Origin of the sequence: Paraburkholderia sp. J8-2 (assembly GCF_905220195.1) — a bacterium.
In the GTDB taxonomy this organism is placed as follows: Bacteria; Pseudomonadota; Gammaproteobacteria; order Burkholderiales; family Burkholderiaceae; genus Paraburkholderia.
The window spans coordinates 57,672-143,405 of record NZ_CAJMZA010000017.1; the positions used below are offsets into that span (position 1 = coordinate 57,672).

83 protein-coding genes and 1 riboswitch (1 of these 84 cut by a window edge) are annotated in these 85,734 nt (G+C 65.9%); of the genes, 42 read left to right on the forward strand and 41 right to left on the reverse strand.

Translation table 11 applies throughout. The features are described from left to right. On the forward strand, positions 1-410 hold the final stretch of the coding sequence (gene flgL / locus U5A52_RS28565; RefSeq protein WP_321915335.1) for a flagellar hook-associated protein FlgL. Its footprint begins 835 nt before the window's first position; 410 of the gene's 1,245 nt are visible here — the last part of the coding sequence; the start codon falls outside the window, past its left edge; it ends in the stop codon at positions 408-410. A gap of 80 nt (positions 411-490) precedes the next feature. Here flgL and fliR read toward each other — a convergent pair whose 3' ends face one another. The 13 genes from fliR to fliF all read right to left on the reverse strand — a co-directional run bounded on the left by fliR (position 491) and on the right by fliF (position 12,605). Then, positions 491-1,282, reverse strand: a complete 792-nt coding sequence (fliR, locus tag U5A52_RS28570) for a flagellar biosynthetic protein FliR (protein WP_321915334.1) — start codon at positions 1,280-1,282, stop codon at positions 491-493. 32 nt (positions 1,283-1,314) lie between these two features. After that, the gene (fliQ, locus tag U5A52_RS28575; protein ID WP_321915333.1) at positions 1,315-1,587 is read right to left on the reverse strand and encodes a flagellar biosynthesis protein FliQ; all 273 of its coding nucleotides are present in this window, start codon (positions 1,585-1,587) and stop codon (positions 1,315-1,317) included. Positions 1,588-1,597: 10 nt separating this feature from the next. Further along, complete coding sequence (gene fliP / locus U5A52_RS28580) at positions 1,598-2,341, reverse strand: flagellar type III secretion system pore protein FliP (protein WP_321915381.1); 744 nt, start codon at positions 2,339-2,341, stop codon at positions 1,598-1,600. Between the two features lie 102 nt (positions 2,342-2,443). Next, positions 2,444-3,106, reverse strand: a complete 663-nt coding sequence (gene fliO, locus U5A52_RS28585; protein WP_321937070.1) for a flagellar biosynthetic protein FliO — start codon at positions 3,104-3,106, stop codon at positions 2,444-2,446. Next, positions 3,103-3,567 carry a flagellar motor switch protein FliN gene (fliN, locus tag U5A52_RS28590; protein WP_321915331.1) on the reverse strand — a complete coding sequence of 155 codons (465 nt, stop codon included), beginning with the start codon at positions 3,565-3,567 and terminating at the stop codon, positions 3,103-3,105. The genes fliO and fliN overlap by 4 nt, the downstream gene beginning before the upstream one ends. Beyond that, positions 3,560-4,558, reverse strand: coding sequence for a flagellar motor switch protein FliM (gene fliM / locus U5A52_RS28595; protein WP_321915380.1), 999 nt, complete (start codon positions 4,556-4,558; stop codon positions 3,560-3,562). The genes fliN and fliM overlap by 8 nt, the downstream gene beginning before the upstream one ends. A 46-nt stretch (positions 4,559-4,604) precedes the next feature. Beyond that, a complete protein-coding gene (gene fliL / locus U5A52_RS28600) occupies positions 4,605-5,108 on the reverse strand; it encodes a flagellar basal body-associated protein FliL (RefSeq protein WP_321915330.1) in 504 nt (167 codons plus the stop codon). 294 nt (positions 5,109-5,402) lie between these two features. Beyond that, positions 5,403-6,977: a flagellar hook-length control protein FliK gene (locus U5A52_RS28605; RefSeq protein WP_321937072.1), complete on the reverse strand. Its 1,575-nt coding sequence runs from the start codon at positions 6,975-6,977 to the stop codon at positions 5,403-5,405. A gap of 21 nt (positions 6,978-6,998) precedes the next feature. After that, positions 6,999-7,451 carry a flagellar export protein FliJ gene (gene fliJ, locus U5A52_RS28610; protein WP_321915328.1) on the reverse strand — a complete coding sequence of 151 codons (453 nt, stop codon included), beginning with the start codon at positions 7,449-7,451 and terminating at the stop codon, positions 6,999-7,001. Continuing rightward, positions 7,448-9,148: a flagellar protein export ATPase FliI gene (fliI, locus tag U5A52_RS28615; RefSeq protein ID WP_321937074.1), complete on the reverse strand. Its 1,701-nt coding sequence runs from the start codon at positions 9,146-9,148 to the stop codon at positions 7,448-7,450. Before fliI ends, fliJ begins: the two co-directional genes overlap by 4 nt. Further along, the gene (gene fliH / locus U5A52_RS28620) at positions 9,142-9,819 is read right to left on the reverse strand and encodes a flagellar assembly protein FliH (protein WP_321915326.1); all 678 of its coding nucleotides are present in this window, start codon (positions 9,817-9,819) and stop codon (positions 9,142-9,144) included. The genes fliI and fliH overlap by 7 nt, the downstream gene beginning before the upstream one ends. Continuing rightward, entirely contained in the window at positions 9,812-10,807 is a 996-nt protein-coding gene (gene fliG / locus U5A52_RS28625) for a flagellar motor switch protein FliG (RefSeq protein WP_321915325.1), read from the reverse strand. Before fliG ends, fliH begins: the two co-directional genes overlap by 8 nt. Continuing rightward, positions 10,797-12,605 (reverse strand): flagellar basal-body MS-ring/collar protein FliF, encoded by a 1,809-nt coding sequence (fliF, locus tag U5A52_RS28630; RefSeq protein WP_321915324.1) that lies wholly within the window; start codon positions 12,603-12,605, stop codon positions 10,797-10,799. The genes fliG and fliF overlap by 11 nt, the downstream gene beginning before the upstream one ends. Before the next feature lie 298 nt (positions 12,606-12,903). Between fliF and fliE the strand changes: the two genes are divergently transcribed. The 5 genes from fliE to U5A52_RS28655 all read left to right on the forward strand — a co-directional run bounded on the left by fliE (position 12,904) and on the right by U5A52_RS28655 (position 16,172). Then, positions 12,904-13,239 carry a flagellar hook-basal body complex protein FliE gene (fliE, locus tag U5A52_RS28635; protein ID WP_321915323.1) on the forward strand — a complete coding sequence of 112 codons (336 nt, stop codon included), beginning with the start codon at positions 12,904-12,906 and terminating at the stop codon, positions 13,237-13,239. A 136-nt stretch (positions 13,240-13,375) separates the two neighbouring features. Continuing rightward, positions 13,376-13,822, forward strand: a complete 447-nt coding sequence (gene fliS, locus U5A52_RS28640; protein ID WP_321915322.1) for a flagellar export chaperone FliS — start codon at positions 13,376-13,378, stop codon at positions 13,820-13,822. Beyond that, positions 13,819-14,151, forward strand: coding sequence for a flagellar protein FliT (locus U5A52_RS28645; RefSeq protein WP_321915321.1), 333 nt, complete (start codon positions 13,819-13,821; stop codon positions 14,149-14,151). The genes fliS and U5A52_RS28645 overlap by 4 nt, the downstream gene beginning before the upstream one ends. Before the next feature lie 84 nt (positions 14,152-14,235). Then, complete coding sequence (locus U5A52_RS28650; protein WP_321937076.1) at positions 14,236-15,753, forward strand: flagellar hook-length control protein FliK; 1,518 nt, start codon at positions 14,236-14,238, stop codon at positions 15,751-15,753. Next, entirely contained in the window at positions 15,753-16,172 is a 420-nt protein-coding gene (locus U5A52_RS28655; protein WP_321937079.1) for an EscU/YscU/HrcU family type III secretion system export apparatus switch protein, read from the forward strand. The genes U5A52_RS28650 and U5A52_RS28655 overlap by 1 nt, the downstream gene beginning before the upstream one ends. Here U5A52_RS28655 and U5A52_RS28660 read toward each other — a convergent pair. Continuing rightward, positions 16,150-17,601: a coniferyl aldehyde dehydrogenase gene (locus U5A52_RS28660; RefSeq protein ID WP_321915318.1), complete on the reverse strand. Its 1,452-nt coding sequence runs from the start codon at positions 17,599-17,601 to the stop codon at positions 16,150-16,152. The two genes, U5A52_RS28655 and U5A52_RS28660, sit on opposite strands and share 23 nt — an antisense overlap. A gap of 83 nt (positions 17,602-17,684) precedes the next feature. Then, positions 17,685-19,421: an isovaleryl-CoA dehydrogenase gene (locus U5A52_RS28665; RefSeq protein ID WP_321937081.1), complete on the reverse strand. Its 1,737-nt coding sequence runs from the start codon at positions 19,419-19,421 to the stop codon at positions 17,685-17,687. 429 nt (positions 19,422-19,850) lie between these two features. Here U5A52_RS28665 and U5A52_RS28670 point away from each other — a divergent pair, with 429 nt between their 5' ends. Further along, entirely contained in the window at positions 19,851-21,479 is a 1,629-nt protein-coding gene (locus U5A52_RS28670) for a GMC family oxidoreductase (protein WP_321937083.1), read from the forward strand. Between the two features lie 247 nt (positions 21,480-21,726). Then, a complete protein-coding gene (locus U5A52_RS28675; RefSeq protein ID WP_321937086.1) occupies positions 21,727-23,475 on the forward strand; it encodes an OmpA family protein in 1,749 nt (582 codons plus the stop codon). 75 nt (positions 23,476-23,550) lie between these two features. Here U5A52_RS28675 and U5A52_RS28680 read toward each other — a convergent pair whose 3' ends face one another. After that, positions 23,551-24,498 carry a LysR family transcriptional regulator gene (locus U5A52_RS28680; RefSeq protein ID WP_321915314.1) on the reverse strand — a complete coding sequence of 316 codons (948 nt, stop codon included), beginning with the start codon at positions 24,496-24,498 and terminating at the stop codon, positions 23,551-23,553. A 154-nt stretch (positions 24,499-24,652) separates the two neighbouring features. Here U5A52_RS28680 and U5A52_RS28685 point away from each other — a divergent pair, with 154 nt between their 5' ends. The 13 genes from U5A52_RS28685 (at position 24,653) to U5A52_RS28745 (ending at position 38,212) form a co-directional block, all read left to right on the forward strand. Beyond that, complete coding sequence (locus U5A52_RS28685) at positions 24,653-25,132, forward strand: CidA/LrgA family protein (protein WP_321915313.1); 480 nt, start codon at positions 24,653-24,655, stop codon at positions 25,130-25,132. Between the two features lie 38 nt (positions 25,133-25,170). Beyond that, entirely contained in the window at positions 25,171-25,893 is a 723-nt protein-coding gene (locus U5A52_RS28690) for an LrgB family protein (protein WP_321937088.1), read from the forward strand. A gap of 156 nt (positions 25,894-26,049) precedes the next feature. Further along, on the forward strand, positions 26,050-26,820 hold the full coding sequence (locus U5A52_RS28695) for a glycosyltransferase family A protein (RefSeq protein ID WP_321937090.1): 771 nt from the start codon (positions 26,050-26,052) through the stop codon (positions 26,818-26,820). Positions 26,821-26,893: 73 nt separating this feature from the next. Further along, positions 26,894-27,013: riboswitch (S-adenosyl-L-homocysteine riboswitch) on the forward strand. A gap of 33 nt (positions 27,014-27,046) precedes the next feature. After that, the gene (ahcY, locus tag U5A52_RS28700) at positions 27,047-28,465 is read left to right on the forward strand and encodes an adenosylhomocysteinase (protein ID WP_321915310.1); all 1,419 of its coding nucleotides are present in this window, start codon (positions 27,047-27,049) and stop codon (positions 28,463-28,465) included. A 162-nt stretch (positions 28,466-28,627) separates the two neighbouring features. Next, positions 28,628-28,981: a phage holin family protein gene (locus U5A52_RS28705; protein ID WP_028203399.1), complete on the forward strand. Its 354-nt coding sequence runs from the start codon at positions 28,628-28,630 to the stop codon at positions 28,979-28,981. A gap of 52 nt (positions 28,982-29,033) precedes the next feature. After that, a complete protein-coding gene (gene metF / locus U5A52_RS28710; protein WP_321915309.1) occupies positions 29,034-29,864 on the forward strand; it encodes a methylenetetrahydrofolate reductase [NAD(P)H] in 831 nt (276 codons plus the stop codon). 336 nt (positions 29,865-30,200) lie between these two features. Further along, the gene (locus U5A52_RS28715; protein WP_321915308.1) at positions 30,201-31,835 is read left to right on the forward strand and encodes an ABC transporter substrate-binding protein; all 1,635 of its coding nucleotides are present in this window, start codon (positions 30,201-30,203) and stop codon (positions 31,833-31,835) included. Between the two features lie 127 nt (positions 31,836-31,962). Beyond that, positions 31,963-32,976 carry an ABC transporter permease subunit gene (locus tag U5A52_RS28720; protein WP_321915307.1) on the forward strand — a complete coding sequence of 338 codons (1,014 nt, stop codon included), beginning with the start codon at positions 31,963-31,965 and terminating at the stop codon, positions 32,974-32,976. 54 nt (positions 32,977-33,030) lie between these two features. Beyond that, on the forward strand, positions 33,031-33,948 hold the full coding sequence (locus U5A52_RS28725; protein ID WP_321915306.1) for an ABC transporter permease subunit: 918 nt from the start codon (positions 33,031-33,033) through the stop codon (positions 33,946-33,948). A 1-nt stretch (position 33,949) separates the two neighbouring features. Next, entirely contained in the window at positions 33,950-34,948 is a 999-nt protein-coding gene (locus U5A52_RS28730) for an ABC transporter ATP-binding protein (RefSeq protein WP_321915305.1), read from the forward strand. Beyond that, positions 34,945-35,970, forward strand: a complete 1,026-nt coding sequence (locus U5A52_RS28735; protein ID WP_321915304.1) for a peptide ABC transporter ATP-binding protein — start codon at positions 34,945-34,947, stop codon at positions 35,968-35,970. Before U5A52_RS28730 ends, U5A52_RS28735 begins: the two co-directional genes overlap by 4 nt. Positions 35,971-36,166: 196 nt before the next feature. Continuing rightward, a complete protein-coding gene (locus tag U5A52_RS28740; RefSeq protein WP_321937092.1) occupies positions 36,167-37,285 on the forward strand; it encodes a TraB/GumN family protein in 1,119 nt (372 codons plus the stop codon). A 129-nt stretch (positions 37,286-37,414) separates the two neighbouring features. Further along, positions 37,415-38,212, forward strand: a complete 798-nt coding sequence (locus U5A52_RS28745) for a glycosyltransferase family 2 protein (RefSeq protein WP_321937093.1) — start codon at positions 37,415-37,417, stop codon at positions 38,210-38,212. 66 nt (positions 38,213-38,278) lie between these two features. Here U5A52_RS28745 and U5A52_RS28750 read toward each other — a convergent pair whose 3' ends face one another. From U5A52_RS28750 to pxpB, 5 genes are all read right to left on the reverse strand, one after another. Beyond that, complete coding sequence (locus tag U5A52_RS28750; RefSeq protein ID WP_321915301.1) at positions 38,279-39,232, reverse strand: DUF979 domain-containing protein; 954 nt, start codon at positions 39,230-39,232, stop codon at positions 38,279-38,281. Beyond that, positions 39,229-39,975 (reverse strand): DUF969 domain-containing protein, encoded by a 747-nt coding sequence (locus U5A52_RS28755; RefSeq protein WP_321915300.1) that lies wholly within the window; start codon positions 39,973-39,975, stop codon positions 39,229-39,231. The genes U5A52_RS28750 and U5A52_RS28755 overlap by 4 nt, the downstream gene beginning before the upstream one ends. Positions 39,976-40,189: 214 nt before the next feature. Then, positions 40,190-40,945, reverse strand: a complete 756-nt coding sequence (pxpA, locus tag U5A52_RS28760) for a 5-oxoprolinase subunit PxpA (RefSeq protein ID WP_321937095.1) — start codon at positions 40,943-40,945, stop codon at positions 40,190-40,192. A gap of 44 nt (positions 40,946-40,989) precedes the next feature. Further along, positions 40,990-42,069, reverse strand: a complete 1,080-nt coding sequence (locus U5A52_RS28765) for a biotin-dependent carboxyltransferase family protein (RefSeq protein ID WP_321937096.1) — start codon at positions 42,067-42,069, stop codon at positions 40,990-40,992. After that, the gene (pxpB, locus tag U5A52_RS28770) at positions 42,066-42,725 is read right to left on the reverse strand and encodes a 5-oxoprolinase subunit PxpB (RefSeq protein WP_321915297.1); all 660 of its coding nucleotides are present in this window, start codon (positions 42,723-42,725) and stop codon (positions 42,066-42,068) included. The genes U5A52_RS28765 and pxpB overlap by 4 nt, the downstream gene beginning before the upstream one ends. Positions 42,726-42,929: 204 nt before the next feature. On the opposite strand from pxpB, the gene U5A52_RS28775 reads away from it, so the two are divergent. Then, complete coding sequence (locus U5A52_RS28775) at positions 42,930-43,442, forward strand: winged helix DNA-binding protein (protein WP_028212076.1); 513 nt, start codon at positions 42,930-42,932, stop codon at positions 43,440-43,442. A 27-nt stretch (positions 43,443-43,469) separates the two neighbouring features. Here the strand turns inward: U5A52_RS28775 and U5A52_RS28780 are convergent, their stop codons facing one another. Continuing rightward, positions 43,470-44,096 carry a 5-formyltetrahydrofolate cyclo-ligase gene (locus U5A52_RS28780; RefSeq protein ID WP_321915379.1) on the reverse strand — a complete coding sequence of 209 codons (627 nt, stop codon included), beginning with the start codon at positions 44,094-44,096 and terminating at the stop codon, positions 43,470-43,472. Positions 44,097-44,104: 8 nt separating this feature from the next. Here U5A52_RS28780 and U5A52_RS28785 point away from each other — a divergent pair, with 8 nt between their 5' ends. From U5A52_RS28785 to U5A52_RS28800, 4 genes are all read left to right on the forward strand, one after another. Then, positions 44,105-46,078 (forward strand): lytic transglycosylase domain-containing protein, encoded by a 1,974-nt coding sequence (locus U5A52_RS28785; RefSeq protein ID WP_321937098.1) that lies wholly within the window; start codon positions 44,105-44,107, stop codon positions 46,076-46,078. 147 nt (positions 46,079-46,225) lie between these two features. Next, positions 46,226-47,182, forward strand: a complete 957-nt coding sequence (locus U5A52_RS28790; RefSeq protein WP_321937099.1) for a complex I NDUFA9 subunit family protein — start codon at positions 46,226-46,228, stop codon at positions 47,180-47,182. Between the two features lie 55 nt (positions 47,183-47,237). Beyond that, positions 47,238-47,888, forward strand: coding sequence for a glutathione S-transferase family protein (locus U5A52_RS28795; RefSeq protein ID WP_321937101.1), 651 nt, complete (start codon positions 47,238-47,240; stop codon positions 47,886-47,888). Next, positions 47,885-49,126 carry a multifunctional CCA addition/repair protein gene (locus U5A52_RS28800; protein WP_321937103.1) on the forward strand — a complete coding sequence of 414 codons (1,242 nt, stop codon included), beginning with the start codon at positions 47,885-47,887 and terminating at the stop codon, positions 49,124-49,126. The genes U5A52_RS28795 and U5A52_RS28800 overlap by 4 nt, the downstream gene beginning before the upstream one ends. A gap of 19 nt (positions 49,127-49,145) precedes the next feature. Here U5A52_RS28800 and U5A52_RS28805 read toward each other — a convergent pair whose 3' ends face one another. Further along, entirely contained in the window at positions 49,146-49,340 is a 195-nt protein-coding gene (locus U5A52_RS28805; RefSeq protein WP_321915292.1) for a DUF2905 domain-containing protein, read from the reverse strand. Positions 49,341-49,358: 18 nt separating this feature from the next. Further along, a complete protein-coding gene (locus tag U5A52_RS28810) occupies positions 49,359-50,561 on the reverse strand; it encodes a class I SAM-dependent methyltransferase (RefSeq protein WP_321937104.1) in 1,203 nt (400 codons plus the stop codon). A 13-nt stretch (positions 50,562-50,574) separates the two neighbouring features. Here U5A52_RS28810 and U5A52_RS28815 point away from each other — a divergent pair, with 13 nt between their 5' ends. The 7 genes from U5A52_RS28815 (at position 50,575) to U5A52_RS28845 (ending at position 58,120) form a co-directional block, all read left to right on the forward strand. Then, positions 50,575-51,432, forward strand: a complete 858-nt coding sequence (locus tag U5A52_RS28815; protein WP_321915290.1) for an SDR family oxidoreductase — start codon at positions 50,575-50,577, stop codon at positions 51,430-51,432. Between the two features lie 203 nt (positions 51,433-51,635). After that, positions 51,636-52,031 (forward strand): dihydroneopterin aldolase, encoded by a 396-nt coding sequence (locus tag U5A52_RS28820; RefSeq protein ID WP_321915289.1) that lies wholly within the window; start codon positions 51,636-51,638, stop codon positions 52,029-52,031. 3 nt (positions 52,032-52,034) lie between these two features. Next, complete coding sequence (gene ttcA / locus U5A52_RS28825; protein ID WP_321915288.1) at positions 52,035-53,006, forward strand: tRNA 2-thiocytidine(32) synthetase TtcA; 972 nt, start codon at positions 52,035-52,037, stop codon at positions 53,004-53,006. 188 nt (positions 53,007-53,194) lie between these two features. Beyond that, positions 53,195-54,556: a bifunctional UDP-N-acetylglucosamine diphosphorylase/glucosamine-1-phosphate N-acetyltransferase GlmU gene (gene glmU, locus U5A52_RS28830; RefSeq protein ID WP_321937105.1), complete on the forward strand. Its 1,362-nt coding sequence runs from the start codon at positions 53,195-53,197 to the stop codon at positions 54,554-54,556. A 72-nt stretch (positions 54,557-54,628) separates the two neighbouring features. After that, entirely contained in the window at positions 54,629-56,455 is a 1,827-nt protein-coding gene (glmS, locus tag U5A52_RS28835; protein WP_321937106.1) for a glutamine--fructose-6-phosphate transaminase (isomerizing), read from the forward strand. A gap of 278 nt (positions 56,456-56,733) precedes the next feature. Beyond that, complete coding sequence (locus U5A52_RS28840; protein ID WP_321937107.1) at positions 56,734-57,501, forward strand: SIR2 family NAD-dependent protein deacylase; 768 nt, start codon at positions 56,734-56,736, stop codon at positions 57,499-57,501. Positions 57,502-57,619: 118 nt separating this feature from the next. Further along, positions 57,620-58,120, forward strand: a complete 501-nt coding sequence (locus U5A52_RS28845) for a CinA family protein (RefSeq protein WP_321937109.1) — start codon at positions 57,620-57,622, stop codon at positions 58,118-58,120. A 443-nt stretch (positions 58,121-58,563) separates the two neighbouring features. On the opposite strand, the gene U5A52_RS28850 is transcribed toward U5A52_RS28845, so the two are convergent. Then, positions 58,564-59,487 carry a DMT family transporter gene (locus U5A52_RS28850; protein ID WP_415774068.1) on the reverse strand — a complete coding sequence of 308 codons (924 nt, stop codon included), beginning with the start codon at positions 59,485-59,487 and terminating at the stop codon, positions 58,564-58,566. Positions 59,488-59,942: 455 nt separating this feature from the next. Between U5A52_RS28850 and U5A52_RS28855 the strand changes: the two genes are divergently transcribed. After that, the gene (locus U5A52_RS28855; RefSeq protein WP_321915282.1) at positions 59,943-60,164 is read left to right on the forward strand and encodes a hypothetical protein; all 222 of its coding nucleotides are present in this window, start codon (positions 59,943-59,945) and stop codon (positions 60,162-60,164) included. 74 nt (positions 60,165-60,238) lie between these two features. Here U5A52_RS28855 and U5A52_RS28860 read toward each other — a convergent pair whose 3' ends face one another. Both U5A52_RS28860 and U5A52_RS28865 read right to left on the reverse strand, forming a co-directional pair. Then, the gene (locus U5A52_RS28860) at positions 60,239-60,523 is read right to left on the reverse strand and encodes a hypothetical protein (protein WP_321915281.1); all 285 of its coding nucleotides are present in this window, start codon (positions 60,521-60,523) and stop codon (positions 60,239-60,241) included. A gap of 117 nt (positions 60,524-60,640) precedes the next feature. Then, entirely contained in the window at positions 60,641-61,477 is an 837-nt protein-coding gene (locus tag U5A52_RS28865) for a Mut7-C RNAse domain-containing protein (RefSeq protein ID WP_321937113.1), read from the reverse strand. A 139-nt stretch (positions 61,478-61,616) separates the two neighbouring features. On the opposite strand from U5A52_RS28865, the gene U5A52_RS28870 reads away from it, so the two are divergent. Continuing rightward, a complete protein-coding gene (locus U5A52_RS28870) occupies positions 61,617-62,489 on the forward strand; it encodes an NAD(P)-dependent oxidoreductase (RefSeq protein ID WP_321937115.1) in 873 nt (290 codons plus the stop codon). Positions 62,490-62,753: 264 nt separating this feature from the next. Then, complete coding sequence (locus U5A52_RS28875; protein ID WP_321915278.1) at positions 62,754-63,119, forward strand: response regulator; 366 nt, start codon at positions 62,754-62,756, stop codon at positions 63,117-63,119. A gap of 238 nt (positions 63,120-63,357) precedes the next feature. Here the strand turns inward: U5A52_RS28875 and argC are convergent, their stop codons facing one another. From argC to U5A52_RS28890, 3 genes are all read right to left on the reverse strand, one after another. Further along, positions 63,358-64,305, reverse strand: coding sequence for an N-acetyl-gamma-glutamyl-phosphate reductase (gene argC, locus U5A52_RS28880; RefSeq protein WP_321915277.1), 948 nt, complete (start codon positions 64,303-64,305; stop codon positions 63,358-63,360). A gap of 158 nt (positions 64,306-64,463) precedes the next feature. Next, positions 64,464-65,045, reverse strand: coding sequence for a flavodoxin family protein (locus U5A52_RS28885; protein ID WP_321915276.1), 582 nt, complete (start codon positions 65,043-65,045; stop codon positions 64,464-64,466). Between the two features lie 145 nt (positions 65,046-65,190). Continuing rightward, a complete protein-coding gene (locus U5A52_RS28890; RefSeq protein ID WP_321937129.1) occupies positions 65,191-65,715 on the reverse strand; it encodes a YbhB/YbcL family Raf kinase inhibitor-like protein in 525 nt (174 codons plus the stop codon). 336 nt (positions 65,716-66,051) lie between these two features. Here U5A52_RS28890 and U5A52_RS28895 point away from each other — a divergent pair, with 336 nt between their 5' ends. Beyond that, positions 66,052-66,759, forward strand: coding sequence for a response regulator transcription factor (locus U5A52_RS28895; RefSeq protein WP_321915275.1), 708 nt, complete (start codon positions 66,052-66,054; stop codon positions 66,757-66,759). A gap of 95 nt (positions 66,760-66,854) precedes the next feature. On the opposite strand, the gene U5A52_RS28900 is transcribed toward U5A52_RS28895, so the two are convergent. After that, positions 66,855-67,541 carry an orotate phosphoribosyltransferase gene (locus U5A52_RS28900; protein WP_254318767.1) on the reverse strand — a complete coding sequence of 229 codons (687 nt, stop codon included), beginning with the start codon at positions 67,539-67,541 and terminating at the stop codon, positions 66,855-66,857. 368 nt (positions 67,542-67,909) lie between these two features. Here U5A52_RS28900 and U5A52_RS28905 point away from each other — a divergent pair, with 368 nt between their 5' ends. Together U5A52_RS28905 and U5A52_RS28910 are read left to right on the forward strand one after the other, a co-directional pair. Further along, positions 67,910-69,166 carry an MFS transporter gene (locus U5A52_RS28905; RefSeq protein ID WP_321937116.1) on the forward strand — a complete coding sequence of 419 codons (1,257 nt, stop codon included), beginning with the start codon at positions 67,910-67,912 and terminating at the stop codon, positions 69,164-69,166. Between the two features lie 211 nt (positions 69,167-69,377). Beyond that, the gene (locus tag U5A52_RS28910) at positions 69,378-71,663 is read left to right on the forward strand and encodes an NADP-dependent malic enzyme (RefSeq protein WP_321937117.1); all 2,286 of its coding nucleotides are present in this window, start codon (positions 69,378-69,380) and stop codon (positions 71,661-71,663) included. Between the two features lie 94 nt (positions 71,664-71,757). Here U5A52_RS28910 and U5A52_RS28915 read toward each other — a convergent pair whose 3' ends face one another. Then, positions 71,758-75,360 carry an indolepyruvate ferredoxin oxidoreductase family protein gene (locus U5A52_RS28915; protein WP_321937118.1) on the reverse strand — a complete coding sequence of 1,201 codons (3,603 nt, stop codon included), beginning with the start codon at positions 75,358-75,360 and terminating at the stop codon, positions 71,758-71,760. Between the two features lie 406 nt (positions 75,361-75,766). On the opposite strand from U5A52_RS28915, the gene U5A52_RS28920 reads away from it, so the two are divergent. Then, the gene (locus U5A52_RS28920) at positions 75,767-75,955 is read left to right on the forward strand and encodes a hypothetical protein (RefSeq protein WP_321915268.1); all 189 of its coding nucleotides are present in this window, start codon (positions 75,767-75,769) and stop codon (positions 75,953-75,955) included. 131 nt (positions 75,956-76,086) lie between these two features. On the opposite strand, the gene hppD is transcribed toward U5A52_RS28920, so the two are convergent. Next, positions 76,087-77,184: a 4-hydroxyphenylpyruvate dioxygenase gene (gene hppD / locus U5A52_RS28925; RefSeq protein WP_321915266.1), complete on the reverse strand. Its 1,098-nt coding sequence runs from the start codon at positions 77,182-77,184 to the stop codon at positions 76,087-76,089. A gap of 140 nt (positions 77,185-77,324) precedes the next feature. Between hppD and U5A52_RS28930 the strand changes: the two genes are divergently transcribed. Then, on the forward strand, positions 77,325-77,819 hold the full coding sequence (locus U5A52_RS28930) for an Lrp/AsnC family transcriptional regulator (RefSeq protein ID WP_028203439.1): 495 nt from the start codon (positions 77,325-77,327) through the stop codon (positions 77,817-77,819). Between the two features lie 83 nt (positions 77,820-77,902). On the opposite strand, the gene U5A52_RS28935 is transcribed toward U5A52_RS28930, so the two are convergent. The 8 genes from U5A52_RS28935 to paaA all read right to left on the reverse strand — a co-directional run bounded on the left by U5A52_RS28935 (position 77,903) and on the right by paaA (position 84,204). Continuing rightward, on the reverse strand, positions 77,903-78,568 hold the full coding sequence (locus U5A52_RS28935; protein WP_321915265.1) for a GNAT family N-acetyltransferase: 666 nt from the start codon (positions 78,566-78,568) through the stop codon (positions 77,903-77,905). A gap of 262 nt (positions 78,569-78,830) precedes the next feature. Further along, positions 78,831-79,433 carry a TetR/AcrR family transcriptional regulator gene (locus U5A52_RS28940; protein ID WP_321937119.1) on the reverse strand — a complete coding sequence of 201 codons (603 nt, stop codon included), beginning with the start codon at positions 79,431-79,433 and terminating at the stop codon, positions 78,831-78,833. Between the two features lie 6 nt (positions 79,434-79,439). Continuing rightward, positions 79,440-80,264 (reverse strand): DUF1835 domain-containing protein, encoded by an 825-nt coding sequence (locus tag U5A52_RS28945; protein WP_321915263.1) that lies wholly within the window; start codon positions 80,262-80,264, stop codon positions 79,440-79,442. Positions 80,265-80,429: 165 nt separating this feature from the next. Next, complete coding sequence (paaE, locus tag U5A52_RS28950) at positions 80,430-81,518, reverse strand: 1,2-phenylacetyl-CoA epoxidase subunit PaaE (protein ID WP_321915262.1); 1,089 nt, start codon at positions 81,516-81,518, stop codon at positions 80,430-80,432. A gap of 1 nt (position 81,519) precedes the next feature. Next, positions 81,520-82,047, reverse strand: coding sequence for a 1,2-phenylacetyl-CoA epoxidase subunit PaaD (gene paaD, locus U5A52_RS28955; RefSeq protein WP_321937120.1), 528 nt, complete (start codon positions 82,045-82,047; stop codon positions 81,520-81,522). Positions 82,048-82,077: 30 nt separating this feature from the next. Then, positions 82,078-82,884, reverse strand: coding sequence for a 1,2-phenylacetyl-CoA epoxidase subunit PaaC (gene paaC, locus U5A52_RS28960; protein ID WP_321915260.1), 807 nt, complete (start codon positions 82,882-82,884; stop codon positions 82,078-82,080). A 9-nt stretch (positions 82,885-82,893) separates the two neighbouring features. Further along, positions 82,894-83,178 (reverse strand): 1,2-phenylacetyl-CoA epoxidase subunit PaaB, encoded by a 285-nt coding sequence (paaB, locus tag U5A52_RS28965; protein WP_028203445.1) that lies wholly within the window; start codon positions 83,176-83,178, stop codon positions 82,894-82,896. A 27-nt stretch (positions 83,179-83,205) separates the two neighbouring features. Then, entirely contained in the window at positions 83,206-84,204 is a 999-nt protein-coding gene (paaA, locus tag U5A52_RS28970; RefSeq protein ID WP_321915259.1) for a 1,2-phenylacetyl-CoA epoxidase subunit PaaA, read from the reverse strand. 254 nt (positions 84,205-84,458) lie between these two features. Between paaA and U5A52_RS28975 the strand changes: the two genes are divergently transcribed. Continuing rightward, the gene (locus U5A52_RS28975; protein ID WP_321937122.1) at positions 84,459-85,718 is read left to right on the forward strand and encodes an SGNH/GDSL hydrolase family protein; all 1,260 of its coding nucleotides are present in this window, start codon (positions 84,459-84,461) and stop codon (positions 85,716-85,718) included. Positions 85,719-85,734: the final 16 nt, after the last annotated feature.

The following is an 85,734-nucleotide window of genomic DNA, read 5'->3' on the forward strand; positions in this document are numbered from 1 at the left end:
CGGGCGACTCGTTCTCGGTCACGCCCGCCACGTCGTCGCAGAACACGGACGTGTTCGCGAGCATCGACAGCATCATCGCCGCGCTGAACACGCCCACGAGCGGCTCCCAGGCTGCGGTCGCGAACCTCAACAACGCGCTGAACACCGGCCTCTCGCAGATCGGCAACTCGCTCTCGAACGTGATCACGGTGCAAGCTTCGGTGGGCGGCCGCGAGCAGGAAGTGAAGGCGCTGCAAACGGTCACGTCGACCAACTCGCTGCAGATCACCTCGAACCTCTCCGACCTCACGAGCACCGACACGGTGGCCGCGATCAGCCAGTTCGAGCAGCTCTCGAACGCGCTCACGGCTTCGCAGAAGAGCTTTGCCGCCACGCAGAATCTCTCACTGTTCCAGTACATCAATCCTTGAACGCGCGGCATTGAGCGGTCGAAAAAAAAGCGGACTTCGGTCCGCTTTTTTATTGCCTTGCCCGCGTTAGCGAATCGGCTTCAACCAGGCGGCTTCAACCCGGCAGCCACGCGGCCCATCTGGTCGATGCCGCTGTCGAACAGGCGCGCGAAGTAGGGAATCAGGTTGGGCATCATGAGCTGAACGAGCAGCATGCCCACGAGCATCGTGAGCGCGAAGCCGATCTGGAAGATCCCGATCTGCGGCGCCGCGCGGTTGAGAATGCCGAGCGAAAGATTGGTGATGAGCAGCGCGACCACCACCGGCAGCGACAGCAGCAGGCCCGAAGTCAGTATCGTCGCGCCATAGTTGGCCATGAGGTTCCAGCCCGAGGCGCCCAGCACGCTCGCCGTGACCGGCAGCGTCTGGAACGTGGCGACGAGCGCCGCGAGCATCTGCAGATGGCCGTCGAACACGAGGAAAGTGAGCATCGCCATCATGTTCAGCCACGAGGAGAGCGCCGGCGTGCTGGTGTTGGCCTGCGGGTCGAAGAAGCTCGCGAAGCCCAGGCCCATGCCGAGGCTCATCATGTCGCCCGCCGCGGTCACGACCGCGAACACGAGCTGCATCGTGAAACCAAGCGCGATGCCGATCAGGAACTGGTTGACGAGGATCCACACGCCCTCGGCGGAAAACACCGTGACCTGCGGCATGGCGCCGAGCGTGGGCGCGACGATCAGCGTGACGAACCCCGCGAGGCCGATCTTCACGCGCGTGGGTACCGAGCGGTTGCCCAACACGGGCGCGACCGCCACGAGCGCCAGAATGCGCGTGAACGGCCAGAGAAATGCCGTGAGCCAGGCGTTGAGCTGCGCGTAGGTGACGGTGAACATGGAGCGTGCCGGAAAGCCGCGTGGCGGCGGCGCTAGCCCGCCGCGACCGAGACGATGCTCGTGAACATGCGATGCATGTAATCGATCATCGTCGAGAGCATCCACGGGCCTGCGATCACGAGCGTGACGCCAATGGCAATCAGCTTGGGGATGAACGAGAGCGTGGTTTCGTTGATCTGCGTGGCGGCCTGGAAGAGGCTCACCACGAGACCCACGGCGAGCGAGACGAGCAGCAGGGGGGCGGCTAGCAGGAGCGTGACGTACATTGCCTCGTGGGCAATCGTCATGACCATTTCGGGTGTCATCGTGGGCTCCTTAGCTGAAGCTCTGCGCGAGCGAGCCGATCAGCAGTTGCCAGCCATCCACCAGCACGAACAGCATGAGCTTGAAGGGCAGTGAAATCGTCGCGGGCGAGACCATCATCATACCCATCGACATCAGCACGCTCGCCACCACCAGGTCGATGATGAGAAACGGAATATAGATGGTGAAGCCGATCTGGAAGCCGGTTTTCAGCTCGCTCGTGATGAACGAGGGCACGAGCAGGGTGAGCGGTACATCTTCGGGGCCCTGCATGGGCGCCGCGTGCGAGATGCGCGCAAAGAGCGCGAGGTCGGACTCGCGGGTCTGCCGCAGCATGAACGTCTTGAACGGCGCCACACCGCGCGCCACGGCGTCGTCCATCGAGATCGTGCCGGCCGAGAACGGCTTGTAGCCGTCGTTGTAGGCCTTGTCGAGCACGGGCGACATCACGAACAGCGTGAGAAAGAGTGCGAGGCCCACGAGCACCTGGTTGGGCGGCGTGGTCGTCGTGCCGAGCGCCTGGCGCAGCAGCGAAAACACGATGATGATGCGCGTGAAGCTCGTCATCATCAGCACCATCGCCGGCAGGAACGACAGCATCGTGAGCAGCAGCATCGTCTGCACGCTCAGCGAGTAGGTCGTGCCGCCGTTCGGGCCCGGGCTCGTGTTGAAGGCGGGCAGACCTTGCGGACCGGCCACGCTTTGGGCGTGCGCGAGATGCGGCAGCGCGAGGGCGACGGCGCCCGCACCGAGCATCAGCGCAAACGGGAGCGCCGTTCTGGCGATCTTGGCGAGGGTAACCGCGCGTGCGTGGGCTTCGCCGCCCGCGTTCGGCGCATGAAGGGAACTGCCGTGCATTTACTGCGCTCCGCCGTCGTGACGCATGAAACGCGCGCTGATGCGTTTATTCGCTTCGCTCTTCAGCGCGTCACGAAAGCGCTGTGCGAAAGTGCCCGAGAGGGCGGGGGCGTTGGGAGCCGCCGCCGCGACGCCTGCGGGAAGCTCGCCCGCGGGCAGCGTGTGAAGCAGGCGCACGTTGCCGGGCGCAGCGCCCAGCACGAGCCAGGTGTCGCCGATCTCGACCACGGCCACGCGCTCCTTGCCGCCGAGCGATGCGCCGCCCACGGTCTTCACGAGCGCGTTCTTCGGGCCGCCTTGCAGGCCGAGACGCCGTGCGAGCCAGGCGCAGCCGAACACCACGCCGATCACGAGCGCGAGACCCAGCACCGTCTGCACGACCGCGCCGAAACCGAGCGCGGGAACCGCGCTGCCGGCGATCACGGCGGAGGCGCCCGACGTACCCGCGGCACCGGCGGCCGCGCGCGTGGCTTCGTTGACCGCCTGAAGGTCGGCGGCCCGCGCGCTCATGACCGCGAAAACGGCGGCGCCGGCGAGCGAGAGGTGCACGGCGAGGCGCCACGAAAAGCGCAGCGCCTGCGCGCCGCGGGACTTGTCCGCGCGTCGTGCGTTGGCGCGAGAAGCCACGCTCGTCGCGACGCCGGGAACAGCCTCGCGTTTCATCGGTTCAGCTTCCGGATCCGCTCGGACGGCGTGATGATGTCGGTGAGACGAATACCGAACTTGTCGTTCACGACCACCACTTCGCCCTGGGCGATGAGGCAGCCGTTCACGAGCACGTCCATCGGCTCGCCGGCCATGCCGTCCAGTTCCACGACCGAGCCCTGCGCGAGTTGCAGCAGGTTGCGGATGGCGATCTTGGTGCGGCCAAGCTCCACGGTCATCTGGACGGGAATGTCCAGAATCATGTCGATGTCGTTGGCCGTCTTGGTCGAATCGACCTTCGAGAGCGGCTGGAACACGGCCGCCGGCTGCGCGGCCGGTGCGTCGTTGCTGTTCTGCTCGGCAAGCGCGCTCGCCCAGTCGTCCAGCGACGACTCGCCGCCTGCATCCTGCGCCGCGGCCTCCGCAAAGCCCGGGTCGAGCACCGGCTCGTCTGCGCTCGTGGCGTTTACGTCACTCATATCCACCTTCCTTCATCGTGTCGGCTGCGCTGATCATCTTCTGGACCCGCAACGCGTATTGACCATTGAAAATTCCGTAGCCGCACTCCATCACGGGCACACCGTCCACCTTGGCGGTGATGTGTTCCGCGACGTTCATGGGCAGCACGTCGCCCTTCTTCATGTTCAGGATCTGCTCGAACGTCACGGGCACCTGCGCGAGGTCGGCCGTGAGCTCGACTTCGGCGGCCTGCACCTGCTGCGAGAGCACGCGCACCCAGCGGCGGTCCACGTCGAGTACTTCGCCTTGCAGCGGCGAGGCGAGCACGTCGCGGATCGGCTCGATCATCGAGTAGGGCATGCAGATGTGCAGCGTGCCGCCCGTCGGACCGAACTCGATCGAGAACTGCGTGACGATCACGATCTCGTTGGGCGTGGCAACGTTTGCGAACTGCGTATGCATTTCGGAGCGCACGTATTCGAACTGCAGCGGCCGCACGCTCTTCCACGCGGTCGTGTAATGCTCGAACACGAGATTGAGCAGCTTGCCGATGATGCGTTGTTCGGTTTGCGTGAAGTCGCGGCCTTCCACGCGCGTGTGAAAGCGCCCGTCGCCGCCGAACAGGTTGTCCACGACGAAAAACACGAGGTTCGGGTCGAACACGAACAGCGACGTGCCGCGCAGCGGCTTTACGTGCACGAGGTTCAGGTTCGTCGGGATCGGCAGGTTGCGGGTGAATTCGCTGTACTTCTGCACGCGCACCGGACCCACCGAGATTTCGGCGGTGCGGCGCATGAAATTGAAGATGCCGACGCGCAACAGGCGCGCAAAGCGCTCGTTGATGATTTCGAGGCCGGGCATCCGGCCGCGGACGATACGTTCCTGCGTCGCGATGTTGTAGGGACGTACGCCCTGCTTCTCGGAGCCGTTCGAATCGGAATCGACTTCGCCGGTGACGCCTTTGAGGAGGGCATCGACCTCCTCCTGGGACATGAACTCGTCGTGACCCATCGTCATGATGACTGGCCCTCCATCACGGGAATCATTTCAGTCACGCTCACTGGACGACGAATTCGGTGAACAGCACGTCGTCGACGTGCATCGGCTTTTCGTTCGCGCCTGACGGCTGCGAGATCAGCACGGCGAGCTCGGTGGCGAGCGCGCGCTTGCCGTCGAGCGGCGCGAGGTCGGACGGATGCTTGTTCGAGAGCGCGAGCAACAGGCGGCTGCGGATCTCGGGCATGCGCGCGACGAGCGCGTCCTGGGTGGCCTGGCTGTCGAGCTTGAGCGTGAGGCCGATGCGCAGGTAGTGCGATTCGCCGTCGTCGGTCTGCAGGTTCACGGTCATCGGCTCGAGCGCGTAGTAGACGGGCACGGCCGGGGGCGCTGCCGCCGGTGCGGCCGGCGCGCTCGCCGCGTGGCGCGACATGAAGAACCACGTCGCGCCGCCCGCCACTGCGGCGGCGAGGATCGCAATGAGCGCGATGAGGAGAATGCGCTTCATCGGTCCGGGTTTCGCGCCTTGGGGCGCGGCTTGCTGGGATGCGGTGGTGGTCGCCATGTCGAAGAGTCAGCCTGGGATGCTTGCAAGGGTCCGGGGCGCCGACCTGATGGTCAGTCCGGGCATGCTGCATTGTTCCGGCTTTTGCCTTTCAGCGATGGGAGGAATAGACGGGGGAATTCCGGCTATCTCGTGGTTTTGTTGCGCGCCGCGGCAAGCCGGGCGCGTCATGCGAGCGTGGGGCAGACGTAAAGCAGCCGCGTACGCGGCTGCATTGTCCGAAGGTGCCGGGCAGGTCCGGCCGGGCAGGTCCGGCAGGGGAGATCGGGAGGTGGGGAAGGCGCTTGAGGCGCGTCAGGCGAACGTGTCGATCAGGCCGACGGAGCGCTGCGTGACGCTCGCGGCGGTGCTGAGCGCGTCGTCCACGGTGTCCGCCGCGCTCAGCGTGCTGCCGGAACCCGAGCCCGAGCCCGAACCGGAACCGCTGGAGCGGCCCGAACCGCTGCCGTCCTGCTGCGCCTGCTGGTTCATCTGCCGCGAGAAGCCGTCGCTCACGCTCGCGCTGCCAAGGCCGATGCCGTTCTGCTCCATGGCCTCGCGCAGCTTCGGCAGAGCCGCCTCGACGGCCTCGCGCACCTGCTGGTGCTGCGAGACGAAAAGCGCGTGCGCGTGGCTTTCCGTGACCTGCAGAACAACCTGGAGCGGTCCGAGATCCTTTGGATTGAGCGTGAGTTCCGCCGACTGCTGGTGCGCGTTCGAGAGGAACACCACCTTCTGGCTGAGCGCGTCTTCCCAGTCGTTCGTGCCGACCTGCGGCGCGATCGAAGCGGAGGCGGCGGCCGCGGCCGCCGGATTCGCGCTGGCGCTGGCGGCCTGAGCCGCCTGGGCCTGGGCGGCCGACGCGGCGGCGACCGCTGCGGCCTGGGTGGCGGCGAGCGCATCGGTCGTGGCCGTGCTCGCCGTGACGTCGGTCTGCGTGGCGGCGCCTGCCTGCTGCTGCGCCGCTGCCGTGAGCGCGTCGGTTGCGGCCTTCGCGGCGTCGGTGGCGGTCGTCGTGACGCCCTTGGCCGCGTCGGCACTTGCGCCGCTGCTCGTTGCCGTGCCGAATGCCTTGCTTTGGGCGTTCGCGCTCAAATGCGAGGCGAAGCTGCTGGCGATGCCCGAGCCGGAGCCCGTGCTGGCCGTGGCTGCGCTGTTTGCCGCCGTGCCTGCCGTGTTCACCGCCCGCGTGGCGAGCGCGCCCGCGCCGCCGCGCAACTGCGCGAGCGCGGCTTGCAGCGCGTCGTGCACCGACGTAACGCCGGCACTAGTCGTGTTGCCGGTGTCCGTGCCGTCGCCCGCCGCGCCGGCGGCGGCTGTGGCGGCTGTGGCGGCTGCCGCAGCGGCCGCGGACGCGACGCCTGCGAGCGTGCTGTCGCTGCTCGCCTGGCTGCCTGACTGGCTGCTGTCGTCGTTCGCGTCGGTGCTCGTGCCGTTCTGGGCCTGCTGCGCCTGCAAGGCTTGCTGAGCCTGCGCCGCGGCGGCTTGGGCGCCTGCGTCCGCGGCCTGCTTTTGCTGGGAGCGCGCGGCGGCGCGGCGATCAGCGCTCGAGGTGGACTGCGAGCCCTGGCTCGAGTTCGAGCTCGACGTCTGCGAGGTGCTGCTGCTGCTACTGCTGCTTTGCGACGAGGCATTGCTGCTCGACGCATTCGAGTTCGACTGCGCGGCGGCATTCGACTGCGCGCTTTGCGCCGCCTGGGCGTTCTGGCTGGCCTGCGCGCTTTGCGCGTTCATCTGCTGTTGCAGCGTCTGCGCGAAACCCTGGCTGGCGGCGTCGGCCTGGCTGATGGCGTTCGACGCCGTATTCGACGCGGCGTTCGATGCGGAATTGCCCGTCACGGCGTCGGCGGCGGCGCCGAACATCGAGGAGAGGGAAGAGAGGAGCGACATGCTGGCGGCCTCGAAAACGTATTACGGGTGTTGCGACGTTCGCGTGCGCAGCACGCGTGCGGCGTGCTCGTCGGCGTCGCGCTGTTCGCGGCGGGCGTCCTTGCGGGCCTGCACATCGTCGTGGCGGGTTTGCAGGACCTCGTACGAGCCGAGCTTCTGCTTGCTGCGCTGCCATTCGGGCTTGGCGGCTTCCACGCGCGCGGTGGCCTGCTCAAGCATGCGACGCTGCTGTTCGATCGCCGCGTCGAGCGTGTCGATGAATGCCTGGAAGTTGCGCACGTTGCCCGCGGCCATGCCGCTGCGCGCCGATTCGGTGAAGCGCGCGTGATACTCGTCGCGGTAGGTGATGAGCGCCTCGAGCTGCTTTTCGACCTCGCCGCGCTCGCGCTGGACGCGGCCGAGCTTTTGCGTGGCGGCGTCGACGTCGTCCTGGGCGAGGCCGATCAAGGTTTGCAGCGCGGTCTGTTTCGTCATGTCCTGGCTCCGATCAGCTGGCCGAGCATCTCGACGCTCTGATCATAGTTCGCGGTTTCGCGAAAACCCTGCTGAAGAAAGGCCTCGATGCGCGGATACAGTGCGATTGCGCGGTCGAGCACGGCGTCGCGCCCGCTCACGTACGCACCCACGTTGATGAGGTCACGGTTGCGCTGGTAGCGCGAAAGCATCTGCTTGAGCGCGCGCGTCTGGTTCAGATGCTGGTCGTCGATCAGCGCGGTCATTGCGCGGCTGATCGAGGCCTCGATGTCGATGGCCGGATAGTGCCCCGCTTCGGCGAGCGCACGCGAGAGCACGATATGGCCGTCGAGAATCGCGCGCGCCGAGTCGGCGATCGGGTCCTGCTGATCGTCGCCTTCGGTGAGCACGGTGTAGAACGCCGTGATCGAGCCGCCGCCCTCGGGGCCGTTGCCGGTGCGCTCGACGAGCGCCGGCAGCTTCGCGAACACCGAAGGCGGATAGCCCTTGGTCGCGGGCGGCTCGCCAATGGCGAGCGCAATCTCGCGCTGCGCCATCGCATAGCGCGTGAGCGAGTCCATGAGCAGCAGCACGTGCTTGCCCTGGTCGCGGAAATATTCGGCGAGCGACGTGGTGTAGGCGGCAGCCTGCATGCGCAGCAGCGGCGACACATCGGCGGGCGCGGCCACGACGACCGAGCGCGCGAGGCCGTCCTCGCCGAGGATCTGCTCGATGAATTCCTTCACTTCGCGGCCCCGCTCGCCGATCAGGCCGATCACGATGACTTCCGCGCTGGTCGCGCGCGCCATCGTGCCGAGCAGCACCGATTTACCCACGCCCGAGCCCGCGAACAGGCCCATGCGCTGGCCGCGCCCGACCGTGAGCAGCGAGTTGATCGCGCGCACGCCCACGTCGAGCACCTTGTGGATCGGCTCGCGGTTCAGCGGATTGATGACGGGCGCGGTGAGCGGCGCGTCGGCTTCGGTGTTCAGGGGACCCAGGCCGTCGAGCGGGCGGCCCGAGGCGTCGACCACGCGGCCGAGCATGCCCCAGCCCACCGGCAAGCGTTTCGCGCCCGCCTTCGGGTCGGCGATCGGCGCGGTTTCGAGCGGCCAGACGCGCGCGCCGGGCAACAGGCCCGCGACTTCGGTCGTCGGCATCAGAAAAAGTTTGTCGCCGCCGAAGCCGACCACTTCCGCCTCGGCCATCGGCAGCGAGCTGCCCGGCGGCAGTTCGATCATCACCTCGGCGCCCACGGCGAGGCGCAGCCCCACCGCTTCGAGCACGAGGCCCGCCGCGCGCGTGAGACGCCCGCAGCCGCGCAGCGGCAGGGCAAGCGCGTTGCGCTCGCGAAAGCTGCGCAGTTGCGCGTTCCACGTCGTGAGGAACGGGTTGGCCGGGTCGTAGTTCGCCGGCGGCACGTAGGGCGCGGGCGGCGCCTTCGCCTCAACCGGCGTGCCGGTCGCGCCGTCATCCATCAGGCCTGGCGGCGCTTCGAGGCTGTCCGCGGCCAGCGCGGCGTCGATCGCGTCGATGGCGCCCAGCTCCCGCGCCTTGCGCGTGCCCGGAATGTCGAGGTCGCCGACCAGCAACGCGCCAAGCTGCGCGGGGTCGCTCGCGAGCGGGCCGAACGACGCGAGCGCGAGTTCCTGCTCGAGCGGCGTGAGGCCGCCCGTGTGGATGGCCTGATGGCTCGGCGGTTGCGGGTGGTTCACCATGGCCGCGCCTTGCCGAGCGCGGCCGTCACGCGCTCCCAGCGCGTGCGGATGCTGGCGTCGGTTTCGCCCGTCGCGGCCTGTGCGCGGCAGCCGCCGCGCTCGATCGTGGGGTCGGTGCGCACGCTCCAGCCGCGCGTTTGAAGGTCGTCCAGCAGGTAGGCCTCGACGATCGGCAGATCGGCGGGGCTCACCACGAGTTGCGGGGAGCCGGAAAGCTGTGGCTCGGCCACGAGCACTTCGCGCGCGACCGCGACAAGCGCCGTCGGGTCGTGCTGAACGTGCTGGCGCACGACTTGCTGCGCAATGTCGAGCGCGAGTTCGACGAGCGTCTCGGCCACACCGGCCTGTGCCGTTTCGAGCGCGTCGCTAAAGCGCCGCGCCAGCAGCGCGAGCTGCATGGCCTGCGCACGCGCTTCGGCCTGGCCTTGCTCGAAACCCTGCTGGCGACCTTGCTCGTGCCCGGCCTGATAGCCGAGCGCCTGACCCGCCACATGGCCCGATTTGAGCCCTTCCTGGTGCGCCGCGTCGCGCAGCGCGTGCAGCTGCGCTTCGAACGCGGCCGTTTCGTCGGGCGTGGGCGGCGGCGGCGGGGGAGGCGGCGGGTCGAACGAGGCCATCTCCCAGCGCTGGTACGCTGAGCGATGCCTGTTCGCGGAGCTGCTGTCAGACATAAGCGTCTTCTGCCTTGCCGCCTAGAACGATCTGGCCGCTCTCGGCGAGGTTGCGCACGATCTGCAGGATGCGGCGCTGCTGCGCCTCGACTTCCGACACGCGCACCGGACCGCGCGCGTCGAGGTCTTCGGCGAGCAGTTCGGCCGCGCGCTGCGACATGTTCGCGAGGAACTTCTGGCGCAGCGCGGGCGGCGCGCCCTTGAGCGAAATGATGAGCGACTCCGACTCGACTTCCTTGAGCAGCAGCTGGATCGCGCGGTCTTCGAGGTCGAGCAGGTTCTCGAACACGAACATCTGATCGATGATCTTCTGAGCGAGTTCCGCGTCGTACTGGCGGACGTTCTCGATCACCCCTTCTTCGTGCTGGCTCGTCATGAAGTTGAGGATTTCGGCCGCCGTGCGGATGCCGCCCATCGGGCTGCGCTTGAGGTTGTCGCTGCCCGAGAGCAGGTTCGTGAGCACGTCGTCGAGTTCGCGCAGCGCCTGCGGCTGGATGCCGTCGAGCGTCGCGATACGCAGCAGCACGTCGTTGCGCAGACGCTCAGTGAAGCACGAAGCGATTTCCGAGGCCTGGTCGCGGTCGAGGTGCACGAGAATCGTCGCGATGATCTGCGGGTGCTCGTTCTTGATGAGTTCGGCCACCGACCCCGAATCCATCCACTTGAGGCCTTCAATGCCGCTCGTGTCGCCGCCTTGCAGAATGCGGTCGATGATCGCGCCGGCCTTGTCCTCGCCCAGTGCCTTGTTGAGCACGTTGCGGATGTAGTCGTTCGAGTCGAGCGAGAAGCCGGTGTGCTGCTCGGCTTCCTTGACGAAGTCCTGCAGCACGACCTCGATCTCTTCGCGCTTGACGTTCTTGAGCGCCGCCATGGCGGCGCCGATTTTCTGCACTTCGCGCGGACCGAGGAACTTGAAGACCTCGGAGGCCTCCTGTTCGCCGATCGACATGAGCAGCAGCGCGCTCTTGGTTGCGCCTTCAGCGTTCATCGTTCACCCAGCTCTTCACGACGGTTGCGACGATCTTCGGATCCTGGCGCGCGATGTTGCGCGCGTATTCCAGGTTGCGTTCAAACTTGTTCTTCTCGTTTTCGAAGGCGAGCAGGGCGGCTTCGTTTTCCGCGTTGTCTTCGCCTTCCGCGCCGGCGCCGCCGATGCGCACGGCTTCGGGGAGCCCGTCGAGCAGCAGCGGCTCGCCGTCGGCCATGCCGGGCAGCGCGGGCGCAACCGGCTCGGGCGGCGGGAACGCGCGGCGCAGCGCCGGCTTCACCATCACGAAATAAAGGAACAGAGCCACCGCGCCAATGCCGAGCCACGTCGCGATCTGCTTGGCGAGTGCGAGGATGTCCGGCTGACGCCACCACGGCAGGTTCGCGTTCGGGTCGACGTCGGTCTGGAACGCGGCGTTCACCACGTTCACCGAGTCGCCGCGCTTGGCGTCGTAGCCCATGGCGTCCTTCACGAGCTGCTCGACCTGCGCGAGCTTCTGCGCGTCGAGCGGCTGCATGGTGGCGTGGCCCTTGGCGTCCACCTTCTGCTGATAGTTCACGATCACGGCGACCGACAGGCGCTTCACGTCGCCAGCCGCCTGCTGATAGTGGCGCACGGTCTTGTCGAGCTCGTAGTTCGTCGTGGTGTCGCGATGATCGGAAACCGGCACCGCGGCCGACGCGCCGTTCGCACCCGCCGGCGCGTTGACCGGCGCGGAGGCCGGCTGCGGCGGCTGGTTCGTGAGCGCGCCGGGCACGCCGCCCGCGCCGCTTTGCTGCATTTCCGTCGAGATGTTCTGCTGCTGGCTGCGGATGGCGGCGGCTTGCGGGTTGGCGTTCGGACCGTAGGCTTCGGAGGTCTGCTCGAGCTTCGAGAAGTCGAGGTCGGCGCTCACCTGCGAGCGCGCGTTGCCGGCGCCGAAGAGGGGCGCGAGGATCGCGTCGATGCGCGACTGGGTGTCGTGTTCGACCTGGCGCACGTACTTGAGCTGCGAGGCGTCGAGGCCCACGCCCGTGGCGCTCTGGGTGAGGAGGTTGCCGTCCTGGTCGACCACCGTCACGTTGCGCACCGGCAGGTCCGGCACGGCCGAAGCGACCATGTGCGTGATCGCGGCGACCTGGCCGTCGTCGAGAATGCGGCCCGGATACAGGTTCACGAGCACCGAGGCCGAGGGCGCTTCGCGCTCGCGCACGAACACCGAAGGCTTCGGAATGGCCAGATGCACGCGGGCCGTCTTCACGCTCGCGATCGACTGAATCGTTTGCTCGAGCTCGCCTTCGAGCGCGCGCTGGTAGTTGATCTGCTCGGCGAACTGGCTGATGCCGAACTTCTGGTTGTCCATCAGCTCGAAGCCGACCGAGCCGTTCTTGGGCAGGCCCTGGGAGGCGAGGCGCAGGCGCATTTCGTTGACCTGCTCGGAAGGCACGAGAATCGCGCCGCCGACGTCCGAGAGCTTGTAGGGAACGTTTGCGGCCTGGAGCGCAGTAATAATCGCGCCGCCGTCACGGTCCGACAGGTTGCTGTACAGCACCTTGTAGTCGGGCGCGCGCGACCACAGCACGAGGCCGGCGACCACGGCAACGAGCACCGCCACGGCGAAAATGAGCGGCGCGCGCGGGTTGCCGCGCACGTTGCGCAGCGACGAGAGCGAACCGAGGCGTTGCGCGAAACCGCCGCCGAGGTCTTCCGCGCCGCCCAGGCCTGCGCCCGCGCCAGCACCGGCCGCGGCGCCCGCGCCAGAGGTGGCGAGGCCCATGCGGGCGTCGGGGTTGATCAAAGAATTGGCAGTCGAATCCATGCGACGGGTATCTCCGGAGGCTTCCAGGTCTCGCCTTGCATGGCGGAGACTTTCACGAGACGCATTATCCGGGGCCGCTGGCAAGCCGATTGCGCGAATAGAGCCGGGTTTTCCCCCTAGTTTCGGGGCTGCCGAATCGCACCCGCTGCTATGCTCTCCTCCAGATTCGGCGTCCTGTCAGGGCGCCGTGCTGGCCGGGCCCGCTGAATTGCCGCGGGAATGCCGAAATTCCGGCCTTGGGGCTCGTCCCCGGAACACCCCGCATGTCCCCCGCATGTCCCCTTTTCGTGGAGCAAACATGACCGTGCCAGTATCCCCGCTCACGTCCGCCCTGGCCCAGATGCAGTCGATGGCGACCCAGGCGGCCGGCGGCCCCACCGCAGCCGACGAAAAGTCCGCCGCGGCCACGGCCGGCGGGTTCGCGGCGGCGCTCAAGTCGTCGCTCGACCAGATCAGCGACGCCCAGCAGAAGGCCGTTGGCGAGTCGCAGGCATTCGAACTCGGCGCGAACAACGTGTCGCTCAACGATGTGATGGTCGACATGCAGAAAGCCAACATCGGCTTCCAGTTCGGATTGCAGGTGCGCAACAAGCTCGTGGCCGCCTACACCGACATCATGCAGATCCAGGTGTGAAGGCCTTCGCCTCGTCAATGCGCTAAAGCTTCCTCCCCTACGTTCCGATAACCCGGCTAGAAGAGTCCGTCGCTCGTGCTTCGCGCCGCGCGCCGGACGACCGCACTCAAGCCAAACGTATCAAGGAGAAGCGCCGATGTTTTCCCCTGCCCAATCTGGAGCTAACGCCTATGCACGCGTGGGCGTCGAAACGGGGGTCATGGGTGCGAGCCCGCACAAGCTGATCGTGCTCCTGTATCAGGGAGCGCGGCAAGCCATCGCGCAGGCACGTATGCATTTGCAGGCCGGCAACGTCGGCCCGCGTTGCGAGGCGATCGCCAAGGCGATCCGGATTGTCGAGAGCGGACTTCAGCTCGCGTTGAACGTCGAGGCGGGCGGCGAGATCGCTCAACGCCTGAATTCGCTGTACAGCTACATGACGCGGCGCCTGCTGGAAGCCAATATTAAACAGAGCGAGACCATGCTGGTCGAGGTCGACGGACTGCTGGCTACGCTCGAAGAAGCCTGGTTGGGGATAGCGCCGGAAGTGGCGAGGATGGCCGAACAGTCATCTGCGTCATCGCCCGGCTCATTGATGAGATGACTTCAAAAGCAGACTACTTCGCCCGCTACGAAGCGATAGCGGCCGTGTCGGAGCAGATGCTCCACGCGGCGCGCGATGCGCACTGGAACGATTTGATCGGCTTGCAGGAGGAGTACCGGGTCCTCGTCGATGCCTTGAAGGACGCCGAAGCCGCGGTACGGCTCACGGTTTCCGAGCGGGCGCGCAAGTACGAGCTGATCCGCCAGATCCTCGCCGACGACGCCGCCATTCGCGATCTCGCCAGCCCTTGCATGGCGCGGCTTTCGGCGCTCTTTTACGGCACCGCGCAGCCCGCGCGGGTCTTGCAGGAAATCTACGGCGCCCGTTAGCGCGGCGCGTGGCGCCTCGGGAGGCCACGGCGCGCAACGCCCCATGAACCGGCAGGTCAGCGCTGTGCGCAGATCCGGAACACCATGAACGGAATCGACACCGGAGCCGCCGCGCTCCTCGCGAGCCGCATCGCAGCGCTCACGCCGGTCGGCCCGCAGGGCGCCTCCGGCGCGGCGCAAACGGGCGTCTCCGCGCTCGCAACGGGCACTGCCGCGCTCGCCGACACCGCAACCAGCACAAACAGTACGCAGGACTCCACGCAGACCGTGCTTTCGGCGGTTGCGCTGGCGCTCGACGCCATCATCCGCTCGGGCGGCGAAGCGACGCCCGCCGTGGTGGGCAGCGCCCCCCTCTGGGCCAACCCCGAAGCCGATGCGGCGCCCGGCGGCGCCGGCGCTATGCCGCTGCCTGGACTCGCCGGCCAGGAGGCACAGGCGGCGCAAGCCGTGGAAGCCGCGCTGCTCGCGGAGGTGGCGCTCGCGGCCCAGGGGCTGGCCGACGCCGGGACGGCGGCCTTCACGCAGGCGGCGTCCTCGCAAGATCCGCAAGCCGGGCAAACCACCCAGACCGCACAAACTGCGCAAACCGCAGCCGCCGCACAAGCCGGCCCGGTCGCCGCGCTCGCCGCGTCGCTCGCGCAAACGGTGAGCTCGAGCGGACTCTTCTACGAAGCCCACCTCGCGCAATGGCTGCGCGGCCAGCTCTCGCCCGCCGAACTCGCCGACGAGCCGCAGAACCGTCTGCTCGGCGCCCACGCGCAACTGCCGCTCGACTGGAGCCACGACGCAGACGACATCGACGACGTGCAATGGACCGAAACGTTCGCGGACGCGCCGGGAGGCGCACGCGGGGACGCGGGCAATGCTGCGAACGCGGGAAGCCAGATCAATGCCGCACTGGCGCGGGCATTCCCCGGGCTGGCGGAGCCGCACGGCGAGACGGCCTCGGCCACGGCACAGACCCAGGCACGCGCGGCGCTCGCCGACACCTTGCTGCCCGCCATGCACGAGGCCGCGGCGCAGGCCGCCGGCCCGTCGGTCCATCCGGCTGTGATTCCGCTCGTTCGCCAGCAGCTCGATCTGCTCGCGACCGGCGAGTTTCGCTGGAATGGCGAGGCCTGGCCGGGCGTGCGGGTGGACTGGAGCATCCAGCAAGACGATTACGATGCCCGCGACTCGCACTCGGGCGCAGCCGGTGTCGACGCCGACGACATTCCATGGCGCACGCGCCTCACGCTTGCGCTGCCGAAGCTCGGCACCGTCGACGCGGAACTCACGCTCACGGGCTCGACGCTCGCCGTGCGGGTGCAGGCGAGCGCGGGCGGCGCCGCGCGACTGACTGCAGAGAGCGAGTGGCTGCGCGGGCGGCTCGAAGCGCTCGGGCTCACGCTCGCCGGGCTATCGATTCGCGAGATCGGCAGCGGCGCGGCGGCAAATCCGGCCGAGGCGGCGAGAGCCGCGAGCGCTGCGAACGCCTACGCCGCGCAAAACACATCCGCCGCGGCCAGCGCGCAGGCGGGCGCTGCAACGGATGCGTCCGCCGCGCGAACGAGCGCCGACACTAGCGATCACCCGAACCACGACCAGAACTGGGAGCTGTGATGAGCCGCACGCACCGCAGGAGCGCCGCCGCGCTCGCCTACGACGCTCCCGAAGGCGACGGCGCGCCGCGCGTGGTCGCGAAGGGCTACGGCCTCGTCGCGGAGATGATCGTGCAGCGCGCGAAGGAAGCGGGCCTCTATGTGCACGAAGCGCCGGAGATGGTCTCGCTGCTCATGCGCGTGGACCTCGACGCGAAGATCCCGCCGCAGCTGTACCAGGCGGTGGCCGAATTGCTAGCCTGGCTGCACCGCCTCGAAGCGGAAAACGACGCGAAAGCCAAAGCGGCCGCGCAAGCGCAAACTGGCACGTCGGCAGCAGCAGCCGGCAGTCCCCTGCACGACATCAGCGATGTTCGCCGGGTCGGCGGCCCGCGCGGCGGGCCGCCCGCGCTGCCGTTCAACCCTTCAACATCATCTTGATCAGCAAGGCGAAGCGCTTGCCGTAGGGCGGCGCGATGAGCCCGCGCGCGTTCAGCCGCGCCTGGGTAAAGACGGGCTTCATCTTCGAGAACGTGACGAAGCCCTCGTAGCCGTGATAGGCGCCCATGCCGCTCGCGCCAACGCCGCCGAACGGCAGTCCTTCGGCGGCGATGTGCATGAGCGTCTCGTTCACCGACATCCCGCCCGCGACCGTTTCGCGCGTCACGCGTTCGAGCGTGCGCGCGTCGTCGGCATACAGGTAGAGCGAGAGCGGGCGAGGGCGCGCGTTCACGTAGCGCAACGCCTCGTCGAGCGTGTCGTAGGGCACGAGCGGCAGGAGCGGCCCGAAGATTTCCTCCTGCATGAGCGCCGTGTGCGCGCCGGCGTTCGTCACGATGACGGGCGCGAAGCGCCGCGTGGCGGCGTCGTGCGTGCCGAGCGCGTGCAGTTGCGCGCCGCTCGCCTGCGCTTCGTCGGCGAGACGTTGCAGGCGCTCGAAGTGGCGCGCCGAGATGATCGACGTGTAATCGCGGTTGTTCGCGAAGTCCGGATAGAGCTGGGCGAAGCGCGTGCGCGCGCGGGCGATGAACGCCTCCTCCTGGCCGCGCGGCAGCAGCACGTAGTCGGGCGCGATGCAGGTTTGCCCCGCGTTCAGCGTCTTGCCGAGCAGCAGGCTGTCCACGGCGTAGTTCAGGCGCGCCTCAACGCCTATGATCACGGGCGACTTGCCGCCCAGTTCGAGCGTGACCGGCGTGAGGTTCGCGGCTGCGGCGCGCATGACCTCGTGCCCCACGCGCGTCGAACCGGTGAAGAGCAGATGGTCGAACGGCAGGGCGCTGAAGGCGGCGCCAACCGTTGCGTCGCCGTTCACGACCGCCACGTGGTCGCGCGCGAACGTCTTGCCGATCAGTGCCTCGAAGAGCGCGGACGTGCGCGGCGTAAGCTCCGACATCTTGATCATCGCGCGGTTGCCTGCCGCGAGCGCGCACACGAGCGGGCTCGCGGCGAGCAGCAGCGGGTAGTTCCACGGCACGACGATGCCCGCCACGCCAAGCGGCTGCGGCACCACCTTCGCGCGGCCCGGCAGCAGCCATTTGCCCACCGGCCGGCGCCGCGGCTTCATCCACCGCGCGCCGTGCCTGAGCGCCGCATCGATCTCCTGTTTGAGCACGACGAATTCCGCGAGCGCGACTTCCGCCTTCGAGCGCTGGCCGAAGTCGGCGTTCATCGCGTCGGCGAGCGCGTCGCGGTGCGAGAACAGCACATCGCGCAGCGCCTTCAGATGGCGCGCGCGTGCTTCCCAGGACGGGAACGGGTCGCGCAGGAAGGCTTCGCGCTGCGCGGCGAGCAGCGTGTCGAGCGCGGCGCGCGGATCTTCGGGCGCGCCGTACGCGTGGCGGGCGAAGTCTTCGGGCAGGTCCTGCTTCATGGTCGGTCCTCGTGGGGTTCGCGCACGCTGTGCCGCGTGCGCGAACAGGAAAATCGGGTCATGCAGTCGGGTCACATGCGGAGTCAAACCGAACGCGACGGAAACGCCCGCTCAATGATCGCGGCGTGATCGAAGCGCGCGGGCAGCGTGCCGAATACGCGGTCGCAGTCGGCGTCGTGCTCGTCGAGGCGCGTGGCGATGAACGCCTGCGCCATTTCCGGCGGCCCGTCGCGCAGCAGCATGGCCTGCGCGATCAGCACGATTTGCTGCGCGATGCGCCGCGCGCTCGCCTCGCGCGTGCCGGGCGCCCCGTTGAGCAGCACCGAGAGGCGGTCGAGCGCGGCGTTAAGCACCGGGTGAGTCTGGGCGTCGCGGCGCCACGCGAGAAAGAGCGCCTGGGCCGCGTCGGCTTCGCGCTCCAGCGCGCGCAGCACGTCGAGGCACATCACGTTGCCCGAGCCTTCCCAGATCGAATTGACGGGCGCTTCACGGTAGAAGCGCGCCATCGGCCCTTCCTCGACGTAGCCGTTGCCGCCCCATACCTCCATGGCCTCGCCGGTGAACGCGAGCGCGCGCTTGCAAACCCAGAACTTCGCCGCCGGCGTGACGATGCGCCGCCAGGCGCGTGCTTCGAGCGACGTGTCGTCCGTGTCGCCGGGTTTCGCGTCGGCGCTGTCTTCGAACGCGCGCGCAAGGCGCATGAAGAGCGCCGTCGCCGCTTCCGATTCGAGCGCGAGATCGGCGAGCACGTTTTGCATGAGCGGCTGCTCCGCGAGCACGCGGCCGAACGCGCTGCGGTGGCGCGCGTGGTGAATCGCCTGCACGAGCGCCGCACGCATGAGCGCCGCGCTGCCGATCACGCAGTCGAGCCGCGTGTAGTTCGCCATCTCGATGATGGTCGGCACGCCGCGGCCTTCGTCGCCGATCATGACGCCGTATGCGTCGAAGAATTCCACTTCGCTGCTCGCATTCGAGCGGTTGCCGAGCTTGTTCTTCAGGCGCTGCACATTCACCGCGTTTTTCGTGCCGTCGGGCCGGTAGCGCGGCACGAAGAAGCAGGAAAGGCCGGGGGCGCCTGAGCCGTCGTGCTCCGTGGTGCGCGCGAGCACGAGATGCGCGTCGCACTGCGGCGCCGAGAAAAACCACTTGTGGCCGGTGAGCAGATAGGCCGCGCCGCGTCCCGTTTCGACGCCCGCTGGCCGCGCCTCGGTGCGGTTGCTGCGCACGTCGGAGCCGCCTTGCTTCTCCGTCATGCCCATGCCGATCATCATCGAGCGCTTTTGCGCGAGCGGCAGGTCGCGCGCGTCGTGCTCGCGGGTGTAGAGCGGCGCGCGCAGCGTGTCGAACAGCACCGGCTCGCGCTGCAGCACGGCAATGCTCGCGAACGTCATGGTGAGCGGGCACAGCGACCCCGATTCGAGCTGCGCATGCAGGAAGTAGCCTGCGCAGCGCGCGGCCATCGCGCCGGGCTGCGGGTCCGAGTACGGCAGCGCGTGCAGCCCTTGCTCGCGCAGCAGCGCCAGCAGTTCGTGCCAGGCGGGGTGGAATTCGATCGCGTCGATCCGTTCGCCACGCGGGCTGTGCGTGTGCAGTTCGGGCTCGTGGCGGTTGGCGAGGTCGGCGAGCGCGAGCGTTTCGGCTTTGCCGAGCGTTTCGCCATGGCGCGTGAGCGTTTCGCGGTGCCAGTCCGCGCCCGCGCGCACGAGGGCCTCGCCGAGCGCGGCGTCGGTGGTGAAGAGGTTGTAGTCGGCGAGCGGCGGCGCCTGATTCGTGACTTCGTGGGTCGTGCCGGGGCGATGCGTGGCTTCCGTCGGGTTCATCTGCCTGTCTCCGATGCAAGGCTTCTGCTGCGGGCGCGGCGTGCTTCACGCGCGGCCGTTCGTGTTGTGGTCGCTGTCGTCGTGACGGGGAGGCGTGCGCAGCGGCCGCTCCATGTGAAGCGTCCGTGAGGTGAGTGCTTCTTGTGCGCTCCAGCGCTCCCTGTGCTGCTTATGCTGTCCGGACGCTTTCGGGTTCCAGCGCTCGCGGCTGAACCGCCTTCCATCATAGGCGGCGATTAGCCGTCAGGTTTAGAGGGGATGCTCTGACATAAAAGCTGACCTCGGAATCAGACGCATTCCTACAATGCGCCATTGAATCCGAAAACGAACGAGCGTGCAAATAGCACGCCACCTTACTCCGGACGCGGATGCTTTGCATGGGGCCGCAGTAAGCGCTAAAGCGCTAACTGCGGCCGACAGAGGGAGACGATGGAATACGACTACATCATCGTAGGCGGCGGCTCGGGCGGCGCGTCGCTGGCGGGGCGCCTGGCCGATCGTTGTCCGCAGGCGAGCATCGCGCTCGTCGAGGCCGGGCCACACACGGCGCGCAATCCGTTCGTCAACATGCCGCTTGGCGTTGCCGCGCTCGTGCCGTTTCGCACGAAAAACAACTACGCCTATGAAACCGTGCCGCAGCCGGGGCTCGCCGGGCGGCGCGGTTACCAGCCACGCGGCCGAGGCTTCGGCGGCTCGAGCGCCATCAACGCGATGATCTACACGCGTGGCCATCCGCTCGACTACGACGAATGGGCGCAGCTCGGCTGCACGGACTGGGCGTGGCGCGACGTGCTGCCGTACTTTTTGCGCGCCGAGGACAACGAGCGCGGCGCGAGCGCCTGGCATGGCGCGGGCGGGCCGCTAAGCGTGACCGACTTGCGCGAGCGCAATCCGGTGGCCGTGCGCTTCGTCGAGGCCGCGCGCGAGGCGGGCTTCCGGCTCAACGACGACTTCAATGGCGAGGAGCAGGAGGGCGTCGGCTTCTATCAGGTGACGCAGCGCGGCGGCGAACGCTGCACGGTGGCGCGCGCGTATTTGTATGCGCGCGAGCGGCCGAACCTGCACTTGATCGCCAACGCGACAGTCCTGCGCGTGACCTTCGACGGCGCGCGCGCAAGCGGCGTGGAGCTTGCGCGCGGCGGCGTGACCGAAACACTGCAGGCGCGCGCCGAGGTGATCCTGGCGGCGGGTGCGTTCAACTCGCCGCAAGTGCTCATGTGCTCGGGCATCGGCCCCGCCGACGATCTGCGCGCACTTGGCATTGCAGTGCGCCACGACGCGCCCGAAGTCGGCCGCAATCTGATCGACCATATCGATTTCACCTTCAACAAGCGCGTGCATTCGAGCGAGACCGTGGGCTACTCGCTGCGCGGCGCGGCGCGCATGACCGCGGGCTTCGTGCGTTATCTGCGCGGGCGGCGCGGCATGCTCACGACCAATGTGGCGGAGGCGGGCGGCTTTCTGAAGAGCCGCCCCGAACTCGACCGGCCCGACCTGCAGCTGCACTTTTGCACGGCGCTCGTCGACGATCACAGCCGCCGTTTGCATTGGGGCCACGGCTATTCGCTGCACGTGTGCGTGCTGCGCCCGGCGAGCCGCGGCACGGTCACGCTCGCGAGCGCCGACGCGCGCGTGGCGCCGGTGATCGATCCGCGCTTTCTCTCCGATACGCGCGACCTCGACGCGCTCGTGCAGGGCGCGCGTCTTGCGCGGCGCATACTCGACGCGCCCGCGCTCGCGCAGTTGGGTGGCCGCGAACTCTACACACATGGCGAGCAGAGCGACGCGCAACTGCGCGACACGATCGCCCGCCACGCCGATACGATCTATCACCCCGTTGCGACCTGCCGCATGGGCGGCGACGCGCGCTCCGTCGTCGATCCGCAATTGCGCGTGCGCGGCGTGGAGGGTCTGCGCATTGCCGACGCCTCGGTCATGCCGACACTCATCGGCGGCAACACGAATGCGCCGAGCGTGATGATCGGCGAGCGTGCGGCCGACTTCATCGCGCAAGCGAGATACGCGCGCGATACGGTGCCTCAGCGCATCGACGCCTGACGCCCGATTTCGCTTTTTCCTACTTCGTTGCATGGGCTCATCGCAGGCTTGCCAGCGAAACGCATCGTCGTCCCGTTGCAACCGCAACATCGCGCAATGTCGCGACTAGTCCAGATTTTCGGGGCTTTTCGTCAAACAATGTGCGGTTTGCCGTTCGCGTGCTTTTTCGAGATTTCGCACTCCCTATAATCGCGCTCGCATTTGGGCGTGTCAGGTGGCGCGTCCGCGAACTGGAGGGTCCGCCTCGATGAGCATCAATGTTTTTCAACTGCTGGAAACCGTGCTGAGCGACAACGTCGTCAAGACGATGGGAACGCGCTACGGGCTCACGCCCGACTTCACGCGCAAGGTCGCGGGCGCCGCCGCACCGGCCATCATGGCCGCCATCATGCATCGCGGCGCGACGCCCGAAGGCGCGCGTAGCCTCTTTTCCACGATCATGTCGTCCGACGCGAATCCGCTGATCGGCAAGCAGCTGCCCGAGTTGCTCGCGAGCACGGCGGGCCTGGGCCAGCTCGAAGCCACCGGCCGCGAACTGGTCCAGAAGGCGACCGGCGCGAATGTCGGCGCGCTCGCCGACGCGGTCGCCGCGCAAACCGGTGCGCCGCAGTCCACGGCCTTCTCGCTCGCCGGCGTGGTTGGCGCGGCCGTCATGGGCATTCTCAAGCAACACTTCACCGCTTCCCAGGGCTTCGTCGGACAACTGCCGACGCTGCTGGGCCATCAGCTCCCGTCAGTCAACGCGAGCCTGACCGACCATCTGGCGAGCGCTGTCGGACTTGGCAGCGCCGCTGCGTTCGCGGGCTCGATCATGAGCCGCCTGAAGGATGTCTCCGCGCATCTCGATCATCCGCAGCCCGTGGTGCGTCCGGTGCCGGCCTCGGTGCCGCCGCAGACCGTGGCCCACTCCACGCCGCCCATCGCCGAAGAGAAGCGCCGCCATCACTGGCTCTGGTGGCTGCTCGCCGCGCTCGCGCTGATCGTCGCGTTCTTTGCGCTGCGTTCGTGCCAGCGCGATGAAGCGGCGACGCAGGACGCCGCGCAGCCCGCATCGGCGAGCACGATGGCGCCGGGTGCGGTCGCCGCATCGGATGCGGCGTCGCAGGCGGATAGCGCTTCGGCGCCTGCCGCCGGCTCGGACGCGGCCGCTTCTGCCACGGTCGCTTCCGGCCCAATCGCGGCCGCAAGCGATGCCGCTGCGGCGCCGACCCAGGACGCGCATCTGTCGTTCACGGTCGACAAGTCCGGCGTGCCGACGATCACGGCGACGGTGGGCACCGAAGCCGAGAAGACGCAACTCATCGACGCTCTCACGAAGCAGTTCGGCGCAGGCAAGTTCACGGCCAACGTGAACGTCGACGCCGCGACGAAGCCCGCCGAGTGGCTCGCGCACCTCGACGGCCTGCTGCCGCTCATGGCGCTGCCCGGCGCGGAAGTGAAGATCGACGGCACGCACGTCGAGCTGAGCGGCGCGGCCGCCGACGCGAAGGCCGGCTGGCTCGACAAGCTCAAGGCGCTGTTCGGCTCGGGCTTCGATATCGGCGTGTTCAACGTGCAGAAGGCCGTGGCCGATGCGACGCAGTCGTTCCGCGACGCCGTGAAGGGCCTGTTTGGCACGGACAGCTCGTGCGCAGGCGCCGATGTGGCGAAGGTGCTCAACCTGCAGGTCGTGAACTTCAAGACGGGCAGCTCGATCGTGCCGGCTTCCGCAGCCGACGATCTGCGTCAGTCGGCGCGCGCGCTGATCGCGTGCTCGAAGCGCGGCCAGCCGGTCGCGCTCGAAGTGGCGGGCTACTCGGACAACCTGGGCGACAAGGCCGCGAATCTCGCGCTTTCGAAGCAGCGCGCGCTCGCGGTGCGTACCTACCTCGCGTCGCAGGGCGTGTCGCTCAGCAAGCTCACGGCACAGGGCTATGGCGACGCGAATCCGGTGGCTAGCAACGACACCGAAAGCGGCCGCTTCCACAACCGCCGCATCGAGTTCGTCGCGAAGTAATCCGAAGTACGGATTACGCGACGTGCGAGAAGCCGTCCGGCGCAAGCCGGGCGGCTTTTTTCATTGCACACCGCTTCAGCCGGGCTTGCCCGGCTGCTTCTCCATTCCAGGCGGATGCACGAAGTCATCGAGAAACGTGAACGGCTTGCCGTACTCCGCGCGCGCAACGTCTAGCCAGGCGCGCGCCGCGTGCGACAGATAACCGCTGCGCTTCCAGCCGATCGCCATGTCCCAGGTGATTTGCGGCTCGCTCACGGGCAGGCAGGTGAAGCGCTCGGCGTCGAGCCGGCGCACGTAGGGCGCGGGCAGCAGCGCAATGCCCACGCCCGCGAGCACGAGCGCCGCCATCAGGTCCCAGTGGCCGCTGCGCCCCACCACCTGCGGCACGAAGCCGGCCGTGCGGCACGCGTTCAGCACGACGTCGTTGAGCGCGAGGCTTTCGCCGTAGAACACAAACGGTTCGCCGGCCAGTTCCGCGAGCGGCACGGCCAGCTTGTTGTCCCAGCGCGAGCCGCGCCGTGCGACGAGCCACAGCAGCTCGTGCGAGATCGGCAGGACGTCGATGAGCGCGGGATCGACGGGCAGCAGCACGCCGCCCAGCTCCAGTTCGCCCGAGATCAGCGCGGCTTCGATGGCGCGCGAGCCCTGCTCGAACAGCTTCAGCTCGATCTTCGGATAGCGCTGGCGAAATGTGGCGATGGCGGGCGTGAAGAGCGAGCCGCCCATCGGCGGAATGCCGATGGTGAGTTCGCCGCGCCCGAGCGTGCCGAGATCGGCGAGTTCGGCCTGTAGCTGCGCCTGGGCGGCGAGCACGTCCTGGCCGCGCTGGTAGACGATGCGCCCGGCGTCGGTGAGCACCATCTGGCGCGCGTCGCGCAGCAGGAGCTGCGTGCCGGTCTCGTCTTCGAGCGCCTTCACCATCTTGCTGATGGTCGGCTGCGTGACGTGCAGTTTTTCGGCCGCGGCGGTGAAGCTCTGTTGCCGCACCACCTCGATGAAATAGCGAAGCGCGCGCAGTTCCACGATCGGGACTCCACAAATGTGCAGGACGCACGCCCAGCGGGGTGCTGAGTTGGTGCATTCCAATATGGAATGTAGCAGATGATTCTAAGTCATTATGTTTATGCTGCGCTGCACCCTATACTGACTTCCATTCCAGTGTCACTTAGGGTTTGCCATGACGACCTCGAACACGACCGCGAAAGTTTCCGAAAGCGCCGCGCGCAACGTGGGCGGCGTGGCGAGCCTCGGCCGCCGTATCGGCCGCATTGCCGTGCAGTCGGCGCTGCTCGCGGGCGTCTGGTATGCCGCCGACTTGCTCACGCGTGTCACGCACCTGCCGGTGCCGGGCGGCGTGGTCGGCCTCGTGCTGCTGCTGGCGCTGCTCTTTTGCGGCGGCGTCACGCCGCGCTGGGTGAAGGCGGGCGCCGACTGGCTGCTCTCCGACATGCTGCTGTTCTTCATCCCGGCCGCCGTGGCGGCCGTGAAATACGGCGGCCTGTTTCGCGCCGACGGCTGGCGCCTCGCGCTCGTCGTGGTTGGCGGCACGCTGATGGTGATGGTGGCCGTGGCGTTCGCGGTCGAACAGGCCGCAAAGCTCGAGCGGCGACTCGCGCTGCGCCGCGTGCGCGATTCGCGCCATCTGGCGCGGGCTTGAGGCTGCAGGGTCCTGAATAGAGAGAGGGTGATTCCGTCATGAACACGTTTTATGCGTCCCTGTTCGCCGACGACGCAGCGCGGCTCATCGCCGCCGGCTGTTTCATCCTCACCGTTGCGCTCTATTTCGTCTCGAAGGCGCTCTATGCGCGCTTTCGCTCGCCGTGGCTCACGCCGCTCGTCGCGGTGCCCGCGGTGCTCGCCGTGTTCGTGCTCGTGCTCCATATTCCGTACCCCGTCTACTTCCAGGACACGCGCTGGCTCATGTGGCTGCTCGGCCCGGCCACGGTGGCCTTCGCGGTGCCGATCTACGAATACCGCGATCTGCTCAAGCGTCACTGGATTTCGCTCACGGTGGGCGTGACGGTCGGCATCATCGTGGCGGTGGGCGGCTCGCTCGCGCTGGCCAAGCTCCTGCATCTCTCGCCCGATCTGCAGCGCAGCCTGATGACGCGCTCGATCTCCACGCCGTTCGCGCTCGCGGTGTCGGACAAGATCCACGCGCCGCGCGACCTCACCGCGCTCTTCGTGATCGCCACGGGCGTGTGCGGCATGCTGTTCGGCGAGCTGGTGCTCGGCCTCGTGCCGTTGCGCACGCGGCTCGCGCGCGGCGCGCTCTTTGGCGCGGCGGCGCACGGCGTCGGCACGGCGAAGGCGCGCGAGCTGGGCAGCGAAGAGGGCGTGGTGGCGAGCCTCACGATGATGATCGCGGGCGTGGTGATGGTGCTGCTCGCGCCGGCGCTGGGTTTCCTGCCTGTTTAATTCGCGGCGCGATTGTTCAGCGCGGGCTCGCCCGTTGCGCGGGCGGACTTTATCAGGATGGGCCTTTTCTGGACGCGGGTAGGATTCGCCGTCTCGTCGTGTAGGCCGCTCTCGGATGTGGCTTACGCTCGTTGTCGGTCACCCTCATCCTGTTCCATGCAACCGATCACCATCATCGTCGCGTGCTACAACGGCGCGGCCACGCTTGCCCGCGCGCTCGACAGCTGTCTCGCGCAACCTGAAGCCGAGCGTATTCTCGTCGTCGACGACGGCTCGACCGACGCCTCCGCCAACATCGCGCGCATCTACGCGATGCGCGAACCCCGCGTGCGGCTCGTGCAGATGCCCGACCCGGGCGGTGCGGCACGCGCACGCAACTGGGGCGCGCTGCAGGCGGCCACGCCATACCTCGCGTTCCTCGACGCAGGCGACGAGTATTTGCCTCATGCGCTCGCCGCCGCGCACTCGCATCTGGAGCAGCATCCGCACGAAGCAGCGATTCGGCTTGACGTCGACTATGCGGGCTTTCCGGACCGGCTCGCCGCGCACCCCGATTTCGCCAGGCACGCCGAAGCGATCAGCAATACGGCGCCGAGCAGTCTCGTGATCCGCCGTGGCGCGTTTCTCGCGCTGGGCGGCTTTCCCATGGACGAAACCTTTCGCCGCCACGGCGGCGAAGATGGTGCGCTCGCGTGGGCGCTGAGCGAGGCCTTCGGGCAGCGCCGCCTGATCGACGCGAAGCGGGTGCGTCTGCACTATCGCGCGGGTATGGCCGCGGAACGCTATTTGAGCCTTCAGCTGGGCTTGAGCGAGGTGCCGGCGGCCCTGCACGGCGAAACGCTGCGCGCATCGGAAGCCTTTCTCGCCACGGCAATGGCTAGCGTGCGGCAGACATGCGGACTCGCGTTGCGGGGCCAGGGCCATTGAGGCGCGCGCGGCGCCCGGTCGGTCGCGCCGCCGCCATCCAACTGGCCGTCTCAATTTGCTACAATCACGCCTCGTCTTCGAGGAGCGTTGCGACGGGTTTTCTCTAACCCGCCAGGCTCGGAGGCGCTCAATACGGTCGATTCGAGGGCACGATGCCGCGAAGTCACCGCACTGAAAACGGCGCTCACGTCTTTAATTTCTAGTCACTTTTAGAAAGGAGGGCGTGATGAACGCCGCAGTTCCGCAAGATCAAGCCAAAGATTTCATCGTCGCCGACATGTCGCTCGCCGCATGGGGCCGCAAGGAACTCAACATCGCCGAGACCGAAATGCCGGGCCTCGTGCAAACCCGCGAAGAATACAAGGCGCAGCAGCCGCTCAAGGGCGCGCGTATCGCCGGTTCGCTCCACATGACCATCCAGACGGGCGTGCTGATCGAAACGCTCACGGCGCTCGGCGCCGACGTGCGCTGGGCCTCGTGCAACATCTTCTCGACGCAGGACCACGCTGCCGCCGCCATCGCTGCGGGCGGCACGCCGGTGTTCGCGTTCAAGGGCGAATCGCTCGACGAATACTGGGAATTCTCGCACCGCATTTTCGAATGGCCGAACGGCGAATTCGCCAACATGATTCTCGACGACGGCGGCGACGCAACGCTCTTGCTGATCCTCGGCTCGAAGGCTGAAAAGGACCGCTCGGTCATCGCCAAGCCGACGAACGAAGAAGAAGTCGCGCTGTACAAGTCGATCGCCGCGCACCTCGACGTCGACCCGACGTGGTACTCGAAGCGCCTCGCGCATATCAAGGGCGTGACCGAAGAAACCACGACGGGCGTGCACCGCCTGTACCAGATGGAGAAGGAAGGCCGTCTGCCGTTCCCGGCCATCAACGTCAACGACTCGGTCACGAAGTCGAAGTTCGACAACCTGTACGGCTGCCGCGAGTCGCTCGTGGACGGCATCAAGCGCGCGACCGACGTGATGATCGCGGGCAAGATCGCCGTTGTGGCCGGTTACGGCGACGTGGGCAAGGGCTGCGCGCAATCGCTGCGTGGTCTCGGCGCGACCGTGTGGGTTACGGAAATCGATCCGATCTGCGCGCTGCAAGCCGCGATGGAAGGCTACCGCGTCGTGACGATGGAATACGCCGCCGACAAGGCCGACATCTTCGTGACGGCAACCGGCAACTACCATGTGATCAACCACGACCACATGAAGGCGATGCGCCACAACGCGATCGTCTGCAACATCGGCCACTTCGACTCGGAAATCGACGTCGCTTCGACCCGCCAGTACACGTGGGAAAACATCAAGCCGCAAGTCGACCACATCATTTTCCCTGACGGCAAGCGCGTGATCCTGCTGGCCGAAGGCCGCCTCGTGAACCTCGGCTGCGCCACGGGCCACCCGTCGTTCGTGATGTCGAACTCGTTCACGAACCAGACGCTCGCGCAGATCGAACTGTTCGTCGAAGGCAGCAAGTACGAGAACAAGGTGTACGTGCTGCCGAAGCACCTGGACGAAAAGGTCGCGCGCCTGCACCTCGCGCGCATCGGCGCGAACCTCTCCGTGCTGTCCGACGAGCAGGCTTCGTACATCGGCGTTGAGAAGAACGGTCCGTTCAAGCCGAACCACTATCGCTACTAAGGCGATACAACGCGATACAAAGTGGGCTGGGGTTTTAAGCCCGCTTTAAGCGGTCAAGCGGATGCTGACCCCAATCCCCGCGCGTGCTACGCGTGGGGACTGCGGGCGGCATCCGCCGCCGGCACCTGGCGATACAAAAGCAACGACGCAAAAGGAGTCCTTATGACCGTGCTGCTGACCTGGCTGATCAACGCGCTCGCGCTCCTGATCATCACCTGGCTCGTTCCGTCGATCCATATTCGCAGTTTCGGCACCGCGCTCATCGTCGCGATCGTGCTCGGCCTCATCAACGCCGTGCTGCGCCCGCTGCTGATCGTGCTCACGCTGCCCGTGACCATCCTCACGCTCGGCCTGTTCATCCTCGTGGTGAATGCGCTGTGCTTCTGGCTGGCGGCGTCGCTCCTCAAGGGCTTCGAGGTGTCGGGCTTCTGGTCGGCATTTTTCGGCTCGATCCTGTACAGCATCGTCTCGTGGCTGCTTTCGGCGCTGATTTTCGGCAACCGCAGCCTCGGCTGATGCGGGCCCGGGCCGCTCACGTACGCGGCCTGGCCTCACTGGCCTCATCAACATGAAACCGATCGAACTCTCATTCGAATTCTTCCCGCCGAAGACGCCGGACGGCGTGGAAAAGCTGCGCGCCACGCGCGCCCAGCTCGCCACGCTCAAGCCGAAGTTCGTCTCGGTGACGTTCGGCGCGGGCGGCTCGACGCAACAGGGCACGCTCGACACCGTCGTCGATATCGCGAAGGAAGGCATTGAAGCGGCGCCGCACCTCTCGTGCATCGGCTCCTCGAAAGAAAGCCTGCGCGCGATTCTCGGCGAGTACCGCTCGCACGGCATCCGCCACATCGTCGCGCTGCGCGGCGACCTGCCCTCGGGCATGGGGGCGGTGGGCGAGCTGCGCTACGCGTCGGAGCTCGTCGCCTTCATCCGCGAGGAAACCGGCGACGCGTTCCACATCGAAGTGGCCGCGTATCCCGAATACCACCCGCAGGCGCGCTCGCCGCGCCACGACCTCGAAGCGTTCGCGCAAAAAGTGAAGGCGGGCGCCAATTCGGCGATCACGCAGTACTTCTTCAACGCGGACGCGTATTTCCGCTTTGTCGAGGACGCGAAGAAGCTGGGCGTGGATATTCCCATCGTGCCCGGCATCATGCCGATCACGAACTACTCGCAGCTCATGCGCTTTTCGGAGATGTGCGGCGCCGAAGTGCCGCGCTGGGTCGCGAAGCGTCTGGAAAGCTTCGGCGACGATCGCGAGTCGATTCGCGCGTTCGGGCTCGACGTGGTGACGGACCTGTGTCGCCGCCTCATGGAGGCGGGCGTGCCGGGTATCCACTTCTATACGCTCAACGCGGCGCAGGCCACGAAAACGATCTGCGAGCGGCTGGGGTTCTAAGGCGCTCACTGGCGACGAGCCAGGCTTCAACAAACCGCGCGGTTCCCGGACTCCCGGGCCGCGCGGTTTTTTTTTGAGGGTAGGACGGTGCGGTTGACGTGCGTCAGGAACGCATGGCCGCCCTCGAGCGCGCGTCAAAGCGGCGCGCGATTATCGTTATCCGGCGCAATAAAAGAGGGGCAAAGGTACGCTGCACCGCACCATGCGGCAACAAGCGATCCTGTCAACCCGGCGTTTTCCACAGGCGACGGGACTTTTGGCTTGCTTGTGACTGCGGCACCTGCTCAAGTAAGATCGCGCTACGCTGGCGCAAGCCGGCACTGAACTGGAGGAAACATGAAAGAAAACAAACTGTTGCGTGCTGCCCGATTGACGTCTCTCGTGGCGCTCGCAGCGGCATCGATTGCTGGAGCCCCGCTCGCGCACGCCGCGCAAAGCATTCCGAACAAGACGCTCGTCTACTGCTCGGAAGGCAGCCCCGCTGGCTTCGATCCGGCGCAATACACGACCGGCACCGACTTCACCGCGAACACGTTCACCGTCTACAACCGTCTCGTCGAATTCGAACGCGGCGGCACGAAGGTCGAACCGGGTCTCGCAGAATCGTGGGACGTTTCCCCGGACGGCAAGACCTACACGTTCCATCTGCGTCATGGCGTGAAGTTCCAGACCACGTCGTTCTTCAAGCCCTCGCGCGAATTCAACGCCGACGACGTCGTGTTCACGTTCGACCGGATGCTCAACCCGAACAACGCGTTCCGCAAGGCGTACCCGGTCTCGTTCCCGTACTTCACGGACATGGGCCTCGACAAGCTGATCGCGAAGGTCGAGAAGGTCGACCCGTACACGGTCAAGTTCACGCTGAACGAGCCGAACGCGCCGTTCATCCAGAACATGGCGATGGAATTCGCCTCGATCCTTTCGGCGGAATACACGGATCAGCTGATGAAGGCCGGCAAGGCTGCCGACCTGAACCAGAATCCGGTCGGCACGGGTCCGTTCATCTTCAAGAGCTACACGAAGGACGCGACGATCCGTTTCGACGGCAATCCTGACTACTGGAAGCCGGGCGCCGTGAAGCTCTCCAAGCTGATCTTCTCGATCACGCCGGACGCGAGCGTGCGCGTGCAGAAGATCAAGCGCGACGAATGCCAGGTGATGAGCTATCCGCGTCCCGCCGACATCGCGCCGCTGAAGGCCGAGGCGAACATCGCGATGCCGTCGCAGCCGGGCTTCAACCTGGGCTACCTGTCGTACAACGTCACGCACAAGCCGCTCGACAACGCGGACGTGCGCCACGCGCTCGACATGGCGATCAACAAGAAGGCGATCATCGACTCGGTGTACCAGGGCGCGGGCCAGCTCGCAACCAACCCGATGCCGCCGACCCAATGGTCCTACGTCAAGAACCTGCCGGCCAACGCGTACGACCCGGAAAAGGCCAAGGCGCTGCTCGCCAAGGCTGGCCAGTCGAACGGTTTCGAGATCACGCTGTGGGCCATGCCCGTGCAGCGCGCCTACAACCCGAACGCCCGTCTGATGGCCGAAATGATCCAGGCCGACTGGGCCAAGATCGGCGTGAAGGCGAAGATCGTCACGTATGAGTGGGGCGAGTACATCAAGCGCGCGCACGCGGGCGAGGACGACTCGATGCTGATCGGCTGGACGGGCGACAACGGCGACCCCGACAACTGGCTCGGTACGCTGCTCGGCTGCGAGGCCGTGAACGGCAACAACTTCGGCAAGTGGTGCTACAAGCCGTTCGACGAACTGGTCCAGAAGGGCCGCCAGACGTCGGATGTTGCGCAGCGCACCAAGTTCTACCAGGACGCGCAGCACATCTTCGCGCAGCAACTGCCGTTCTCGCCGATCGCTCACTCGACCGTCTATCAGCCGGTCAGCAAGAAGGTGATCGACATGCGCATCGAACCGCTCGGCTACGCGCGCTTCGACGGCGTGGGCATGCAGTAATGTTTATCGGGTAGTTTTCGCCCAGCTTTCACCTGATCGGAAAGCGGGCGAAATATGGTCCGGCGACCGGGGTCACGAGCCCCTGTCGCCGGTTGCGTTTCATTTCAAGCTTTTGGGGGAACACCACATGTTCCGCTTCGTATTGCGCCGCATCGGCATGGTCATACCCACGTTCATCGGTATCACCATTCTGGCGTTCGCACTCATCCACCTGATTCCGGGCGACCCCATCGAAGTGATGATGGGCGAGCGCGGCGTCGATCCGCAAATGCACGCCGAGGCGATGCACCGCCTGGGGCTCGACGAGCCCCTGCCGATGCAGTACTTCCACTACGTCTGGCACGCCATCCACGGCAACCTCGGGACCTCGATCATCACCAATACGAGCGTGATGGGCGAGTTTCTCGCGCGCTTTCCCGCCACCGTCGAGCTGTCGATCTGCGCGCTCATTTTCGCGCTCGCAGTCGGCTTGCCCGCTGGCGTGTTCGCGGCACTGCGGCGCGGCACCGTCGTCGATCACGGCGTCATGGGCACCGCGCTCACCGGCTACTCCATGCCGATTTTCTGGTGGGGGCTCATCCTCATCATGGTGTTCTCGTCGAAGCTCGGCTGGACGCCTGTGTCGGGCCGCATCGCCGTGGAATTCGACATTCCGCACGTGACCGGCTTCATGCTGATCGACTCGCTCCTGCCCGGCACCGACGAAGGCGCGTTCAAGTCGGTCGTGAGCCACCTGATCCTGCCGGCCATCGTGCTCGGCACGATTCCGCTCGCCGTGGTCGCGCGCATGACGCGCTCGTCGATGCTCGAAGTGCTGCGCGAGGATTACATCCGCACCGCGCGCGCCAAGGGTCTTTCGCCCGTGCGCGTGATCGTCGTGCATGCGCTGCGCAACGCGCTCATCCCCGTGGTGACCGTGATCGGCCTACAGGTCGGCACGCTGCTCGCGGGCGCGGTGCTTACCGAAACGTTGTTCTCCTGGCCGGGCATCGGCAAATGGCTGATCGACGCGATCAGCCGGCGCGACTACCCGGTGGTGCAAGGCGGCATTCTCATGATCGCGACGCTTGTGATCGTCGTGAACCTGTTCGTCGATCTGCTGTACGGCGTGCTCAACCCACGCATTCGACATACGAGGTAAGCGAGCCATGAAAATGCGAACCCCACAACACACCATTGAACACCAGGAGGCATGATGGCTGACATTCAGAACACCGTGCCTCGCGCCGTCACGCCGCCTTCGGGCCGCGCGCTCGTGCTGCGCGAATTCTGGGCGAACTTCTCGCGCAACAAGGGCGCGGTGGGCGCCGGCGTGATCGTGCTGCTGCTGATCTTCGTCGCGATCTTCGCGCCGCTCATCGCGCCGCACAGCCCCATCGAGCAATATCGCGATTTCGTGAAGATTCCGCCCGCCTGGCTCGACGGCGGCAACTGGAAGTTCATTCTCGGCACCGACGAAGCGGGCCGCGACATCCTCTCGCGTCTCATGTACGGCGCGCGGCTCTCGCTGTGGATCGGCTGCGTCTCGGTCGTGCTCGCGCTGATTCCGGGCATCGTGCTCGGTCTCGTGGCCGCGTTCTTCGAGAAGTGGGCCGATACGCCGATCATGCGTCTCATGGACGTGCTGCTGGCGCTGCCCTCGCTGCTGCTCGCGGTCGCGGTGGTCGCGATCATCGGCCCGGGGCTCACGAACACCATGCTCGCCATCGCGATCGTGGCGCTGCCCGGTTACGTGCGTCTCACGCGCGGTTCGGCATTGGGCGAACTGCACAAGGAGTACGTGACCGCTTCGCGCGTGGCCGGTGCCGGCACGATGCGCCTGATGTTCTCGCAGGTGCTGCCCAACTGTACGGCACCGCTCATCGTGCAGGCGACGCTCGGCTTTAGCTCGGCGATTCTCGACGCCGCCGCGCTCGGCTTCCTCGGCCTCGGCGTGCAGCCGCCGCGGGCGGAGTGGGGCGCGATGCTCGCCTCGGCGCGCGACTATATCGACAGCGCATGGTGGATCGTCACGATGCCTGGCCTTTCCATCCTGATCTCGGTGCTCGCGATCAACCTGCTCGGCGACGGGCTGCGCGACGCACTCGATCCCAAGCTAAAGCGGATGGCCTGACATGAACAACGAACTTCTCACCATCCGCAACCTGGCCGTGAACTTCAACGGCCTGCCCGCCGTGGACCGCGTGAATCTTTCCGTGGCGCCGGGCGAAGTGCTCGGCATCGTCGGCGAATCGGGCTCGGGCAAGAGCGTGACGATGATGGCGCTCATGGGCCTGATCGACGCGCCGGGCAAGGTCACGGCCGACTCGATCACGTTCAATGGCCGCGATCTTCTCAACGCAACGGGCAAGGAGCGACGCCGCATCGTGGGCAAGGACATCGCCATGGTGTTCCAGGACGCGCTCACGAGCCTGAACCCGAGCTACACCGTCGGCTATCAGATCAAGGAAGTGCTCAAGCTGCACGAAGGCCTGCGCGGCTCGGCGCTGCATGCGCGCGCGCTCGAACTGCTCGACCAGGTGGGCATTCCCGACGCGAAGAACCGCATCGACAACTTCCCGCACCAGATGTCGGGCGGCATGAACCAGCGCGTGATGATCGCGATGGCCGTGGCCTGCAACCCGAAGCTGCTGATCGCCGACGAGCCCACCACGGCGCTCGACGTGACGATCCAGGCGCAGATCATGGAGCTGCTCGTGCGCCTGCAGAAGGAGCGCGGCATGGCGCTCGTGCTGATCTCGCACGATCTGGCCGTGGTTTCGGAAGTCGCGCAGCGCGTGGCCGTGATGTACGCGGGCGAGATCATCGAAACGAACCGTGTGCCGGACATCTTTTCGCGTCCGCATCATCCGTACACGGAAGCGCTGCTCGCGGCGATTCCCGAGCACAACAAGGGGGCGATGCGGCTTGCCGCGCTGCCCGGCATGGTGCCCGGCCGCGACGACCGGCCAAGCGGGTGTCTGTTCGCGCCGCGCTGCAAATACGTGGTGGACGACTGCATGAAGGCACGGCCCGCGCTCAACGCGGTGACCGATGAGAGCGGCTACGCGCAAGTGCGCTGTATCAGGCCGCTGAACGCGGCGGTGACCCAATCCAACGGAGGCGCGCGATGAACGCAGTCCAGCAACACGCGGCTCATGAGGATGACAAGGTTCTCGTCGCGGAAGATCTCAAGAAGCACTACAGCGTCAAGCGCGGCATGTTCGGCACCGGTACGGTGAAGGCGCTCAACGGCGTGTCGTTCTCGCTCACGCGCGGACGCACACTCGCCGTGGTGGGGGAGTCGGGGTGCGGCAAATCGACGCTCGCGCGCCAGCTCACGATGATCGAGCCTCCCACCTCGGGCAAGCTCACGATCGACGGCGAAGACGTTGCGCACGCAAACGCAGCGAAGATCGCCGCGCTGCGCCGGCGCGTGCAAATGGTGTTCCAGAACCCGTTCGCCTCGCTCAACCCGCGCAAGACCGTGGAGCAGACGCTCGGCGAGCCGCTCGCCATCAACACGCGGCTCACGGCGACTGAGCGCGCGGACCGCATTGCGCACATGATGCGCATCGTCGGCCTGCGGCCCGAGCACGCCAAGCGCTATCCGCATATGTTCTCGGGCGGCCAGCGCCAGCGCGTGGCGATCGCGCGCGCGATGATTCTCGATCCGCAGATCGTCGTGGCCGACGAGCCGGTTTCCGCGCTCGACGTCTCGATCCAGGCGCAGATTCTCAATCTGTTCATGGACTTGCAGGAACAGTTCCGCACGAGCTACGTGTTCATTTCGCACAACCTGGCCGTGGTCGAGCACATTGCCGACGACGTGATGGTGATGTATCTGGGCGGCGTGGCGGAACTGGGCGACAAGGACACGGTGATCTCGCGGCCGCGCCATCCGTACACGCGCTCGCTGCTCTCGGCCACACCCGCGATTTTCGAAGCGGACCGCCGCGTGAAGATCAAGCTCGAGGGCGAATTGCCTTCGCCGCTGAACCCGCCCTCTGGTTGCACGTTCCACCAACGTTGTCCATACGCGATCGACAGGTGTCGTAAGGAAGTTCCTGTACTTCGCGAAGTGGACGGCCGTCAGGTATCCTGCCATCGTGCAGAGGAGGTGGGGGAAGAGGATGGGCGGCCTATGCCGGCCTGAAGCGACGGCGGCGCGTCGTTTTATCGTTGCGCGCCGCCAGTTGATGGGCGGCCGTCGCGCCGCCCTTTTCACTGATTTTCCCACCGTTTTCTCCGCCGCTTTTTCAATCGTTCCGGCCGCCGCTTTTGCCGTGGTTGCCGGGCTGTCTACGGCTGGTGGCGTGACATTCGGTGTGGCTTCGGGTTTGGCATTCGGTGTGGCATTGGCGGTAGCGCTGTGCGCGGCGCTCAAGACCGCGTCGAGCAGGGCGCTACGCGCGGTGGTCTCGCTCTCGCTCGCGCTCGGCGTGCTCGCGGGTGCGCCGGACGCGGCATTCGCCGGTGGCGCCGTCGCCAATACGCCCGGTGTGCGGCCGGCCGTCCCCGTGCCGCCAGGTTCAGCGCGCGGCTCGAGCGGCGGCATTCCCGGCTTTCATGCCGCGCCCGCCGTGCCGAGCTACGCCTCCGGCACGACGGCTGGCGGCCCGGTGCGCACGCAGCCTGCGCGCATGCCGTTCTACGTCGCCACGCGCGGCAATCTCACGATCTATCTGCTCGGCACGCTCCATGTGGGCGACCCCGCCGACTATCCGCCTGGCCAGCCGTTTCGCCCGCCGATTCTCGCGGCGCTCGCCGCGTCGCCCATTCTCGCGCTCGAGCTTTCCCCCGACGATCTGCTCGTTTCCCAGGACGATGTCTCGAAATACGGGGTGTGCAAACGGCCCTGCTTGCCAGGCCTCTTGCCCGATCCGCTCTGGCAGAAGCTCGAGGCGCGCATGCGCGGCAATCCCGAGGCGCTTGCCGAAATCCGCAAGATGCGGCCGTGGCTCGCCTCGCTGCTCGTGGAAACCTACGATTCGCTGAGCGCCGGCCTGCAGACCGAATACGGCACCGAGGCGCAACTGCAGAACGTGTTCCTGCGCTGGAAGGGCCGCCGCATCGTCGGGCTGGAGACGCTTGCCGAGCAGATGCGCGCCTTCACGAACCTGAGCCTTGCGCAGCAGCGCGAGATGCTCGCTCAGGATCTCGCGCAAACGCCGGCGCAAAACGTGTCCGACGTGCAAACGCTCCTGCACCTGTGGCGCGTGGGCGACGCCGATGCGATCGCCGCCTGGGAGGCGGCGCGTACCGAAAAACTCTCGCACGACGCGCGGGTGGCGGCGTCGGTCGATAACCGCATCGTCTACGAGCGCAACCGGCGCTTCGTTTCGCGCATGCAGCAGTATGTGGCGCCCAACAAGCCGCTCTTCGTGGCCGTCGGCGCCTTGCACCTGGGCGGCCCGAAAGGCGTGCTCCAGTTGCTGCGCCAGCGTGGGTTCAACGTCGACCCGGGTTGAGCGCCGGCCTCGGCGCCGCTCGCCGCGTCTTTGCGTTCGATCAAAAGTGAGCGCATTTAGTCAACGTTCGATATCGGCCGCCAGAGCGCGCGCCTAGCATGCGGGTTTTGTGCTGCTGAGGTCGCTGCCATGTTCTCTTCGTCCGCCGCTCAGGCGAACGCGCCCTGCGTGAGCGTCGTCACGCCCACCTGGAACCGTGAAGCGTTCTTGCCGCTCGCGTACCGCTCGTTCGCGTCGCAGCGCGCGCCCGGGCTCGAATGGATCGTGATCGACGACAGCGACACGCCCAGCGCCTTCATGGCGAGCCTGAACGACGAGCGCGTGGTGTATCGCCACCTGCGCACGCGTTTGACGGTTGGCGAGAAGCGCAATCTCGCGGCCGAGCTAGCGCGCGGCGAGGTCATCGCGCATTTCGACGACGACGAAGTCTACGCGCCCGACTACCTGAGCACGATGCTCGGGCACATGCGCTTGCACGACGTGCAGTTCGTGAAGCTCGGTGCGTTCTTCCTCTACAGCCGCGTGTATGGCCAGTTCGCGTACTGGGACCTGATGCGCAAGAGCGGCCTGCATTTTTGCTGGAGCGCTCAGCCCATGACGGTGCTCAATTTCCCGCGGGACAACCCGGCCTTCGCCGACAACCATCTGGGCTACGGCTTCAGCTACGTCTATACGAAGCAGTTGTGGGCGGCACAGCCGTTCGAGCCGCGTTCGTTCAACGAAGACGGACGCTTCATCACGGCCGCGCGCTCGCGCGGCGCGCGCATTGCGCTTGTCGCCGACGACGCGGGCCTGTGCCTGCACGTGCTCCATGCTCACAACACGGCGAAATGCTTTCCGCAGTATGTGCTGCCCGAGGTGCTCGTCGCGCGGCATTTTCCGCACTTTTGCGAAGCGCTCGACGCCGCTTCGCTGCGCGCGGCCTGAGCGCTAAACGCTGGCGCAAAAAAGCCGGCTTTCGCCGGCTTTTCGCCCCCAGGCGCCTTCGTTCCGTCAAAACCCGAATACATTCAGCAGCACGATATTGGCCGCGAGAATGCCAAGCGCCGTGGGCACCTGCACGCGTATCACCGCGTTCTTGTCGGGCAGTTCCAGCAGCGCCGCGGGCACCATGTTGAAGTTCGCGGCCATCGGCGTCATGAGCGTGCCGCAGTAGCCCGAGAACATGCCGATGGCGGCCATCATCGCAGGGTTGACGTGGAACATGCCCACCAGCACCGGCACGCCCACGCCGCCCGTCATCACCGGAAACGCGGCGAAGCCGTTGCCCATGATGATCGTGAAGAGCGCCATGCCCACGCAATAGACCACGACCGCGACGAAGCGCACGTCCATGTTGATGTACGACGTCGTCACGTGCGCGACGGCCTTGCCCACGCCCGCGTCCGAGAACACGAGACCGAGCATGCCGAGCATCTGCGGCAGGACGGCGGCCCACGAGAGCGCGTCGACGAGGCGGCGCGTTTCCTTCATCGACTGGCCAACGCTGTCACGCGTGATGATGCAGGCAATCGCGAGCGCGATCACGCAGCCGATGCCGAAACCGATCAACGTGACGTTCTTCGGGTCGATGAGCGGCTTGCCGCCGAATACGAGATGGCTGGCCGCGAGCGTGAGCACGACGGTGATCACGGGGATGGTGAGCGCGGGCACGAAGAGCTTGTTGCCCAGCCGTTTGGCGCTGGCGAGACGGGTTTCGAGCGCGAGCACCTTGGGTTTGGCGGCGGTCACGCCGCCGAGACCCGCGATCAGCGCCATGGCGATCACGAGCACGCCCACGATTTCGACGGGCAGCATGTCGCCGACGAGAAAAATGAGCGCGTAGAGCAGCCAGAAGCCGCCTGCCGTGAAGCGGCGCGGATGCTCGCGGTCCATCACGATCATGCCGCCCACGATGAGCAGCACGATGCCGAGCAGCCAGAAGAGCCAGTTGAGGGTGAGCGTCATGCTTGGTCTCCCTGGCGCTGGTCGGCTGCCGGTGCCGTTGCACCGGCCGGCTTCGCGCCGCCCAGCTCGCGCTCGAGCTTGCGGTCGAGCAGCCAGAGCCGCGTGCCGTGAATCAGAAACGCGCAGATCGCCGTGGGAATGCCCCAGAGCGCCACGTGGATCGGCTCGACCGAAACGCCCGCTTCCTTGAGCAGCGTGACCATCAGCACGATCGCCCCGAACGCGACAAAGATGTCCTCGCCGAAGAAGAGGCCCACGTTGTCGGTCGCGGCCGAGTACGCGCGCAGCTTGTAGCGCACGGCGTCGGAGAGCTTGCCGAAGCGGTTTTCCGTGGCGCCTTCGGCCATCGGCGCGATGAGCGGCCGCACCATTTGCGGATGACCGCCCAGACCCGTCAGGCCGACAGCGGCGGTGAGTTCGCGCACGAGCAGGTAGACGATGAGCAGCCGCCCGGCGGTAGCCGCCTTGATGCTGCCGATCCAGATCTGCGCGCGCTCGCGCAGGCCGTGGCGCTCCAGCAGACCGATCACGGCGAGCGGTAGCAGGATGATGAGCGGGATGTTGCGGGTCTTGATGAAGCCGGTGCCGATGGCGGCGAGAATCTTACCGGGAGGAAAGCCCCCGGCGAAACCGGTGACGACGGCCGCCGCGGCGACGATCAGCATCGGATTGAACCGTAACAAGAAGCCGGCGATGATGACGGCCACCCCGATCAGCGGCCATAAGTTGACGGTGCTCTGCATGTGGATCTCCAAACGTATTGGCTTGTCGTTGATTGCCGCGGGTAGCGGCGTTGACTGCGCGGCTCTGTTGGCCGTTCGTACAACTACGAACCTGCTGGGTACAACTACGTCTGCAGCTTGCGCTGCCGGGGATTGCCTTGCGAAAACCTTGGGTATTGCCGTGCACGTAGCGCGCGGCGATTGCCGCGCGCATTGCCGCATTGAAGCTAGGGCGTCAGACCTCGCCTGCGCCCGCCGCGCGCACGCCAATGCCCGCCTCGTCGAGCGCCGTGCGGATGCGCCGCGCGAACGCGAGCGCGTGCGGGCCGTCGCCGTGCAGGCAGATGGTCTGCGCGTTGAGCGGCACCCAGGCGCCGTTCACGGCCTGCACGCGCTGCTCACGGATCATCGCGAGCGTGCGCGTGAGCACGGTGTCTTCGTCGTCGAGCAGCGCGCCCGGCTCGCTGCGCGGCACGAGCGAGCCGTCCGCGCGGTAGCCGCGGTCGGCGAACACTTCCTCGATCGCCACGAGCCCCGCCTCGCGCGCCGCAGTCACGAGCCCGCTGCCCGCGAGCGCGAACACCGTCACCGACGGATCGAAATCATGCACGGCGGAGACGATCGCCTCGGCGATTTGCGGGTCGCGCGCGGCCTGGTTGTACAGCGCGCCGTGCGGCTTCACGTGAGCGATGCGGCCGCCTTCGGCCTGGGCGATCGCGGAAAGCGCGCCTAGCTGGTAGAGCACGCCCGCGTAGATCTCCTCGCGCGGCAGGTTCATCTCCTTGCGGCCGAAGTTCTCGGGGTCGTTGAAGCTCGGATGCGCGCCGATCGACACGCCTTTTTCCACGGCCCAGCGCACGCATTCGCGCATGGCATTGGCGCCGCCTGCGTGCCAGCCGCACGCGATGTTGGCCGAACTCACGAGGTCGAGCAGCGCCTCGTCGGAGCCGCAGCCTTCGCCGAGATCGGCGTTCAGATCGATGGTGGTCATGATGTGTTCCTCTTACTGCTCGTCTTACCGATGGTGCTTGAAAATCACGCGCTCGCGGCCGCGCTTGAAACTACATTCGCGCGGCGGCTCGCATAGCGCTCGTCGTGCATGGCGATCGCGGCGTCGATCTGCCGCAAATAAGCCCGTTCTTCTTCCAGTGCCGCGCGCGCGGCGGCCGGCGTCGCTTCCACGAAACGCACGCCGCCGGTGAGCCGCACCTGGGCGAGCTTCCACCAGTCGGCGCGAATCACGGAGCCGATTTTCGGGTAGCCGCCCGTGGTCTGCGCGTCGGCCATCAGCACGATGGGCTGGCCGTTCGGCGGCACCTGAATCGTGCCGGGCAGCACCGCGTGCGAGAGCAGGTCCGCGCTGTTCGTGCGCGCGAGCGGTGTGCCCGTGAGCCGAAAGCCCATGCGGTTGCTGTTGGGGGTGAGCTGCCACTCGTCGGACCAGAACGCGCGTTGCGCTTCGCCCGTGAAACTGTCGTACTCGGGGCCGCGCAGCACGCGCACAGGCACGGCCCACGCCATGCCGTCCGGATGGCGGCCGCGCCGGTGATGCGGCTCGTCGGCCAGCGCGAAGCTGCACCATACGGGCGCCTTGACGCCGAAGGCCGGCGCGCCCGGGTCCAGCGCGGCGCGCTCGCGGCCCGGCGCGAACGAGGCGCCGGTGGCGAGACGGTCGCCATCTTTGAGCGCGCGGCCCGCGAGGCCGCCGAAGCCCGCCGCAAGGTCGGTGCTGCGCGAGCCGAGCATGGGCAGCACGTCGATGCCGCCCGCCACGCAGACATAGGCGCGCATGCCGCGCTTCGCGCCGTTCAGCACCAGTTCCTCGCCCGCGGCCACGGGCAGGCTCCACCACGACCAGACCGGGCGGCCGCCGAGCGTGGCGCCGAAGTCGGTGCCCGTAATGGCGACGCGCGTGGCGCGCGCGAAGCGCAGCGCGACTGGGCCGAAGGTGATTTCGATGCCGGCCGCGTCGGGCCGGTTGCCGACGAGACGGTTGCCCACTTCGAGCGCGAGCGTATCGAGCGCGCCGCCGCTGGCGACGCCCAGATGCCGGTAGCCGGGGCGGCCGAGATCCTGGACCGTGGTGAGCAGGCCCGCGCGCAAGACTTCGATCATGCGTGGAGCTCCGCAATGGTGAAACGCACGCGGTCGCCGGGCATGAGCAGCGTGGGCGGATTGTGCGCAGGGTCGAACAGCTTCGCGGCGGTGCGGCCGATCAGTTGCCAGCCGCCGGGCGACGCAGCCGGATAAATGCCCGTCTGCTCGCCGCCGATGCCTACCGACCCGGCGGGGACGGCCAGGCGCGGCTCGCGGCGGCGCGGCGTGTGCAGCTGGGGTTCGAGTCCGCCGAGATACGCGAAGCCGGGTTGAAAGCCGAGGAAAAACACCGTGTAGACGCCCGCGGCGTGGCGCGCGGCGACGTCGGCGGCAGCGAGCGAGCAGTGTTGCGCGACCGCTTCGAGATCAGGGCCATCGTCGCCGCCATAAACCACGGGTATCTCGACCTCGCGGCCGGCAACGCTCGCGTCTTCGGCGTCGCGCCAGGCTTCCCGGAGCGCGCCGGCGAGCGCCACGGCGTCGGCCGAGAGCGGATCGAAGGTGATCGTCAGATTGTTCATGCCGGGCACCACTTCGCGCACCGGCGCCCAGCCGCGCGCGAGCGCGGCGACGGCCCAGACGCGGCGCTGGACCTCGAGCGTGGCGGGCGGCGGCGCTTCGCAGACAAGCGCTTCGTCACCGAGAGGAAAAATGCGAGGGTCAGAATTCGGCATGTTGGATCGATCAGGGACGGGTTCGACCGGTCGAAAGTTTGCGCAGGCAGACACCCGGCGCCATTCCTTCCTAGCGTACATTGTCGATAAATTATCTACAATTTATCAATAAGCGTTTTCGCCAGGCGCACCGAAAACGCGCTGCAATTACACTCACGCCACGCCGCTTTGCCTCTTCGACCACCGACTACCGGGTTACCTGCCATGTCGCGCCAGCCGACCAAGATCGTTTCGTCCGAACATCTCGTCTCCGAGTCGAGCGCCGAGCTTTCCGAGTTCGAGTACGCGCTCATCATGGCGAGCAATGCGTTCAACCGCTGGATGGTGCGCTGCATGTCGGCGGCGGGCGTGAAGGACATGACGCCGATCGAAGTGTCGCTGCTCCATCACGTCGGCCATCGCGAGCGGCGCAAGAAGCTCGCGGATATCTGCTTCGTGCTCAACATCGAGGACACGCACGTGGCCACGTATGCGTTGAAGAAGCTCGTCTCCAGAGGGTATGTAAAAAGCGAAAAGACCGGCAAGGAAGTCTTCTTCTCGGTCACGCCGGAAGGGCAGGCGCTGTGCCTGCGCTATCGCGACGTGCGCGAAAGCTGCCTCATCGCCACGCTCAAGGAAAGCGGCCTCACGAACCAGCAGATTGGCGACGCCGCGCAGCTCATGCGCAATGCGTCGGGGCTCTACGACACGGCCGCGCGCGCGGCGGCTTCGCTTTGAGTCGCGCCTGAGTGACCAGGGCCGCGTTCAGCGCTCGCGCGAACGTTGGCAACGATGCGTGGCGGCTTCGGTCACCACGGCGTCGAGCGGCAGATCGTGCGCCTCGCGCGCGAGCACACCGTCATCAATGCGGCACGCTTCGTACGCAATGCCCACCGTGACGGGCAACGCCTCGCCGGGCCAGGCAGCCAGCGTGCGGTCGTAGTAGCCCCCGCCGTAGCCAAGGCGATAGCCGTCGCGATCGAAACCCACGCACGGCACGAGGAGGAGATCGGGCACGATCACCTCCTGCGACTGCGGCTCGGGTATGCCGTGATGGCCTTCGCGCATGGGGGCGTGCGGTGTCCAGGCGTGGAACACGAGCGGCGTGTGGCGCTCGGCAATGGCGGGCAGGGCGGCGCGGCGTGACGCATCGGCGGCGAGCCAGGCGGTGATCCAGGTGCGCGCATCGAACTCGCCGCGCAAGGGCCAATAGAACCCGATCGAACGCGGCGAAAACTGCGCGACGAGTGCATCGAGATGAGCCGTCAGCGCCGCCCCGATTGCCATGTCGGAAGCCGCCTCAATTCGCCGAGGAAGCAGCCTTGCACGCCAGTCCTTTTTGGATTCCGTGTGAGGGTTGCGTGCTATGCTTGGGTTCACCTCGCGCTCCAGAAATAACGATGTCCAAACGCCTTGTCCGAGTATATCGCGTGGTCGGTCTCGCACTGACTGCCGCGGCACTCGTAGCATGCAGCACGGCGGACGCCGTGCGCCCCGTCGCACTGCCCGTAGGCGCAGTCCTCTCGAACGACGATCAGACTTTCATCCAGCTTCGCGAAGCCGCGCGCAATAACGATCCCGCGCGCGCCGCGCAACTCGCGGCGATGATCCCCGATTACCCGGCGCCGTCGTATCTCGAATACTTCCAGCTCAAGCCGCAGCTGTTCGATTCGCAAGGCCACGCGCGCGTGGACGCGCCCGATGCGCCGGTGCTGTCGTTCCTGCAGCGCTACGACGGCCAGGCGATCGCCGACCGTCTGCGCAACGACTATCTGCTCGTGCTGGGCGCGCGCCACGACTGGGCGAACTTCGACCAGCAATACCCGCGCTTCGTGCTCAACGACGACACGCAGGTGAAGTGCTACGCGCTCGAGTCGCGCGCGGCGCGCGGCGAGAACGTCGCGAACGATGCGCGCGGGCTGCTGACCGAGCCGCGCTATTACGGCGACGGCTGCGTCGATCTCATCACCGCGCTTGCGATCAAAGGCCAGTTCTCGAGCGACGACGTGTGGCAGCAGATCCGCCTCGCCTACGAGCAGAACCAGACCGCGGCCGGCGCAAAACTGCTCGACGGCCTGTCGCAGCGTCCCGACCCGACGGCGTTCAGCCAGGCGGTGAGCACACCGCCGCTCACGCTTGCGCAAGGCGTCACCGGCGATCCGCAATCGCATCAGCTCGCACTGCTCGCCGTCACGGTGATGGCGCGCAACGATCCGGCCATGGCCGCCGCGACCTACGCCGCCGTTGCGCCGCAGCTCACCTCGCCGGAGCGCGCGATCGGCTGGGGCACGATCGGTTATCAGGGCGCGCAAAAGCGTTTGCCCGCCGCGATCGACTGGTATCGCCTCTCGGCCAACGCACCGCTTTCGTACCCGGCTTACGAATGGCGTACGCGCGCAGCGCTGCTGGGCGGCGACTGGACGATGGTGCGCTGGTCGATCGAGCAGATGCCGCCCGCGCTGCGCGCGCAACCGTCGTGGGTCTACTGGCACGCGCGCGCGCTCAAGCAGGCGGGCGAAACGGGGCGGGCGAACCAGGAGTTCGCGTCGATCTCGCAGGGCTATCACTTCTATGGCCAGCTCGCGACCGAAGAACTCGGCCAGAAGATCACGATTCCGCCCAAGACCACGGTGAGCGACGCCGAAATCGCCCAGGCCGCGCAAACGCCGGGCTTCGCGCTCGCACAGCGCTTCTACGCGCTGAATCTGCGGCTCGAAGGCAATCGCGAATGGAACTGGCCGCTGCGCGGCATGAGCGATCGCCAGTTGCTCGCCGTTGCCGAGTACGCAAAACGCATCCAGTTGCTCGACCGCACGGTCAACACGGCCGACCGCACGCAAACGGAACACGACTTCTCGCTGCGCTACATCGCGCCGTTCCGCGACGTCGTGGAGCGCGACGCGCAAACCAACGGCCTCGACGTCGAATGGGCCTACGGTCTCATCCGCCAGGAATCGCGTTTCATTCTCAACGCGAAGTCGGGCGTGGGCGCGAGCGGCCTCATGCAGATCATGCCGGCCACGGCGCAGATGGTGGCGAAGAAGATCGGCATTGGCCCGCTGTCGCGCGATCAGCTCAACGATCTCGACACCAATATCCTGCTCGGAACGAACTATTTGTCGATGATCTACAATCAGTTCGATGGCTCCGCCGTGCTCGCCACCGCGGGCTACAACGCCGGGCCGGGGCGCCCGCGCGCATGGCGCCAGACTTTGCAGGGCGGCGTCGAAGGCGCCATCTTCGCGGAAACCATTCCGTTCCAGGAAACCCGCGATTACGTGAAAAACGTGTTGTCGAACACGGTCTACTATGCGGCGCTGTTCGAGGGCCGTCCGCAATCGCTGAAGGCGCGTCTCGGCTATATCACGCCGTAAGCGCCGGGCCGTCAGGCCGCGCCACTTCCCGTCATACGGATCGCGCGCGGCATGACGGCACGCTGCGCGCCCCGCCTTCCGGCCGGCGCGCTGCGGGACGAACCGGACCTCGTACGCGGCGGCGCCGTCTGCCCGAGGAGGTCGAAGATGCGACATCAAGCCATTGCGGTCATCGGCGGTTCGGGATTCATCGGCAGCCATCTCGTCAACGCGCTCGTCGAGGCGGGCAAGGACGTGCGCGTCGCCACCCGCCGCCGCTACAACGCCCGCCATCTCACCCTGCTGCCCATCGACGTGGTCGAGACCGATGTGTCCGATCCGGTCGCGCTCGCGGCCTTCGTCGAAAACGCGGACGCGGTCATCAATCTCGTCGGCACGCTCAATGGCGGCCGCGGCGATCCCTACGGGCCGGGCTTCGCGAAGCTGCATGTGGACTTGCCCACGAAAATCGTCGCCGCCTGCGAAGGCAAGGGCGTGCATCGCCTCATCCACATCAGCGCGCTCGGCGCCGACACGCGTGGGCCCAGCATGTATCTGCGCTCGAAGGGCGACGGCGAGAAAGCCGTGCACGCGGCCACGGCGCTTGCCACGACGATCTTCCGGCCTTCGGTCGTATTCGGTCCGGAAGACACGTTCCTCAACCGCTTCGCGCTGCTGCAGCGGCTCTTTCCCATGATTCCGCTCGCCATGCCCGACGCGAAGTTCCAGCCCGTGTTCGTGGGCGATGTATCAAAGGCGATCGTCAACGTGCTCGATCTCGACGCCGCGAGCGGGCACACTTACGAACTCGGCGGCCCGACGGTCTACACGCTCGAGCAGTTGGTGCAGTATTGCGGCGAAGCGGTGGGCCGCCACGCACGCATCGTGCGGCTGCCCGACGCCTTCGGGCGCCTGCAGGCGCTGTCGTTCGAGATGGCGCCCGGCGTGCCGGTGCTCACGCGCGATAATCTCGATTCGATGAAGGTGGACAGCGTGCTTACCGGCCCGCTCGCACCCGAGCTCGATATCGAGCCGGCGAGCATCGAGACGATCGCGCCGCTCTATCTCGCCGACGCCTCGCTGCGCTCGCGGCTGAACATCTTTCGCGCCAGCGCCGGTCGATAACCAGTAAGCGGGCTGCCAGCCCGCGCTCTTTCAACTCACTACGGTCATGTGAACAATGAAGCTCGTAATCGGAGACAAGAACTATTCGTCGTGGTCGATGCGCCCGTGGGTGCTGCTCAAGCACTTCGGCATTGCGTTCGAGGAAGTGCTGATCGAGCTCGACGAGCCGGGCACCAAGTCCTCGATCCTCGCGTTTTCGGCCTCGGGCAAGGTGCCCTGCCTCGTCTCCGACGACGGCTTTTCCGTGTGGGATTCCCTCGCGATTGCCGAGACGCTCGCCGAGCGCTTCCCGCAGCTCGCGCTGTGGCCGCGCGACGCGAACGCGCGGGCCCGCGCGCGCAGCGTGAGTGCGGAGATGCATTCGGGCTTCGGCGAAGTGCGCAACCACATGCCGATGAACATCCGCAAGATCAAGCCCGGCGCCGGTGCCACGCCGGGCGCGCTCGCCGATGTCGCGCGTATCGACGCGCTCTGGCGCGAGTGTCTGGCCGCGAGCGGCGGGCCGTTCCTGTTCGGCGATTTCACCATTGCCGACGCGATGTACGCGCCGGTCGTCATGCGCTTCAACAGCTACCAGCCGAAGCTCTCGCCCGAAGCAGCCGCTTACGCCCAGCGCGTGAGCGCACTGCCTGCGGTGGCCGAATGGGTGGAAGCCGCGCGCCGCGAAACACACATCGTCGCCGACGACGAACGCGACGACGAATGAAGATCTATGTCGTAGGCGGAGCGATTCGCGACGAGAGGCTCGGGCTGCCCGTGCGCGACCGCGACTATGTCGTGGTGGGCGCGACGCCCGAGCAGATGGCCGCGCAGGGTTATCGCCCGGTGGGCAAGGACTTTCCGGTCTTTCTGCATCCCGACACGCACGAGGAGTACGCGCTTGCGCGCACCGAGCGCAAGACGGCGGCGGGCTATCACGGCTTCCAGTTCTTCTACGCGCCCGACGTGACGCTCGAGGAAGACCTCGCGCGGCGCGACCTCACGATCAACGCCATGGCGCAGGAAGTGCAGCCGGGCGGCATGCTCACGGGAGAGGTGGTCGATCCGTTCGGCGGCGCGCGCGATCTCGAAGCGCGCGTGTTTCGCCACGTGAGCGACGCGTTTCTCGAAGACCCCGTGCGCATACTTCGTATCGCGCGTTTTGCCGCGCGTTTCGCCGATTTCACCGTCGCGCCCGAAACGCTCGAACTCATGCGCGAGATGGTCGCTTCGGGCGAAGTCGACGCGCTCGTACCCGAGCGCGTATGGCAGGAAATTGCCCGCGGTCTCATGGAGGCGAAGCCTTCGCGGATGTTCGAAGTGCTGCGCGATTGCGGCGCGCTTGCGCGCGTGCTGCCCGAACTCGACGCCCTATGGGGCGTGCCGCAGCGCGCCGACTATCACCCCGAAATCGATACGGGCGTGCACGTGATGATGGTGATCGACCATGCGGCCGCGCAGGGCTACACGCTGCCGGTGCGCTTCGCGGCGCTCACGCACGATCTCGGCAAAGGCACGACGCCCGAGGACGTGCTGCCGCGCCACATTGGCCATGAAGGGCGCAGCGTCGATCTGCTCAAGCCGCTTTGCGACCGTCTGCGTGTGCCGAACGATTGCCGCGACCTCGCCGTGCTGGTCGCGCGTGAGCATGGCAACGTGCATCGCGTGATGGACATGGGGGCGGCCGCGCTCGTGCGCATGCTCGAGCGATGCGACGCGCTGCGCAAACCGGCGCGGTTTGCCGAGGCGCTGCAGTCCTGCGAGTCGGATTTGCGCGGGCGGCTGAACTGGGAGAACGCGCCTTATCCGCAGGCCGAACGCTTGCGCGTGGCACTCGTGGCCGCGCGCAGCGTGGATGCGGGGGCAATTGCGCGCTCGATCGAGCGTGGCGGCGCCGAGAGAATAAAAGAAGCGGTGCACGAAGCGCGCGTGGCGGCAGTGGACGGCGCGCTCGCTTCGGCTTGAGCGCGTTGCGCGCGCTCGCTCAGAGCACGCGCACGAGAAACGAGAGCGCCATCGAAAGCACGAGCGTCGACATGAACGGCAGCGGATACTCGCGGCCGAAAATGCGCAGCGTGATGTCGCCGGGCAGCCGCCCGATGCCGAGCTTCTTGAGCCACGGCTGCGCGCTGGAGAGAATCGCGACAGCGATGAAGGTGGTGAGGAACCAGCGGATCATGGTCGCGTGGCGTGAGCGTCAGAGTGTGTGGCTGCGGTCGCCGCGCGCGAACGCCGCGATGGTCTCGTCGATGCCGCGCGAAAACGCGATCACCTTGAATAGCTCACCCATCTCCGCTTCGGAAACGAGTTTCTGCACCGCGTTCGCGGCAGGCAGGAAGCGCTGCGGGTCGCGCGGATCGATTTCGCCGAGCACTTCGGTAATGCCCGCGTTCATCAGAAAGCGCGCCTGCGTGGTGTAGCCAAGCAGGTCCGCGCCCGCTTCGACACCCGCTTCGGCAATGCCCGAGAATTCCACGTGCGCGGTGATGTCCTGCAAGCCCGGATAGAGGAACGGGTCGCCGTGCGCCCGGTGCCGGTAGTGGCACATCAGCGTGCCTTGCGCGCGCTGCGCATGGTAGTACTCGTGGCGCGGAAATCCATAGTCGATGAAGAACGCCGCGCCACGCTTGAGCATCGTGCAGACCGTGCGCGTGAACGCGAGCGCGGCTTCGTGCGTTTCGCTCACGTAGTCTTCGCTGCCGTCCACACCGGCGAGCGCGCTGTGTGCCCAGCCCGCGTCGCGTCCCGAATTCGCAGGCTGATCGGCGAAGGCGAGGGCGCCTTGCGCGTTCACGCTCACGCCGCGCTCATGCCACACGGCGTCCTTGCGCGCGAACAGGCGCACCGGCATGGCGTCGAGCACCTCGTTGCCGATCACGACGCCTTCGAACTGCGCAGGCAGCGCGTCGAGCCACGTCACGCGATCGAGGAGCGCCGGCGCGAGCTGCGCAATGGTCTCGCGCTGGCGCTCACACAGCTCGCCCGACAGATCGACGATGGCGTAGGCGTCGAACGGCACGCCTGCGGCGTCGAGTGCGAGCATCACACCCGCGGCGAGGCGGCCCGTGCCCGCACCGAATTCCATCAGGCGATGCGTGCCGCTGGCGGCGAGCGCTTCGCCCACGGCGCGCGCGAGCGTCGCGGCAAAAAGCGGTGAAAGTTCAGGGGCGGTCACGAAGTCGCTGCCGTCGTCGGCGAAGAGGCCAAACTTGCGTGCTCCGCCGCTGTAGTAGCCGAGCCCCGGCGTATAGAGCACGCGCTCCATGTAGCGGTCGAACGGGAGCCACCCGCCCGCCGCCGCGATCTCGGCGCGCAGCGTGGCCGCGAGCGCCTCGGACTGCGCGAGCGCGATCGGCTCGGGAACAGGTAAACTATCGGGTTCGTGAGCTTTCGGATTCATCCCCGCATTGTAAATGAGCGCAACTCCCGGCATCCGCCCGGCTGACGCCGACCTGAGCACATCCGGCGAAGGATCGCGCCCCGATTCCAATGCCCAGGCGCCCGTTGTGCTGGTGACGGGCGGCGCACGCCGCATTGGCCGCGAGCTGTCGCTCGGCTTTGCGGCGCGCGGCTGGGACGTCGCGGTGCACTACGGCGAGTCGCGCGAGGCCGCCGACGAAGTCGTCGCGCAAATCGCTGCGCTGGGCCGCAGGGCCGTGGCGCTGCACGCCGACCTCGGCAACGAAGCGCAGGTGGCGCGGCTCGTCCCGGACTGCGCCGCGGCGCTCGGCCGTCCTGCGTGCGTGCTTAACAATGCGTCGCGCTTCGACGAAGACACCGCGCGGGATGTGGGCTACACGAAGCTGCTGCAGCTCATGGCGATCAACGTGGGGGCGCCGCTCGTGCTGGCGCGCATGCTGTACGAGGCAACGCCCGAGGCAGCGGTGGACGACGAGACGCTGCGCACGTGTGTGATCAACGTGCTCGACCAGAAGCTGTACAACATGAATCCCGACTATCTGTCGTACACGCTGACGAAGGCCGCGTTGCAGAATGCCACCGTCGCGCTCGCTCAGGCGCTCGCGCCGAAGGTGCGCGTGGTGGGGCTCGCGCCCGGCCTCACGCTGCAGTCGGGCGACCAGACGCCGGAGAGCTTCGCGGCCGCGCACCAGGTCACGCCGCTCAAGCGCGCGTCGCGGCCTGCGGATCTCGTGGAAGCCGCGCTGTATCTCGCACGGGCTTCGGGCGTGACGGGCACGACGCTCGTCGTGGACGGCGGCCAGCACCTCGTGCCGCTGCCGCGCGACGTAATGTTTTTGACGGGCAACTAAAGCCCAAACGTGGGTTGCATCAAGATTTGCAACTAAATGCATAGCCCGCTGCGCGCACGACTGCGAGCCCGCGGTGCTAACGAAGACAAAGGAACGCAAGCCGCCGCGCACGAGCGGCTTTGCAGACCGGCTGAACGACCCGCCGGGCGCGCCGCGCCGGCATACGTGCGAACGAACGCACGCTTTTATCGACTGGAACCTGTATGTCCACCGTTTTGCTTCACCCCCGGCTGGCCGATTGCCGCCGGCTTTTCCTGCGCGACTACGAAGTGCACATCAACATCGGCGTGCATGACTTCGAAAAGCGCGGCGAACAGCGCGTCGTCATCAATGTCGATCTGTTCGTGCCGCTCGCTACGAGCACGCCGCACGAGGACAAGCTGCGCGAAGTCGTCGACTACGACTTCATGCGCTCGACCGTTGCCGAACGCGTGGGCAAGGGCCATATCCATCTGCAGGAGACGCTTTGCGACGATCTCGCCGCAGCGCTGCTCTCGCACGAACGCGTGCGCGCGGTGCGCGTCTCGACCGAGAAGCCCGACGTTTATCCGGACTGCGACGCGGTGGGCGTCGAGGTCTTTCGCATCAAAGAGGACTGATTCATGAACGCCCCCGAAACGCTCCCCGTTGGCGAGGAAGCCGCGACCGAAGGCACCGGCCGCCAGGCGCTCACGCGCCGCGAGCAGAAGGAAGCCTACGAGAACAACAAGCTGTTCAAGCGCATCGTGCGTCAGGTCGGCCAGGCGATTGGCGACTACAACATGATCGAGAACGGCGACAAGGTCATGGTCTGCCTCTCGGGCGGCAAGGACAGCTACGCGATGCTCGACGTGCTGCTGCGCCTGCGCGAGCGCGCGCCGATCGACTTCGACATCGTCGCGGTGAACCTCGACCAGAAACAGCCGGGCTTTCCGGAGCACGTGCTCCCCGAGTACCTCGACAAGGTGGGCGTGCCGTACCACATCGAGAACCAGGACACGTACAGCATCGTCAAGCGTCTCGTGCCCGAGGGCAAGACCACGTGCTCGCTGTGCTCGCGCCTGCGCCGCGGCATTCTGTACCGCGTGGCGGGCGAACTGGGCGCGACCAAGATCGCGCTCGGCCATCATCGCGACGACATCCTTCAAACGCTGCTGCTGAACCTGTTCTACGGCGGCAAGCTCAAGGGCATGCCGCCCAAGCTGCAGTCGGACGACGGCAAGAACGTCGTGATCCGCCCGCTCGCGTACGTGAAGGAAACCGATCTCGAAAAGTACGCGGTGCTGCGCGAATTCCCGATCATTCCGTGCAACCTGTGCGGCAGCCAGCCGAACCTGAAGCGCGCGGAGATGAAAGCGTTGATCCGCGAGTGGGACAAGCGTTTCCCGGGCCGCGTGGAGAACATGTTCAACGCGCTCGGCAACGTCGTGCCCTCGCACCTCATGGACGCAAACCTGTTCAACTTCGCGGACCTGCGCGCAACGGGCGTGGCCGATCCGGCCGGCGATATCGCGTTCGACGAGGAGCCGTGCTCGACCGACGCGGCGCCTGCCGAAGGCACGGCCATCAAGTTCACGCCGTTCGACGATCTTTGAGCCTTCCCTGTGGTTTTGCCTTAAACGCTCCGACCCCAAGTCGGAGCGTTTTTCATTTCGGGCCGATGTCCTGAAAAGCAGTTGTAAAACAGTGTTTATCGGGGCACGAGAGCCCGCCTGGCCGGCGTGTCGGGGATATCCCGCATGCTAAAATCAGCCGCTTCATTCCTTATTCAGTCACTGATGCAATGAACATCGTGATCCTCGCGGCAGGCATGGGCAAACGCATGCACTCCGCGCTGCCGAAAGTGCTCCATCCGCTCGCCGGCAAGCCGCTCCTCTCGCACGTTATCGATACTGCCCGCACGCTGTCGCCCACCCGACTCGTCGTCGTGGTCGGCCATGGCGGCGAAGCCGTGCGCGAAGCCGTTGGCGCGCCCGACGTCCAGTTCGCGCTGCAGGCGCAGCAGCTCGGCACGGGCCACGCGCTCGCGCAGGCGCTGCCGCTGCTCGACGCGAACGTGCCCACGCTTGTGCTCTACGGCGACGTGCCGCTCACGCGCGCTTCCACGCTCGAGCGTCTGGTCGATACCGCGGGTGAGAACGGCTACGGCATCTTGACCGTCGCGCTCGACGACCCGACTGGCTACGGCCGCATCGTGCGCGACGCGGCGGGCCAGGTCGAGCGCATCGTCGAGCAGAAAGACGCGAACGAAGCCCAGCGCAAGATCGCCGAGATCAACACCGGCATCGTCGTGACGCCTACCGCGCCGCTCGCGGGCTGGCTTGCGGCGCTCAGGAACGACAACGCGCAGGGCGAGTACTACCTCACCGATGTCGTGGAAGCCGCAATCGCCGCCGGTCATCCGGCCGTGACCGCGCAGCCCGACGACGAATGGGAAACGCTCGGCGTGAACAGCAAGCAGCAGCTTGCCGAACTCGAGCGCGTGCATCAGCGCACGCTGGCCGAGGCGCTGCTCGTGGCGGGTGTCACGCTCGCGGACCCGGCGCGCATCGACGTGCGCGGCTCGCTTAAATGCGGGCGCGACGTGTTCATCGACGTGAACTGCGTGTTCGAAGGCGAGGTGACGCTGGCGGACAACGTGAGCGTGGGCCCGAACTGCGTGATTCGCAGCGCGTCGATCGGCGCGGGCACGCGCGTGGACGCCTACACGCACATCGAAAACGCCGCGGTTGGCGCGAACGCGGTGCTAGGTCCCTATGCGCGGCTGCGCCCCGGCGCGAAGCTCGCCGACGACGTGCACGTGGGCAACTTTGTCGAAGTGAAGAACGCGAACATCGGCGTGGGCTCGAAGGCGAATCACCTGAGCTACGTCGGCGACGCCGACGTGGGCGCGGGCGTGAACATCGGCGCGGGCACCATCACCTGCAACTACGACGGCGCGAACAAGCACCGCACGATCATCGAGGACAACGTGTTCGTGGGTTCGGATACGCAGCTCGTCGCGCCCGTGCGCGTGGGCCGCGGCGTGACCATCGCAGCGGGCACGACGGTGTGGAAGGACGTGCCTGAAGCCACGCTCGTGCTCAACGAGAAAACGCAGATCGCGAAAACCGGCTACGTTCGGCCGGTCAAGAAAAAGAACTGAACGGTTGAAACCCGGCGCCGCTCGCGTGAAAACGCGCGGCGCCCACGCCTCTCATTGCAAAGGATCGAATCCATGTGCGGCATCGTCGGCGCGGTTGCGCAACGTAATATCGTTCCCGTCCTGATCGAAGGACTGCGGCGCCTCGAATATCGCGGCTACGACTCGTGCGGCGTGGCCGTCGTGACGGCCGACGGCCCGCAGCGCGTGCGCAGCGTCGCCCGCGTGGCCGAACTCGACGAGCAGGTTAGCGAGGCTCACTTCGAAGGCGTGACCGGCATCGCGCATACGCGGTGGGCGACGCACGGCGCGCCCACGGTGAACAACGCACACCCGATCTTCTCGCGCGACACGCTCGCGATCGTGCACAACGGCATCATCGAGAACTACGAGTCGCTGCGCGAAATGCTGCGCGCGAAGGGCTACGAGTTCGTTTCGCAAACCGACACCGAAGTCATCGCCCACCTGATCCACAGCCTGTACCAAGGCGACCTGTTCGCCGCCGTGCGCGCGGCCGTGCAGCAGCTCGCGGGCGCGTATGCGATCGGCGTGGTGCACAAGAGCCAGCCGCATACGGTGGTCGGCGCGCGCGCCGGTTCGCCGCTCGTGGTGGGCTATGGCAAGGGTGAGAACTTCATCGCGTCGGACGGCCTCGCCATTGCGGGCAGCGCCGAGCACATCAGTTATCTGGAAGAAGGCGATGTGTGTGAGATCACGCTGGAAGGCGTGCGCATTGCCGATCGCGCGGGCAACATCGTGACGCGCGAAGTGCGCGACGTGCAGGCCTATGGCGCATACGGCGGCGCGGTCGATCTCGGCCCGTATCGCCACTACATGCAGAAGGAAATCTTCGAGCAGCCGCGCGCGATCTCGGACACGATTCCCGCCACCGACGCGTTCACGCCCGATCTGTTCGGCGACAACGCGGGCGAGGTGTTCAAGGGCATCGACAGCATCCTGGTTCTCGCGTGCGGCACGAGCTATTACGCGGGCCTCACGGCGAAGTACTGGCTCGAGTCGGTGGCGAAGATCCGCACCGATGTCGAGATCGCGAGCGAATACCGCTATCGCGAGTCGGTGCCGAATCCGCGCGCGCTCGTCGTGACGATCTCGCAGTCGGGCGAAACCGCCGACACGCTCGCCGCGCTCAAGCACGCGCAGTCGCTCGGCATGGAACACACGCTCGCGGTGTGCAACGTGGCGACGAGCGCGATGGTGCGCCTCACTGAACTCAAGTTCCTCACGCACGCGGGGCGCGAGATTGGCGTGGCGTCGACGAAGGCCTTCACCACGCAGCTCGTTGGCCTCTTCATTCTTGCCGTCACGCTCGGTAAGCTGCGCGGTCACGTGAATGCCGAGCAGGAAGCCGCGCATCTGAAACTGCTGCGCCACCTGCCGGCCGCGCTCAACGGCGTGCTCGCGCTGGAGCCGCAGATCATCGCGTGGTCGGAAGAGTTCGCGCGCAAGGAAAACGCGCTGTTCCTCGGGCGCGGGCTGCACTACCCGATCGCGCTCGAAGGCGCGCTCAAGCTCAAGGAAATCTCGTACATCCACGCCGAGGCGTATCCGGCAGGCGAGCTCAAGCACGGACCGCTGGCGCTCGTGACCGAGGCGATGCCCGTGGTGACGGTGGCGCCCAACGACGCGCTGCTCGAAAAGCTCAAGTCGAACATGCAGGAAGTGCGCGCGCGCGGCGGCCAGCTTTATGTGTTCGCCGATGCCGACACGCACATCACGAGCGAAGACGGCATTCACGTGATTCGCATGCCGGAGCACTACGGGCTGCTTTCGCCGATCCTGCACGTCGTGCCGCTGCAACTGCTCGCGTATCACACGGCGTGCGTGCGCGGCACCGATGTGGACAAGCCGCGTAACCTCGCGAAGTCGGTGACGGTGGAGTGAGGTTTATCGCGCGCTGATTGTGCTTGTTTGTGCTTGTTGAAAAAGGGATGCCACTACGGCATCCCTTTTTTGTTTCGTCGATCGCAGCAGGAGCCGTTGAGAGGCCGCACAGGCGGCTGCCGTGGTTCGCCGCGCCCGCCAGGATGCTCTGACGCCCTGGGACGCCTCAGAGGCAGCGTAGTGCGCTCGTTGAGACCGTGAGTGCAATCGCCATTGCGTCCCTCAGCCGAAACGCTGCTGTAAGGTCATAATGTCGCCGTTCGATCAAGGAGGCGAAAGTGGCAAACGTGGCGCAACCCCGGCAACCTGGGCAGTCCGGCAGACTCCCCCGCCTGTTCGTGTTTTCCGGCGCAGGGCTCTCGGCGGAGAGCGGCATTTCGACGTTCCGCACCGGCGACGGCATCTGGTCCCACGCGAGCATCGACGAGGTTTGCAACTACCTCACGTGGCGCCGCAACCGACCCGCGGTTTTCCGTTTCTACAACCAACGCATTGCCGAATGCAGCGACGCGCGTCCGAACGCCGCCCACGAGTTGCTCGCGAAGTGGCAGGACAGCTGGGGCACGGAGCGCGTGCATCTCGTCACGCAGAACATCGACGACATGCTCGAGCAGGCCGGCGCGCGTCAGGTCACGCATCTGCACGGCGACATGATTTCGCTTCTGTGCACCGACTGCGACTATCGCTTCCCGACCTCCGGCCGGGCGCTCGATCCCCAGGCCGCCTGTCCGTCGTGCGGGCAGGTGGAGGGCGTGAAGCCGGGCGTGGTGTTCTTCAACGAGGCCGCGCCCGAGTACGAGACGCTCTGGCGCATTCAGCGCGACATGACACCTGACGATCTTTTCATCGCCGTAGGGACGGCGTTCGAGGTGATCCCGCCCGAGCGGCTCCTGCCGCCGGAGCGTTGCGGGCATTACGCGCGCAATTTTCTCGTCGATCCGGCGCCGCGCCGCACGGAATGCTTTGGCGTTGTCGAAGCCAAGCCCGCGACCATCGGTTTGGTCCATCTCGAGCCGACTATCGAGCAAATAATGGCGGGCGGCTAACGCCCACGTTGTACTCACGCGATGCATTCAGCAAGGGCGTGCCTCCTCGGGAGGCACGCCCTTTTTCATGTGCGCATGCGTGCGACACTCGCTTTTTCCCTTTTCATCTCCTGGTGCCATGAACATTACGAAGCAGATCGCCGGCTATCTGATGTCGCGCTCGCTCGTGCTCGTGAGCGTCGAGACCTGCACGGCGGGTGCGATCGGCTCGATGATGGCCGACCAGCGCGGGACTTCAGGTTGTCTCGATCTCGGTTACGTGGCGCATTCAGCAGCGGCGCTTGCGGCGCTGCCCGGCGTGAATACGCAGACGATCGCGCGTCACGGACTCGTTAGCGAGGCGGTCGCGCGCGAAACGGCCGAGGGCGCGCTTGCGCGCAGCGCAGGACGCGCGAGCGTTGCGTTGGCGAGCGTCGGCTGGCTTGCCAATGAAGACCACGAGCCAGGTGTGGCCGTGACGCATTGCCTCGCATGGGCGTGCAGCGAAGGCGGCCGCGTGCATAGCGCGGGCGAGACAGTGCGTCTTTCCGGTAGACGCAGCGAGATCCGCAGATCGATCGCGCGGATCGCCTTGCTCGGCTTGCCGCAATTCGTCGATGGTGTTTTCGCGCGCGAATAAACGCGAAGCGCAATGACCTGCGCGAATGCGCAGCACGCGAGCGCAGCGAGCGTCGCGGCTTTCCCCATAGTCTTTTCAGTATTTATATTTATAAGTAGTAGCAGTTAACAAGTCCTGGCATTAACTGTGGACAACCGGGAAATTACCTGTTGGCTCATACCGATGCGAAACGGATAGCCATGCGGACAAAACATGTACGCGTTGCGAGCTCCTGGGATAACTTTTCAGGCCGCAACGCCAGGTGCGTAGTTATCAAGAAGTGGTCCACAGGTCGTTCGCCAGGTCGTCCCCAGGTTGTCCAGAGGTGGACGTGGATAACCTGGCCCGGCGCGGCGCAATCACGCGTTATCCACACGAAAAAAAATGGCGCCGCCTGTTAGCGACGCCATTCGTCAAAAAGAACTGTAGAGCGCGATATCAACGCCGCAAAACTATGGCGCGTTTTACGCTGTTTCGACAGGCTTCACTGTTGTGCGCTGCCGGGCGCGCTGGCGCGCTTGCCAGGCTGGCAGCAGCTGGCAGGCGAGCAAGCCGGCGAGCATGAGCGCGCAGCCGGCGAGTGCGCGCGGCGTGAGCGTTTCGCCGAGTGCGGCCCAGCCCGCGAGCGCGGCGAATACGCCTTCCATGCTGAAGATCACGGCGGCGTGCGCGGGCGCGGCGTCACGCTGCGCGACGACCTGCAGCGTATAACCGATGCCCACCGAAAGCGCGCCGCCATAGAGGATAGTGGGCGCGGCGCGCACGATGTCGGCCGCGCGCAGCGGTTCGCACACGAGTCCGATCGCGAGACACACCACGCCGCAGGCGACGAACTGAACGATCGAGAGCGCGAGCGGGTCGTGCCGCGGCGCGTAGTGGCCCACGAGCATGACCTGGATCGAGATCACGAGTGCGCAGCCGAGCTGGAACCAGTCGCCGTACATCACCGAAAAATGCTCGTTGATGCTGAGGAAGTAGAGCCCAACCGCAGCGAGCGCAGCGCCGACCCATGTGCCGATGCCCGTGCGATGACGCAGCAGCACGCCAAGTATCGGCACGATCACGACATAGAGCGAACTGATGAAGCCGGCGTTGGCGATTTTCGTGTAGCCGAGCCCGATCTGTTGAAGCGAAATAGCGACGGCCAGCACGAGGCCGAGCACGGTGCCCGAGCGCACCAGCGCACCGTTGAAGAGCGCCGGGGCCGGCGCGTTGCCGCGGCCAGCAGCCGGGCGGCCACCGGCGCGGCCGCGTGCCAGCAAGAAGCAGGCGACGACGCCGGCGCCCAGCAGGAAGCGCAGGCCGGTAAACAGGAACGGGCCGATGGCGTCGAGGCTCAGTCGCTGGGCGACGAAGGCCGAGCCCCAGATGAGGGCGGCGATCAGCATGAGCAGATTGGCGCGCAGGTGGCGGCGGGTAGCGGATTGCAAGCGGAGATCTCTTTTCGCGGGGAACGGGCGCGACAGCGTTTTCGACGGTTGGCGCCAATGGCGCGCGGTGTCCTGTTGCGCAAGGGGCGGATTGCCCATTTTTTCGCGATTGCATCTGAGTCGGGCGGTAATCTGGCCCGAATTCGTGCGGGGCAGGCCGATTCAGCGTATTACGTGAAAAGACAACGAACTTCCGGAAAACGAACGCGTAAATGGCGATCGTATCCGAATTGAAAGGGAATTGTCTCCCGGAAAATACACCCGGGCATTAGCGGATGACAAACGCCCTACGCTGCGTAATACTGCTTCGCGCGAAACGCCCGCCCAGATCGGCAAGCGGATCGTTTCGCGTTTTCCAGCTGTTCTAATTCACAACGTGCCGGTCATTATTTGTCAGGTTTGGGGAACAACAGATGAAAAAGATTCTCGCCTCGCTCATCGCAGCATCGTTCGCACTGGTTACGGCTCACGCATTCGCACAAGACGCTTCGGCTCCGGCTGCAACCGCACCGGCAGCTAGCGCACCGGCCAAGGCCAAGAAGCAGCACAAGCAACTGAAGCACCACGGCAAGCGCGCCGCTGTGTCGGAAGGCGCATCGGCTGCGGGTACGGCAGACAAGGGCCAAGCTAACTAAAGCGCCTTTCAGCCATAAAAAAGCCAGAGCATTTGCTCTGGCTTTTTTTTTGCGCGCTCGCCGCAGGGGGGCGTTCAGGACGCTTCGCTTGCGAGCCCGGCTTCCAGCAATTCGGTGAGCAGGCCGTTCACGCCGCCGGGGTGGCCCTCGGCGCGAGCCTTCAGCTTCTCGACGAGATCGGCGTTGAGCTTGCACGCAAACGGCACGAGCCCCTGCGCCTGGTCCAGCTTGCGCTGTTCGCGGCGGTCCAGCGCCGGCTGCGCCGAACCCTTGCCAAAGCGGTCGGGTCCGTTCTTGTGCGTTGCTTGCATTAGTTTCAGCGCCTTGTTCTTCTCAAGGTCGGTTTTCTTCATGGCCATATGTCGTGCTCCGGTGTTGGGCGGTGGCGCGCATTGTACGCAAACGCCTGCGTGAGTCCATTGCGGTTACGTGCCTCTTGAGCGCCTTTGGGCCGCATCGAGTACCCGTGAATACCACTACGCGCTGCCGCCGCGATCCGGCCCTTCATGGCCGTTGTGCCGATTGTGCCCGTCGTGCCCGTCGTGCCCGTCGTGTGCCGCGTGCGCGTCGTCCGCGGGGCGCGTGAGGCCGTCGATCAGCGTGCGCATGCGCTGCCAGTGCGAGCCTTCCCAGAACACCCGCTGGCACACGTCGCAGGTCACAAAGCGCGTTTGCCGGTCGTAGACGCCCGCGGGCACGCGCTCGCGGACCGCGGCGCGCTCGATGGGCCGCAGCGGCGCGTTGCACAGGAGGCAGAGCCGGAACGGCCGCGCGCTCGCCGCGAGGTCGAGCCGCTCGAAAATCTCGTGGACCTGGGCGCGCGGCTTGAGCGCACGCACGTAGCAGCCGTGCGTGATGCTGCGCCGCTTGAGCAGTTCGCGGTCGCGCGTGAGCACGATGCGATGCTCGGCGGCGGCGAGCGCCTCGATCTCGTCGTCGGGGAAGTGGTTGTCGTAGAGCGTATCGAAACCCGCTAGCCGCAGGAGTTGCGCGAGGCCGCCAAGATGGGCGTCGGCGACAAAGCGCAGTTCGCGCAGCGGCGCATCGCGCACGCGCAGCAGCGGGCGGATGTCGAGCGCTTCGAACTTCGGGTAGACGGCCACGCGGTCGCCATCTGCGAGCGGATGATCGAATCCCACCGATTCGCCGTTCACGAGGATCAATTCGACTTCGGTATGCGGCACGCCGAGCGCTTCGATCATGTGTTTCGCCGTGGCATTGCGCGCGCAGGCGCAACTAAACGCACGCCGGCGCAGCGGCCGCGCAAGAAAGTCGTTCAGCTCCTCATAAAAGCGAAAGGTGGCGGTGACCATGCAAAGTAGTATCGCACCGCCTGCCGGAGCGCGTGCGTGCGTTCGCGCGGCGTGAGTAGCCGCCTGCAGCGCGGCCCGTGTTGTGCTGTACTGCACCTTTGCGCGGGTTTCCCCTTGTTTTTCATGGAAGGAGCAGGCGATGGACATCGGTTTTATCGGTCTTGGCGAAATGGGCGGCGCGATAGTCGGCAATCTGCTGAAGGCGGGCCACACGGTGCGCGTGTGGAATCGCACGGCTGCGAAGGCGCAGGCGCTTGCCGACGCGGGCGCGCGCATCGTCGCCACGCCGGGCGAGGCCTTCGCGGGTGACGCCGTGCTCTCGATGCTCGCCGACGACGCCGCGCTGCGCGAGGTCATCGACTCGGCGCTGCTCGATCGCGCACAGCCCGGCCTCGTGCACGTGAACATGGCGACCATTTCCGTCGAACTGGCCGAAACGCTGGCGCATGCCCATGCCGGGCGCGGTTTGCACTACGTGGCGGCGCCGGTGCTCGGGCGCCCGGACGCCGCGCAGGCGGCGAAACTCACGATCATGGCGGCTGGGGCGACCGAGGCGATCGACCGCGTACAGCCGCTGTTCGACGTGATCGGTCAGAAAACATGGCGCGTGGGCGCCGTCCCTCAGCAGGCGAACGTGATGAAGCTCGCCGCGAACTTCATGCTCGCTGCGGCGGTCGAGTCGCTCGGCGAGGCGGCGGCGCTGCTCGACGGCTACGGCGTCGCGATGCGCGACTTCCTCGACGTCGTGACAGGCGGCCCGTTTCCGGGCCCAGTGTATGCGGGCTACGGCGGCATGATCGCGCAGCGGCGCTACGAGCCCGCGCTCTTCAAGGCGCGCCTTGGCCTGAAGGACGTGCGGCTCGCACTGGCCGCCGCGGACGCCGCCGCGACGCCGATGCCGCTCGCGAGCGTGCTGCGCGACAGCCTGCTCGAAGCCGTGGCGCACGGCGACGGCGAGCGCGATTTCGCCGTGCTCGGCAAGGTGGCTGCGCGGCGCGCGGGCCGTGGTTGACGAGACTGCGTGAATATCGGGGTGCAATGAGGTCCGGCGAACGTTCGCGGGCGTTTTGCGATCAAAATCTTCAGACGACCGCGCGGTGACGCACAAAGTCCTGTCGGCCGGCTGAGCACAATGTGGCGCATCTTGACGGACGGCGGCCGGGTTTGCGGCGCCGCCCGCGAAGTGGGGCGGGGAACCGATGACGACGACAGGGCGCGCACCGGATCGAACGGGAGATCCGGCTGCGAGGCCAATTTCAGGGTAGGAGAACGGCGGATGGAGACGCGCATCCTGATCGCCGACAACGACGAGAAGTCGCTGGACGGGCTCAGCACCTTGCTGACCGATCTTGGCTACGACGTATCTGCGGCTCGCACGCTCGACGAAGCGTTCGATCTTGCGGCGCGCGGTGCGCCCAATGTGGCGATCGTGGCGCTTTCGCTCGTGCAGGACGAGCCCGGAACGATCGTGCGGCAATTGCGCGCGGTTAGCGGCGAGCGCGCGCCGCTGCTGATCGCGCTCGCGGGCTGGGGCGAGTCGCGCCACCGCGACGAGGCGCTCGCAGCAGGCTTCGATGTGCACCTCGTGCGGCCTGTGGGGCTCGATCAGTTGATGTTCATCCTGTCCATGACAGGACAATGACGAATATGTTGTTGTGACGCAACATTCAGGGTGCGCACTACTTTACATGTTGCATTGCATCACGCTAGTCGATATACTGCTTCTTGTCTCCTCCATGTCTCCTCTGATATGGATTCAGCCCGCCAAACATTGGCGGGCTTTTTTTCGTCTGCAGGTTTTGCATCGACGCAAAACATGGGACGTAAAAAAACCGGCTCACTGAGCCGGTTTTTTGTTTGCGCTGGAAACCGCGCGTGCTTCAGGCATGCAGGCCGGTATTCTCGGCCGCGCCGATCGCGAGATTCATGCACTGGATCGCCGCGCCCGATGCGCCCTTGCCGAGGTTGTCGAGGCGCGCAACGGTCACGAACTGCTCGTCGTTGCCGAATACGAACAGGTCCACGCGGTTCGTGTCGTTGTTCGCCTGAACGTCGAACATGCCGGCGTCGAGGTTTTCGTCGGCGTTGAAGGGCGCCACGCGCACGAATGGCTCACCCGCATAGTACTCGGCGAAGAGCGCCTGCACGTCCTGGGGCTTTGCGCCGCGCGTGAGCTGCTTCGGCGAAAAATAGGTTGTGACCGCAAGGCCCTTGTAGAACGGCCCCACGATCGGCGTGAACACCGGCGCCGACTTCAGGCCGCCGTGCACCGACATTTCCGGCAGATGCTTGTGCGTGAGGCCGAGCGCGTAGGGGCGCGGGCTCGCGAGCTTTGCGTTGCCGCCCGCTTCGTACTCCGCAATCATTTTCTTGCCGCCGCCGCTGTAGCCGGTGAGCGAGTAGCTGTGCGCGGCGAATTCCGGCGCGACGAGGCCGGCTTCGACGAGCGGGCGCATGGCCAGGATGAACGCCGAAGCGTGGCAGCCCGGCACCGCGATGCGCTTCGATTGGCGCACCTTGTCGCGCTGGGCTTTCGTCAGCTCGGGCAGGCCGTACGCCCAGTCGGCCTGGGTGCGAAACGCCGTGCTCGCGTCGATGAGGACGGTGCGGTCGTTTTCGACGAGCGAGGCCGACTCGCGCGAGGCGACGTCGGGCAGGCACAGGAACGTCACGTCCGAAGCGTTGATGAGACGGCGGCGTTCCTCGACGTCCTTACGCTTCGCGTCGTCGATACGCAGGATCTCGACGTCGGTGCGCGGCGACAGGTATTCAAAAATCTTCAGGCCGGTCGTGCCTTCCTGTCCGTCGACAAAAACTTTCGTGCTCATCTCAGTCTCTCTGAACGCGGGGAATTGCGGGGCGCCATCACCCGGGGCGGCGCTGGAACGGTATTTTAAGACGTCATGCCGCCACACGTGTGACGGCGCCTGGAAAAAAATCGGGGCTTACCCGGGGCTCACCCGGCGTGGGCCCATAAGGCAGAGGTTCAGGCGTTCGCTGCGCGGCCGGCCAGCCAGCGCCCGGTCACAGCGGCAACACGCACGCCGAAGGCGCGCGCCGTTTCGAGGTCGCCTGCGGGCGGCGCTTCGTCCGGCGAGGCGTCGGCCGGCGACTGCGCGAGCAGCCCGGTGAAGCCGCCCACGAAGTTCACGTCGTTGCGCGTGGCGGCCTTCGTGTTGGCGGGCATCATGCCGGTACCGGTCCAGACCATGCCATGCTGCATCGCCAGCGTGACGAAATACTGGATGGTCGAAAACTTGTCGCCATTCATGGTCGCCGAATTGGTGAAGCCCGCAGCGATCTTGTCCTTCCACTTTTGCGTGAACCATGCCTTCGAACTCGCGTCTGCAAACTTCTTGAAGTCGGCGGACGGTCCGCCCATGTAGGTGGGCGCGCCGAACACGATCGCGTCGGCGGCGTCGAGCGCCGCCCAGCCCGCATCGTCGATCTCGTTCACGGCGATCATCGTTGCGTCGGCACCTGCGCCTTGCAGCCCCACCAGTACGTTTTCCGCTAGTTTCTTCGTGTGGCCGTAGCCGCTGTGATACGCAATGACGATCCGGGACATGGGCAACTCCATTCAAGGGGTGGGGACGATGCGCAGCGCTCCAACCCGCGCGTCGCTGAAACGGAACGCATCATCTTAAACAGTTCCGTGCTGCAGCATCCGTCGCATGGCGCATCGGCTGCGAGCCGCACACAGCCGCTCCCGGTCAGCGGCCGTACGTCACCGTGATTTGCGCGCTTGCGAGCGTCGAGCCGCGAATCTCGCGATCGAATAGCGCCGCGGGGCGGCCTTGCGCGAGCGGGAGCGTATCGATGTTCAGTGCGTAGACGGTGACGACATAGCGATGGGGGTTGCCCGGCGGCGGGCACGGTCCCCCATAGCCGTCGACGTTGAAGTCGTTGCGGGCCTCGATCGCGCCGAGCTTGTGTAGCGCGCCCGAAGCACTGGCGTTCTCCGGCAGGCTCGTCACGCTTGCGGGGATATTCGCGACGGCCCAGTGCCACCAGCCGCGCCCTGGTGCGTCGCGATCGAAGATCGTAATGGCGAAACTGCGCGTAGTTGCAGGAGCATTGCGCCAGGTCAAGCTTGGCGATTGGTTCGGCCCCTTGCAGCCTGCATCGTTGAAAATCTGGCGTGGTCCGATTTTTCCGCCGTCACTGAAGTCGGCGCTCGATATGATGAAACTTTCGCCTGCGTAGGCTAGGTTGGCGATCGTAACGGCGCTCGCCATGGCGAGCCACTTGAATACGCCTGAGCGGCGCGCGCAACCTGGCTCAAAGTCATAGGGAGTACGCATCAGCGAGTTCTCCTGTATGTTTGTGAAATTCGGGCCACGTAGTCCTGAAGGAAAGGTTTGATTTGTTCCCTAGTCCGAATTTGATTCAATATAGCGGTATAAACGAGCGAGCTTTCGCCTGCGCGCGTACAGAATGAGCGGGAGGATTCCGCTATAGTCATATATTCTCCTGCTTGGGCACGTGAAGCCGTCGGGCGCCAGCAACAAGAAGCGAACTATGGGATGGCCTCGCGCCGGAGAGAGAAGCAGGTTTGCCTACAGGGAGGGGTAATGCAGCAACCAATCAGGGTCGTAGTCGCCGACGATCATCCGGTGATCTTGTTTGGTGCGGAACATGCACTGCTCAATTTTCCTGGGATCCAGGTCGTTGGCCGCGCTCGTCAGTCCACGGAACTCGTCAAGGCGCTACAAACGGTTCCCTGCGACGTGCTGGTCACCGACCTTGCCATGCCGGGCGGTCAGTACGGCGACGGCTTGCCGCTCATCGGCTACCTGCGGCGCAACTTCCCGAATGTTCCCATCGTTGTCCTGACGATGCTCGAAAATGCCGCGCTGCTCAAACGCCTGGGCGAGCTAGGCGTGATCGCGGTGGTGCACAAGTCCGACGACCTAAGCCACATTGGCCTCGCGGTCCAGCATGTGAGTCGCAATCTCGAATATATGAGCCCGCAGGTAAAGGTTGCGCTCGATCAATTGCGCATCAATAGCGGCGGGAAAACCGATGAAGTGATTCTCTCAAAGCGAGAACTCGAAGTCGTACGACTCTTTGTTTCGGGTATGACGATTAAGGAAATATCCGAGAAACTGAGCCGAAGCATTAAGACCATCAGTACTCAAAAAAATACGGCGATGCGCAAGCTCGGACTCGATCGAGATTCCGAACTTTTCCAGTACGCGCAGAGCAATGGTTTGCTGAATCTCTCATCGCACGCGCCCGATGTGCCTGACGAGGGCGGTGAGGCACACGCGGCGCATTGAACCCGCAGCGCGGCCCCGGCCAGAAAAAAAGGCCATCTGCCCCATGAGGCAGATGGCCTTTTTGCTATGCGCTCGAACTTGCGCGGCGAGTGCGCTTACTGCGGTGCCGACGTTGCGCCGCCGTGCGCCGCCGACCACTCAGCCGGTGCGTGCAGGAATTTCTCGACTTCGTCGAGCGTCTTCGTTTCGAAGTAGCCCGATTGCTTGGCGACGCGCAGCACGTCCCACCACGTAGCGAGTGCGTGCAGGTCGACGTCGATGTCCTTCAGGACCGAGACGCTTTCCTTGAAGATGTTGTAGTGAAACAGCACGAAGCAGTGGTTCACCTGCGCGCCGGCCGTGCGCAGCGCGTTGATGAAGTTGATCTTGCTGCGGCTGTCGGTGGTCAGGTCTTCGACGAGCAGCACGCGCTGGCCTTCGGTGAGCAGACCTTCGATCTGCGCATTGCGGCCGAAACCCTTCGGCTTCTTGCGCACGTACTGCATGGGCACCATCAGGCGGTCGGAGAGCCATGCCGCGAACGGGATGCCCGCGGTTTCGCCGCCGGCCACGGCGTCGATCTGCTCGTAGCCGACGTCGCGCAGGATCGTGGCTTCGGCCATTTCCATCAGGCCGCGGCGCACGCGCGGGTACGAGATCAGCTTGCGGCAGTCGATATAGACCGGGCTCGCCCAGCCGGAGGTGAAGATGAAGGGCTTTTCGGCGTTGAAGTGCACGGCCTTCACTTCGAGCAGCATTTTCGCGGTTGCGTCCGAGATCGTCTGGCGATCGTAGCCTGTCATGGGCGAATCCTTGGATATGAGTGCGGGAGGAGGGTGGGCGCGTGGCCCGGTGGCGCTGGCACGGCAGGCTCGAAGCGTGGCTTCGGCGCCTGCGGTGCGCGGCCCGGAGGCGTGGATCGTCTGACAACATCGGTCAGGACGACTCGCCCGGTCCGGACGGCTTCTCTTGCGCGCGTAGGCCGGTATTTTACCCGACTTGACGATCGCCGACGAGTTGCGATGGCAACTGCCGACAGTGATGTGGGGCGCGAACACCAGCGGCGCCGCGATGTTCGCGCCTTGCAGCGCGGTTGTGACGGCCCGGCCACGCCTTTACACTCACGCCGGTTTGCGTTCCCCGTCAGCGCACGTTTCTCAGGATTGCCCACATGACCGCCGTTTCTCCGCCCGGAGCCTCTGCCAACCCGGCCGCCACCCCGCGCGGCCACGCCTTGCGTGCGCTCGTCGCTTCGGTGCTCGGCTACGCCATGGACGGCTTCGATCTGCTGATGCTCGGCTTCATGCTGCCAGCGATCAGCGCCGATCTGCATCTTTCGGGCGCGCAGGCGGGCGCGCTCGTCACGTGGACGCTCGTCGGCGCGGTGGTGGGCGGCATCGTCTTCGGGCTTTTGAGCGACCACTACGGGCGCGTGCGCGTGCTCACGTGGACCATCCTGCTGTTCGCCGTCTTCACCGGCATGTGCGCGCTGGCGCGCGGCTACGGCGACCTGCTCGTCTACCGGACGATCGCGGGCATCGGGCTGGGCGGCGAATTCGGCATTGGCATGGCGCTCGTTGCCGAGGCGTGGCCCGCACACTTGCGCGCGCGGGCGTCGTCGTATGTCGGGCTCGGCTGGCAAGTGGGCGTGCTGGCCGCAGCGCTGCTCACGCCGCTGCTGCTCCCGCTGATCGGCTGGCGCGGCATGTTCGCCATCGGGCTGCTTCCGGCGGTCGTGTCGTTCGTGGTGCGCCGACGCGTGGAGGAGCCCGAGCTTTTCGTCGCGCATGCGCAGCGCGTGGCTGTCGCGGCGAAGGCCGAGCGCCCGCGCGCGCTGCGCATGCTCGTGGCCGATGCGCGCACTGCGCGCGCGAGCCTGGGCGTCGCCGTGCTGTGCTCGGTGCAGAACTTCGGCTACTACGGTCTGATGATCTGGCTGCCCGCCTACCTTTCGAAGTCCTTCGGCTATTCGCTCACGAAGTCGGGGCTCTGGACCGCGGCGACGGTTGCCGGCATGGCGCTCGGCATCTGGCTTTTCGGCATCGCAGCCGACCGGTTCGGCCGCCGGCCCGCCTTCCTGTTCTATCAAGCCGGCGCCGTAATCATGGTGTTCGTCTACGCGCAGCTTTCCACGCCGTTTGCGCTGCTGATCGGCGGCGCGGCGATGGGCGTGTTCGTCAACGGCATGATCGGCGGCTATGGCGCGCTCATTTCCGAGCTGTACCCGACCGCCGCGCGCGCCACCGCGCAGAACGTGCTGTTCAACATCGGCCGCGCCGTGGGCGGCTTCGGGCCGCTCGCCGTGGGCGCGCTGGCCGCGCGCTATTCCTTCACGGCGGCGCTCGGCATGCTCGCCGCCATCTACGGGCTCGATATCCTCGCGACCCTCTTCCTGATCCCCGAACGGCGCGGCGCGGCGCTCGACTAAGCACGGCGCATCGATCAGACGAAAGCGCTGCGCGCGGCCGCAGTATCGGCCCTGCGAATTCCCGGTATCAGTCTTTGACCCACGTGGACGCGAACGACGCCAGGTGTACACTAATCGGCCCTGCTGGAACGCTCGTGCCGCGCGAACCGGCGGGCCTACGACCATAAAAGATTCTCTCTCTCACGTCTCTCATGTCCAGGCAGGCCTGAAAATGGATGAACAACTGAAGCAAAGCGCGCTCGCGTATCACCAGAATCCGAAGCCCGGCAAGATCTCGGTCACGCCGACCAAACCGCTCTCCAACCAGCTCGATCTTTCGCTTGCGTACTCGCCGGGCGTCGCGGCGGCTTGCGAGGCGATCCACGCCGACCCGCTCGATGCGCAGAAGTACACCTCGCGCGCCAACCTCGTCGGCGTCGTGACGAACGGCACGGCCGTGCTCGGCCTTGGCAACATCGGCCCGCTCGCGGCCAAGCCGGTCATGGAAGGCAAGGGCTGCCTCTTCAAGAAGTTCGCAGGCATCGACGTCTTCGACATCGAACTCGACGAACTGGACCCGGACAAGCTGGTCGACGCCATCGCGATGCTCGAGCCCACGCTCGGCGGCATCAACCTCGAAGACATCAAGGCGCCCGAGTGCTTCTACATCGAGCAGAAGCTGCGCGAGCGCATGAAGATTCCCGTCTTCCACGACGACCAGCACGGCACGGCCATCATTGCATCCGCTGCGATCCTCAATGGCCTGAAGGTCGTGGGCAAGGAACTCGGCAGCGTGAAGCTCGTGTGCTCGGGTGCGGGCGCGGCGGCCATCGCGTGCCTGGACCTGCTCGTGAAGCTGGGTCTGAAGAAAGAGAACATCCTCGTCACCGACTCGAAGGGCGTGATCTACGAAGGTCGCGGCAACCTCGATCCGTCGAAGGCGCGCTATGCGGCCAACACCGAAGCGCGCACGCTTGGCGACGCGATCAAGGCGGCAGACGTGTTCCTCGGCTGCTCGAGCGCCGGCGTGCTCAAGCCCGAGATGGTCAAGGAAATGGGCGACAAGCCGCTGATCCTCGCACTCGCGAACCCGGAGCCGGAAATCCGCCCGGAAGAAGCGAAGAAGGTGCGCCCGGACGCGATCATCGCCACGGGCCGTTCGGACTATCCGAACCAGGTCAACAACGTGCTGTGCTTCCCGTTCATCTTCCGCGGCGCGCTGGACGTGGGCGCGACCACCATCACGGAAGAGATGAAGCTCGCGTGCGTGCGCGCGATCGCGGAACTCGCTGAAGAAACCGATCAGGGCGACGAAGTCGCGAAGGCCTACGAAGGCCACACGCTCGAATTCGGCCCGGAATACCTGATTCCGAAGCCGTTCGACCCGCGCCTCATCATCAAGATCGCGCCGGCCGTGGCGCAGGCCGCGATGGATTCGGGCGTGGCCACGCGCCCGATCCAGGACATGGATGCCTACCGCGAGCAGCTTGGTGCGACGGTCTACCGCTCGGGCATGGTCATGCGCCCCGTGTTCGCGGCGGCGAAGGCCAATTGCGCGCGCATTGTGTTTGCCGAAGGCGAAGACGAGCGCGTGCTGCGCGCCGCGCAGTTCGTGCTCAACGAGAAGATCGCCAAGCCGATCATCGTGGGCCGTCCGTCGGTCGTGGAAATGCGCCTGAAGAAGATGGGCTCGAAGCTGCGCCCGGGCACCGACTTCGAGATCGTCGATCCGGAAGACGATCCGCGCTTCCAGAAAAGCTGGCAGGCGTACCACGAACTCGGCGCGCGCCAGGGCATCACGCCTGACGTGGCGAAGGCTTCGGTGCGCAAGTTCAACACGCTGATCGGCGCGATTCTCGTGCATCTGGGCGACGCCGACGGCATGATCTGCGGCCTGCTAAACAGCTTCGACTATCACCTCAAGTTCGTCGATCAGGTGTTCGGCAAGGCGAAGGAAGCGCAGAACTACGCGGCGATGAACCTGCTGATGCTGCCGGGCCGCAACATCTTCATCAGCGACACCTACGTGAACGAAGTGCCGAGCGCCGAGCAACTCGCCGACATGACGATCCTCGCCTCGCGCGAAATCGAGAAGTTCGGCATTACGCCGAAGGTGGCGCTGCTTTCGTCGTCGAACTTCGGCAGCGTGCGTTCGTCGACGTCCCAGCGCATGCAGGCCGCGCGCGAGCTGATCGCCGCACGCGATCCACAGCTCGAAGTGGACGGCGAAATGCACGGCGACGCGGCGCTCTCCGAGCTGATCCGCAAGCAGTCGTTCCCGGGCACCACGCTCACGGGCGAAGCGAACCTGCTGATCATGCCGAACGTGGAAGCGGCCAACATCGCGTACAACCTGCTGAAGGTGATTGGCGGCGAAGGCGTGACGGTGGGCCCGTTCCTGCTGGGCGCTTCGAAGCCGGTGCACATCCTCACGCCGGCGGCGACCGTGCGACGCATCATCAACATGACGGCGGTAGCTTCGGCTAATGCGAACGTAGCGAAGGCGGCGGCGAAGTAAGCGCGCTTTCGGCAATCGCCTGATGTGAAAAGGGCGCTCCGCAGGGTGAATTGACCCCACGGAGCGCCCTTTGTTTTACGGCTTCAAGAAAGCATCAAGCCGCGTGCCGAGCCGCGCCGTTTTCCGGTGAACGCCACTTCGCAAGCAGCGTGGCCCACTTCGCGCGCGTAGCCTTGAGGTTGTTTTCCTTCACGTGGCCATAACCGCGAATTGCGTCGGGCAGATTCGCGAGCTCCACTGCGAGCGGCAGATTCGCCCCGCTCAATCCGCCGATCACTTCGCGCATCAGCGCCTCGTACTCGCCGATCAGCGCACGTTCGTGACGTCGTTCCTCGGTGTGGCCGAACGGATCGAGCGCCGTGCCACGCAGGAACTTGAGCTTCGCGAGCACGCGCATGGCGCTCAGCATGCGCGGACCGTACTGCTTCTTCAGCAGATGGCCCTTGTCGTCGTGCTTCGCGAACGAGGGCGGTGCGAGATGGAAGTTCACCTTCCAGTCGCCTTCGAAGCTCGCCTTGATCTTCTCGATGAACGCCGGGTCTGCATAAAGGCGCGCCACTTCGTACTCGTCCTTGTACGCCATCAGCTTGTGCAGGTTCTTGGCCACGGCCTCGGTGAGCGTGAACTGGCCGTCAGGGCGGTCGAGCTTGCCTTCGGCCGCGCGAACTTCCGCGACCAGCGCGCGATAGCGTGCGGCATACGCCTCGTTCTGATACGCGGCGAGATACTGCGCGCGCTTGTCGATGAGCGCGTCGAGCGCTTTCGGCGTATGCAGCGAGACAATCTTCGCGCCGGCAGCATCGGTGTTCTGCTCGGGCAGCGGCTTTTTCACGAGCTGATCCACCGCCGCGCGATCGTGCGCCACGCGCCGGCCCCATTCGAACGCCGCGAGATTCTTCTCGACCTGCACCGCGTTCAACTCGATCGCGCGCACGAGCGACTCGTGCGTGAGCGGCAGCCAGCCCTTTTGCCACGCGTAGCCGAGCACGAACGGGTTCGTGTAGATCGCGTCGCCGAGCAGCGCGAGCGCGTAGCGGTTCGCATCGACGGTCGCGACGTTGTCCGTGCCCGCTGCGGCGCGCACATCGGCTTCGGTGTTGGAGCCCGGGAACTGCCACTGCGGATTCTTGATGAATTCGGCGGTCGGCGTGGGCGCGCTGTTGAGCACGACGTGCGTCATACCTTCCTGCATGCGCGAAACGCAGTCGTCGCCCGCCGTCACGATGGCGTCGCAGCCGATCACGAGGTTCGCTTCGCCCATGGCGATACGCGTGGCGTGGATGTCGCCGGGCTGGTTGGCGATCTGCACATGGCTCATCACCGCGCCGCCCTTTTGCGCGAGGCCGGTCACGTCGAGCACGGTCACGCCCTTGGCTTCGAGGTGCGCGGCCATGCCGAGCAGCGCGCCGATCGTCACCACGCCAGTGCCGCCCACACCCGTCACGAGCACGCCGTAGGGGCGGCCGATCGCGGGCACGTCGGGCGTTGGCACACCCGGCATCGCGTCGTTCGCCACGCTGCTCGTCTTCGGCTTGCGCAACTGGCCGCCTTCTACCGTCACGAAGCTCGGGCAAAAGCCCTTCAGACACGAGAAGTCCTTGTTGCAGGTGGACTGGTTGATCTGACGCTTCGTGCCGTATTCGGTGTCGAGCGGCTCGACACTCAGGCAGTTCGACTGCACCGAGCAGTCGCCGCAGCCTTCGCACACGGCCTCGTTGATGACCACGCGCTTTGCCGGGTCCGGATACGTGCCGCGCTTGCGGCGGCGGCGCTTTTCGGTGGCGCAGGTCTGGTCGTAGATCAGGATCGTCGTGCCGGGAATCTCGCGCAACTCGCGCTGGATCGCATCGAGCTGATCGCGATGGTGAATCGTTACGCCCGGCGCGAGCTTCGTAGCGGGTTCACCTTCGTACTTCTCGGGTTCGTCGGTGACGATCGCGATCTTCGCCGCGCCCTCGGCGGCGACCTGATGCGTGATCTGCGGCACGGTGAGCGTGCCGTCCACGGGCTGTCCGCCCGTCATCGCCACCGCGTCGTTGTAGAGAATCTTGTAGGTGATGTTCGCCTTCGACGCGATCGCCGCGCGAATCGCGAGCAGCCCTGAGTGGAAGTAGGTGCCGTCGCCCAGGTTGGCGAACACGTGCTTGTCGTTCGTGAACGGCGCCTGGCCGACCCACGCCACGCCTTCGCCACCCATCTGGCTGAAGGTGCTCGTATTGCGGTCCATCCACACGGTCATGTAGTGGCAGCCGATCCCGGCCATCGCGCGCGAGCCCTCGGGCACGTTCGTCGATGTGTTGTGCGGGCAGCCGGAACAGAACCACGGCTTGCGCTCGGCTTGCACACGCGGTTTCGCGAGCGCCTTTTCCTTCGCTTCGATCACCGTCATGCGCGCCGCGATACGCGCGCGTACGTCGGAGGGCAACTCGAACTTTTCGAGCCGCGTGGAGATCGCTTTCGCGATGATCGCCGGCGACAGCTCGTAGTGCGCGGGCAGGAGCCAGTTGCCCATCGGCACTGACCATTCGCCGCCGGCGCCGTCCTTCTCGTCGAACTTGCCGTACACGCGCGGGCGCTGCGCATCGGGCCAGTTGTACAACTCTTCCTTGATCGCGTATTCAAGAATCTGACGCTTTTCCTCGACCACGAGAATTTCTTCGAGGCCTCGCGCGAAGGCGTGCGCGCCCTGCGCTTCGAGCGGCCACACACAGCCCACCTTGTAGAGCCGGATGCCGATGCGCGAGCAGGTTTCGTCGTCGAGACCGAGGTCGGTGAGCGCCTGGCGCACGTCGAGATACGCCTTGCCGCCGGTGATGATGCCAAAGCGCGCATGCGGCGAATCGATCTCGATGCGGTCGAGCTTGTTGGCGCGCACGTAGGCGAGCCCTGCGTACCACTTGTAGTCGAGCAGACGCGCTTCCTGCACGAGCGGCGGATCGGGCCAGCGGATGTTCAGGCCGCCTTCGGGCATCGCGAAGTCTTCGGGCAGGATGATGTTCGTGCGGTGCGGGTCGATCTCGACCGAAGCCGACGATTCGACCACGTCGGTCACGCATTTCATCGCGACCCAGAGGCCCGAATAGCGGCTCATCGCCCAGCCGTGCAGGCCGAAATCGAGATATTCCTGCACGTTCGACGGGAACAGCACCGGCAGGCCGCAGGCCTTGAAGAGGTGCTCCGACTGGTGCGCAAGCGTGGACGACTTGGCCGCGTGGTCGTCGCCGGCGAGCACGAGCACGCCGCCGTGAGGCGAGGAGCCTGCCGAGTTGCCGTGCTTGAACACGTCGCCGCTGCGGTCGACGCCGGGGCCCTTGCCGTACCACATCGAAAACACGCCATCGTATTTCGCGGACGGGTAGAGGTTCACCTGCTGCGAGCCCCAAACGGCGGTCGCGGCGAGGTCTTCGTTCACACCTGGCTGAAATACGATTTGATGCGCGGCGAGATGCTGCTTCGCCTTCCAGAGGGACTGATCGAGACCGCCGAGCGGCGAGCCACGATAGCCCGAGATGAACCCCGCGGTATTGAGACCGGCGGCCTTGTCGCGCTCCTGCTGCAGCATCGGCAGGCGGACCAGCGCCTGGATGCCGCTCATGTACGCGCGGCCGCGTTCGAGGGTGTATTTATCGTCGAGCGTGACGGAAGCGAGTGCGGCTTCGAGCGAAGCGCGCTGACCTGCGTCTAGCGGGGCATTCATTATGTGTCTTCCTCCATCCAACCAATCCGTTGTGGGATCGCCAGAACTTCAGGGCCTCGGCATCTTGTGAATGCGTTGGCCGGGGTCGCCATATTGGCTTCTTTCTTTCGATAGTAGCACTCGGATAAACCCGCCGCTTCGAGGCCAGGAGCGCTGCGCCGCACTGCGCTGCATGTTTCGGACCCGTCGCGCCGTAGCGACCAAGCGGCCCGAAACCCGTGTGTAATAAAGGATGTATCGAATTCCTCTGAGGAGTAACAACGTGTAAAACTTGCACTGCCTGGGAACCGGTCTTGAATATCCTGTCTAACTCCCTCACCTGTGCGAACCGCGCAGCTTCCCTGGCTGTTAACAGTTTTTGAAAAGGGGCACTACTGCGACAGGCAGTCTAAAAAAGGAGTCCAGCATGAATAATCGACATATCCAGACCTTCCTGACGGTCTCGGCCGCGTTCTTTGCCATGAGCGCGCCACTGCATTCCAACGCCAGCACGAGGAGCGGCGAGAGTGCGACGACCCGATGCGCCCAGTACACGCTGAGCATCAAGGCTGATACGAACGCCATGCCGGCCGCGAAGGCCGAACGCAAATCCTGATGCCGCGCTGATCCGCGCAGCATTTCATTCATCTGAATGCGTCGCCGGGGTGTGCGGCGGCGGATTCAAAAGTCAAAAAGGGCGAAGATCGCGCGATCTTCGCCCTTTTTATTTGGCTTTAGCTTGATGCGTCAGGCTTTGTCCTGCACCACGCCGCGGCGGATCTGGTCGAGTTCGATCGACTCGAACAGCGCCTTGAAGTTGCCCTCGCCGAAGCCCTGATTGCCCTTGCGCTGGATGATCTCGAAGAAGATCGGACCGATCTGGTTTTCCGTGAAGATCTGCAGCAGCAGATCTTCGGGCATGCCGTCGATCAGGATCTTGCGCTTCTTCAGTTCCTCCAGCGGCTCGGTGTGGCCGGGAACGCGGCGGTTCACGAGTTCGTAGTACGTGTCGATCGTGTCGAGCAGTGCGATCTCTTTGGCGCGCAGGCCATCCACGGTGCGGTAGATGTCGTTCGTGCCGAGCGCGATGTGCTGGATGCCTTCGCCGTGATAGGCGTCGAGGTATTCCTGGATCTGGCCGGCCGTCTCGCCGCCTTCCTCGTTGATCGGAATGCGGATCTTGCCGCAGGGCGAGGTCATCGCCTTCGACTTCACGCCCGTGACCTTGCCTTCGATGTCGAAGTAACGGATTTCACGGAAGTTGAAGAGCCGTTCGTAGAACTCGGCCCATTCGGCCATGCGGCCGCGGTGGACGTTGTGCGTGAGGTGATCGATATAGGTGAGGCCATGGCCGACGGGGTTCTGATCTGCGCCGGCAATCGGCTCGAAGTCGACGTCATAGATGCTGATATCGCCAATGCTGCCCGGCGCCGCGCCGTTCTTGCCGCGCCAGCGGTCGACGAAATAGATCAGCGAGTCGCCAATGCCCTTGATCGCCGGAATGTTCAGCTCCATCGGGCCCGTCTTGTTGTCGAAGCCCCACGCGCCGAGTTCGAGCGCGTGCTTGTAGGCTTTGGCGGCGTCCTGCACGCGAAATGCGATCGCGCAGATCGATGGACCGTGCAGGCGCGCAAAGCGCTGGGCGAACGAATCGGGTTCGCCGTTGACGATGAAGTTGATGTCGCCCTGGCGGTAGAGCGTTACGTCCTTATGGCGATGGCGCGCGATGGCGGTGAAGCCCATGCGTTCGAACAGTTTGCCGAGCGCCTTGGGGTCCGGCGCGGTGTATTCGATGAACTCGAAGCCGTCGGTGCCGACGGGGTTCTCCCAGTTGGGGACCTGCATGGTTGTCTCCTGGCGGATGTCGATCAGATTTCGTGCAACACAGTGTAGTCCGCCGTATTGGGCGAAAACTTGCGAGTTAAGTCGTGTCGCCAACGATTTGCGCTATAAACTGCCTTGGATAGATGATCGGAAGGCAGAAAATGGCAAGCATTGAATTAGACGCAATCGACAGACGCATTCTGGCAATCCTTCAGGAGAATGGCCGTCTCTCGAACCAGGAGATCGCGGAGCGCGTGAACCTCTCGCCGAGTCCATGCTTGCGGCGCATCCGGCGGCTGGAAGAAAGCGGCGTGATTCGCAGCTACGTGGCGCTGCTCGATGCGCAGAAGCTGGGGCTCGATCTGCTTGCCTACGTGAACGTGCGGCTGGAAAAGCGCGGGCCGACGGCGGCAGGGCGCGAGGGCGTGACGCACGCCGAGCTTTTTCGTGCGGCGGTGCAGACGTGGCCCGAGGTGGTGGCCTGCCACGCCATGACGGGCGACATGGATTTCCTGCTGCGCGTGCAGGTGGAGGATATGGCGCACTTCTCGCGCTTCGTGCAGGACCAGTTGCTGCACCATCCTTCGGTGATCGACGTGAAGTCCAGCTTTTCGCTCGATACGTTCAAGGAAACGACGGCTTTGCCGATCCGCTGACTGCCCGGCGTCGTGCAGCAGACGCAAAAAAAGCGGCCGAAGCCGCTTTTCTCAGTGCATCAGTCTGTCCCGAAGGGCAGGAGTCATGCCGCGACAGCGTGCGGCAGGATCGTTTCCATCAGCTTGCTGGCCTGGCGAGCCTGACGCTTGAGGGCGTAGTCGAACACGGCGGCTTGTTCCTGGAGCATTTCGGCAATGATGCTGCTCTGGTCGGCCGGCTCGAGCGAGAGATACGCGTCGGCTTCGCCATAGGCGTACTCGATCTTCATGCCCGACTTCTTCGCGATGTGCATCATCGTCGAGTTGCGCGACAGGCAGTGCATGTAAAGCGTGGTGACGTGCGTGTTGCGACTGCGGATGGCGGCGCGCTCGAACAGCTTCGAGCCGATGCCCTGGCCGCGCGCGCTTTCCAGCACCGACACGCCGAACTCAGCCGTGCGGCCGTTGCCGTCCGCCGGCAAGTAGGCCAGATGGCCGACGCCCACGAGCTGCAATTGGTGGTTGAACACGCCGAACACGGTGTCGCGCGTAAAGTCCATCGAGCGCACGTACTTTTCGATCACATGGTCCGGAGCGGCCTGGCCGAAGCGCAGCAGGCGGTCATCGCTATCGAGCGTGAGAAAGTGCGCGAGCAGGCGTTCGCGGTCTGCCGAGGTGAGCACTCGCACCATGACGGGCGCATGACCGGACGTCAGCGGACGAGCGGACGAAATGATCGGCACGTTGGCTTGGGTCGAAAGCGGGTTCATGGTGGGTTCTCCTTAAAATGCATGCCGCATGGTGCAGCGCAATGCGCATTCTAGCGGAAACCCTGGGTGCGCTCTAGGGAAAACCCGAAGTGTAAATTTGAGTGTTGCGCCTAATTAATAATGATATAGGCGCAAGCGATTGATTATAAACGGATAATTTTTCTGATCGATTGACGCGTCAACTGTTGTCATGGTGCATCATGTCGCATCGCAACAATCTGGCCCGAAAATTTTGGCTCCGCTGGCACCGATCAGGTACCGCTCAAGCACCCTTCAGCCCGTGATCGACCATGGCGATCACCTGCTCGGCGAAGTCCCGATAGCCCATGCGGCCACCCGGCTTGAGCCACGTGAACGTCCAGTTGATCATGCCGAACACCATCATCGTCAGCGCGGTCTGGTTTTCGTTCGTGACCCGGCCGGGGTACGCACGCGCGAGTTGGCGCGTAAAGGCGGCGACCACGTCGCGCTGGCGGTTCAGGATGATTTCGCGCTGGGCGTCCACGAGGTATTTGACGTCGTTCAGGAGCGCCACGTGGCGGCTGTGTGAGGTTTCGTATTCCGCGAGGAACGCGCGAATCAGCTCGGCGAAGCTTTCGCGCTCGTCGTGACCGCGCCGCTGGCTCGCGCCTTCCACCTCCGCGATGATCAGCATAAGCCGCTTGGTGTAGCGATCGAGCAGATCGAAGAGGATCGCTTCCTTGCTCTCGTAATAGTGATAGAGCCTGGCCTTCGAGGTGCCGCTGGCCGCGGCGAGGTCCGACATCGAGGTGCTCGGGTAGCTCGTCTGCGCGAATTTGGCGGCAGCGAGTTCGAGGATCTGGTCGCGTTGGGTTTCGTGGTCGGGCGCTCGGGTGCGTGCCATGGGAATTCAGCGGGGGAGGGAAAGATGCGCGGCGGTTTGCGGAAGCGGCGGACGCGCGGCGCGTGCAGCCGCGGCAAGCGGCGCGCAGGCGGCGCACATATCGTCGCGCAGACGCAGTTCTTCTGCCGCGCACAGCTCGCGCAGGCGCCACAGCACGACCGGCTCGCCAACCGTGAAGCCCGCCCCGCCGCGCGTGAGTTCGGCGCCGAGCACGTCGCTGGCGAGCCACGATGCGCCCGCCGGACGGTCCTCATGGGCGTCGAGCACGTCGAGGATCATGGCATCAAGGTCGCTCCACGTGCCGCTAGTAAACGTGTTGTCGCGCCAGCGGCGCGTCTCGCCGTTGGCGAACTTGGCTTCCTGCCACTCCAGCGCGAGGCGGGTGATGCGCAGCACCGAGATCGGCGCGGCATCGGGCAAGCGCGCCTCGATGCGGGCGGCGGCGTTCTGGCCCGAAATTTCGTCGACGGTGAGGCGCACTTCGTTCAGGCGCTGCGGGACATCGCGCAGGCGGTAGCAGACCCGGCGAAGCGCGAGCTGGTGGGCGGCGTCGTGCGTGTGCCAGATCACCACGTGGGAGTCGTCGGCTTCGAGAGCGGTCAGCGCCGCACAGTCGTCGTGCGCCAGGGCTGGCGGGACATCGCCAAGACGCTCCCAGAAGGCGGCGCGTAGCGCCACGCCGGGGCCGCCCGCCACGTCGATGTCGCGCAACGGACCGACTGTCAGGTCGTCGCGCAGGGCGATCACGCGGTCCGCATGGCCTGCCGCTTCGAGAGCCTGACGCAGCGCCGCCGCGGCCGGATCGCCGTAAATGAGGTGAATCGTGGTCATCGACAACTCGTTGCGTTCACGACGAACGCCCAGTAAGCCCGAAAGCGCGCAAATAACAAAAGGAGCCGCCCGCGGGTGTTGCAGCGCTGCGCTGCAACACCCGCGGGCGGCCCCTAGTGTAAGCGGATCGCCGGAAGGCCGAAAGCGTGCTGTTGCTCTAACGCCTTAACGTTCGTCGAAACTCACGACCACACGCTCGCTCACCGGATGGCACTGGCAGGTGAGCACGAAGCCGTCCTTCACCTCCTGCTCCTCGAGCGTGTAGTTCTTGTCCATCTTCACCTCGCCTTCGAGCACCTTGGCGCGGCAGGTGCAGCAAACGCCGCCCTTGCACGCGTAGGGCAGCGCCAGACCCGCCTTCAGGCCGACGTCGAGCAGGCTCACGCCCTCGTACGGCAGACGCATCTTGCGCTTCTTGCCGTCGATGACGATTTCGAGGTCGGCTGCCGGCGTGTTTTCGGTGATCTCGACGTTCGGCACGCCCGCCTGCGGCAGCGGCGAGCCGAAGCGCTCCACATGTACCTTTTGCTGCGGCACGCCCGCGTCCTTGAACGCGGCCTCGGCGGCGTCCATCATCGGGCCGGGCCCGCAGATGAACGCTTCGTCGATCTCGTCAGCCGGCAGAAGGGTTTCGAGGAACGCTGCGCACTTGGCTTGATCGAGCACGCCGTTGAACAGCTCGACGTCCTGCAGGTCGTCCGAGAGCACGTGATAGAGGCGGAAGCGGCTCATGAAGCGGTTCTTCAGGTCCTCCAGCTCTTCGGCGAACATGATCGCGTCGACGCTGCGGTTGCCGTACACGAGCGTGAACGCGCTGCGCGGCTCGGTTTCGAGCGTCGTCTTGATGATCGCGAGCACGGGCGTGATGCCCGAACCGCCCGAAAACGCCACGTAATGCTTGCCGTGCTCGGCGTTCAGGTGCGTGAAGAAGCGGCCATCGGGCGTCATCACGTCGATCTCGTGGCCCGGCGCGAGCTGATCGAACGCGAAGTTCGAGAAACGCCCGCCACGCACGCGCTTGATGCCGATGCGCAGCTCGCCGTCGCGGTCATAGTCGGTCACGCCGACGCAGATCGAGTACGAGCGGCGCGTCTCTTCGCCGTCGATGTGGGTCTTGAGCGTGACGAACTGACCCTGAGTGAAGCGATACGCGTCGCGCAGCTCGGGCGGGACTTCGAAAGCGACGGAGACCGCGTCCGCGGTTTCGGGCCGCACTTCGCGGATGCGCAGCGAATGGAATTGCGGAGTGGCCATATCAGTACGGTTTGAAGTAGTCGAAGGGTTCGCGGCAGTCGATGCAGCGGTAGAGCGCCTTGCACGCGGTCGAGCCGAACTGCGCGAGGCGTTCGGTGCGCTTCGAGCCGCAGTGCGGGCAGGCAGGCGCGGGCAGTTTTCTCGGCACGAAGGTGATCGGCTGTTCGGCCGATCGTGGCTCCGAGCCGCAGTTGCCCGTAGGTGGCGCGATGCCATAGGCGCGCAGCTTCTCGCGCGCTTCGTCGGTGATCCAGTCGGTGGTCCACGCGGGCGTCAGGGTCGTCGCGATGCGGTACGGCGCGAGTGCGGCGGCATCGAGCGCGTGCGCGACGTCCTCCGCGATCTGCGACATCGCCGGGCAGCCGGAGTAGGTGGGCGTGATGACCACTTCGATCTGGCCGTCGTCGGCGCGGCGCACGTCGCGCAGGATGCCCAGTTCGCGGATCGACACGACCGGAATCTCCGGATCGGGCACCGATTCCAGCACTTCCCAGGCGCGTTCGAGCGCGTGATCTGCCGTTGCTTGCATCGTGACTTCCTCGTTTCCTGCGTGGGGTGCTTACCAGCGCGCGTCCGGGTGCTGGCGCGCGAGGCTCTGCATCTCGGCCAGCACGAAACCCATGTGCTCCGAGTGCTCACCGTGCTTGCCGGTCGTGATGTGCTTCACGGGCGCGGGCATGGCGAGCGTGGCTTCCTCGAGTGCGGCTTCCACGTCTGCGCGCCATGCGGCTTCGAGCTGGGCGGCGAGCGGCGCGATGCCGGCTTCGGCCACCGCCGTTTCCACGGCGTCGGTGCTGAAGAACTCACGCGTGTAGGGCATGAGCCAGTCGAGCGCGGCCTGGGCGCGGCGGTGCGATTCGTCGGTGCCGTCGCCGAAACGAATCAGCCACTCGTGCGCATGGTGCACGTGGTAGCGCGTTTCCTTGATCGAGCGCTCGGCGATCGCGGCCAGCTGCGGGTCGGCGGAGCGCAGCAGCGCGGTCCACAGATGCGCCATCAGCGAGGCGTAGAGGAAGTTACGCACGATCGTGACGGCGTAGTCGTTGGCCGAATGCGTCGTGCCGGCGAGCGGGCCGAAGTGCGGCAGCTCCGCGAGCGTGTAGTTCGCGAACTCGCGCTCCGCGCGGAAGTAGGCGTAGTCGTCTTCCGTACGGTCGCGGCCGGTGAGCGCCTTTTCGAGCGTGGCGGCGTGCGTGTAGAGCAGGCGCGCCTGACCGATCAGGTCGAGGCTCATGTTGGCGAGCGCGATATCTTCTTCGAGGATCGGGCCGTGGCCGCACCATTCCGTATTGCGCTGACCGAGGATCAGCGCCGTATCGGCGAGGCGCAGCACGTACGCGAGTTGTTCAGGCGTGGGCGTCGTCATGTTGCGCTCTTACATGTGGTTGACTTCGTCGGGCAGCGTGTAGAACGTCGGGTGGCGATAGATCTTGTCGCCGGCCGGCTCGAAGAGCTCAGCCTTCTCGTTCGGATCCGATGCCGTAATCGCCGACGACGGCACTACCCAGATGCTCACGCCTTCCTGACGGCGCGTGTAGACGTCGCGCGCCATGCGCAGCGCCATCGAGGCGTCGGAGGCGTGCAGGCTGCCACAGTGCTTGTGGTCGAGGCCCTGCTTGCTACGCACGAACACTTCCCAGATCGGCCATTCCTTGTTCATCGTGGATCTCCTTCTTTCCTGTATGAGTTACGCGGCGTGCTTTTCGGCGCGCTGACGCTGCTTTTCGGCATGCGCGAGGGCGGCTTCGCGCACCCAGGCGCCTTCGTTGTGCGCCTTCACGCGCGTGCCGAGGCGCTCGCGGTTGCACGGGCCGTCGCCGTTCACGACGCGCCAGAATTCTTCCCAGTCGATCGTGCCGTAGTCGTAGTGGCCGCGCGCTTCGTTCCATTTCAGGTCGGGGTCGGGGAGCGTGACGCCCAGCACCTTGGCCTGCTCGACCGTCGCGTCGACGAACTTCTGGCGCAGGTCGTCGTTCGAGATGCGCTTGATCCCCCATTTGGCCGACTGGTTGCTGTGGACCGAATCGGCGTCGCTCGGGCCGAACATCATCAGCACCGGCCACCACCAGCGGTTCACGGCCTGCTGCACGAGTTCGCGCTGTGCTTCGGTGCCGCTCATCATGGCGAGCAGGGCGTCGAAGCCCTGGCGCTGGTGGAACGACTCTTCCTTGCAGATTCGGATCATGGCGCGCGCGTACGGGCCGTACGTGCAGCGGCACAGCGGGATCTGGTTCATGATCGCGGCGCCGTCAACGAGCCAGCCGATCACGCCAACGTCCGCCCAGGTGGGCGTCGGGTAATTGAAGATGCTCGAATACTTGGCCTTGCCGGCGTGCAGCGCGTCGACCAACTGGTCGCGCGAAACGCCGAGCGTTTCCGCCGCGCTATAGAGATAGAGGCCGTGGCCCGCTTCGTCCTGCACCTTGGCGAGCAGGATCGCCTTGCGCTTGAGGCTGGGCGCGCGCGAAATCCAGTTGCCTTCCGGCAGCATGCCGACGACTTCCGAATGCGCATGCTGCGAGATCTGGCGCACGAGCGTCTTGCGGTAGGCTTCGGGCATCCAGTCCTGCGGCTCGACCTTGCCGTCGGCGGCCATGATCGCGTCGAACTGCGCCTGCTCCGGCGAGGCTGCGTCCGCATCGAGCGGAGCAACGTTACCGGGGATGTCGAGGGATTGCGTGTACATGGAGACGCTCTCGTCGAAGTTGGGTATGTCGCGCAGTATAAACCAACCGACCGGTCGGTAAATGAATTTTTTGAGATGGCTCAAAAAGATTGTGCTCACCGTTGAGTTTTATCGGGGCGGCAGCGGGACTGCCTGGGTTTTGTGCGGGTGGGCGGCATGAGCGTGTGCCTAATGCGCTGTACTGTCAGGCGGATGGAAGGCTGTGCACCGGGCCATGGGGCACAATGCCCCTTTGCCTGCGCACTCGCTTACGGATGAAGATTTCTTTTGCTCCCCTCGCGGCTGCGGCCGCCGTGTTCATTTCACTTGGCGCCGCGTCGCCCGCGTTCGCCGATCAAGCTTCGGGCTCCTGGGTCACGAGCTGGGCGACGGCGCTGCAGTCGATCCCGGAGCGCGATGCGCTCCCGGCGCTGTACCGTGCGCCCGAAGTGGCCGGGCGGACCGTCCGGCAGATCGTGTATCCGACACTCGGTGGCACGGTTGCCCGGGTGCACGTCAGCAACCTCTATGGGCGCACGCCGCTCGTGATCGAGGCGATGGCGATTGCTCCGTCTGCGGGCGGTGCGGCGGCGAGCGAAGCGGGTATGGCGCGTGTCACCTTCGGCGGGCGGCCGGCGGTGACGGTGCCTCCCGGCGCCGCGCTCGATAGCGATCCGGTGCAGATCGATTTAAAGGCGCACGCGCCTTATGCCATTAGTTCCTATATGGGACCTGAGCAGAAAATAGTCGCGTGGCACCGCGTGGCGAGCCAGGTGAACTACGTCTCGCGTCCGGGCAATCATGTTGCCGAGCCGTCGATTGGCGCGTTCACCGAGCGCTTTACGCAGTACGCGTGGGTGACGGGGCTCGCGGTCGAGGCGCCGGGGGCGGCGACCGTCGCGGCGATCGGCGATTCCATTACCGATGGCATGCGTTCCTCCCTGAATCAGAACCGTCGCTGGCCGGACGCATTGGCACGCCGCATTTCCGAGTCGCACCGCACGGATCTCGCCGTGATCGATCTCGGGATCAGCGGTAACCGGCTCCTGAGCGATTCACCTTGCTACGGCGAGGCGCTCGAGCGGCGCTTCGGGCGTGATGCGCTTGGCCATGCGGGAGTGAAAACGGTGGTGCTGCTCATCGGCATCAACGACATCAACTTCCAGGCGATGCCGGCCCGATCGGGCCTCGACTGCGACTTTCCTCATACGCATGTGGACGCGAACGACCTGATCGCGGGTTATCGCCGCGTGATCGCGCAGGCGCATGGGCGCGGCGTGCGGATCTTTGGCGCGACGCTCACGCCGGCTTCGCTGCCGCCCGAGCGCGAGGCGATCCGTACAGCGGTGAACCAATGGATCCGGACGAGCGGCGCATTCGATGGCGTAGTCGATTTCGATGCGGCACTGCGCGACCCGGCGGATCCGGCGCGACTGCGTTACGGATATGACAGCGGCGACCACATCCACCCAAGCGACGCGGGCTACGCGGCGATGGCGAATGCGGTGCCGCTGGAGGCCCTTGCCCGGAAGTAAGGAATATTTGCGCCAC

Bases quoted from the DNA above. Each gene is read 5' to 3' on its own strand.
- U5A52_RS28910 (WP_321937117.1), top strand. From the start codon at position 69,378: ATGGATGAACAACTGAAGCAAAGCGCGCTCGCGTATCACCAGAATCCG.
- paaC (WP_321915260.1), bottom strand. From the start codon at position 82,884: ATGACGACGCCCACGCCTGAACAACTCGCGTACGTGCTGCGCCTCGCC.
- U5A52_RS28815 (WP_321915290.1), top strand. From the start codon at position 50,575: ATGAGCGCAACTCCCGGCATCCGCCCGGCTGACGCCGACCTGAGCACA.
- ttcA (WP_321915288.1), top strand. From the start codon at position 52,035: ATGAACGCCCCCGAAACGCTCCCCGTTGGCGAGGAAGCCGCGACCGAA.
- pxpA (WP_321937095.1), bottom strand. From the start codon at position 40,945: ATGACCACCATCGATCTGAACGCCGATCTCGGCGAAGGCTGCGGCTCC.
- U5A52_RS28695 (WP_321937090.1), top strand. From the start codon at position 26,050: ATGCAACCGATCACCATCATCGTCGCGTGCTACAACGGCGCGGCCACG.
- fliO (WP_321937070.1), bottom strand. From the start codon at position 3,106: ATGAAACGCGAGGCTGTTCCCGGCGTCGCGACGAGCGTGGCTTCTCGC.
- U5A52_RS28900 (WP_254318767.1), bottom strand. From the start codon at position 67,541: ATGACAGGCTACGATCGCCAGACGATCTCGGACGCAACCGCGAAAATG.
- U5A52_RS28755 (WP_321915300.1), bottom strand. From the start codon at position 39,975: ATGCAGAGCACCGTCAACTTATGGCCGCTGATCGGGGTGGCCGTCATC.
- U5A52_RS28675 (WP_321937086.1), top strand. From the start codon at position 21,727: ATGAGCATCAATGTTTTTCAACTGCTGGAAACCGTGCTGAGCGACAAC.
- fliH (WP_321915326.1), bottom strand. From the start codon at position 9,819: ATGTCTGACAGCAGCTCCGCGAACAGGCATCGCTCAGCGTACCAGCGC.
- U5A52_RS28735 (WP_321915304.1), top strand. From the start codon at position 34,945: ATGAACGCAGTCCAGCAACACGCGGCTCATGAGGATGACAAGGTTCTC.
- U5A52_RS28800 (WP_321937103.1), top strand. From the start codon at position 47,885: ATGAAGATCTATGTCGTAGGCGGAGCGATTCGCGACGAGAGGCTCGGG.
- fliR (WP_321915334.1), bottom strand. From the start codon at position 1,282: ATGTTCACCGTCACCTACGCGCAGCTCAACGCCTGGCTCACGGCATTT.
- fliL (WP_321915330.1), bottom strand. From the start codon at position 5,108: ATGGCGACCACCACCGCATCCCAGCAAGCCGCGCCCCAAGGCGCGAAA.
- U5A52_RS28665 (WP_321937081.1), bottom strand. From the start codon at position 19,421: ATGAACCCGACGGAAGCCACGCATCGCCCCGGCACGACCCACGAAGTC.
- pxpB (WP_321915297.1), bottom strand. From the start codon at position 42,725: ATGCCGAATTCTGACCCTCGCATTTTTCCTCTCGGTGACGAAGCGCTT.
- hppD (WP_321915266.1), bottom strand. From the start codon at position 77,184: ATGCAGGTCCCCAACTGGGAGAACCCCGTCGGCACCGACGGCTTCGAG.
- fliF (WP_321915324.1), bottom strand. From the start codon at position 12,605: ATGGATTCGACTGCCAATTCTTTGATCAACCCCGACGCCCGCATGGGC.
- U5A52_RS28705 (WP_028203399.1), top strand. From the start codon at position 28,628: ATGACCGTGCTGCTGACCTGGCTGATCAACGCGCTCGCGCTCCTGATC.
- U5A52_RS28945 (WP_321915263.1), bottom strand. From the start codon at position 80,264: ATGACCACGATTCACCTCATTTACGGCGATCCGGCCGCGGCGGCGCTG.
- paaE (WP_321915262.1), bottom strand. From the start codon at position 81,518: ATGGCCACTCCGCAATTCCATTCGCTGCGCATCCGCGAAGTGCGGCCC.
- U5A52_RS28605 (WP_321937072.1), bottom strand. From the start codon at position 6,977: ATGTCGCTCCTCTCTTCCCTCTCCTCGATGTTCGGCGCCGCCGCCGAC.
- U5A52_RS28810 (WP_321937104.1), bottom strand. From the start codon at position 50,561: ATGAATCCGAAAGCTCACGAACCCGATAGTTTACCTGTTCCCGAGCCG.
- fliS (WP_321915322.1), top strand. From the start codon at position 13,376: ATGTTTTCCCCTGCCCAATCTGGAGCTAACGCCTATGCACGCGTGGGC.
- U5A52_RS28725 (WP_321915306.1), top strand. From the start codon at position 33,031: ATGGCTGACATTCAGAACACCGTGCCTCGCGCCGTCACGCCGCCTTCG.
- fliQ (WP_321915333.1), bottom strand. From the start codon at position 1,587: ATGACACCCGAAATGGTCATGACGATTGCCCACGAGGCAATGTACGTC.
- U5A52_RS28805 (WP_321915292.1), bottom strand. From the start codon at position 49,340: ATGATCCGCTGGTTCCTCACCACCTTCATCGCTGTCGCGATTCTCTCC.
- fliG (WP_321915325.1), bottom strand. From the start codon at position 10,807: ATGAACGCTGAAGGCGCAACCAAGAGCGCGCTGCTGCTCATGTCGATC.
- U5A52_RS28915 (WP_321937118.1), bottom strand. From the start codon at position 75,360: ATGAATGCCCCGCTAGACGCAGGTCAGCGCGCTTCGCTCGAAGCCGCA.
- U5A52_RS28935 (WP_321915265.1), bottom strand. From the start codon at position 78,568: ATGAACCCGCTTTCGACCCAAGCCAACGTGCCGATCATTTCGTCCGCT.
- paaA (WP_321915259.1), bottom strand. From the start codon at position 84,204: ATGTACACGCAATCCCTCGACATCCCCGGTAACGTTGCTCCGCTCGAT.
- metF (WP_321915309.1), top strand. From the start codon at position 29,034: ATGAAACCGATCGAACTCTCATTCGAATTCTTCCCGCCGAAGACGCCG.
- U5A52_RS28865 (WP_321937113.1), bottom strand. From the start codon at position 61,477: ATGGTCACCGCCACCTTTCGCTTTTATGAGGAGCTGAACGACTTTCTT.
- U5A52_RS28820 (WP_321915289.1), top strand. From the start codon at position 51,636: ATGTCCACCGTTTTGCTTCACCCCCGGCTGGCCGATTGCCGCCGGCTT.
- U5A52_RS28775 (WP_028212076.1), top strand. From the start codon at position 42,930: ATGTCGCGCCAGCCGACCAAGATCGTTTCGTCCGAACATCTCGTCTCC.
- fliM (WP_321915380.1), bottom strand. From the start codon at position 4,558: ATGGGTCACGACGAGTTCATGTCCCAGGAGGAGGTCGATGCCCTCCTC.
- U5A52_RS28730 (WP_321915305.1), top strand. From the start codon at position 33,950: ATGAACAACGAACTTCTCACCATCCGCAACCTGGCCGTGAACTTCAAC.
- U5A52_RS28790 (WP_321937099.1), top strand. From the start codon at position 46,226: ATGCGACATCAAGCCATTGCGGTCATCGGCGGTTCGGGATTCATCGGC.
- U5A52_RS28655 (WP_321937079.1), top strand. From the start codon at position 15,753: ATGAGCCGCACGCACCGCAGGAGCGCCGCCGCGCTCGCCTACGACGCT.
- U5A52_RS28750 (WP_321915301.1), bottom strand. From the start codon at position 39,232: ATGACGCTCACCCTCAACTGGCTCTTCTGGCTGCTCGGCATCGTGCTG.
- U5A52_RS28745 (WP_321937093.1), top strand. From the start codon at position 37,415: ATGTTCTCTTCGTCCGCCGCTCAGGCGAACGCGCCCTGCGTGAGCGTC.
- U5A52_RS28905 (WP_321937116.1), top strand. From the start codon at position 67,910: ATGACCGCCGTTTCTCCGCCCGGAGCCTCTGCCAACCCGGCCGCCACC.
- ahcY (WP_321915310.1), top strand. From the start codon at position 27,047: ATGAACGCCGCAGTTCCGCAAGATCAAGCCAAAGATTTCATCGTCGCC.
- U5A52_RS28885 (WP_321915276.1), bottom strand. From the start codon at position 65,045: ATGTCCCGGATCGTCATTGCGTATCACAGCGGCTACGGCCACACGAAG.
- U5A52_RS28645 (WP_321915321.1), top strand. From the start codon at position 13,819: ATGACTTCAAAAGCAGACTACTTCGCCCGCTACGAAGCGATAGCGGCC.
- U5A52_RS28795 (WP_321937101.1), top strand. From the start codon at position 47,238: ATGAAGCTCGTAATCGGAGACAAGAACTATTCGTCGTGGTCGATGCGC.
- fliJ (WP_321915328.1), bottom strand. From the start codon at position 7,451: ATGACGAAACAGACCGCGCTGCAAACCTTGATCGGCCTCGCCCAGGAC.
- U5A52_RS28975 (WP_321937122.1), top strand. From the start codon at position 84,459: ATGAAGATTTCTTTTGCTCCCCTCGCGGCTGCGGCCGCCGTGTTCATT.
- fliE (WP_321915323.1), top strand. From the start codon at position 12,904: ATGACCGTGCCAGTATCCCCGCTCACGTCCGCCCTGGCCCAGATGCAG.
- U5A52_RS28685 (WP_321915313.1), top strand. From the start codon at position 24,653: ATGACGACCTCGAACACGACCGCGAAAGTTTCCGAAAGCGCCGCGCGC.
- U5A52_RS28670 (WP_321937083.1), top strand. From the start codon at position 19,851: ATGGAATACGACTACATCATCGTAGGCGGCGGCTCGGGCGGCGCGTCG.
- U5A52_RS28940 (WP_321937119.1), bottom strand. From the start codon at position 79,433: ATGGCACGCACCCGAGCGCCCGACCACGAAACCCAACGCGACCAGATC.
- glmU (WP_321937105.1), top strand. From the start codon at position 53,195: ATGAACATCGTGATCCTCGCGGCAGGCATGGGCAAACGCATGCACTCC.
- U5A52_RS28850 (WP_415774068.1), bottom strand. From the start codon at position 59,487: ATGCTGATCGCCGCCCTCATCTGGGGCTCGGCCTTCGTCGCCCAGCGA.
- U5A52_RS28920 (WP_321915268.1), top strand. From the start codon at position 75,767: ATGAATAATCGACATATCCAGACCTTCCTGACGGTCTCGGCCGCGTTC.
- U5A52_RS28895 (WP_321915275.1), top strand. From the start codon at position 66,052: ATGCAGCAACCAATCAGGGTCGTAGTCGCCGACGATCATCCGGTGATC.
- U5A52_RS28855 (WP_321915282.1), top strand. From the start codon at position 59,943: ATGAAAAAGATTCTCGCCTCGCTCATCGCAGCATCGTTCGCACTGGTT.
- fliP (WP_321915381.1), bottom strand. From the start codon at position 2,341: ATGCTCGGTGCGGGCGCCGTCGCCCTCGCGCTGCCGCATCTCGCGCAC.
- fliI (WP_321937074.1), bottom strand. From the start codon at position 9,148: ATGGTGAACCACCCGCAACCGCCGAGCCATCAGGCCATCCACACGGGC.
- U5A52_RS28860 (WP_321915281.1), bottom strand. From the start codon at position 60,523: ATGGCCATGAAGAAAACCGACCTTGAGAAGAACAAGGCGCTGAAACTA.
- U5A52_RS28660 (WP_321915318.1), bottom strand. From the start codon at position 17,601: ATGAAGCAGGACCTGCCCGAAGACTTCGCCCGCCACGCGTACGGCGCG.
- U5A52_RS28715 (WP_321915308.1), top strand. From the start codon at position 30,201: ATGAAAGAAAACAAACTGTTGCGTGCTGCCCGATTGACGTCTCTCGTG.
- paaD (WP_321937120.1), bottom strand. From the start codon at position 82,047: ATGCAAGCAACGGCAGATCACGCGCTCGAACGCGCCTGGGAAGTGCTG.
- U5A52_RS28870 (WP_321937115.1), top strand. From the start codon at position 61,617: ATGGACATCGGTTTTATCGGTCTTGGCGAAATGGGCGGCGCGATAGTC.
- U5A52_RS28690 (WP_321937088.1), top strand. From the start codon at position 25,171: ATGAACACGTTTTATGCGTCCCTGTTCGCCGACGACGCAGCGCGGCTC.
- U5A52_RS28720 (WP_321915307.1), top strand. From the start codon at position 31,963: ATGTTCCGCTTCGTATTGCGCCGCATCGGCATGGTCATACCCACGTTC.
- U5A52_RS28890 (WP_321937129.1), bottom strand. From the start codon at position 65,715: ATGGCGAGCGCCGTTACGATCGCCAACCTAGCCTACGCAGGCGAAAGT.
- U5A52_RS28845 (WP_321937109.1), top strand. From the start codon at position 57,620: ATGAACATTACGAAGCAGATCGCCGGCTATCTGATGTCGCGCTCGCTC.
- U5A52_RS28875 (WP_321915278.1), top strand. From the start codon at position 62,754: ATGGAGACGCGCATCCTGATCGCCGACAACGACGAGAAGTCGCTGGAC.
- U5A52_RS28930 (WP_028203439.1), top strand. From the start codon at position 77,325: ATGGCAAGCATTGAATTAGACGCAATCGACAGACGCATTCTGGCAATC.
- fliN (WP_321915331.1), bottom strand. From the start codon at position 3,567: ATGAGTGACGTAAACGCCACGAGCGCAGACGAGCCGGTGCTCGACCCG.
- U5A52_RS28650 (WP_321937076.1), top strand. From the start codon at position 14,236: ATGAACGGAATCGACACCGGAGCCGCCGCGCTCCTCGCGAGCCGCATC.
- argC (WP_321915277.1), bottom strand. From the start codon at position 64,305: ATGAGCACGAAAGTTTTTGTCGACGGACAGGAAGGCACGACCGGCCTG.
- U5A52_RS28765 (WP_321937096.1), bottom strand. From the start codon at position 42,069: ATGATCGAAGTCTTGCGCGCGGGCCTGCTCACCACGGTCCAGGATCTC.
- glmS (WP_321937106.1), top strand. From the start codon at position 54,629: ATGTGCGGCATCGTCGGCGCGGTTGCGCAACGTAATATCGTTCCCGTC.
- U5A52_RS28785 (WP_321937098.1), top strand. From the start codon at position 44,105: ATGTCCAAACGCCTTGTCCGAGTATATCGCGTGGTCGGTCTCGCACTG.
- paaB (WP_028203445.1), bottom strand. From the start codon at position 83,178: ATGAACAAGGAATGGCCGATCTGGGAAGTGTTCGTGCGTAGCAAGCAG.